Below are 115343 nucleotides of genomic sequence, written 5' to 3' on the forward strand. Positions count from 1 at the left end.
AACGTTATCAAATTAATTACTCTTTTAACTTAATTTCGTTCGGGGTGCAAAGGTCTTAAATCTAAATTCTAAAAACAAATTATTTCTGAACTTTATTTTCTCAACCTCCCTCTCAACTAACTCCTCTTTCTTTCTCTCTTAATCGGGGTGCAAAGGTCTGAAACTTATTTCTTATTTCCAAATCCTTTTTTACTTTTTTTCAACTTAGTTTGCCATGCTCTTGCTACGCAACGTTCTGTTTACTTTTCCCACCTGACTCTCGTCGTTTGGGAGTGCAAAGGTACGAACTCTTTTTTAATTCGCAATACCCTCCCAAAAAACACTTTTTGCACACATACGCTTTCCATCTTATTATCAGCGACTTATAAAATCTATCTCAACTAAAGATACAACAAGTTCTTCTTATTATCCTATTAAAAACTTATTACCTGAGTATTTATAGCTATTGCACAACTTGGATTGTTATTCTACTATATTATTTAATGATAGATATTTCAAACAAATTAGGTTTGTCAGGGTTTTTCATTTGTTTATTCTACTATATAGAACTTAGCTAATATTATTCATCACGGAATTAATTCTGTGTCTTAGGGAACAAAGGAATATGTTTCTTTGGATTCAAACTAAACAAGTTCAGTTTTGAAAGCATTCAGAAACTTTATTTTCTATTCATGTAATAATGTAGTTTCAAGTCTTTATACATATATATAGTATAGCTATGAATAAGTGTTTACTATTTATCTGTAATGTATTAGATTGGTTTGAGTTATATTCTGTAAGTTTGGCTATTGTAGCTGTGTTGTTTCCTTATATATATAATATAGTATTGTATGACAAGCCAGTAGGTAGAGATTGGCTTAGGTATGTTTCACGAAATGTTTAATGTTTTTTATGAAGAAGGTTATTGTTATTGGTGCGGGCTTTGCTGGTTTATCGGCTGCTACCAAATTGGCCGATGAAGGCTGCGATGTTACGATTATAGAAAAAAACTCGATGGCCGGTGGAAGGGCAAGGGTCTTTAATGAAAAAGGCTTTGTGTTTGATATGGGGCCGAGCTGGTATTGGATGCCCGATATTTTTGAACGCTACTTCGCTGAGTTTGGAAAGAAACCTTCGGACTATTATAATTTGGTGAGACTTGACCCTTCATATAAGGTTATATTTAATAAGGAAGAAGAAATATCGCTGCCTGCTAATATGCAAAAACTGGAAGAGCTTTTTGAGAGTATCGAAGTTGGTAGTGCAGCAAGGCTACGTGATTTCTTGGAAAAATCGAAATATAAATATGATGTAGGTATCGGAGAGTTTGTTTGGAAACCAAGTATTTCGATAACTGAGTTTTTTGATATTCGTTTGGCATCGAAGGCAATAAGCCTTGATTTGTTTGCTTCGTTTGGAAAACACATTCGTAAGTTTTTCAAGAATGAGCGTTTGCTACAACTGATGGAGTTTCCGATTTTGTTTCTGGGTGCTACGCCACAGAATACTCCTGCACTATATAGTTTAATGAATTATGCAGAGATTGCTCTCGGTACTTGGTATCCGATGGGTGGAATGCATGAGATTATTAAAGGGATGGTTGCGTTGGCTAAAGAAAAAGGCGTGAAGTTTAAGCTCAGTGAACCCGTAACGAAAATAGTTGTAGAAGGAAAGTTGGCAAAAACGGTAGTTACGGAAAAAGGAACATACGAAGCCGACGTTGTGATTGGCGGTGCGGATTATCATCATATTGAAAACAATCTGTTGACCGATAAAACTCGTAATTATGATGAGAAACACTGGGACAAACAAGTGATGGCCCCTTCTTCTCTTCTATTTTATTTAGGAGTAAATCGTAAGATTGATAAGCTGACTCACCATAATTTGTTCTTTGATGAAGATTTCAATGTACACGCCGACGAGATTTACACGAATCCGAAATGGCCATCGAAACCTTTATTTTATGCGTCGGCTCCTTCAAAGACTGATAACAGTGTAGCTCCCGAGGGTTCGGAGAATTTGTTTATCTTGATTCCGATTGCTCCTGATTTGGAAGACAACGAGGCAATCAGAGAAAAGTATTACCATATAGTAATGGATAGATTGGAAGCATACGTAGGACACGACATCAGAAACCATGTGGTTTATAAGAGAAGTTTTGCGGTGGATGATTTCAAGAATGACTATAATTCGTATAAAGGAAATGCCTACGGATTGGCAAATACTTTGATGCAAACGGCATTTTTGAAACCGAGTCTGAAAAACAAGAAAGTCAATAACCTTTATTATACTGGGCAGTTGACTGTGCCTGGGCCTGGGGTTCCACCTTCGTTGATTTCGGGTTTGGTGGTAGCTAAACAAGTAATGAAAGAAAATAACTAATATCTCCGAAAAAATTATATTAATAAACTGTAAACACTTTTAGGGTTTGTTAGTTTATTAGTGTATATTGATTCGTGAAGGTATTTTGCAATGATATTTATCATATTTTACAATAGAGTGTAAAGTATTATTCGGAATCTACTAAATCTATTTTCCTAACAGTTTGAACAAAGAAATATAATGTTGGATTTGTATGAAAAAACAACTTTTGGTTGTAGTAAACTCATAACGGAGCTTTACAGTACATCCTTTACGTTAGGTATTAAGACACTTGACAAGAGATTCCATGAGCCAATTTTTGGTATCTATGGATTTGTACGATACGCTGATGAAATTGTAGATACATTTCATGGCTTCGATAAGAAAACTTTGCTCGACCGCTATAAGGCCGAGACTTATCTTGCCATTGAGGAAGGCATCAGTTTGAATCCAGTCTTACATTCGTTTCAGAAGGTTGTCAGAAAATATAATATCGAGCAAGACTTGATTGAGGCGTTTTTGCACAGCATGGAAATGGACTTATATAATATTGCTTACGATGCCGATGGCTACAATGAATATATATATGGTTCGGCGGAAGTGGTTGGTCTGATGTGTTTACGAGTGTTTTGCGAAGGAAACGAAGCATTATACGATAAATTGAAAGCCGATGCCCGTAGTTTAGGAGCCGCTTTTCAGAAAGTAAATTTCTTACGAGATTTGAAAAGCGATTTTAGTGAGCGTGGCCGAGTTTATTTCCCGGGGGTTGATTTCGAGAATTTTGATATTTCGGCAAAAGCCATTATTGAAGATGATATTCAGAGAGATTTTGATAATGCCTACCGAGGAATTATGGGGCTGCCAGAAGGAGCAAGAAAAGGAGTGTATTTGGCTTATGTTTATTATTTAAAACTTTTTGGAAGAATCAAGCAAACGGCTGCGAATAGAATTCAGCACGAACGCATCAGAGTACCTGACAGAATAAAGTTTGCTCTACTCGCAAAAACCTTAGTACAAAGTAGTTTGAATGTACTTTAAGATACATAACTAAGTCGCAATTCGACCTTCATCATAATTATTAGGCTATTGGGAAACCAGTAGCCTTTTTTCTTTGGGTTAATTATAATTTTTACTACTTTTGCTGACTTATTCTGTGCCGAAAAATTTGGCATAATTTTCGTGAATAGGTATAGAAGTAGTCCACGGCCAATAGTCGATAAGTACACAGTAAGCGTTCATAATAAGAAAGTTATATAGCTGTTTGCTAATTAGTCGATTATAATTTTCAGATTACTTAAATAGAGATATAAATAGAAAAAACTGATAAAACCCATGAAATTTGTTATTTCATCATCTACATTACTAAAGCACCTTTCGACAATCAACGGTGTGATTGCCAGCAATCCGATTGTTCCGATTCTCGAAAACTTTTTGTTTCAATTAGATAAGAGCAATCTAACTGTTACGGCATCTGATATGCAAACGGTTATGATTACCGAATTTGAAGTAGAATCTCGTGACAGTGGCTCGTTTGCTGTGCCAGCACGTTTATTACTCGATACTTTACGCAGCTTGCCTGAGCAACCTGTACAGATAAATATTGACGAAGAAACTTTTGGAACAGAATTAGTAACGGCTAATGGACGTTATAAATTGGCAGGAGAAAATCCGATGGATTTTCCGAGAGTTCCGCAGGTAAATCGTACATTCAGCATTGAAATGGATTCTGATACGCTTGCTTCGGCCATTGCAAATACGATTTTTGCGACAAGCACTGATGATTTACGCCCTGCTATGACTGGGGTTTTCGTACAAGTTTCTGAAAGCTCAACCACATTTGTAGCTACTGATGGTCATCGTTTGATTCGCTACCGCCGTGAAGATGTAACTTCACCAAATAGCACTACGATGATTTTGCCTCGTAAAGCCTTGAATTTATTAAAATCATCGCTTCCAGCTGAAATGATGCCGGTGAAAGCTGAGTTTAGTAACTCAAATGCGTTCTTTAGCTTTGGACACATCAAAATGATTTGCCGATTGATTGATGAGCGTTTCCCTGATTACGAAAATGTGATTCCACAAAATAATCCGAATAAATTACGCATCGAACGCACTGAGTTGTTGAGTACTTTGAAACGTATCTCAATTTACTCAAATAAAACTACGCATCAGATTCGTTTGAAAATCTCGCAAAATGAACTGGTGATTTCGGCAGAAGATTTAGATTATTCAAACGAAGCAACTGAAAAACTTTCGTGCGAGTATGATGGCGAAGAAATGGAAATCGGTTTCAATGCGAAGTTTTTGATTGAAATGTTGAATAACTTGAGCGTGAAAAACATTTCGTTGGAGATGTCGCAGCCAAATCGTGCTGGTTTGATTATTCCTGTTGAAAAAACAGAGAATGAAGATACTTTGATGCTCGTTATGCCAGTGATGTTGAATACTTATGCGTAAAAATAATTTTGAAGCGGTTCGCCGCCCGTTCGGAATAATAGAATGAATAAATAGTTTCAAACTATCAATTATATTCAACAAAAAATGCCTGTCTCTTTCAGAAACAGGCATTTTTGTATTCAAGACTCTAAGAATCTCTTATTTCGTCAAACTTGCTCCGAGATATTCACGGTTTAAGCGAGCGATATTCTCCAATGAGATTTCTTTTGGACATTCTGCTGCACAAGCACCAGTGTTTGTACAACTACCAAATCCTTCGGTGTCCATCTGAGCAACCATGTTTAATGCACGGTCTTGACGCTCAGCTTGTCCTTGTGGAAGGAGAGCCAATTGAGAAACTTTTGCCGAAACAAAAAGCATTGCTGAAGCATTTTTACAAGCAGCCACACACGCTCCACAACCAATACAAGCCGCAGCCGAGAATGCTTTATCAGCTTCGTTTTTCGGAACTGGAATCGAGTTTCCGTCTTGTGCATTACCTGTATTTACCGATACGAAACCACCCGATGCAATGATGCGGTCGAAGGCAGAACGGTCAACTACTAAGTCTTTGATAACTGGGAATGCTGTAGCTCTCCAAGGCTCAACTACGATAGTATCGCCATCTTTGAAGCTACGCATGTGTAGCTGACAAGTTGTTACACCTTGCAATGGGCCATGCGGACGGCCATTGATATACATGCTACACATACCACAAATACCCTCACGGCAGTCATGGTCGAAAGCGATTGGTTCTTTGCCTTCAGAAACGAGTTGTTCGTTTAAAACATCGAACATTTCTAAGAAAGACATATCTTCTGAAACGCCTTTCACTTCATAAGTTTCGAGATTCCCAGCAGTTCTACTGTTTTTTTGTCTCCAAACTTTGAGATTTATTGTCATATTACCATGCGACATATTCTTATCGGAGTTTTATAAAGCCCCCCTTTAGGGGCTGGGGGTTATTTATAATTTCTTTGTGCAATCTTGATGTTTTCGTAAACCAATGGTTCTTTGTTCAATTCCCATTGAGATTCGCCTTTGAATTCCCAAGCCGATACGAACATAAAGTTTTCGTCATCACGTTTGGCTTCGCCACCATCTTCTTGGTATTCTTCACGGAAGTGACCTCCACAAGACTCATTACGAGAAAGGGCATCAACGCACATTAATTCGCCTAATTCAATAAAATCGGCTACACGACCAGCTTTGTCGAGTTCTGGGTTGAAACCATCGGCATCGCCCAAAATTCTAACATCAGACCAGAATTCTTTTTTCAATGCTTGGATTTCAGAGATAGCTTCTTTCAAGCCTTTTTCGTTACGAGCCATTCCACATTTCTCCCACATAATCTTACCGAGACGTTTGTGGAAAGATTCAGGAGATTGTGTTCCTTTGATGCTCAACAACTTGTTGATTCTATCTTTCACACTTTTTTCTGCTTCAACAAACGCTGGGTGGTCGGTTGGAATCGACTTAGTTTTGATTTCGCCAGAAAGATATGCACCAATTGTATAAGGAATAACGAAGTATCCATCTGAAAGACCTTGCATCAAAGCCGAAGCTCCAAGACGGTTTGCACCGTGGTCAGAGAAGTTTGCTTCGCCCAAAGCATAAAGTCCTGGAATTGTAGTCATTAAGTTGTAATCTACCCACAAGCCACCCATTGTATAGTGTACTGCTGGGTAAATACGCATTGGTACTTCGTAAGGGTCTTCGCCAGTGATTTGTTTGTACATATCAAACAAGTTACCGTATTCTTCCTTCACTACTTCTTTACCTAATGCTACGAGCTGCTCAATAGTTGGGTTTTCGATACCCAATTTCGATGCCTCTGCACGACCATATTTATTGATGAGATTTGACCTAAAGTCTAAGTAAACCGCTTGTTTGGTTGCACCTACACCGTAGCCAGCATCGCAACGCTCCTTAGCTGCACGAGAAGCAATATCACGAGGAACGAGGTTACCAAATGCAGGATAACGTCTTTCCAAATAATAATCACGCTCGTCTTCCGGAATATCGTTAGCGGCTCTTGGGTCATCTTTTTTCTTAGGAACCCAAATACGACCATCGTTACGCAATGATTCTGACATCAAAGTAAGTTTCGATTGGTGGTCGCCCGATACAGGAATACAAGTTGGGTGAATCTGCGTAAAACACGGGTTTCCGAAGAATGCACCTTGACGGTGAGCTTTCCAGATTGCCGTTACGTTTGAACCCATTGCATTGGTTGAAAGATAGAATACGTTTCCGTATCCACCCGTACAAAGCAATACAGCGTGTCCGAAATGGCGTTCTGTTTCGCCAGTAACTAAATTTCTTGCAATGATACCACGTGCTTTGCCATCAATCATTACAACTTCAAGCATTTCGTGACGTGAATACATTTTTACATTTCCAAGACCTACTTGACGCTCAAGTGCCGAATAAGCACCTAAGAGTAATTGTTGGCCAGTTTGTCCAGCAGCGTAGAACGTACGTTTTACTTGCGTACCACCGAACGAACGGTTTTTCAACATACCGCCATAATCACGAGCAAATGGTACACCTTGAGCCACACATTGGTCAATGATATTAGCAGAGTTTTCGGCCAAACGGTGTACGTTTGACTCTCTCGCACGGTAATCACCACCTTTAATTGTATCGTAGAACAAACGGTAAGTTGAGTCACCATCGTTTTGATAGTTTTTAGCGGCATTGATACCCCCTTGTGCTGCAATTGAGTGAGCACGACGAGGAGAATCTTGAAAACAAAATGCTTTTACAGCATAGCCCATTTCGGCCAAAGTAGCAGCGGCTGATGCACCTGCCAAACCTGTTCCAACAACGATAATTTCGAGGTTACGCTTGTTGGCAGGGTTAACTAATGGTACAGTCGAACGATATTTTGTCCATTTTTCTGAAAGAGGTCCTTCAGGTGTCTTGGAGATTAATTTATCTGACATTTTATTTCTATCAATTAGTTCTGTTATAATCAATTACCCATTATTAATGCTGCAAAAAGAAGTAGATTGGCATTGCGGCAAATCCAAGTGGGATAGCAATCGCAAAAATCCAAGTACCAAGAAACTTCACAAGTGGTGTGTATTTAGGGTGATTCCAGCCCAAAGTTTGGAATGCACTTTGGAATCCGTGATACAAGTGGTATCCAACAGCAACCATACCTAAGATGTAGAAAATTACCAACAATGGATTTTGGAACGAAATACCTACTTGCTCGTATAGGTCTTTCACAACAATTGTGTGAGTCCCTGCCGCTTCGTTGGTCATTTCAACCATTTTCACTTCTTGAGTGTAAGTTTCTGGCATTTTCTGAGTTACCACTTCACCAGTTATTACGTTTTCCGTATATTGTACATACGGAAGTGGCTCATTATGGAATTTGTACCAAAAATCTCCCATGTGAACAACGATGTAAACTAATAGGATTGTACCAAGAATCGCCATGTTGCGGCTTGAGAATGTCGATGAGTTTTTAACAACTGCATAACGAACTGGACGAGCCTTACGATTTTGAAATTCGAGGTAAAGTCCCCAAAAAGCATGGAACAAAATCAAAGCGTAGTTTACATAAGAAACAACTTTGATAAGCGGAAAAGTGGTCATGAAAACAGCATACTTATTGAAAGCATAACCACCATCGTGTTTGAAAAGTTGTAGGTTTCCTATGAGGTGTACTAATAGAAAAGTACAAAGAAATAGCCCTGTAAGTGACATCAAGACTTTCTTTCCAATTGAACTTGTTAACGTTTTTGTGAGCCAAGACATAGCCTTATCTGATAATTTTAATGGACAATTGACGAATTTTACATTCCTTTGAAAAGTACAATTACTTTCAACGCCCAAAAGTAAGCCACAAATAGATTAGAATCAATAAAACTTTTCACTTTTTTGATAATTTATTATCGTTACAAAAATCCAACATTTTGTTTTGTAAAATTGTTTTCAAAAAAACTATTGAATATTAACACAAGGATTACGTATTTTTCGTTTATGTTTATGTAAATCCTATATCAATTGTCTATGAAAGCATTGAAATTTATACTTTTTTCGTTTATCATCGGTCTTTTAGCAATTTCTAATGCGAGGGCAACCCATATTCGAGCAGGAGAAATCACGGCAAAGAGAATCTCGAATACAAGTCTTACTTACAGAGTTACGTTAACCACATATACTGACCAAATAAATGGTGTAACTGCCAACGAAGGGCAAAATACGGTCAACTTCTACTTTGGTGTTACGGGTGTACCACTCTACACCGTCAAACGCAAGAAGAAAACACTCATCAATGCTTCGACAATGTGTAACGTCTATGATACGACGTTTACGTTTCCAGCACAAGGAAGATACACGATTACGTGTGCCATTTCGAACCGAAATGTGAATACCGTAAACTTACCAGGGCGAACCGACGAAATTAGTTTTTTTGTCGAAACTACAATAGTTGTGAATGGTGCCTTAGGTTTGAATAATACACCAGTACTTCTCAATATTCCGATTGACACAGCGGGGGTTGGCAAGAAATTTATTCATAATCCAGGTGCTTTTGATGCTGATGGTGATAGTTTGGCGTATCGACTAACGATTCCGAAGCGAGATTTTGGTGAAGGCTCAGGAGCGGGTGAATTTATTGCAGGTTATAAAGACCCATCTACGCTTGGAACAAATTTGCTTACAGAAGATGGCTCGGGGGCATCAACATTTAGTATTAATTCAGTAACAGGCGATTTGATTTGGAATGCACCCGGGAAGTGGACTACCCCGCAGTATCAGATAAATGTGGCATTCATTATAGAAGAATGGCGAAAGGGTGCTAATGGACAGTATTCTAAAATCGGAGAAATTACCCGAGATATGCAGATTATTGTGGTAGAAACACCTAACAAACGACCCCTTCTGACCGTTCCGAACCAAATATGTGTGGAAGCAGGGCAAAAGGTAGAATTTAAAGTATCTGCCATTGATGGTGATAATAATAATGTAAAGATAACAACCAATAGTGGGGTTTATAACCGTGATGCTTCGGGTGGAGCTGCCAGTTTTGTTGCACCTTTAGAAGCGAAATTTATTCCGTTTAATCTAACACAAAAAAGCCCTGCCGAAGGCACATTTACTTGGGAAACCAACTGCAAGCACGTACGAGGGCAAGCCTACGATGTATTATTTAAGGTAGAAGATTTTCCGGGAAGGTTTGCCGTTCAGCTGACTGATATTAAAACCGTAAAAATCAAGGTTATTCCACCTCGACCAAAAGGTTTATCAGCCAAAAACACCGAACGTGGCGTAGAACTCCGTTGGCAACAATACCCCGATTGCAGCATTTCTAATGCCGAAATGATTGTTTATCGAAAAGAAGGGTGTTCAAACTATATTCCCGCACAATGTGAGGTTGGTCTTCCTACATCTTTAGGTTTTGTAGAAGTTGCTCGTATTTCGGTAAAAGACACTTTCTTCCTCGATACTAAAACTCAAAATGGGAAAATCTATAGTTATAGTCTTGTAGCGAGTTTGGCTTCTTCTGATTTTGTTTCTATTCCGAGTGTTCCCTCAAACGAAGCTTGTGTAGGTAGCGAATTGCCACAAAGAGCTCCTGTGCTTACCAATGTAAGCATTGAAAGTACAGATACTCAAACTGGTAGAATAAGTGTAAAATGGACTCGTCCGTTGGGTTTTGACTCAACCGAATATAAAGGACCTTATCAATATAAACTTTACCGTGCAACAGGTATCAATGGCGGGACATTCCAGCTCGTAACAAGTATTTCAACCAAAGTTAGGAAAGGGGTTGCTGATACTGTTTTTGTTGATGGCGGTTTAAATACATTACAAAACGGCTATACCTATAAAGTAGCGTTTTTGTACGAAAATGACAAAGTTCTGGCCGAAAGCCAAGTAGCAAGTAGTGTAAGATTAGTAGCAACCTCTGATGCTCAGAAAGTCAGAATCAACTGGCAAGCTAATGTGCCATGGAGCAACGATAACCGCAAACACCGTGTTTACCGAGAGTCTCGCACAAGACCTGGCACATTTAATATCATTGCCGAAGTATCAGTTGGTGCAGTAAACACTTATACCTACCTTGATGATGGCGTAGATAGATTTCCTGACGATGGTACAACTACAATTCAGATGAAAGTTGACACTTCGTATTGCTACAAAGTAGAAACGGTTGGTGCTTACGCTCGTTTACCACAACTGGGCTTGCTCAATAACTTATCGCAAGTGGCATGTGGCACACCGATTGATAATACACCGCCTTGTCCGCCAACGTTTAGTTCAGAAGAAATTAACTGTCAGAACCTCGACCGAAAGGCTATTTGTGAAGCAAGCAGTATTTCAAACAAATTTAGCTGGCGAACGCCACAAAGTGCTGGTGGTATAGTATGTAGGGTTGATATTCTGAAATACAACATTTACTATGCTCGCTACAAAGACGAACAACCTAAGTTTTTGGCATCAGTAACTGCCCCAGAAACTTCATTTACACACACAAAACCAATACAAGATGGTTTTGCAGGTTGTTACTATATCACAGCCGTGAATCGTTTAAACATTGAAAGTGCTCCAAGTAATATCATTTGTAAGGATAATTGCCCGATTGTAGAGCTACCAAACGTACTAACTCCTAATGGCGACGGCAAGAACGATACCTTTACCCCAATGACTTGCTCGGCATTTATCAAAACTATCTCTATTGAAATTTATAACCGATACGGAGTAAAAGTTTATGAGTCGAGTGGCAATACGCTTAGTTGGGATGGTAAGACAAGTACTGGTGCCGACCTGCCATCGGGAACGTATTTTTATGTATCGCAAGTGGTGATTCAGCGTTTAGATAAAGCCGACGAAGTACCTACTACTATCAAAGGCTGGGTTGAGTTAATTAAATAAAAGGTTGATTATCAGCAAAGAGAAAGCTATTTGATTGAACATTGATGATAATTTTCAATTGTAAAAGTACTATCTTTGCACCCCGATTATTGGTATAGTTTTTGAGTATTCAACCAAAAACACCGAAACTGGGTCTAACGAAAACCTTATTAATATTACAAATGAATATTTTACGTAGCTTTTTTGGCAGTATTAGCCAACTTATAGGAACATTTATTGCAGCATTTAAGAAGCCAATGGCCACATCTATCAGTTCGTTTAGAGGCTTCATTATCTCTCTTTTAGTTGGTTTGTTTGTGGCGATTGTTGCGGTTGGCGTACAGCCTTTCGGCATTTCAGAATTTGTAAATAGTTCTAAAACACTTTATTTGATTGGCTTTGGAGTAGTAGCTTTTGTGGGAATGTTGGTAGCAAAATTTGTTTTGCCAATGATTCTTTCAAATTTTTATAATGACCAACAATGGACAGTCGCTCGTCAGGTTGTGCATCTTACAATTACTATCTTGATTGTAGGTACTTTGATAATGGCATATAGCAATTATTTCAGTATTACAGCTTTTACGTTTGTTGATATCCTGAAAGCAGTAGCCATTGCAATCATTCCGATTACGCTTATTACTTTTATTCAGCAAAATTTGTTTCATAATAAGTTTTCTACAACTGCCGAAAACATCAATAGTAGCTTAGAATCAATCAATCCGCCAGCCAGCAAACAATTATTTCCTGTAATGGTTTTTGGTGAAAGTGGTCAAAAATTGAGTTTGATTCCAAACCAACTGATTTATGCCGAAACCTCAAAGGATTCGACAGATTTCTATTGGCAAAGCCTAATGGGCGTTGAAAAAACAACCATTCAGACACCACTCGCACAAGTAGAAAAAGAATTGGCAGCACACCCACAATTTGTGCGTTTGCACCGCAACTACGTAATCAATATGCGTGGCATTCATAAAGTAGAAGGTAATGCTCGTGGATATCGTTTACGTATTGCACGCACGAAACACGAGATTCCTGTTTCATGGAAATTCCACAAAAAATTGGAGCAAATTGGACAGTAGTATTTGGTTGATTGGTTATTAGATACTTGTTATTGGTTATTCACTTGTAATCAAATCTTTACTACTATTTACATAATAAAAAGCCGCAGTTTGATTGATTCAAGTTGCGGCTTTTTCTATATATTTTCTACCGATAACCAGTAACTAATAACAAGTCACCAATCCCAAATTACGAATACTTCGGAAATTGGTCATAATCTGGCTTGCGTTTTTCTAAGAAAGCGTCACGTCCTTCACGAGCTTCGTCGGTCATATAGCCCAAACGAGTGGCCTCTCCTGCAAAAATTTGTTGTCCAACCAAACCATCATCAATCATATTGAAAGCATATTTCAACATTCTGATTGCCATCGGACTCTTCTCCAAAATCTCTTGAGCCCATTGATAAGCCGTTTCTTCTAATTCATCGTGCGGTACAACGGCATTGACCATTCCCATGTCGAATGCTTCTTGTGCCGAATAATTTCTGCCCAAAAAGAAAATCTCTCTTGCACGCTTCTGCCCTACTTGGCGAGCCAAATATGCCGAACCATACCCAGCGTCATAACTGGCTACGTTTGCATCAGTTTGTTTGAAAATAGCGTGTTCTTTGCTCGCAATCGTCATATCACAAACTACGTGAAGGCTATGTCCGCCACCAACTGCCCAACCAGGCACAACGGCAATTACGGGCTTTGTCATGAAGCGAATCTGACGCTGAACTTCCAAAATATTCAAACGCCCAACTCCTCTTTCGTCTTTATAGCCATCTTTGCCTCTGGCACGTTGGTCGCCACCGCTACAAAATGCCCAAACACCATCTTTTGGTGCGGGGCCTTCGGCCGAAAGTAATACTACCCCAATAGAAGCATCGTTGCGAGCATCTTCAAAAGCATCAATAAGTTCAAAAACTGTTTTCGGACGAAAAGCATTGCGTACTTCTGGACGATTAAAGGCAATTCTTGCCACGCCATTACGCTTTTTATAAGTTAAATCTTTGTATTCTTTGGCAGTTTGCCATTCTGAACTTAGCATATTTTTAATTAATGTAGAATTTATAGTGAAAAATTAAAATGGCTAAAAATTTCTGTGGACAGTCGACTATCGACCATGGACTATATTTTATTACTCCATTATCATCTGAGCAACTTCTCGGCCTGTTTGCATGGCGGCATTGAGCGATGGATACGCCAGATAATCTCCACAGCGATAAAGATTATCTCCGAGTTTAGAATTTTGGCGTTCACTTCCTGCACGGTATTGCACCAAAGATTCAGGAATATGATAGGTTTTCAAATGTTTCCAAACATTGACCGAAGCTCCAAACCAATCGAATAATTCTCGTTTGATTCTATTCGTTAAGTTTCTTTCATCCAATTTTTCTAAACCTTGAGTACTTACCGAAATCAAAGATTTTCCCGCATTCCCGTAATGAGAAGAAATATCGCTTGGCACACACACATTATGCACTGCTCCTCGACGATTTGGGTTGAGTGCAATAAACTTTTCACCTTTTAATGGCGAAGATTCAGCCGAAAAATACGTACAAGTAGTTATGTTGTAAGTGCGTTCGTTGGTTTCGCCCAGCAATTTATCGCTTGTTTTTGGGTCGGTGGCTACCACAATTCGGTCGGCTGTGATTACTGCTCCCCCATCCAGAAAGATTTGATTTCCTTCAAAACCTTTCACACGAGCATTTTTGCGAATACTATTTCTTGGTAGCATTTCGGCAATTTGTTCGGGAATTGCCTGCATGCCATCGGCAGGAATAGCGGCATCACCTTTGAAAAATTGCTTAAATGTAAACTGGAAGAAATTGCTTGATGTCACCAAATCGTTTTCAAGAAAAACTCCTCCGTAAAATGGCTTGAAGAAATTATTAATCATCTTCTCGCTCCATCCATAATTTCTCAGAAAAGTGAGCGTATCGGTGGCTTCCATTTGGAAAAATTCATCGTCGGGAATTTCGGCCAATTCGTTAGCAAATTTTCTAATTTTTAGTTTATCACTCAACGAGCCAACCGACGAAAACGCCATTGTCAGATACGCCATTTTATTGCGGAAAGGATTTTCCATTTTCATGAAACCCTTTTCGGCTTTTATCATTGCTCCCGAACCAAAATATTTTAGGTCGAGGTTATTATAATTGAGTATTTTCTTGGCTTCTGGATAATTTGTCAATAAAATCTGAAAACCACGGTCGAGCAGAAAACCATCTACTTTATCAGTGCGAACACGTCCGCCCAAAGCATCAGAGCCTTCTAAAAGCATAAAACTATATCCTTTTTCGTTAAGGTACTTTGCACAAGTAAGTCCCGAAATACCACCACCAATGATTACTGTTGAAAAGTCATTCATAAACTTTTATTGAAGGTTTGACGTTTTTGAATTAAAAGTTTTGAAAATTCGATTTAAAAGCCCTATTTTGTCTTTAATAAGCACAAATATACCAAGCTTTGCGGTACAATTAATGAATTTTCAATAATTCATCCTAATATCAGGGCTTTGCAATATTTAATCTTTTAGTACAACATAAATAAACAGCAATCAGTTTTTTTTATTTATCGAATGAATTACGAAGTAAAACAAGAAGGCGAGTTCAAGTACATTGACGAAGGTCAAGGTGATACATTATTGATTCTACACGGACTTTTCGGAGCATTGAGCAATTTTGATGATGTAATCGAAGGTTTTAAACACCGTTGTAGAATTGTTATTCCTGTAATGCCCATCTACGATATGCCGATGCGTGAAGCAAGTTTGGAAGGTTTGCAGGCATTTATTGAGCGTTTTGTGGCTTACAAACAACTCGACGATATTATTATTTTAGGAAACTCACTTGGCGGACATGTTGGTTTGCTTTATACCTTAGCTCACCAAGAAAACATAAAAGCTTTGATTCTGACAGGAAGTTCGGGCTTATTTGAGAATACAATGGGCGGTTCATTCCCAAAACGTGGAAGTTACGAATATATCAAAGAAAGAGTTGCCTATACTTTCTATGACCCAAATACGGCAACGAAAGAATTGATTGATGAATGCTTCGAGATTACATCAAGCATTCCGAAATGTATGAATATCGTACAGATTGCAAAATCGGCTCAACGACACAACATGTCGAAAGATATTCAGAATATTCATGTTAAAACTTGCTTGATTTGGGGTTTGAATGATACCATTACGCCTCCGCACGTAGGTTTTGAGTTTAATCGCCTTATTAAAAATTCGGAATTATATTTCATTGATAAATGCTGCCACGCTCCGATGATGGAACGCCCTGCTGAATTTAATGTCTATCTCGAAAACTTTCTTGATAAAATTCAAACAGAAGTGGCTGCGTAGTGTTTAACTATTAAACCTTTTGACTTTCATTCTCAATGACGATTGCTGAAATTATTAACCACGATTTGCCAATCTTAAAGCCCTCTGATACAGTAGGCAATGCTTTAAATTGGATGGAAGAAAACCGCATCGGGCAGTTAGTTGTTGTTGATGCAGGAAAATACGCAGGTATCGTCAGTGAAGATATTCTGATGGATTATGACGAAGATATGCAGCTCTCCGATGTGATGTTGCAGTTTTCGGAAATATCTTTGTTTGATTATCAGCATATTTATGAGTCATTGGGATTAATTTCAAAGTACCATTTACAGGTAATTGGTATTGTTGATGAAGAAGAAAACTTTGTTGGAATCATCACAGCATCAGAAGTTTATACCAAATTTGGTGAGCTTCTTGGAAGCCAAGAGCCTGGGGCAGTTTTGGTGATTTCTATCAAAAACCGAGATTATTCATTAGCCGAAATCAGCCGTTTAGTAGAGTCTGATAATGCTAAAATTTTAAGTAGTTATTTTACGGGAAATACTTATTTGAGCAACGATTCTGCAAGTTTAACTTTAAAAATTAATCGAGAAAGTATTACATCAGTCGTGGCTACGCTTGAACGCTTCGGTTATACAGTTGAAGCCAGCTACGCTCACGAACCAATTGAGAGCATCGAGCAAGAACGCTACAATATGCTCATGAAATATTTAAGTGTGTAAAATAAAAGCCGTAAAACTTCTGTTTTACGGCTTTTGAATTTAATGTGCGTTCTTCTTTAAAGTTCTGACTATCAGCAATAAGCTTATCAAGCTGAGTACTGCTGCCGCCATAAAAGGAGCTCCTGGAAAATAAATAGCAGCCCCTTTTTCTGTAAATTTATAAAAAAGCGTAGTCATCAAAATTGGCCCAATGATGGCCGCTACACTATTTAAGCTCGTCAGTGAACCTTGCAATTCTCCTTGTTCATTGGCTGGTACTTGCGTAGAAATAATACCCTGCATGGCAGGCCCCGCCAAACCACCTAAAGAAAACGGAACCATAATGGCATACATCATCCAGCCTTGATTGGCAAATGAATAAGCAACCGAACAAATAATTGTAAACATAAAACCTATATAAATAGCATTTTTTGTACCCAGTTTTGGAATTGCTATGCGGGTAAGGCCGCCTTGCACCAAGGCAATCATTACTCCGATAAATGTCAACGACCATCCAATTTCTTTATTCGTCCAATTGAATCTTTCTTTAACAAAATAAGACCATGTACCTTGAGTAGAAAAGTTGGCGATATAAACCAAAAACAAAGCAGCCACTAAGCCAATCAACATCGGGAAACGGCGAAGGTTTATCAAAGCTCCGACAGGATTTGCTCTTTTCCAATCGAATTTACGTCTGTTTTCGAGTTTCAATGATTCTGGTAAAATAAAAAAACCATAAAGCCAGTTGATTAACGTCAGTACACCAGATACCATAAATGGCACTCTTGTACCGAAATCACTCGCCAAACCACCTATAATTGGCCCTACAATAAAACCTAAGCCAAAAGCCGCTCCAATCATACCAAAATTTTGAGCTCTTTTTTCGGGTGTGCTGATATCTGCCATGTAGGCTGCAGCGGTTGTAAAACTCGCTCCCATTATACCAGCAATCAAACGGCCGACAAAAAGCCAGCCAATAGTTGGTGCAAAAATCAAAAGTAAATAATCAAGACCAAAGCCAAAGAGCGATGCCAAGAGAACGGGTCTTCTTCCAAATTGGTCGCTCAGACCGCCCACAATTGGCGAGCAGACAAACTGCGTCACAGAATAAGCAGCAAACAAAAAACCTCCATAACGAGCCGCACCACTCACATCGGTATGAGCCAGTTCCGAAATCAACGATGGCATTACGGGAATAATGATTCCAAAGCCGATTGCATCCAGAAGTATTGTAATAAATATAAATATTGTAGCAGCGTTACGTTTTTCGGACATTTTTTTATTTTTATTAGTTCAGTTTAAATTTCTTTCTCTTCTTCAATAGTCTCTATAACTTTTTTCTTACGACGGCTAAAAAATACTATCCCAGCCCCCCAAAGCAAAATAGAGATTATAGAAACGTAAGTTCCTTCTTTTACATACGGAGGCTCAAATGCCAACTCTACTTTATGATTACCCTTTTCTAAGAGAATCCCCATTAACCCAGCATCAACTTTTTCAATGGTTGCTTCTTTTCCATCTACCATCGCCGACCAACCTTTGTCATGCGGAATAGCTAAAAACAGCACCTTTGAAGCATCTAAATTAATGTTTCCTTTAATAAGGTTAGGTTTAAACTCTGTGATTTGGAGTGTGTCTCGTTTAGCTTTATCTATCCAGCTCTTTAGTACCTCGAAAGTAATTCCCATATCAGGGATATTTGCAGACGTCACCTGTTTAAAACCTTTTAATTTGGCCTGAAAATCCGAAGTAACAGCAACTGTTTGTAATAGTATAGCTTGTCGGCTAACAGAATCAAGTTTATCAAAGTTTGCTTCAGATATATAACTATCAAAAGTTACACCAAGTGGAAAAGTATCTTTAACTTTAAAAATTTTTACATCTCTTAGTGTTGTTATTGAATCTTGATTTGCATTCTTTAAATATGAGGCGTTTATATCTTTGGTTAAAAAGTATTTGACTCCACACACTCTTTGAATCAATGGAGAAGCAATAACCCCATACAACCATCTACTCCCATTTTCATCATTCTTCCTGATGAGTTTTACACTTTCTAAAAAACGAACATAATTTAATTGATTAAAAGAGTGATAAGAACGTGTACCAAAATAACCTTGTATTTTGGCATCATTTACACTTCCATGGATTGCTGTACCTGAAGAGTAATTCTTTTCGATGCGATAGAAGTTAGAATCATTCTTTTTCAAGTATTCTACTGCATCAATAGTTGCATCTTTAAAGCCAGATGAAGTATCTAAAAGTTCCTGCTTAGTATAAGCATCTCGTCTTTTTATTGAACCCGTAGTAAAAAATAATATTTCAACAATAACTAAAAATCCTAAAAGTACAAATGCAACTTTCCTAAAGTTGCTACTTTTAACCATTAATAGCACTCCTCCATACAATACTAAAAAAATATTTATAGCACTTTTAATACTTTTATCAATTCTTTGTCCATCCGAAACAACCATATTAACAGCTACTAAAAGTATAACAATTGTTGTAGCCAAAACAATAAGATTTATTTTACCAGTCTCATAAATATAATTGAAGGCTCTTGTACTATAAAATATCAATAAACAAGCTATAAAAAGTGAAATAGTTCTATAATAATCACCTGTAAATAACCAAAATGCATAGCGAAAGAAGGGAAAAAATATAATTATCAAAACCAAAGCTGTTAAAGCTCCATAAATAATTTGTTGTTTTTTTTCGAGTTGAGTAAAAAATAACGGAGTTAAGATTAAACTCAACAGCCCACAATAGAAAATTGGGGCTTCCATATAATTTTGCCAACCACTATAAGATTTACCATCACCCAAAATATCACTTGAAAACATTCTGAGTAATACGGTTGAATACTCATTCCAATTCGCTAAACTCAAAATAGGAATCTGTTTTAGTTTATCTCCATAAGAGTAATCTCCACTAACACGTGGACTATCAATCATTTGTTGTAGGTTACTCCATGATTGAAATGAACTAATCCCTACCCCTAACACACCTAATCCTAATAGTATAAGAATAAACTTTATGAAACTTACACTTTTTAAATCTCCTTTTTCGGCATGCCTAACAACAATATAAACAATCAACAGAAGGCCATATAGATATAAATCAAAAGGTTGGTGAATACCTACCAATGCTATTCCGAGAGGAAGTATAAACCACCTATTTTTCAATGAAGCTTGTTCAACCCCATAGAGTAATAAAGCAACGTGTAATACTTCCAATGGAAACTTATCAACAGTCCATGTTCCGCCAATAATTACGTATCCACAAAAAGTGTAAAGAATTCCACCTATTATCGCAGGATAGTTTTTAATAGATAAACTTTTTAGGTATAAACAAAAAAATATACCCGCCAAAAACATATATATTACTTGCATCCAAATCATCACGGACGCACTATCTGTTTTGAATATCAAAAAAAGGAGTGAACTAATCGGGTCAAACCAAAATGGATGAACATTTTGTCCTAATCCTTGTTGAAATGACCATTTAGGCATATCGCCAAACTTTTCTAAATAACTTGCATGATGATAAAACTGAGGGTATATAAGATTATATGAGTCACTACCTATATCCTTAAACATGTACGCATATCTCCCAAAAAGAAAACCTCTATAAATCCAAATAAGCATTAAAGCAATAATTCCTGCGAATAATATAAGAAGTCTATTTGATGAAATTTTATCAAATAAAAACACTTGAGAAGAGGCTGAAACTCTCTCATCATTACTAATCGCTGTCTCGTTTATTGGATTAGTCAACTTTTCATGACTTTTCTTTTTCTTACTCATAATAATATAAATAGTTAAAATCCTCAATCTACAAAAATATCAAGTATTTGTAAAACCTAACATAAGACAAATACATTATAGACTTATTTTTTATTAATTAAACTATCTGATACACTTAATTACAGCCTCCTATTTCAGCAATAAATTTTGTACCACTATTTGCCATAAAACCAGAGTTTAATTCTATTGACTTAGCATTAAGTATTAATTGTGCAGTTCCCCCTACTTTATTTGTTGCAACTATTTTTCCATTTTGTGCGGATGCTCTTTTTAAATAGCTTCCTTCCAAATAATCGTCCGAAGGACTTGTCAATGATATTTGGCTTAGACACGAGCTTGAATTATACAAATTAGTAATTTCAGTCTGTGTCAAAGCACGATTCCAGATACCGTAATCATCTAATTTTCCTAAAAATACCTCTGCTGGAATATCAGCAGAAAGCCCTCCAATTACAATTTTACACAAATATGAATTAGCAATAGTGCTACCGGTAACAGACTTATCCAAAACTCCATTTATGTAAAACCTATAATTATTCCCTTCTTTTACCAATACCAAATGATTCCAAGTATTTATTGTCCGATTTGAATTAGAATTACCATTCAAAAATACAATATCCCAACTTCTCTGATTAGGCATTGCTCCTGCCAAAAAAACATACTTATTATCCCAATTATTATAAAACGGATTATTACTACCATACATAGTAATGGCAATTCCATTATGCGGTGAAGTATTAAAAACTACCTGACTATCATTATAATTATTAGGATTTAAAAAACTTGTTGAATATGTCCAACAAGAAATAGTAAACGCATTCCAAGCAACATTAAAAATGGAATTATCAATATCAATTCTGCTATTCGAACCATTAAATTGGTAAGCACTATTGGGATTAGAGAATCTATCAGTTGTCAGAGTAATATTCTGAGGAGTACCGTGATTAGCATTGCCACTTTCATCATTTGTGTTGTTATTAAAACCCCAGTATCCAACTAATCCATCTGATGGTACATAACTTGGAACTTGGGCAAATACGTCGTAAAAACTAATCAATAAAGTTGTAAGTAAAGATAGTAGTGTAATTTTCATATATGTGTCAGCAGTATTTACTAAATTGAGGCTTATATAATTGTCCAACCAACAAAAGTATCATTTTTCTCTAAAAACAAAAAGAGCATTCTCTTTCGAGAATGCTCTTTTATATTTTCAGCTTAAAAAAGATTAAGCGATGATTTCTGTTACTTGACCAGCACCTACAGTACGTCCACCTTCACGAATCGCAAAACGAAGACCTTTATCCATAGCAATTGCACTGATTAATTTAACTTCAATAGTGATGTTATCACCTGGCATTACCATCTCTACTCCTGCTGGTAACGTGATTTCTCCTGTTACGTCAGTTGTACGGAAGTAGAATTGAGGACGGTATTTGTTAAAGAATGGAGTGTGACGTCCACCTTCTTCTTTGCTCAATACGTAAACCTCAGCTTTGAAGTGAGCGTGTGGTTTTACTGAACCTGGCTTACAAATAACCATACCACGTTTGATATCTGATTTCTCAATACCACGAAGCAATAAACCTACGTTATCACCAGCTTCTCCACGATCAAGGATTTTACGGAACATCTCAACACCAGTTACAACTGATTTCAAGTTTTCAGCACCCATACCTAAGATTTCAACTGGCTCAGAAGAGTTGATTACACCTGTTTCGATACGACCAGTAGCAACTGTTCCACGACCTGTGATTGAGAATACGTCTTCAACTGGCATCAAGAATGGTTTGTCAGTTGCACGTGGAGGAAGTGGAATAAATGTATCCACAGCTTCCATTAACTCATCTATTTTCGCAACCCAAGTAGGCTCGCCGTTCAAGCCACCAAGAGCTGAACCTTGAATTACTGGGATATTATCGCCATCATATTTATAGAATGACAATAATTCACGGATTTCCATTTCTACTAACTCTAATAACTCTGGGTCATCAACCATATCCACTTTATTCATGAATACAACTAATTGAGGTACACCTACTTGGCGAGCCAAAAGGATGTGCTCACGAGTTTGTGGCATCGGACCGTCAGTTGCAGCAACTACAAGAATAGCACCGTCCATTTGAGCAGCACCAGTTACCATGTTCTTAACGTAGTCAGCGTGACCAGGACAGTCAACGTGTGCATAGTGACGGTTGGCTGTTGCATATTCTACGTGAGCTGTATTGATAGTAATACCACGCTCTTTTTCTTCAGGAGCATTATCGATTGACGAGAAATCTCTTTTCTCTGCCAAACCTTTTTCTGCAAGTACTTTCGTGATGGCAGCCGTCAAAGTAGTCTTACCGTGGTCAACGTGACCGATGGTACCGATATTTACGTGAGGCTTACTACGGTCAAAATTCTCTTTTGCCATGATTGATAAAGTCTATTATTATTGTTCTTATATACTTAATTTAAACTAATGCTAATATAAATATGAAACTTAAAGCTTTAAGTTTCATCGTTTAGGAAGTCTCCTTATTATGAATAAGAAAGAAAAGAGCCTTTGAGCAGGATTGAACTGCCGACCTCTTCCTTACCAAGGAAGTGCTCTACCACTGAGCTACAAAGGCTTTTCAGTGAGCAGCTACGAGCAAAACAGCAATCAATCGAAGATTAACAACTGTCAATTGTTAACTGTTTACTTACTAAGAGCGGGAGACGGGTCTCGAACCCGCCACCTATAGCTTGGAAGGCTATCGCTCTACCAAATGAGCTACTCCCGCTTGAAATTCATTAAATTAAAGAGTGGGGGCGGATGGATTCGAACCACCGTAAGCGTAAGCTAGCAGATTTACAGTCTGCCCCATTTGGCCACTCTGGTACACCCCCTTTTACTATTTCTATACCCTTTTCAGAAACTTCGTTGTTTACTTTGTCGCTGAATTGGAGTGCAAAATTATATCCTTTTTTTATTTTGTCAAATAGTTAGCCACTTTTTTTTTCATTTTTTTTCAAATAATATTTTTCACCTCATATCTACTCTACCATGTTCAACGTGCCAACTTTCTGAGTTTCAGATGTTTACGTATGAGTAAATATTATGTTTTTATAGGTTTTTTATCAAAAAACTTAGCAAACGGTAGCAAAAAAGGTACTTTTTTTTGTGCTTATGGCATAGGCTTTGCAATTATACCCTAACGAATTGCTTAGTACTATTAAAATTTGTTTTCCTTATAAAGATTTTATTCTGCTGGATTATAAAATCTAAAAACCTCTATAATTTATGAAACAAGCACCATTATATGAAAAGTATAAGAGTAAACTTTTGTACTTGATTGTTGGTTGTTGTATTCTTTTAGTCCCAGAAACTTTTGCTCAAATTTCAGGAACTGTATTTAAAGATTTCAATAATGATGGCAACCAAACACCACCGTATGAACTCGGTATGCGTAATATTACGGTTAGCGTATATAAAGCGTCGACACCGACTGTAGTAAAGCAAACAGATATTAATGGCAATTATAGTTTTACTGCCCAAGAAGTACCTGCTGGCTCAATGGTTAGGATTGAATTCACTGGTCTTGGGGCTCATAGCGATGGCAAAAGAGCAGGATATAGTAATACTAATGTTCAATTTCTAACCGTCCCGACTGGAGGAGCAAGCAATGTTAATTTGGGAATTCTGACAATTAATGATTACTGTCAACCAGATGGGACTTTAATTTATACTCCTTGCTATGTTAGTGGTAATGCTTTAGGTGGTGGCTCAGCAGGAGATGACGATGCTCTCGTTTCTCTTCCTTATTATGCAACTGGTGTGGGTGGAACTACTGGGCCAATGCCCGTGCATATAGCTAAAGCTTCGGAAGTTGGCTCTCTTTGGGGAATGGACTATCAAGCTCGTGGTAAAACTGTTTTAACGAGTGCTATTACCAGACGGCACGTTGGACTCGGGCCATTGGGAACGGGTGGGATTTATAAATTTGATGCAGTAACAAATGCTTTAGGTCAACTCATTGATGTAAAAACATTGGGTATTGATACTGGCCCTGACCCACATACAGATTTACCAGCTGATAAGCTCCTTACAAGCCAAGATGCTGCCAGTGTAGCTGCAGCAGGAAAAGTAGGAATTGGCGGAATTGCTCTTTCGGGTGATGAAAAAACATTATACATGGTTAACCTTTACGACCGTAAGCTTTATAGTTTTTTTGTGGGAGTGCCTGCAAAAACACCAAGTATTACTTCGGTAAAATCGTATAGTATACCAAATCCTTGTCCTAACGGTGATTATAGGCCTTGGGGCGTAAAAGAATACCAAGGAAACTTCTATTTAGGGGTTGTATGTACGAACGAGACTTCACAAGATTCTACCACTTTATCTGGTACAATTTACAAGTTTAATCCTAAAACGGGGGAGTTTTCAGTTTTATACCAATTCCCACTTACTTATAAAAGAGGACAAGCTGATGCAACTGAAGCTTGTCAAAACATCAGATATTGGCGTCCATGGAGTAATACATTCCCTGTTGCCTGTTCATCTTTTTTTGATGCCGAATACGGTAAATTTGTAGGCTCGGCAATTAATCCACAACCTATTATTTCAGATGTAGAATTCGATACTGACGGGAGTATGATTATTGGTCTAATGGATAGATTTGGTCTTATTACTGGCTTTAAAGCAATGGCACCTGTTGATGATGGCAAATTGTATGATGGTTTTGTGAGTGGAGATATTCTTAGAGTTTATAACAATAATGGTGTTTACGAGATGGAAAATAATGGTCAAGCCGGTCCATTGACTGGAAGTGGGGTAAATAACGATGAAGGTTTTGGCGGTGGTGAGTTTTATGGCAGAGATTATTGGAAGTTTTTTGACAAACCAGCTCACAGTGAAATTACAAACGGAGGCTTAATGCTAATGCCTGGAACTGGCGAAGTATTGGCATCAGCCATGGACCCTGTTGATGAAGTCTTTCATGCAGGCGGTTTTCATATTTACGATAATAAAGATGGCTCATTACTAAGAAGTTTTGCGGTATATGCAGGTAAAAAGGGCACACTTGGTAAATCAGGTGGCGTGGGAGATATGAAAGCTGCCTGTGGGGTGTCGTTTATTGAATTAGGCAATCGTATTTGGATTGATAGTAACAAAAACGGAGTTCAAGACCCTGATGAGAAAGGGGTTGGAGGTGTAGAAATCACACTACATGATATGGAAAAAGGTGGCGTGCAAGTAGGAAGTACCGTTACTTCTTCTAATGGTGAGTATAGTTTTAATAACTCGAACGTTACGGACACTGTTAAGTATGAACACAAATATCAGATTCGTGTTAATATGGCTCAAAATGGTGTTAAAACCAAAGAATTAATAGATGTAGCACCAGGTGGTAATACTTTGCCTCCTGACGAAGAAGAAACACCTGAAAGAATGCGAGATTCGGATGCAAAATGGGTGCAAGAAATACCCAACGCACCAGTAAATAAAGCTCGCCTTTCTAATGCCGCTGATTTGGCGGGCTATGCCATTATTGACTTTCAAACAGGGGCAACAACACTTTCTAACCATAGTTTAGATATTGGTCTGACAGGGTGTACACCACCTACTGGTGTTGTTGCTTCAAGTAACTCACCCGTGGTTGAAGGAACTGTTATCAATTTTACGGCATCAAGTACAGGTGGTACCGCTTATTCATGGACAGGACCAAATGGATTTAACTCGACAACACAAAATCCGAGTATAGCTTCGGCCACTTTAGCAGCCAGCGGAACTTATTCGGTTACGATTCTATCTTCAGGAACTTGTACGGCTACCGCTACTACGGCTGTAATTGTTACGCCGACTTGTACGCCACCTACTTTAATTACAGCATCGAGCAATTCGCCTGTCAATCAAGGAAGTACTATCAATTTTACGGCATCAAGTACTGGCGGAACAAAATATAATTGGACTGGACCAAACGGGTTTTCTTCAACAACGCAAAACCCAAGCATTGCATCGGCTGCTTTAACAACGAGTGGAACTTATACGGTTACGATTCTATCTTCGGGGACTTGTACGGCTACCGCTACTACCGCTATAGTTGTTACACCAACTTGTACACCGCCTACTTTAGTCACGGCATCGAGTAATTCACCTGTAGTTGAAGGGAATCCCATTAATTTTACAGTAACCAGTACTGGAGGCACAGCTTATGCTTGGACAGGACCAAATGGATTCACTTCGACTATTCAAAATCCAAGTATTTCGTCAGCGACTTTAGCAGCCAGTGGCACTTATAATTTGATAATTCTATCAAGCGGAACTTGCTTAGTAACTGTCACTACGGCCGTGATTGTTACACCAACTTGTACGCCACCTACTTTGGTTACGGCTTCGAGTAACTCTCCTGTTAATCAAGGGAGTGCGATTAACTTTACTGCTTCAAGTACGGGTGGGACAAAATATAATTGGACTGGACCGAATGGATTTACTTCAACAGCACAAAATCCGAGCATTGCCTCTGCTACTTTAGCCGCAAATGGCACATATACTTTAACAGTACTCTCATCAGGAACTTGTACGGCTACTGCCACGACAACGGTTAATGTCATTGTACCTAATATCTGTACGCCTCCTGCTTTGGTTACGGCTTCGAGTAATTCACCCGTCAACCAAGGAAGTACGATTAACTTTACAGCTTCAAGTACAGGTGGTACTGTGTATAATTGGACTGGACCGAATGGATTTACTTCAACATTACAGAATCCGAGTATTACGTCAGCATCTTCATCAAATGAGGGTATTTATACCCTATCAGTTATTTCGTCGGGAACATGTTCTGCGACTGCTACTACGAATATTATCATTTCAGTAGGGCTTTGTACGCCACCTACTTTGGTTACAGCTTCGAGTAATTCGCCTGTCAATCAAGGAAGTGCGATTAACTTTACAGCCTCAAGTACTGGCGGAACAAAATATACTTGGAGTGGGCCAAATGGTTTTAGTTCAACACTTCAAAATCCAACCATAAACTCGGCTCCTTTGGCTGCCAGCGGCACTTACACGCTCATAGTACTTTCGACAGGTACTTGTACGGCCACAGCCACCACTCAGGTGCTTGTGACCCCAACTTGTACGCCACCGACGTTGGTTACTGCATCAAGCAATATTAATATCGAAGATGGAGGTACTATTAATCTAAAATTAACAGTGGTTGGGGCAACGTCGTTTTCTTGGAGTGGACCAAACGGATTTACTTCAAATTTACAAAATCCGAGCATTAGTCCTGCTACTTACATCAGGACAGGGACATATACAGTTACGGCAAAATCAAGCAATAATTGTACGACAACCGCCTCCGTCTTTGTAATGGTTCTACCCCCTTGTTCGCTTGCTTGTGTACCAATTAAGGTCAGAAAAATAAAATAAAAAAAGGCTATCCGAATGTGATTCGGATAGCCTTTTTACTAAATTTTCTTACAGAAATATTTTATAATCTAAGTCCGATACTCCATGCTTGTAAGCCTTTAGCATTAGTTTGTTCGGCTTTAAATATTGGATTCAAGTCATATCTCACAAATAAAGTAGCACCTTTTCGTTTACCAAGTTCAGCAGTAAGACCGTATCTAAAATCTTCTAAACCATAGCTTCCTTTGATTTTTTCTTTCTTTCCTCCTTCGTATTTTAGTTTACTGTATCCACCTATTCGGTAGCCAATGTATCCTCCCAAACCAATTCTAAATTTAGCTTCTTCAAAACCAAAATTAAGCATCATCGGAAGATTCAACATCGGTACAACTAATTTGCTTTTCGATAATTTTTGTCCAAAATCTTTGAAAACTACTTGTTTACCAGACATTTCAACAACATTATTTTCTTGAAACATAAAATTATTCCAAGCTACTTCTGGACCGTAAGTAAGAGCTAAATCTACTTGTTTTCCGTTGATTAAAGTAATATTTCTTTGCAGTGAAAGTGCCACATATCTCGAACCCCACGTATCCAATTCAGAACCAGTCGTTGAGCTTTTTGTCCAGTTGTTTAGCCCTACATAAAGGCCCATGTCACTGCGTGAGAAGAATCTTCCCGAACCCGATTTTTTCTTCTTTGCTTCACGGTCATCGTCATCAGAGTCATCGTCTTGGTCTTCTTCTTTATAAACTCTATTTTCACGACTCCAATGGTCTTCTCTGTCATTGCGGAGTGTGTCACGAGCAATCATTTCTTTTGGAGCTCGTAAAACGATTTTAATATCTCGACCATCACGAGCAACCACCAAGATTGTGTCTTGCTTCGAGCCGTCCGTTCCTGCCAAAATGATTGCTTTTTTTCTTTCGAGAGAATCAACCCCTACGCTTTTCAAAACGTTTTCAAGGTCGAGTGTTTTCGGCAAATCGAAATCTCGCTTGCTTGAGGTATAGACAGTTACTCGTTTTTTTACACCTTTGTCGGTAAACTCAACGATGGTAGTATCTGATTTAAAATTGGCTTTTACTGATAAAGTGCTGATTATCAGCAATAAGGCTAAGTGCAGTTTTTTCATTGTTGTATTCTATTTTTTCGTCTAATACTGATAGTTCGGACAAACTTCTATTTATTCTTTGCGTTGTAATCTACTTACTTTTCGTTGTACGAAATCACGTACATCGGTGATGTCTTCTTTAATTACGCTATCATCCACACGAGCCAAAACATCTTTTACACCAAGTTTCTTCAAATCTACTTTTTCGCCGTATTTGAAGTGTTTGTATTCACCGTAAAGTTTAGCGATGAACGATTTTTCCTTTTCATCTTTTTCTTCGCCCAAACGTTTTGCATCAGCCAAAGAAGTATTAGAATCTTGACTGATTGAAGGAATCACCTCGGCTTCGGGAGCGGCTGGCTCAAGAACCACCACAACCGACTCACCAATATCCGTTTTGAAAATTCCTTGCGATGTTTGTTCGGCTGGTTTGGTTGTTTCGACTACTGGAGTTTCGAAAATTGGCGTTGTATTAGTAGCAACGCTTATTTCCTCTTCAGGCGAATCATCAACGATTTTATTCGGTACTGACTGAGTTATAGGGTTTAGGTTTGCAATAGTGTTTTTGGGCGTATTTATCACAACTGGCTGAAATTGTTTTTTAGTCGTTGGTAAGTTTTGCTTGGTTGTGTTTTCTGATGTTTGTTTTTTATTTTCAATTGATGCAATAGATTGATTATTAGCTACTTCTGACACACTCTCAACTGAATTTTTCTTTACAGTTGGTACATCATGAGATGGAGCATCGTGAGATGGAACATCCGCACTTGCAACTGTTGGACTAACAGATGTATCATTTTGAGTCAAAAATCCAACCGAAAGAGCAATAGCAATACCTGCCGCAGCGGCATAGTACGTCCAATTACGATTACCCAAGAAAAAGCCTACCTTCGGTTTTTGTTGTTTTTCTTGTAAACGTGCCTGAAACTTCTCAAAAGCTTTTTGAGAAGGCTCTTGTCGATGTTCTGCCAATTTTTTGGCAAAAAGGTCGTCAATCGGATGTTTTTTCATTTTTATTATTACGTTCATTTCTTTTCAAATTTAGTTCTTGGTTATCAGTTACTGGTTATTAGTTTTATTGCCAATAAAAAGTAGCTAATCAACGAGTAACCAAATTATCCAAAAGCTTTATTTTCTAATTTAACTAACTTCGCCTGCAACATTGCTCTTGCTCGGCTTAACTGCGATTTTGATGTACCTTCCGAAATCCCGAGCATTTCGCCGATTTCGATATGGTTGTAACCTTCGATGGCATACAGATTAAAAACTGTTCGGTAGCCAACTGGTAATTCTTCAATGAGTTTCATCAAATCCGATGCTTCGAGGTCGGTGCTGAATGATGATTCGTTGGGTTCTTCAATAGCATATTCGAGGTCAACGACAATCATTTTTTTGCTTCTGACATACATCAAGGCTTCGTTTACCATGATTTTACGAATCCATCCTTCAAAACTCCCTTGGAACGTAAACTGGTCGATTTTATCGAAAACCCGCATAAAACCATCAATCATCACATCTTCTGCTTCCATTTTATCACCCACGTAGCGAGTGCAGACCGCCAGCATTTTCGACGAGAACTTTTCGTAAAGTCGAGTCTGTGCTTTGGGGTCTTGCCGCTGTACGGCCTTTGCGAGGTCGTATTCGTTCGAGAAAAGTGATAAAAGTTTAGCCATAAAATCTTGTGTTCAATAGCAAGATGCAAAAACTTGTCGAGAGGGTTGCATGAAAATTGAGAATTAAGAATTGAGAATTAAGAATTAGGCTGTAAGTCACTAATTATCAATTACTTAGAAATACCCAATTCTTTGAGAATTTTCTTTTTACTTAAAGATTATATTTTTTTTCAGAAAATCTTTGGGAGTTTGGCACGAGTCTTGTACTTTTGCAATCCGATTCCTCGGCTTCGCTCGGAAACCAAAATTGTTTGAATGGTGAGTGAGCGTAGTCGAACTCAAAATATGGTCCTGTGGCCGAGTGGCTAGGCAGAGCTCTGCAAAAGCTTCTACAGCGGTTCGAATCCGCTCGGGACCTCAAAAAAATGCAAAAAGCACCTCAAAAGGGTGCTTTTTTGTATTATAAATCATCCATTTACCTTCATAGACCCGTCTCCTCAGGAGCTTCCTCAGTTGCTACTTCTGACGTAAATGTATCAAATGGTTGTCCATTGCTTCTGGCGGTCATACTTTTATCACAACTTTCCCATACAAAATCTTTTCCTTTATTCACAAATTTACCAGGGCTTGTCATCGGTTCGCCATTCAAGTAAATCTGATTTACTTGCGATACATTATAAAATCCATTGGCTATGATTGAATAATAATTTCCATCTGATAGCTGCACAAGTGCATGGAAAACCGTGCGGTCTTTGTTTTGCTCTTGCCCAATGCGTAGAGGCATTTTTTTTGCCGTTACGGGTTGTATATCACACGATTCTTTCAACACTAAGCCTTTCATTGAAGGAGTATTTTCGATGGCATTGACAATCATGGTTCGGTAAGCAAATTCGAGATGCTTTAACTCATAATAATCTTCTTTGATTGGCTCAAAAATAGCCTTGTATAAATCCTGCTTTTTCTTGTCGGTAGTAAAATACTTTGAATAAACATATCCCTCGTTATTATTGAACAAGAAGCTAAAAAATGGTGTATCGCTCACAATCACCTTATAATAACCCCCTTGTAGGTCGTTTGAATACAATTTTAACTCCGAGGTCGTTGGTACTTCCACATTATTTTTATCCATATTTTTGCCAAAGAGGTCGGCACTACCCAGAAATTTCCCATCTTTTTTTGATGAATCTCTGATAATCAGTTCATTACTTAAGGCATAGACAGTTCCGAGTTTTTGGTATTCATAAAATTCATAACCTACATAAGCTAACACTCCCAGCAACGCTATAAAGAAAACATTTCGAGTTGTGTGATTTGGTGCAACATAATTATCGGCCGAAACTGTTCTTGGTGGAGGCGTGGTAGTCGAGGGTGACGTTGGTTTGGGCGTACGCTCAACCTCAACACTGGGTCTCGGTGCTGGTTCAAGTGGCTTTTGCTCTACATTATAAGTAGGCGTCACACGCTCTATATCAACTTTGGGCGTTGACTCAGGATAATTTCGCTCCAAATTATACACATGAACTACGGGTTCTATTCTCGGTATTTCCTCAATTACATCTGGCGTTATGTATTCGGTATTTTTTCTGAGTTCTTCTTCACTTTTCAGTGCTGTAAAAGTTCTTTCTTCCGAACTTCCATCTAACGAAAACTTTTCATAAACCAATGAGAGATATTGACTAATCTGCTGATTATCAATTCTTTTCAGAGCATCCAATTTATCGCTCGAAAACCTAATCTGTGGATGTTTTCTTTCCAGGAATTTAAGAAATTCAATAAAGTTGTTTTGATTAATATTCGACATATCGTTACTCATTTGTTATAGGCTAATTCAGATAATTTATAAACCACATCGGTCGGTACGAAAGCGTATTTTATCTGCCCCGCTGTTTCGATTTTAAAACTTGCCTCGACTATATTTTTCTCATGTTTTATCGAAAACCTATCGTCGTCAGTTTCCAGCAGTCTTGGGTTATCGTTATAAAAATTTGTAATACTATTACCTTGATTACGCAGTTTAACTTGAAATCTATCATCATCTGCCATCGAAACCGTGGCATCATCTTCATAAACCAAATCAATGATTTTGGTCAGACTATCTACTCGAATCTTCACGATATTTCTCTCAGAAAGTTCATCGTTTTTTTCGGGTTTGCGTAATTCAAACGGTTTAGGCTTAATTGATAAATTCCAGACATAAATCCCCAATACAAGTATAATAATGCCCAAGAAGGCATAGATTTTTTGCATATTTTTCATCTATCTCATGTAATTTTTAAAGGATTCAGAATCAATAATTTGATTGATAATGGCTCGATAAACCGCCCATTCTTGGTTATCGGCTTCGTTGGCCGTAAAATAAACCACATAAAACTTATTCGGTTGACCAAAAGTTTGGGTTAAATCATTTTGCGAAATTATCAAAGCCAAACGCTTCGAATCGTTCTGTTTTCCTTCTTTAATTGTTCCAGTTTTGGCGTAGCAATAATAATTTCGGTAAACATTCGTGCCACCAAATAGACCTGATGCCGTTCCACCTCCGAGCAATACTTGTTTCATGCCTTCAAGTAGATTTTGTTGCATAAAATCTACAAAAGTTTCATTCTGCCAAGTGCTGTCAATTTTCCAAGTCGATTTTCCAAAATCACGGTTCGTGAGGTGCAGGCTATAATCTTTGTTTTGACTAATCATCTTGCCAAACATCTCGGTCATTTTCATTGGCGTCACGTTATACGGTGTTCCGCCCAAGGTTGGGTTTTTCAAACCATTGAAAAAATTGGTGAGTGCATTTGGGTGTTTTCGTTCGGCTTGAATAAAATACGATTGCTCAGGAAAACTCCATAAAAATCCGCCTACTTGTTGCTCTCGAAGTTTATCATAGACCACTGAATCGGCGTAATCTACCCTACCCTTACCTTTGATATTTCGGTCGGTTTTGTCAATATCCTCGACTATTAAGCCCAAATTTTTGTCGATTCCGAGAGCCAAAAGCGATTTTTCATTTCCGAAGTAGGTTTTTTCGTCTTTTGAGCTTCGAGGCCATGCTTTTTCTTTGAACGATTTCAAACGATAAGACACACCCGCAACTTCAAGTGCAGGAAACTGATTATTCGGGTCGCTTAAATTACTCGAAAGTGCATTTTCGATTTTGTACTGGTTGTTTTTCTTAAAATCGTCTCGGTGATATGACCCCAAAAACAACAATGCAGAATGATAAAAATTGCTCGATGTTTTAAGATAGTCAACGGGCTTAACTGTCCCAAAATGCTCACCATGTTCGTCTATCCAACCTTTTCTTTTTGGAAGCACATACCCTGCATATTGCCCAGCCGATTCGTTTGTATCACCGATTTGTAACGAAAATACACTCGCTTGAGCTGGCTGTAAAATCAAATTTTCCCAACCAGCATTGAGCTGGGATGCAACCGAAGCATAAACTAATGGCTTAATTGACGAACCTGGGCCGTAAGCCAAATGCAGCAAATTGGTATTTCCCCATTGGTCACGCTCGTTTTTGTTATTGCTAAAGAAAAAATACTTTTGGTTCATTTCTTCAATCGCAAGGGCATTGTTAGGGTCGATTAATTTTCTGTTTTTCACATAATCTTGCATCAACCTAATTTTTCCATCACCATCGGCGGCCATTACGGCAAATTTGAAATTAGGCACATTCTTAAACTTATTGCGGAAACTATATAAAACCGTGTCATGTACTTGCTTATTCAGCTCATAATCGAGCGAAATAGTGGCGTTCGTTTTCAACAAAGTATCAACATTATAGGCCGATTTCAGAGCATTGCTGTAATTATACGCCCAAAATAATTTTTCGGCCATCGGATAAACCATACGTTGCTTGCCATTGACCCAATAATTACTCATAAAAGCATGATTATTGTTTTTTGAAAACGACACCAAGAAATGCTTTTTGTCTTCGGTCACTTGGGCGAGTTCGTCAATATCGAATTTATTCACAAATCCGCTAATATCTTGACTCAAAACTTCTTCTCTTTGGCTCGAAACAATATCAATGGTAGTGGTTTTGCGTTTGACTTCGTTCTGCAAATTGAGCAATACAATTGGCTCCGAAATACCCACAAACCAAGTAGCTGGCAATACCGCAACTTTAAGCGTACCACCCTCTGAACCCGCAAAAAACGGAAACTTTGTGGTATTGATTATTCGGTTATGAATCTTGAGTATCGGATAAACCGTCGAGTCGGCACTTTCTTGATACAGATTCCCTTTCCAAGCGGTTTTGTCTTGATAAGGCGGTAATTCAAGATACAAATGTTTGTTATAGACCGACTGATAAAGGTCGCTGTCGTAGCGAATATAAATCGGACTATCTTGCCTAAAAGCATAAGCAGGATTTTTACGCAGAATATCAAAAATACTCTGCGAATAAGTGTCCGAAGTATCGTACAAAGCCTTAAATTCATCAGATTTCACCAAAATCGACAGGATTTTTGATAAATCTTGCGGAATCATATTTTCTTTGTTCAATGCTCCATTATTGCTCGTTCGGAGCGTATCTTGAATATCATTGAATAAGCCATTGAGGTTTTTATTGATGGCGGTTTCGGTTTTGCTCAACGTAATCTGAAAGTTTTCTTCTCGCAGATTATTCGACCGACCGCTCACCAACAAAAACACCGCCACCGTTCCGAAAAATATACCATAACGAGTAAAATCGTAGGTCGGAGCAATGGTTTTGATTTTGCGTTCGATGGGCTGATTGAGCAACGGAATAAAAAACAGCGTCAGCGGCAACAGCAAACTCAGTTTACTGGTCAGACTCAAAAACGGAAAATCTTGACCAAAAAACACAAAGCGATTCGTAGAAGCCAACCACACAAAAAAGCCCAACGTAAAGACAAAAATCAAAGCGATGCTTCCACCGTAAGACTGCGGGGCAAACTGAGTTTTATTATTTGAATCTTGCTGATATAATTGGTAGCCCATCAGATGCACGAGCATCGGAATTGCCAAAAGCATGAGCAATAAATACACGATTAAAGAACCAAACTCAGCAATCACATAGCGTGGCAAAACCACATCACGAGTTTGAGTCGAATAATTGACCCCACGATTGAAATGTGGCTTAAAATCAATGCGTTTTGAATCGTTTTCGGTCTTATTGAGGTAACTATTGATAAACCATTGACCCTCGGCAGTTTCGATGATTTTTCGTTCTTTAAACGAACTATAATCACTTTCGGCAATCAAATCATCAATCGGCTGATAGATTAATGACGCTCGCTGTGCCACACTTTTGATTTGGTCGTCGATGATTTTATCAATAAAGTTTCTCGAAAACGGAATAACCAACACCAAAACTAAAGCCAAACCCATACCCAAAATTTTGTTCTGATTTTTCTTGGGCTTGGTCAAGTACAAATAAAGCGTTGAGCAAGCAATGACAATAATCAGAATGATATTTCGGTGAATTAAGAGCTTATGAAAGAGCGGTTTATAACCAATAAAAAGCAAATAAATGAACAACGAAAGAATGCCGTAAATCCAGTAATTGTTGGGTTGCCAAAACATCGACCAACGGCTACCCGATTGAGCAGAATAGGGTTTGCGGAGGAAACTAACGAAGATATTTTTGAGTAAAAGAAACAACAAAAACAACACGCCAAATCCTCTATCAAAAATGGCAAAAAACACAAAAGTGGCCAAAGTCAGGTAAAACTCTTGGTTTTCGGCCAAATAATTGAAAAACTTGTGCGTAAAACCTAAGATTTTATTACGGAAATACGGCTCGGTTTTCGGCTGAAAATCGGTTTGTTGGTTGATTCTTACGGAGAAAAATAAGTAAGAAACCAAAGGAATGAAAATACCAAAAATACGAACGATGAGGTCGAAATTGGCGATTTTTAGCAATAGTCCACAAACCAACAAAAGTCCGATATGGAAATACAAATATCGTTTTGGTTCGGCGTGATACTTTGCCAATAATTGCTCAAAAGCGGACTTTTTCCAACGATAAATATTCAGAAAAACGATGAATAAAGCTGGCACTAAAAACGTCAGCGGCACGGGAAGCGTGAAACTTCCGAGCGTAAAATCGAACTGAATGAGGGTATTTTCGAGTTCATATTTACTAATATTTTCGAGTGGTGGAAAAGTGGCTACTCGCCAAAGCAAAATAAAACGATAAGCCAACAGGGCATAGATAACCGTAAAAATAATCGGTTCGATGCGTTCGAGTTTTTGGCCAGCATTGAAAAGCAAAGTAAAAACCAACAGCAAAAATAGTATCGAAAGATACATTAGGTTGCTGTTGAGCGAGAAACCATTTGCCGAAAAATCTCGGATGTGAAAAAGCCATTCGTGGTTTTTATCTTGCGAACTAAGCGTAAAGTTTTTCTTGAAAACCGAAGCCTTTTGGTCATTTTGAAAATTATCAGTCATTTCGCCCGAAAAACCTACACCTGCTTGATTGATAGTGTAAATCATCGTTCCAGAAAAAAGATTCGACTGGGCATTTCGGAGGTTTTCGTGAAACAAAAAGCCTTCTTTCAACGACGAAGCATTGAGTAGCTGCGTGTAATGATTATTCAAAAACCGCACTTGCTTTGTGCCGATTTCAATCGCATCTTTCTGAGCCGATAAGTCAAAAAATTGTGAAAAATCGAATATTAAAGCAGCATTTTTAGTGCTATTCGGATACTTGTTTTTATCCATCGCACTAAAGAAATATTGTTTACGAATATTATAGAAACCAATAAAAAATCTACTATCGGCCTCAATCGTAGCTTTTGATTGTAGCGTAGGCGAAACCACCGAACCATCAACTGTTAAAGAATAGCCATTCTCAAAAAAATCATTCGTCGGGAAAAGCGTAAGGCTATTTTCTGTGTTCGGATTTTTCAGTAAATAAGCATCCCCGATATTTTGCAAGATACGCTCCAGCACTTGCTTCGACTGAGCTTTTTTCGACACAAAACCGTCGTTTTCAATCAAAATTGTGTATAATTTCTTACCTTTTTCGAGAGCAACATCGGTTACTTCGATTTCGTCTTCAAATGATGAACTGAGATTCAATTGCCTTAAAATACTTTTGGCATCGCAGCGAATCGTAAGACTATAAACGTTTCTGATTTGGTGTTTACCGAGTAGTCTTTTCCACAAAGGAGCTTCATCAACGGTTTTAATATTGGTGCAACGCACACTCACGCTATCATTGCTGATGGTAAAGTTATTATTGATGGATTTTCGGAAAATAGTATTGACGGGCGTAAATGCTTCATCAGCTGATTTTCTAACAAAAACAGGCTCGAAATAATGGTCGAAACTCAACTCAAAACCGCCATTATTGGTCTGTCTGGCTTTGAAAGTGCCGTTTTCGTTACTCCAAAGACCATCAACCGAAGGCTGACTGGCGTTGGTAGAAAGCGTAAGCGATTGATTGAAAGCCACCCCGATATTCGACACGGCATGATAATCAGCATTATTGAAATAGGGCTTCGACTCGCTGGGTTGCTGGTATTTTCGCAGGACATAAACTGATGCAAGGAATGTCAAAGTCAGCAGTGTTAGGCCCAGAAAAGTTGAGAAAAACTTGTAGGTTGCAAGGCGTTTAGCGTTGAGTTCTTGCTTGTTTAGACTCGGAAATCTTTTCTGAAATTCTGCTCCATCAATGATTCGCTCAGAACTGATGATTCCGAGAAAAAACAACAACGAAAACACAATAACGCCACACAAAAACAGCGAAAATAAATTCAGAAAAAAGTAAAGACCAACCACCAAACCAATCAACAGCAACGACAAAATTATAATTTTTGATTTGGTCATTTTGACGAATCGTTTTTAATGATATACCCATTGATATTCACATTTTTAAGCTCATTGACCTCGTACTGTTTCAGCACATCAATGATATGAAGCACCAATTTATTATCGGTGTTGGTCGTATTAGCCGAAAAATCAATGGTTTTGAGCAACGAATGCGTTTGTGGGTTTCGGAACTGTTGCAGATTAAGCATATCTTGCTCATTGCTCACGCCATTTTTGTGCTTCACATAACTCATAAAATGAAAAGCCAAAGGCAGCAGATTCTCAACGAGTTTTTGTTGGGTTTCTCGGTTGGCTGGGTAGTCGGTATCGTCTTTGAAATGCACGATAAACGGCCTAACGTATTCGTTCAGAATGGCAGTCAGATATTCTTTTTCTTGGCTGTTTTGCGTCTCAATTTCCTGCAAAGCTTTTTGGTGGCTTTGCTTGGTACTTTCCAATTCTCGGCTCAATTCTTCGTAATCTTTACCCAATTTTATCGAATCGAAGTATTTATTCAGCAAGGCATCAAGGGCTGACAAGTCGGAGTAGTTGCCTCTCATGCCCAACTCGCTTTTTATTTCATTAATCTTATCTTTTAGTGGGTCGTCACTGGTCGAAGTTGTTTTCTTTTTTGCCATGAGATATAAATAAGTTAGTAAACCGATTGTCAAAACCAAAATTCCGATGATTCCCCAGAGCATTTCTTTGGTAAAAAAACCGCTCGACGAAGCCACTGCCTCATCCGCAACAGCAATGGGCGAAATTACCAAAGAAGATTGATGATTGGGCAAACTATAAATACGATTTATTAAATGGTTAATTACGTCAGTGCCAAAACGTGGGTCGGGCGTGTAATACTTGGTTTTTAGGTCGGCTTCTTCGCAGCCCAACAAGCCATAAATACGATTACGGGCTTCTTGGCTGTTATCTTGCATTAAAAACAGCGTATCGTTTTTGATGGCTTTCCCAAAAAGAGAAACCGTGATACTATCTTCTTGGCTCGAAATAGTGAAAGTACAGCCATCTTTTAAATTGGAATTGACTTGTAGTTTAAGACCAACCGTGCGTTCGGAGAGATTTCCTGCATTGGCAATTTTGAGGGTATCGGCCAAGCACCAAGCTACCTTCGGTAAAACAAAAAGCAATACTGCAAGCGTGTATTTTAGCATATTTTGGGCAATTTTAAATGCGTTTGTATAATTTCAATAAGTCGTCAGAGTAATAAATTTCCCCTCCTTTTTTCAAGGAGGGGTGGCAAAATTCTGACAAAGTCGAATTTTGACGGGGTGGTTTGTTCCAAATTGAACACTTTTTAGCTTGTTCTGTGCAAAAAAACCACCCCGCCGACTGTCGTCAGGCACCCCTCCTTGAAAAAAGGAGCGACCGTCGCACGGGGGAAACCCCAACCTTGCGTAACTCCTATTAATATAGAAAAATGATATATCTATTTCTACAATTCTTTCACCCTCAATCAGGCAATAAACTAATCAAATTCAATAAATTTTCATCGGGTGCTGGCTGGTTTCCTTTCAAAGACTGAATATATTCAATATCTATTTTAGCAGGAAACAGCGACGGTATCAAATATTGCAACGTAACGGTGTCAATCTCAGAATTCTGTTCGAGTCCCGAATAACCTTTTATCTGATTGCTTTTTGAAATATTCCTGACATAAAAACCCTCTTTCGTAAAAATCAAATCGGGTGGGGTTTCAAGCCATTTTTTATCGTGGAAATTAGTATCGGCAACTGTATAAAGCGTATTTCCGATTAAAAATTTCAACGAATCTAAATCATTGATTCGATAGGAGTTTTTCGACTCGTCATAATTATCGTGCATATTGCTCAGACGCAGCAAGAAATCAAAAAACGCTGGCATTTTGGCCTTGGTTGGCGTTGGAGCTTTCTCTTGTTTGCGAGTAGAAATCTGAATCGGGAAACCAACTAATTCGGGATGCACGATGTAACCGCTGGCAAAAATCCCATCTAAACAAATGGCTTTTAGTTGGCTGGCTTCGGTTGGCATTTTTATCAAATTGCTCGAAAAACCCAAGTCTTTCGTCATTTTTTCTTTGAGTTTCTCCAAAAGCGGAGCAAATAAAAATCCTCGACCCGTCAATAAAATACCTTCACAATCAATTCCTTTTTCGATGTTTGTCACTACTCCTTTCATGTTTTCAACAATATTGGAAGTAATTACCTCACAAGCGTTTTCAACATAGCCGCCCCAATCATAAAAACCATCGACTTTCTGCAAGAGCAAATTGAGGTTGGCGATGGTGGCCGTAAATTCGTTATTAGCAAAAGTGCGGAGATTGACATCGCCACTTTGAGCGGCCGCATTCCACGCTCGTTCGACCGCCTCTTGGTTTTCGGGTGAACGCTTGCTATACTGAAATTTAAGCGATTCAATTTTCTCGAAAAGCTGATTCATTTGTCCTTTTTCGGCCTTTTCGAGCGATTCTAAGAAAAACGCCTTCGTAGCCGCAGGATTAAGCGAGTTTTTGAGAATAAAATGCAAAATCGACTCGAAGAAAGCGTAGCTTATCAGATTGCCCGCCCCCGCAAAACCATTGCGATACAAAGATTTGATTTTGCGTGAATTATTCGACCCCGTTTGGATAATCGAAAAATCGGTTGTGCCTTTGCCGCAATCAACGATAATGTAGTATTTATTGGCACTGATTTCGTTGAGTCCTTTGCTGAAATAGCCCAAAAATGCAGCATCACTTTCCGAAATCGTCACTACCTCCCAAGCCTTTATTTTGTGGGCGTAGGCGTGTTGCTGTAAATCCTTGAAAATCTCGTTGATAACCTCTTTTGTGTTGGCTACTTCGTGAATACTATAAATATTTGGCACCAAAACCGTAAAACGAATGAATGTATTTTCGCTTTCATCGTCAAGCACGTTGTGCAGGGTTGCCTCAATAAACGATTTCAGAATCGTAGAATACGCCTGATTTTTGAGGTCGTCTAAACTCAGCGAACGCACTTTGTCGTTGAGGATTGACTGGAAATCTATAAACTTCAAAATATCGCCGTGTTTGTGGGCCAATTTGAGGTTTGAAAGCTGATGAAAATTATTGGTCAGATTAGAATTGAGTTCGTTTTTCTGCACCAAAAACTTCAATTCATCTTCATTTTTGATAAACCTATCTTTTCTTTCGTGAAAATCATGCAGTTTTTTCTTCAAAAAGAAAATCGACTTGAGGAAGTCGGTGTTTTTCTCGAATTGAATAAAATTTTGGTCGTCTTCGGTGAGTCCTTTGAAATCCTTGACCAATTTAAACAAACTTTTAGAAGGACTTTTCTTGGTATATCGGCGGTTGATGTATTGATAATTGCTGACTTTCAGTTGCGATGCCTCCGACCCAAAATCAAGTCCGAAATGGTGGAAACAGCTTGCATGAGCTAAATGAAAATGTAGCCTATTTTGGTAGGTTTTGCCATTGCTTTCGTACGAAAAATGGCAGTTGATATAATCTTGCTGAATCGGTTCTTCGGGAATATGGTCGATGTAATGACCGATGATTTTAAAATCATTGGCATTATCAATGACCGAAAACTCAATATCGCCCAAGAGATAAGAATTTTGCTGAAAAGTAGTCTGAACAACCGTTGGCTGTGGTTTTGTTGGATTTTTCCAATCATCTTCTTCGTCGGTGTTAGCTTGAAACGCAGCGGGTTTGCTCGACGTCGATAAATGAATGTGTAATTGCGGAATTGTGGCATCAAACGACACATTCAACTGCAAATTGGCCAACAAAACATCACTTTCATTGGTCACGAGGGTCTGCATCAATTTGCTTTTATCAATCGAAAACAGCGTAAAAGCGTTGTTTTCTAAGGGTAATTCGATGATAAAAGACTCGTTACTTTCAGAAAATCTTCCTTTTAAATCAAGGTAATTGGTGCGGCGGTTGTTAATGGTAAGTGGAAGGATGTATTTCATAAAGTAATAGCTAAGAAAGGATTAATGCGTAAACAAATTTACTATTTATTCCAAAAAACTGATGCCAATACCAAAGATTTATTGGCTTTTGCATTAACGTAAGTATTGGGCGATTTATTTATATCTGAAAGATACTTTATTTGAGCTATTATGCCACCCAAAAGGTTTTGCGGAGAATAATTTTGCTAATCTCCGCAAATTATGCGGAGATTAGAGATTCTTGATTAATATTTACCTCTTCAAAATGGGCAAAAATTGCCAAATACTCACCCGATACCGCTCTGAGAGATATACAAGATTTGATAAAGAAAGAAGTACTACAAAAAGAAGCCGCTGGTGGTAGAAGTACTAATTATGAGTTGGTTGTGCCAGTTAATAAATAAAGGGGTGGAAATTAAAATATAGATTGGGGATTGAATATATTTGAGGGGGAAATAGTTAAAGTTAAAACAGCATACATTTTGCTATCTTTACCACCATAAATTCTCCTTAAAAAAAAGAAAATTTAATTATGCTATACACTGAATATAAACTTGCAGCAGAAAAACACATAAAAACTTGCCTTGGAATAGCACAGGCTATTGATAAACTTAATGCTCTTGATAATAGTGCATTATTAGTTTCTTCAAATAAACAAGCGACACTTCATAATATGTTTTATATGTGTGGTTATGTACTTGAATCTATTAGTACGTATAGTGTATACAAGCATTATGGTTGGAGACCTAATAGAAATGTAAAAACTACTGACCATCATTTTAGCTCAATTTGTAATTTTTCATTCTACCCATCTGATGGTTATCCTTATTATGTACACGAACATAAATTTCAAACAAATCAATTTGAAGTTTTAAAAGTACCTTTCGGCAATACAGGTGTACCCTTGATTGATAATTCTGTATCCGTAGACATTGATATACAAATTTTATTTAATATCTGGAAACCTGAAATAAGATACCATGAAGCTAATAGAAACTATCCATATTTACTCAACTCACATATTAATTTCAACGAAACTAATATTTTAAAATTCATCAATTTTACAAATCAAATTTATAATTCTCTCATACAAATAGTAGGTTAATATGATTAAAATACTCGAAATATCTCAACTAATTTCTTCTAAACTTGATTTATTAAAAAATAGTGTAATTGAAGATTATAGGATAATAGTTCGCCTTAACCTCGAACTCGATATTCTTATTATAACATCTGAAAAAAAAGTAATAGAGCAATTAAAGTCTGATTTCTCTAAATATAAAGTGACATTCAAACAAATACTCAAAGAAGATTTTGAAGAACACATGTATTTAAAAAACACTTTTCAAAGTAATGAAACGGTAAATCTTGGACTTAAATACAGATTTAACTCTTTGCTAAGTAAAAGTCCAAACAGTTTATTTAAGGTTCAAAAAAAACATTCTACACCAATATTAACATTCTATTCTTACAAAGGAGGAATGGGAAGAACAACAACACTTACATCTTATGCTTTAGACCTTGCAATCAATCATAACAAAAAGGTATGTATTATTGACTGTGATTTTGAGGCACCAGGCTATTTAAACTTTTTCAATCTTGGGAATAATGAGATTCTTAAATCTGGAACAAAAAATGGAATTGTTGAATACTTAACTGATTACAATTTTCAGAAAGATATAGATATAAATGATTACATTATCACATTAACCGAAAGTCATGAAAAAAGATTGAAAAATCTTTTTATTATTCCTGCTGGCAATCTTAGTGAAACCAGTATTGGTAATGATAACCAAAATTACACAACACATAGAGACCATTATTTAGAAGGACTTTCACGCATCGATTTAGCTAATGAGGCTAATATTATTAACGGTTTTGAATCCCTTTTTGAAAAAATAAACTCTACAATAAAACCTGACATTATATTAATTGACTCAAGAACTGGTTTTAATGATATTTTCGGGGTAACAGCACTTATACTTTCTGATTTAATTGTAGGTTTTTTTGGAAGTAGCGAACAAACAAAACCTGGTCTAAGATTTATACTTGATAGATTCTACGACCTTAAAATTAAATTTGAACGAAAAACAGAACTTATTTTAGTTAATTCTATTTTACCAGATAATGAAAAAATGAGTAATGATTTTCATTCATCCTTCATCAATGAAGTAGGGAAATACGTCGAATTCATTCAAGAGAAAAAATTAAATAAAGCAATAACAGAACAAGCTCAGCTACCTGCTTTTTATAAATTAACACGAAATAATATTTTAGAAAAAATCGGAATAAAAGAAGATGAAAGTTATGAGCAAGATTATATTGACCATATCAAGATAATAAGAGACAAATCTTTTGTAGATTATAATGTAATTTTTAACGCTATAAGTGAAAGTGATTCTGTAAATAAAATATTCGAAAAAATTATTGTTTCGAATCATGTAAAAACAATAGAACTCAAAAATACAATTTTAAGACGCCTCAAGCAGCTTTTGAGAAATGATGATGGTAAACCGAAGTTATTTGCTGAAGATGCTGAGGTTAAACCCGAAACTTTTTTTTATCGTGAACAAATGAATGAACTTTTTCAGCGAGAAAAATTTATCATTCAAGGTTTTAAAGGAACAGGAAAAACCTATCTGTATAAAGCCTTAGTAAACCCAAAACTTGATGAGGTAAAAAAAGAATTGTTAAGACGCTCAGAAATAAATACCAATTCTGACTATCGGTTTATTGATATTATTTCCTTAAAAGGTAAAGGCGAACCTAAATCTTTTGATTTTAAAAGAATCAAAACAAGTGAAATTAAAGAAAAAAGATACTATTTTACTAATTTTTGGTTGGTCTACACATGGAATTCTATTTTGTTGGATGCAAAAACTAAACTTAACTATAATCTAGATTCTGAGTTACAGTCTTATGTGCAAGCGATTAATCCTGATACAGATACAAAACGGAGATTTGAAGAGCTAATAAATAGTGAAGATAAAATTATCATTATAGAAAAGGAGCTTAAATTATTAGATGAATTTTTAGTAAATAATAAAATTAACTTAGTTGTTTTATATGACCAGCTTGATAATTTAATTGAACCCAATGAATGGGGAGATTCTGTTTCTCCTCTTATTGACTATTGGTGGGATAACCTTAATAGATTCAAGAACATTAGCCCTAAAATATTTATTAGAACGGACTTATATAGAAGATTAAAAGGAACAAATACAAGTCGCTTGGAAAGTAATAAAATTAAAATTGAATGGTCAAGAGAAGAGGTTTATTCATTCTTTTTCAAACTTATTTTCTCAAATACAGATTCGTATAATGCCTTGTTTGAAATAATGCAGAGAAGTAATAGATATGATGAAGTATTCATTAGTAATACAAAAAAATATCTTTCAAAGAATCAAAATCAATTAAACTTATATAGAAATGAGATTGAACCATTCATGACGATTTTCTTTGGTAAAGAGGTAAGAAGCAATACAGGTTCTTTAGGTAATACTTTTGATTGGTTCTATTTTAATTTAACAAATGCCGACCAAAAATCAATTAGTTTAAGACCATTTATCAATCTTGTGGATGGTTCAATTGACAAATCTTTACAAGACCCAGAAAAACATATCACACAGATAATAGACCAAAAATACTTTGCTACCAGAGAAAATCGAGACAATGCGGTAAAACAGCACTTTGATGATTTAGTGAGAGAGGATTTTAATAAAGATTTACAAATAATTTTCAACTTTTTAAAGGAAAAAGGAAACGCCTACAAGCAAATCTTTCTTTACAAAACTGAACTTTACGAACTTTTAGAGAAGATATTTGCGGAAAATGAAAAGCTATTAGATAGTAAATCTGTGGAAGAATTGAAAGAAATTCTTGTGTCCAACGGAATAATCCATGAAAATGTTAAACCAGACGAAAACATATTTTATTTTGCTCAACTATATAAGTATTGGCTTGGTTTACAAAGTAGAAAGTATGAATTCAAACAAGTTTTGCGTAAATCCTCGTATAGGAAATAATCTCTCTAAGGTAGGAATATTATTTCAAATGTTTATCCAAGTCCTCTTTCTATTGAACTTGGATAAACAAGACTTTAGTTTAAAAAGGTTTATTAAACCACCTACAAATCTCCTACTTCAAAATCTTAATCTTAATATCTTTAAAATAGGCGATGCTTTTGGGGTCGTGTCCTTGTAGGGCAACCGTACCCGAACTCAATCTTTTTAGTCCACGGTTTTCGGGGAGGGTGTCAGGCTCGGTATAATCAACCGCTACTTTATCATCAATTTTTATGATGATGTGCTTGTCTTGCACAATGATATGGTATTCGTACCACTCGTTGTCTTTCGCAAAGTTTTCTTTCACATCATTTATGCCATACAAACTTCCTGTTTTACGCCAGTCGGTGTGCGTTTGGTTTACTTGCACTTCGTAGCCTTTTTCGGGCCAGCCTTTTGCCTGATAGGCCGTATGAATAAATATACCAGAGTTTGAGCCAGGTAGCGTTTTGGCTTTTAATTTAAACTCAAAATTCTTAAAATCGTGGTTACCAACTTTGCCTTCGTAGAATAAGTGGGCTCGTTCGCCCGCTACTTTAATTGTTCCGTCTTCGATAGAAAATGTGGCAGGGTGGTCTTCGTTTATTTTCCAGCCGTCAAACGATTTGCCATCAAAAAGAGAAACCCAACCTTTTTCTTTTTTCTGTGAAAAGGCCAAACTGACCGACAACAACAAACACAACAACAATGATAGTTTTTTCATGATTAAAATTGATTCGTAGGATTGAATATTAGTTTAAAGACCCTAATTTACGAATACATTTTTTGTAATGATGTTGCTCTCGGTTAATAATTATTTCCAATGCCATTTTCAACTCAAATTCTTTGATTTTAGGCTATACACGGCCAGTCCAGTTACCAAAAGCGGCAGCGAAAAAAGGCTAAAAAGCATCTGAATACTTAGACCCGCATCAGACAAAACCCCAAAAAGTGTTGGCCCAAGAATAGCCCCCATTCGCCCCACCCCTATCGAAAACCCAACACCCGTCGTGCGAATTTCGGTTGGATAAACCCTCGAAATTGTTGGATACATACCATTGAAACCACCTTGCACAAAAATTCCGATAAAGAAAATCATTACGAATATCATGGCAGTATTGAGCGTAAAATTGCCGTAAATCAGCATCACGGCAAAGGCCAAAAGCATAAAACTCAACACAGTTTTTTTCAAGCCCAATCGACCAGCTACCCAACCCATCGAAGCCGTGCCGATGGCCGCTCCTGCGTTGAGTGCGATACCTACGTAAGTGGCCATTTCAAAAGGTAAACCTGCTTCTTTGGCAATGTTTGGCACCCAACTCATGAGCGTGTAGAGCGTTAGAAAACCGAAGAAAATAGCCACCCAAACCTTAAAAGTAGAATTTCGGTAAGCTGGCTCAAATAATTCTTTTATCGGGGCGGCTGTTTGTTCAGTTGGTTTTTGTGGCAATGCTTCTATGCCATCATGTCCCATTTTATTGAGCAAATTATTGATTTTTTGTTGAGCATTTTCGGGTTGTTTTTTTGCCAGAAACTCCAACGAATCGGTCATGTAAACAAACACTCCGATAAGCATCAACAACGAAATACCGCCCGCAAACAAAAAGGCAAATCGCCAACCAAATTCGGGAATGGCATAGGCACAGAAAAAGCCTGTAAAAATTGCCCCAACTGGCCAACCAGCCTGCACCAGTCCGACGTTGAAGTCTCGGTTTTTATTGTTTGAAAACTCCGAAGCCGTGGCGGCCATCGTTGGCAAAATTCCCCCAATACCCAAGCCAGTGAGGAAACGTAAGAGTAATAATTGTGTATAACTCGTGCAGAAAAACACCAACAACATTCCGCTCGTGATAAAGCTCAAAGAAATAAGAAAAACCTTACGGCGACCGAGTTTATCACCCAACGGAGCGAGCAAAAATGCCCCTGCCATCATACCTGCCAAACCCGCACTAAAGACATAGCCCATTTCGGTTTTTGATAGACCCCATTCCTTCGTAATATCTGAGCCAGAAAACGACACCACCAGCACATCAATGCCATCGTTCATGTTTAGCACAAAGCAAATAGCCACGATTATGATTTGGAAAGTACTCATCGGGCTATTGTCAATGAGATTTTTAAAGCGGTTTTGTAAGTCTGAATAGGTCATAGGTTGAATTAGAATCAAACCGCAAAAATGCTTCATTTCAAATAAATAAGCTATTTTCTGAATAAAATATATTTTCTTTGCGGCTTATTTTATCATTGTTGTAGCTATGATGTTTATGAAATAGTAAAATAAAGGGAGAATAATGCCACCCCTTCGGGGTTCACGTTTATATTTGACTGTTTTTCTATAATCATATCACCTCTTCGAGGTTTTAAAATTTGAATAGAGTCAATCCCGAAGGGATGATATGATTATAGCATAAACATTCAACAAGTAACCAAAATCCCGAAGGGATGACATAATAACTCCGCACTTTTCTAAAACAAAACAATCATTACTAATCATAGATTTTCATGCGTAGTGCATTTTTAAATAAACCCAACGAAATTTTGTTAGAAGACATCGAAATTCCCGAACCAAAGTTCGGTGAAGTGCGGGTGCGTTTATCAAAAGTGGGTATTTGTGGCTCAGATGTGCATTTGTTTTTGGGGCATCGTTTATTGGCCAATCCAACCATTTTCGGTCACGAAGGTTTAGGGTTTATTGATAAAATCGGAGAAGGTGTAAGCAATCGTAGCGTTGGAGAAAGAGTGGCTATTGAACCCAATATTCCGTGCCGAAAATGCCAGTATTGCATGAGTGGACGTGGAAATATTTGCACCAACAAGCGAGTAATAGGACTAACCGAAGCAGGTTGTTTTGCCGAATATATCACGCTACCTGCCGATTTTGCGTGGAAAATTCCCGACGAAATCAGTGATGAAGATGCGGTAGTGCTTGAACCAACTGCCGTTGCGGTGCATGCTCTTTTTAGCACAAAAACCAAACCTGGCGACACCATTGCGGTCATTGGGCTGGGGGCAATTGGATTGCTGCTTACGCATTTGTCACTTTCGTTGGGTTATCGGGTTTTTGTGAGCGAACTCAATGCTGCAAAATTAAAAATCGCTACCGACTTAGGAGCAAGCCCCCTAACCCCCGATGGAGGAACTTTGGATGCTCAAGCCAAATTTTTAGAAGAAAACTGGGTAAACAATAATGTTTCGGCGGTGTTTGAATGTGCGGGTTCGGCACATACTGCTTCGTTGGCTACGGCAGCGGCACCTCGTGGCTCAGAGATTGTTTTGGTCGGGCTTTCGGGAAATTTGGCAACTTTCACCCCTCTAAAAATCGCCCGTGAAGGCATTCAGATTGTGCCTTCAATCATCTACGACCACCCTTTTGATTTTGCCCGAGCCTTGCAACTGATTCGCTCAAAAATCATTCGTCCGAGTTTAATTATATCGAGCTATGCGTCTTTAGAAAACCTCCAAAGTGCTTTAGAGCTGGCCGCCACAGGAAACGAAAGTAAAATAGTAGTAAATATTACAGCATAATGAGTCAAACTAACAGCGTTTTTATACTTACCTTATCTATTATTGGTTTAGGATTTTTTATAAAAAAATATAATTTCATTACTGAAAAAGAAGGAAAAACTATCTCAAAGTTTTTGATGCACACCACTTTTCCTGCTTTGATGATTTTCTCGACGGCTCGTGTAAAACTCGACTCGTCTCTTTTACTGCTTCCGCTATTTTGTATTGTTTTTTGCTCAATCATGATTGCCATTGCATGGGTTTGGTTTGCCAAATATCCGAATGATTTGCGTGGTGTTCTGACGATGGGTGCGGGTGGACTAAACGTTGGTCTTTTTGGCTTTCCGCTCATCGAAGGCCTTTTCGGAAAAGAAGCGATGGTCTATGCCGTAATGTTTGATATTGGCAATACAATTATGACTTTTGGCGTGGTTTATCCAATCGGAAGTTATTTTTCGTCGAACCATAAAGGCTTACCTGCATTCGGCACTTTAATCAAGAAAATTTTTAGTTTACCGCCTGTTTTGGGCTTATTTATTGGCTTGATAATCAATGTTTCTAATGTAGAAATGCCCACTTTATTTTTTGATTTTCTGGGTACACTCGCCCAAGCCAATAAGGCATTGGTGTTGCTCTTGATGGGTATTTATTTAAGTTTTGAACTAAACAAAAAACAAGTAATAGCCATCTCGAAGGTATTGGTAATTCGTTATGCCGTAGGAATATTATTCGTGCTGGGCATTTACTTTAGTTTTTCGCACGATAGTTTATTATATGCAGTCTTGATTATCTGCGTAACGCTTCCGTCGGGCATGACAATCTTGCCTTTCGCAGACGAACTTAATTATGATACACGCATTCCAGGTACACTGGTTAATATTTCGCTGCTTATTAGCTTTGTCTTGATGTGGGGCTTAGTTTTGGGGCTGCATTTGAATTAATTTTGTAACACAATTCTCCGAATTGTGCTGTGTTAGAACAATTCGGAGAATTGTGTTACATTATGCAAGTCAATCTTCGTCCTCTTCTTCTTCGCTACCCGACATTTTTGCTGGGTATGGCTTTGAGCCTTTGGCCGAATACCATAATATTCGATTCAGCATATTATCATTTCCTCGGTCAATTCTATTAAAAGCAAATTTTATCGACTGATTCGTAAATTTCAATGCCGCTCCTTTCTGAACATTGGCGGGTTTGTTCATTTCATTGAGCGGTACGAGGTTTTTCTTATGCGTAAACTGATAACTTCGGTCAATTTTATCGGTGAAACAATCAAACATCGGCGAAGCCGTTGCATCAATGATATTCATCGGAGGCAAGCCCAAGATTTGCTCAATCGTGCGTAGCAATGAAGTTTGGTTATAATTCGTGTGTACGGTTTTCTGCAAGCGAGAATAATTACTGACCACATAACCAGTCGTGCGGTAGGCACTCACGTGGTCCCAACCCGCTTGTGAATCATCTTCACTGATAAAAATTACGGTCGAGTCAGCAAAACGACTTTTCATAATTGCTTCAACGATTCGCCCAACAGCCAAATCATTATCGGCCACCATGGCTCGTGGCGTTGGAAACTTAGGATTCATGCCTGTTGTGTGGTCGTTTGGCAACGACATAATCATCAGATTTGGCAAAGTGCCATTCGGGTCAGCCTCGGCGGCTTTTAGTTCTTTCAAAAACGCATCAGCTCGCATTTGGTCGCTGATTATTTCATTATCGCAACCTGGGAAATCGGTTGCCAAAATTGGTCGAACTCTCGAAATAGTAGTAGTGTTGGTATAAGGAAAAGACTCGCCTTTTTGTTGTAAATCATACAAACTAAACCAATCATATTTTTTCTCATCGAACTCACATGTACAGGCTTCGCCGTAAATTCTGACGCTCTTTCCGTGGTCGAGGGCATTATTCCAAATCAAGCCTTTTTTATTATATACCAACGCATCGTATAGTACGTGCGGATAGCTACGAAACCACGCTCGCACGCTCTTTTCGGTATAATCTGTTACCATTCCAGCACTTGCCCAATGATGCCCTTCGGCCGAAGCTTTCCCCGAAACGTGATAATTATCCATCAATAAATATTCACGAGCAATACTGTGCTGATTGGGCGTAATGCTATCACCAAAAATACACAACGAAGCCATACCGTCGCCCTCTTTCATGTCGCCCAAAACTTGGTCATAAGTGCGGTTTTCCTTGATGATATACAAAACGTGCTTAAACACCGAAGGCTCTCCGATTCGCTCAGGAACAGGGCGGGGAGCGATGTTTTTTCGAGGTAATAATTCGGCTAATTTTACACGCTTATACAAACTCTGGTTTTTTACTTTTTCGGTAAAAGTTTTAAGTTTTCCTTCATCAGGCAGCGGAATAAACGAAATTGAAGCCAGTTGTTTATGTGAATTATAGGCTTTATCGGCCTTGATGGCATCTTTCAATTTGTGGGCAGCTCTTGCTCCGATGGCTTCGAGATTAGTCACGTACAATTCGCCTGCATTGACCACGATTCCCGACGGATAGGCCTGCGTTGGAATATAGCCTTTCACAAAACTTTGTCCATTTCCTTGACTGCTGGCATTTTTTCCGAGCGAAACCACCGCAATTGCATTATCCATGCCATTGGCTACGTACAGCACCGTACCCGACCCGTCCAACGCTAAAGCATTGGGCGTGCTACCGATGAGCGTTTCGTTATCTTTGAAAAGTCCGACGAAAATCGAATCAATGACTTGCAATTTTTGGGCATCAATGACCGAAACATGGTCACTGTTTCCATTGGCTACATAAACAAACTTTTTATCGGGACTCGAAACAACCGCATTTGGGTGCAAACCAACATTTATTTCTTTGAGAGCTTGCCCCGTATTTATATCAAAAACCGAAACTGTTCCTCTCGAAATTGCTCCTGTTTGTGGGTTTATATAGGCATTTCCCCACGGCACACCTGCCGTTTCTTTACCATCGGCTGGATTGGTTATTGGACCAGCCCAGTTTGTCACAAAAGCCTTATTATCAACAACTTTTAAACCATAAGGAGCAACTCCAGTAGGCTTCGACCAAACAACTTCGCCGTTACTTACCTTCGATTTTACGAGTTGGTTATTGCCATTTAGCACCGTGTAGAGAAACAACTCGCCATTTTCGTTTTTTATTTCTACTTCATTGGGCAAAGCCACCGTAGCAGGGGCTTCGGCCTTATACGTAAAGGCCTTGATAAACTTAATTTCTTTGCCAGTCCAAGCGGCTTGCATCACATAAGAATTGGGTGTTTCTCGGCCACCCGCTCCCCAAAAAATATAAACAGAGTCTTTGACGGTCACGGCTTTAATTCCAGAAAACGAACTCATATTGCTTTTATACGGTGGAGCTTTATCATAACTCCAACGATTGACCAAAACGTGCGTTTTACTATCAAAAACCGCCACGCCATAGCGGTCTTCGACAACTACCAAAGCCGTATTCGGAATCATCACTAAATCAAGACTGTGGTTTTCGAGGTCGGGATTTCCGAAATTGACTGACTCACCCGCTCCATCAATGATGCGGTTATAGGGCATCAAATACGGGGAATTTTCGGCAAAAAGAGTGGTATCATCGTAGCGTAATGACGATTGATTGACAGCCGTGTAAGTATCTTTTTTGGTAGATTTACAACTCAAAAAATTAACTATTATGAGTGTAGCAATCGCAAAAATGAGGAGGTTATTTTTTTGCATAACGAAGTGTAAAATGAATAATTTTCAAAAATAAGCAACAAACGCCAATACTTACGGTTTTTGAGATTAAGGTTTGTTTAATAAAGTTACGACTAACCCAAAATTAGCCCCACAAATTCCACAAAATCTCATTATATTTGACTGATTCAAACTAAACCTAAAACATGAAAAACTTCATCAAAACGCTGCTTATTTCTGCCATAAGCATCTCTGCCTTTGCCCAAACAATCAATATCAAGATTCTGCAACAGCCCGTAGAGGTTTATAAAGATAAATGGGGCGTTTCGCATATTTATGCCCAAAATGAGCATGATTTGTTCGTAACGCAAGGCTACGTGGCGGCTTCTGACCGACTTTTTCAGCTCGAAATGTGGCGAAGACAGGCCACTGGCACAGTAGCCGAACTGCTGGGCGAACGTGAACTACAGCGAGATATTGGCACAAGATTGTTTAAGTTTCGGGGAAATCTAACGGCCGAATTGCAGCATTATCATCCACGAAGCAAACAAATTATTGAGGCTTTTGTGGCGGGAATAAACGCCTACATTGCCGAAGCCCGACAAAAACCAGAAGACCTACCTTTTGAATTTAAACTACTCAATACATTGCCCGATTTCTGGACAGCCGAAGTGGTAATCAGCCGCCATCAAGGGCTTTTGAGCAATATCGAAGACGAAATCAATAATGCACGTTTAGTGAAGATTTTAGGAGCAGATAAAATGCGAGAATTATCGTGGTTTCACCCAAAAAATTCAGATAACGAACCCAACCTCGAACTTGATAAAATGCTTGATAACGATGTGCTTTTTGAGCATATTTTAGAATATTACGAAGCATTTAGAGCTCCTCTAAAATTTCCGAAACCAGATAATAAAGTGGGCTTGCTCGATGATTTTCAAGATTGGTACAAAGACGAAAAAGACAATGTTGGCTCAAATAATTGGATAGTTTCGGGCAAACTTACCGAAAGTGGTTACCCGATGCTGGCAAATGACCCGCATAGGGCTCAATCTACGCCATCGCTACGTTATTGGGTGCATTTACACGCCCCAAATTGGAATGTAATTGGTGGCGGCGAACCAACTTTGCCAGGTGTTTCGATTGGTCATAACGAATACGGTGCTTGGGGTTTGACTATTTTTGAAACCGACAACGAAGACCTATATGTTTACGAAACCAACCCTAAAAACCCAAATCAATATAAATATAAAGGTGTTTGGGAAACCATAAAAGTTATTATCGGATACGGTTAAAATCAAAGGACAAGCCCCAAAAATAGTTCAACTAAAATATACTCGACACGGGCCAGTTGTTTTTGAAGATGCAAAAAACAATCATTTGTATGCCGTTCGGGCGGGTTGGCAAGAAGTAGGATGTGCTCCATATTTGGCCAGTTTACGCATGAATCAAGCTAAAAGTTGGGAAGAATTTCGCAAAGCTTGCACCTTTAGCCGCATTCCAGGTGAAAACATGATTTGGGCAGATAAAAAAGGACATATCGGCTGGCAAGCAGTGGGTATTTCACCGATTCGTAAAAATTGGTCGGGCTTAGTACCAGTGCCAGGCGATGGCCGTTATGAATGGGGAGGTTATTTGCCTATCGAGCTTTTGCCCAATAAATTCGACCCAGTTGAAGGCTTTGTGGTTACGGCCAATAACAACCTCACTCCCAACAATTTCCCGAATCGAAATGCCATTGGTTGGCGATGGGCTCATCCTGTGCGTGCTAATCGTATTGAAGAAGTGTTGAGTTCGGGCAAAAAACATACTTTAGAAGAGTTTGCATTGCTACAAAGTGACTATGTTTCGCTTACGGCTCGTGTGTTAGTTCCGATGTTAAAAAGATTGCCTATTGATGAAAAGTATCGTATCCTCAAATCAAAACTCAAAAACTGGGACACTTTTGAACTCAGTCCAGAATCGACCAACGCCACAGTTTATGTTGAATGGGAAAGTTTATTACAAAAGGCGGTTCATAAACTGGCAGTTCCCGAAAAAGCCCAAAAGTACATGAAGACAATTCCGACCAAACGTCTGACCGATTGGCTCGTAACCCCTCCGCCATTTTTGGGAGCCAACCCGTTACTAATTCGAGATTCGATTTTGATTGCGTGTTTCAAGCAAGCAGTTGATAATATTACTGTAAGACTTGGCAAAGATGAAAACCAATGGCAATACGGTCAAGCTAACAATAAGCACATCAAACTTACGCACGCCCTTTCAGATTGGGTAACTGACCCAACTTTGAAAGCAAAAATCAATCTTGGGCCAATTCCTCGTGGTGGTTATGGCGAAACCGTTAATAATTCAAGTAATAACCTCAACCAAACGCACGGAGCATCGTTCAAAATAATTGTGGATACCGAAAACTGGGATAGAACTCTGGGAATCAATAACCCTGGTCAATCAGGCGACCCACGCTCTGAGCATTACGGAGATTTATTTAATTTGTGGGGAACTGGCGGTTATTTTCCAGTATATTTCACAAAATCAAAAATCGTTGCAGTCTCGGAGAAAGTTTTGGTTTTGAAGCCGTGAAAATAAAAAGAGCCGTAAAACAAAAATGTTTTACGGCTCTTTTTATCTAACTCAATATTTCCTTCGCCACTCTTTCACCCGAGCGAATCGCTCCGTCGATGTAGCCATTCCACACATCAGAGGTTTCTGTTCCTGCCCAATGAATATTGCCGACTGGCTCACGCAGAGCTTTTCCGAGCGATGTCCACGCTCCCGTAGGCATAAGGCCTGCGTAACACCCACGAGTAAATTCTTCCGCTGCCCAACTGTGGTCGATGTAAGTAATCGGATTTCGGGCTTTTTCGCCGTAAAACTTAGCAAATGAATCCAAAATCGAAGTTTTTCGCTCTTCTTCTGATAAATTTGAAAACGCTTTTGCTTGATTTCCCAACACAAAACCCATCATTATTCCTTTGCTTCCATCTTTGGGTGAATTATCAAAAGTCACAGTCGTATAACCTTCATTAGTAGCCGATAAGCCATTTAAACCCGCTTCTCGCCAAAAGGGTTTGTCATAAATCGCATACGTTTTCCAGACAGTTCCCATTGGCATTCGTTGAGTAAGTTGTTCACGATTAGCTGGCATAAGTGGGAAATAATTGATTCGTCCAGCCAAAGTTGGCGGAAGTGCCACTACAACTTTTTTTGCCAAAAACTCAAAACCATCGCCTTTGATAGTAACAATATCGTTTTCTTGCGAAATACTCCTCACTACCGAATTTAATCTGATTTTATCTTTGAAAGTTTCGGCCAAACGCAAAGCGGGCTGCGATGCTCCGCCCAAAATGCGTTCTTCTTGAGCCCCATTTTTTACATTCATCAAGGTATCTAAATCTCGCCCCGATTTTGTGTAGAAAAGTGCATGAAGCATCGAAACTTCGTTGGGGTCGGCTGCCCAAATAGCTTCGGCAGCAAGTTTAAACATAATTTTAGCAGTCTTGAAACTCATTTGCTTATCCATCCAAGTGGCCAAAGTCATAGAGTCATAATATTCCGCATTAAGCGACTCCCACGGTTTTTCTAAATCAATGGTTTTTGAGAGTTTATTCATTCGCTTAATAGCAAAATCTAAACTCAGCAACGAACCAATCGGCAATGGCGGAATCAGACCTTTGTAGCGTTTTACTTTACCATTAAAAAGCAAGGTACTTTTTCCTTCATCATAAGTCGGGAAAGTTTGAATGCCAAATTCCTTGGCCAAAGCATAGATTTTATCTTGCGTAGGCCCAACCCAAGCTGCTCCTAAATCCAAATAACTGCCATCGTCGTAATATTTTGTATAAACTCTCCCCCCGACCCTATCACGAGCTTCGAGCAGTAAAACATCTTTTTCGGCTTTGAGGAGTTCACGGGTAGCGGTCAAGCCAGCATAGCCAGCTCCAATGACAATGGCATCGTAGATTTTCATATTTTTAGAGGAGGTTGAATTTTGTGTAATTTACAAAAAGGTCACAGAGTAAACCTAAGTTTTACACAGTGTTTCACAAAGTTTTTTTAATTCTTTGTTGATTTGTACGGAAATAGCGACGGCATCGCTCAAAGCGATGCCGTCGCTGGTCTTACCATATAGAACATTTGAAAATGTCCCAACTATAAAAGTTTATTTCCTAAAATCTCTTCAAAACCAATTCACTCACCGTTTGACCAATCGAAAGTGAAGAAGTGGCCGCTGGCGATGGTGCATTACAAACATTGATAGCTTGTTGGTTCTCGAAAATCGCAAAATCATCTACCAATCCACCTTCACGGTCGCAGGCTTGAGCTCTCACGCCCGCTGCACCCGCCACGAGGTCATCTGATTGAATTTCTGGAATCAATTCTTGTAAAGCCTTCGTAAATGCCGCTTTCGAGAACGAACGATACATTTCGCCCAAACCAGTTTGCCAATATTTGGCCGCTACCTTTCTGAATCCTGGCCAAGCGAGGGTTTCAAACAATTCGCCAAAATGAATATCCAATTTCTTGTACCCTTCTCTACGGAAAGCCAAAACTGCATTGGGCCCCGCCTCTACGCCACCGTGAATCATGCGAGTAAAATGCACCCCCAAAAATGGGAAGTTGGGGTCAGGAACTGGGTAAATAAGATTTTTTACGAGGTATTGTTTTTCGGGTTTAATCTCAAAGTATTCGCCTCTAAATGGCGTGATTCTAAGATTATTGGCACGCTCATCGGTCATTTGTCCAACTTTATCAGAATAAAGACCTGCACAGTTTACGACCAATTTTGTTTCGTAGGTATTCTTTGAAGTTTTCACTACCGAAACTCCGTTTTTTGTAGAAATTCCTTCAACTTTTTCATTAAAAGCAATTTCTCCGCCCAGTTTTTGAGTTTTGGCTAAGTATTTCTTGCAAACATCCGTATAATCAATGATACCCGTTTGCGGTACAAAGAAGCCCTTCAAGCCTTTTACGTGCGGCTCATATTCTTTCAATTGTTCTGATGAAAGCATCTTAAAACCATCTAAGCCATTTTGTTTTCCACGCTCAAAAAGCCCATCAAGAATTGAAATTTGTTCTGGGCGGGTAGCTACCACTACTTTTCCGCAGAGGTCATATTTTATTTCCTCTTTTTCACAGAAATCTAACAACATCTGATAGCCTCTGATACAATTCGTTGCTTTCAAGCTACCTGGTTTGTAATAAAGCCCCGAGTGAATCACGCCGCTATTATGCCCCGTTTGGTGTTTGGCTACTACATCTTCTTTTTCGATGATAAGCAATTTCAAACTTGGGTTTTGCTCTTTTATACGCAAAGCAGTGGCAAGCCCAACGATACCTCCACCGATTACTGTTACATCATAAATCATTGTTTTGAAATTAAGACTGGGTCGCCCGTGCGATGCTGAATTAAGAATGTAGAATAAAAGCTTATTCGAATCTCAAAATCAACATTACGGTCAGTAAATAATTAATTTAAAAATATATTTTCAAAGAAAAATTTGAGTAATCAACTTTAACTAAATGGAATTTCTAACACATTTATCTCATAATTCATATCTAATAACTCATAATTATTGCCCTTTCATTTAAAAAGTACAATTTTTCTTGGCGAATTGAATTACCAAACTTAAATTTGTGCAAATTTAACGACAACATTCAGACATGAAAAAGTTTAGTGTTTTATTATTTGCAGTAGCAGCGGTTTCGTTGGCTTCATGCGATTATCAAAAAACCAATCGTATTGAACAAAAAGACGTTCGTCAAGGTGATGAGTGGGTTTATGGTGTAAGTCCAGACTCAGCAGCACGTCAATTAAAAAATAAATATACGGCTAATCCTGAGCTTGAGAAACGCACACAAGCGATTCAAGAGAAATTATTCGGTTTAGGAAAATCTAACGAAGGTGCATAATTGCCTCAGATGATTTGCTTATAGTAGGCAGTTTACAGTTTATAATGGCATTCTGTGCTACATACACTGTAATATGCCTATTTTTATTTTTTATACCCCACGATGCTCCAACATCATCAAAAAACGAAACTTCAATAAATGAACATAGCATTAGTTACAGGTTCGGCAGGTTTGATTGGTAGTGAATCAGTTGCCTTTTTTGCCGAAAAATTTGATTTAGTAATTGGTATCGACAATAACCTTCGTTCGTATTTCTTCGGAGCAGAGGCTTCTACCGACTGGAATCGTAAAGGTTTAGAAGAAAAATTCAGTAATTACAAGCACTACAAAGCTGATATTCGTTCGGAAGAAGAAATCAATAAAATCTTTGCCGAATACGGTGCTGACATTAAACTTGTTGTACACACAGCTGCACAACCAAGCCACGACTGGGCTGCCCGTGAGCCATTTACTGACTTCACAGTAAACGCCAACGGTACGCTCGTGATGCTCGAAGCAACCCGTAAATACTCTCCAGAAGCTGTATTTATCTTTACTTCGACCAATAAAGTTTATGGCGATACTCCTAATTACTTGCCATTGGTAGAGTTAGAAACTCGTTGGGAAATCGACCAAAATCACCCATATTTCACTAACGGTATCGACGAGTTGATGTCAATCGACCACTCGAAGCACTCTATTTTTGGTGCATCGAAAGTAGCGGCTGACGTAATGGTACAAGAATACGGTAGATATTTCGGTATGAAAACTGCTGTTTTCCGTGGCGGATGCCTAACTGGCCCTAACCACTCGGGAGCTCAACTACACGGTTTCTTGGCTTATTTAATGAAATGTGCCATTACAGGAAATCACTACACAATTTTCGGTTATAAAGGAAAACAAGTACGTGACAATATTCATAGCTGGGATTTAGTAAATATGTTCTGGCATTTCTATCAAAATCCTCGTGCTGGCGAAGTTTATAATGCTGGTGGTGGACGCTTCTCGAACTGCTCAATGCAAGAGGGAATTGCGATTTGTGAGGAAATCACAGGAAATAAAATGAGTTACAGCTACGCCGAAGACAATCGTAGTGGCGACCATATCTGGTATATTTCTGACCTTACGAAGTTCAAGAATCACTACCCAGAATGGACGTGGAAATATGACTTAAAAACTACGCTTACTCAGATGTATGATAACATCAGCAAGCGTGTGTAGTTAGAAAATATTTTTTATTGATAAGCCTTAGAACTATTAAAGTTTTAAGGCTTATTTATTTTAAAACCTTCAACTATAAGCAAGCTATTGGAGATTTTATGTATTTTTGCACTTTATTTCCATCATTATTTTGGCAATAAAAGTTTGAATCTGTTAATTTTTGAAAACCTCAATCAATGAAATTAAGCGTTGTAATTCCTGCCTATAACGAGGAAGAAAGTATCTCCGAAACCCTAAGAAGTTTATATAATACTTTAAAGAAATACGATATTCCGCACGAAATTTGGGTAACAAACGATAACTCAAAAGACAATACATTGGAGGTTTTGCAGGAATTACAGAAAGAAATACCAAGCTTAGTTTTTGAAACAAACAAAGGACCAAATGGTTTTGGCTATGCCGTACGCTATGGTTTGGAGCGTTTTTCTGGCGATTGCGTAGCGGTTTTTATGGCCGATATGTCAGACGACCCAGAGGATTTAGTAAAATACTACAAAACTATGCTCGCCGAAAACGTTGATGCAGTTTTTGGTAGCCGTTGGATAAAAGGCGGAAAAGTAATTGATTATCCAGCCGTCAAGAAAATCATCAATCGAGTAGCTAATTTTATCATAAAAATGGTGATTGGTATCAAATACAATGATACGACCAATGCCTTTAAACTTTATAAGCGTGAAACAATGGAAGGCTTGAAGCCTTTTCTTTCGCCACACTTTAACTTAACTGTTGAACTTCCACTTAAAACTATCGTTAGAGGCTATTCTTACAGTGTTGTTCCTAATAGTTGGACTAACCGAAAATACGGAGAATCGAAACTCAAAATCAAAGAAATGGGTAGCCGTTATTTCTTTATTTTGGTTTATTGTTTTGTAGAAAAATTCTTCTCTCGTGGAGATTACATGAAGAAAACATAATTTAGCTCAGATTTTGTAAAAATTATGTTTTATTTTTACTTGATTATTATTTAAAATCCATTTTTTCTTTTGCTATAAAACCATGAAACTTTCTAATCCACCATTTGACTTAATATCTCAACTAAGTTCAGGAAAATTTGGTCAATATTTCAAAAAAATATGTATTCCCAAAAAACGTATTTTACTTGTCCCAGATGAAGTAAACCACAAAATTTACTTTATCGAAAAGGGGTTAATGCGTTGTTATTACTACGCTAACGGTGAGGAAATAACATCTTGGTTAGCTTGCGAAAATAATATAATTTGTTCAATGGCAAGTTTTTTTACACAAAAACCATCAAATGAATATATCGAAACATTGGAAGAATCTATTGCTTGGGAAATTTCCTTTGAAAGTTTAAGTAAATGTCAAGAAACAAATCACGATGTACCCATATCAAATTCCCTACTATTAAAAGAAATAATAGAGCAATTTGATAAAATAACAATGATACTAAGACATTTAGCACCAGATGAAAGATACCTTTTTATGCTTAATAATTATCCAAACATTGTTCATCGCACACCCTTGAAATATTTATCATCATATCTTGGAATGGCACCTTCTACTACAAGCCGAATTAGAACAACATTAATGAAACATGAATAAAAATACGTGTACTTACATCTATTGCTTAAATAGATTTTTTTTAGTCATTTTAATCAAAATACTTACTCCATTTTTAAACTTGATTTAATACTTTTAAGCACCCAAATCATTGTTTTTTCTCTCTACGTTTGTCTTTCAATTATTAAAACACGAACGTTTATGAAAAAATCTTTTCTGTTCTCTGTAATTTTATCCATGCTATTTTCTGTAACATTTGCACAGACATTTCAAGCAGGATGCTACACGATTAAAAATCAAAACTCTAATTTAGCCATTCAAGATGATGACATTATTAGACAGCAAGGCGTTAATAATGGTAATAATCAAAAATGGAATTTTGAAGCCACAAGCGGGGGTTATTTCAAAATTACTTCCCAAAGTTCATCAGAAGTCATTACTTCATCTAACTGCAATAACGGAAATCAATTAAAAACTGAACCTTGGAATGGTGCTAACAATCAACAATGGAGAGTGGAAGCAAGGGACGGTGGAACTTTTGCTTTGATTAACAGAGACTGTGATAAAGGTTTTCTCATTCCCGATTGGAGTACTAATGCTGGGCAAGCTGTCGTATTATATGGTCAAGGAGACGATGCTCAAATGAGGTTCTTCCTCACAAGTTGTGGTGGAACAGTTAGTTGTTTATGCTCTAACGGACAACCTTGCCCTAATGGAGATATAAATCAATGTCCTACTACTCCTCCAACATTTCAAGCAGGATGCTACACGATTAAAAATCAAAACTCTAATTTAGCCATTCAAGATGATGACATTATTAGACAGCAAGGCGTTAATAATGGTAATAATCAAAAATGGAATTTTGAAGCGACAAGTGGCGGTTATTTCAAAATTACCTCCCAAAGTTCATCAGAAGTCATTACTTCATCTAACTGCAATAACGGAAATCAATTAAAAACTGAACCTTGGAATGGTGCTAACAATCAACAATGGAGAGTAGAGGCAAGAGACGGCGGAACTTTTGCTTTGATTAACAGAGAGTGTGATAAAGGTTTTCTCATTCCCGATTGGAGTACTAACGCTGGACAAGCGGTTGTACTCTATGGTCAAGGAGACGATGCTCAAATGAGATTCTTCCTCACAAGTTGTGGTGGAACAGTTAGTTGTTTATGCTCTAACGGACAGCCTTGTCCTAATGGAGATATAAATCAATGTCCTACTACACCTCCAACATTTCAAGCAGGTTGCTACACAATTAGAAATAAACATTCTAATTTAGCCATTCAAGATGATGATTTTGTTAAACAACAAGGTGTGGGAACTGGCAATAATCAAAAATGGAATTTCGAAGCCACAAGCGGAGGATATTTCAAAATTACTTCCCAAAGTTCATCAGAAGTGATTACTACATCTAATTGTAACAATGGAAATTTATTGAAAACTGAGCTTTGGAATGGAGCCAACAATCAGCAATGGAGAGTTGAAGCAAGAGACGGTGGAACATACGCCATCATTAATAGAGAGTGTGATAAAGGGTTCATTATTCCTGAATGGAGTACAACACCTGGACAAAATGTCAAACTATATGGTCAGGGAGACAATGATGAAATGAGATTTATCCTCACAAGTTGTGGTGGGACAGGTTGTACTTCTCCAATACCCAGTATTTCTTCAAATCTTCCGTGTTTAAATAGTGGACAGTCTGCAACACTCACAGCAACTGGTTGTAATGGAACTATTTCATGGTCGAATGGAAGTAATGGGACTACAATTACAGTTGGAACAGGGACTTACTCAGCTAACTGTACTCAAAGTGGTTGTACTCAAAGTAATAATTCTACAATTTTAATAATAAATTGCACTCCAACACAATTTAGCTCTGACAATGAACGATACTATTTAAGTAATGGTATAATAAAAGTTGGTTTTGATAGAAGAATGGGGGGAGCTATTAGCTATTTGGCAAAATTAAGCGATGGAAGGAATATAATTAATAATAATGATGCAGGCAGACAAGCAGGGTTTGAAACAAGGATTTCACCGGATGAAATTGCCAAAAATACTTGGAAACCTATTCCAGCAGGTAAAGTGGCAAGTGATATTTTTTATCTAACTGATTTACATGATGCAGGTGGAGCGACAAGGCAATCTAATGGACTTCCTCAGGGTAGTTTTGAACAAGATTTTACCCCCAATACCTATCTTTCTGATATGGATAATATGGGTGGTGAGCCTATTGACATATCCTTTAATAACAATACAGGTGAACTATACATAAAAGCTAAACTTTGGGAATGGGGGTTTGTTGAAAAATACCAAAATTCTCCAACCAAATATAGAAAAATTGATACAGGTTGTTACAATGAAACGTGGATAAAACTTAATGGTCAGGCAGTTGAAATTAATCTAAAACAGACAAGAAATATCCCATATTATGTCGTTACTGCTGACCCTATTTATAACGGACTACAATTGAGTGTATTTGCAAATACGAATGTACCATTTGATAAATTATATACTTACAATGGTTCTATGCCTTGGACGAGCCAAGGTCTCACTTCAACTCACGTTAGTGGGAATTATGACATTCCTACAGAAAACTGGATGGCATTGATTGATGAAACTACCCAATATGGTATTGGCATTTATTCAGAACTATTCAAAGAATTAAATAGAAGTAATCCATACACTGATTTTGCGTTTTATTCTCGAAGAACAAGTGGTGGTTGTCATGGTAATACACCTGAAGCTTGCAGTGATGGTGGTGATTGTTCTTTTACTACCTATAACTATCCTTGTGGAGCATCTTGTACTAACAATAGTACAACCATTCAGAATTTTAGTTTTATTGCAGGAACTGTTAGTGAAATAAGAAAATATGCCAAAGATAGAGGATGTCCTACATGTACTTCAAGTACAAGAATAGGGATAGAAACAAAATTAGACCAAGAAACAATAAATCCAATTATAACAATAGCCCCAAATCCAGTATCTGAGTATCTTATATTTGATATTAAAAATTTATCGAAAGATACAAATAAAGAGATTATCATAACTGATTCACATGGAAATCAAATGAATCATATGTTTAATAAAACAGAAGACCATTTTGAAATAAATGTAAATAGTTATAAACCTGGTTCCTACATATTAACAATAGTATCACAGGATTATATTATAACAAACCATTTTGTTGTTAACTAACTAAATAGAAATTCTAAAAAAGCAAAACAGCAGTTTATTTTGGAAATTTTAAGTAGAAGCAAGAATAAATATTTTATTCTTGCTTTTTTTTTGGGCAATGATTGTTGAACTTTGCAAAAAAACATATAAAACAATGAATTACAACCGCATTTACTGGTACCGCTTCAAAGGTGTTGACAAAGCTAAAAAGAAAATTATTTGGAAAGAAATTAACATAATGAGCCATACCACACAACCTCTGAGTTAAAAATAATCTAAAACTCCATTTCAGAAATTGATTCGGTTGTTGAAGTATAGTTTAGTTCTCAATAAAACATTCCCATGCAAAATAAATCTGTACTGGAAAAAACAGTTTTTTACATACTTTTTTTTCTTCCTCTCCTTATTTTCTTTATAATTTTCCAGCACTTTGCACTCAATGTTCCATTTGAAGATGACTTTGGAGTTCTGCGAAATATTTATGACATGGGAGTAAGTAATGATACAAAAGCCAAGTTTCAAACTTTTATTTCGCCCTCAAACGAACACCCCATTATTATCTCTAAGATATTTTTTGGGCTAAATATTTGGCTTTTTAAAAGTATCAATTTCAAAGCTCTAATGCTAATAGGCAATGGCATATTTTTATCAAGTTTTATTGTATTTTTTCGTTTAGTTAAACAACAAAAACTTTCGTATTGGGTCTTATTGCCACTGCCATATATTTTACTCTCGGCCTCAACATTTGAGAGTGGATTGTGGGCCATTTGTGCTTTTCAATACAACGCAATATGTGGGCTTTTCATTTGGTCGATTTATTTGCTCTTCTCCGAAAAAACAAGTACTGCAAAATTCTACGGAGGCTTATTCCTATTAGCATGTACGATGGTTTGTAATGGCAATGGATTGTTGGCGTTTTTGGTGGCGGGTTTAGGGTTGGCATATCAAAAACGTTGGAAAGAGTTGGCAATAATCATTGCTGCATTACTCTTTATAAAGTTTGGTTTGCTTTCTAACAAATATTACAAAACTCCAAACCCAATTCTTACTGCCATTTCAAGTTTTTGTGTACTGGTAGGAGGTTCGTTCAAAACCGACTCGCTCAATGGTATTATTAAAATTTTTGGAGGAATAATAATTATATTCATTTCACTGGCATCTCTTAATTATTTAATTAGACGTAAACAAAATATTTTTGAGTTAAACGTCTTGTTATTAGGGCTTTTTTCTTTGGGTTCACTGTTAGGAATTTCGCTTTTTAGAGCAATCGAGACCTCGACTTTTCCTGATAGATACAGACTTTATCCACAATTTTTGTTGATATGTGTTTATTTACTTCTAATTATTTACTCTAAACAAAAAACCAAAATTCTCGTAATAGCAGCAAGCTTAAGTAGTGTCCTTTATTTCGTTCATACTTTTTATGTCACTTATCCAAATATTCTGAATGGTTATCAAAAAAGACACCTTTTAAGCGTTAATTGGAAAAGCAATGGTTCTGCACTTAATGGCGGTTATTATCGTTTATACTTTGATGAGACTTTGGGTTTCTATGAAAAAAACAAAACCTATTTATGCGAAAAACCTATTTTTGATATAAAAACGGCAAAATTTGCAGAAAAACAGATTGAAGTATCAGTAGAAAATCTAAAAGATGGCAATCTAATTAGAATTAAAAACCTTGATTGTAGCCAAATAAATAGCAGTAATGGATATTATCTGGCTTTAGAAAACGATAAACATCAATTTTACTTTTTACCTGTATTTCATATTCGTAATTCGATTGGAAATGCCCTTCGAGGAAAAGGCATGTTTATTAATGAAATATCTGCACCTGCTATGTACGCCGAAATTCCAGCTGATACATATAAGATTGGGATTGTATCTAACATTTCGTTGAACACGCTGTTATATCAATCAAATAGCAGTATTACTACCCAAAAAGTAGGCTATAACCAGTAATTTAGGCACATATTTGCCAAAAACTTTTTGATTATTGAAAAGACAATCAAATTAATCGACCCAAAAACTTATGCGACGCTCTTCATTACTGTCTTTTTTGTGTTTGGTGCTATTATCAGTAACTCAAACACCAATAATCGCTCAGAAATACGTCTGTCATGGCATAGGAAACTTGAGCGATGATATAAATCACGGCATACCAGTAATGAATAAAATGGTAGCCAACGGTTGCAATTCGGTTATGCTTACAGTTTGGTGGGAAAGAGTATATCCTCAACCCAACTCAAAGCCGAATTGGGCTCAACTCGATAATCAGATAAACCATGCTATCAATAATTTAGGAGTAAAAGTTGCGATTAGAATCCACCTCGGACGGCACATTGCCTCAATAAAGGGTTTCTGGACAACTGAAGATGCAGTAACTGACTTTAGAGGTAAACCTCTTACTAATTACTATGACAATAACCATTTTAGTTTTGCTCATCAACCATCAATCGAAAGAGCCAAAGATTTTGTAAGGGAGGTTGCTGAACGGTATAAAAATCTGCAAAAAAATGGCAAAATGGTTTACATATCAGTTGTCAATACCCCTCAACACGAATTAGGTTTTACTTATCAAAATCAACAATGGCCAGAAAAGGAGTATATAGCTATTTTTGACCACTCAAAATGGTCTATGATAAAATTTAGAGATTGGGCTAAAGAAAAATATACGACAATTCGTACGCTCAATAGCTATTGGGGTACCGCCTACAAAAGTTTCTCAGAAGTTGAGCCTTATATAAACTGGTGGAACGTTCAAGACTCTTTTAGAGGCCAACGAGGAAAAGATTGGTATTTGTTTCGGCATTTAATGATTAGAGATTACTACGAACAAATCATAGCAACCATCAAGGAAGTTGAGCCTACCTATAAGGTAGCGGCCGAATACGGAGGAATTGCTGATAATCTAACTCTACAAAGGGGTACATTTGCTTTCAAAGATTTAAGTAGAAAAGCTGACTTCTTCAAAATTGTGAATGATGGTTTTCAGCGAGACTTAGGGTATAATAATCTATCTCCGAATCAAAAATTTTATGCAGAAGCTGCATTTTTCGACTTAGCTACTTCTGATGACTTGGTTAATTACGTCAAAAAAAATGTTGAGTACGGCTGTGAGTTAATGCTTTTATTGGTTGAATATGACAATGGAACCGATTTTGAGAAGATTCTACCCGCTGTAAAGGAAGCTGTACGCACACTTTATAATCCAAGCCCCGCAATTTCGTTTAAAGATTCGGTTACATACCGTGTTTCGCAGTTGATAGATAATCGTGAATTTGTATTCAATGATTGGAAAAGTAAATCAACCAATGGTGCTTATAAAATAAAAATCAAACTCGATGAAGATATTCTGAACGACAATAAGAAAATCGAAAATCCATTACCTGATATTGTTGATAATACACCACCAATAGTAACACCGCCACCACCACCAGTTACAACAATACCTAATCAGCTTCCTATTGTTACGCTAAAAGACTATACCAAAGAAATCGTAGTAAACCAAAACTTTCAGTTCCGATTGCCCGAAAACCTATTTTTCGATAATGATGGATTCATTTCATTTATCGAAATATTAGAATCGCCAACATGGATTGGTTTCAACCGATTTGAGGTAAATTTTCAAGGTAAGGCCCCTCATTTGGGCAAATACTCAATAAAAGTAAGAGTATATGACAACAACGGAGGTAGCATTGAATCTTATATTTATTTAGACATTATTCAGCCCATAGTTGATTTAGAATTAATAAAAGGCGACTACTTTGATGTTCCGATTGAGCCTTATGGGTATATTACAAATAATAGAATTTTATATCTGGACGCTCTCCCAGAAAAGCTAAATATAATCGCTCGATGTAATTTAGATTCTGTCAATTTTGTATTTGACATTACCGGCCCTTACCGATTTAAAGGAAGCTCAGATAAACTTCCATACAATGTTTTCGGAGAAGGGCGTGGAGCAAAATTTCCGGTTGGAAATTATACTTTAAGTGCGAAAGCATATAAGCGAGACTCGGTAGTGACTTCAAAAACAGTCACGTTTTCGGTAAAAGCATCACTCAATAATGCGAGCAACAATATAATTAACGAGTGGGTAAATTATCCGAATCCATTTGGAAAAATCTGTAATGTAAAAATTCCAGAAACCGAAGATGCCGAAAAACTTACTTTTGCGTATTATACCGTAAACGGCAAGAAACAAAACATCAAAAAAGAATATATTAATATTGTAGAGAAAACCGCCTATATCGACTTGGGACATTTCAATATCCCGTCGGGTAATTATATTTTAGAAGTAAGTAGAGATTCGGTTGTAATCAAAACCATCAGAATCACGAAAATAGATTAATTTACTTAAAAATCAGGTCTTTTACAAAATAGAAGAACAAAGTCTGAGCAATTGCCCAAGCAACTGCACTGATGAGCATTTGTATTAGAATTTCCTTTTTATCGTAGCGAAATGCTATGCTTAAAGCGGCTCCAACGGGTGGTGTAAATAAAATTGGTGTAAGAAAAGCAATGCCTATTAGTCCAAACTTACGCCTAATTTTTACGCCAAAGCGAGTCATTTTTGTAAACTTTTTTGGCTTATCTTTACGAAATATTTTTCTGATAAAATCACCAGAAAAAACTATCAATGAAACCGTAAGCATCATTCCCACAACCGAGCAGATAGCTGTCTCAATCCAAGATAATTTGATGGCCAAACCAGTTAGTGGCCCACCCGCAAACTTCAACATACTCACAGCAATTACTGACAAATACTTTGCAAAATTCATAATTGAATATCTTTTGTTGTGTAATTCTCTTTTTTGAAACAGTGAAATTTTTTACAAAACTTAATTATAACCAAATATAACATAAAGCTTGCTAAAGCCCTCGATTGAATAGTACGAACGGCGAAATGTGAGCATAAACTTTAAACAAAAAAACATGAAACTACCTTTACTAACTATTTTTCTACTACTGCTGTTTTTCAATACTAACGCTCAAGACGCACCTTCTGATACACTTCAACCCATAAAGCCTGATACAAATATGCCAGCTGATTCGACCTCGGAGGAAGAAGAAGAGGGCGATGAAGAAGGGGAAGAAGAAGAGGAAAAAGATGATACTCCAGCCAAATTTCGCTACCGAATTGCCACTGATGGCACTTATACTTCTGGTAACGTCAACCGAGCCTTGATTCAGTTTTCATCAGCTTTAGATTTCAATAATAGCAAAATTATTAAATTTTCGAGTAGTCCGTCATATATTTACGGGCAGCAAAATAAAGTTTTAGCCGAAAAAGAGCTTTTTGTTGACCTCCGAACGAGTATTTTGCACGAGCGAAAGTTTTATTATTTGGCTTTTACATCCTACGAAAAAAGTAATTTACGAAAAATAAATGACCGTTTTATTGGAGCAGCTGGGGTTGGACTAAAATTGGTTCAAAAGACCCATGCTTATATCTCGGTAACGAATGTATTGCTCTACGAGAAAACCGATTTCGTAATTAACGAAAAATTTCCCGACCGTAATCTTTGGCGAAACTCAACTCGCCTTTTTGGTGAATATACCTTCAAAGATAGCAAAGCCAGCATATCTCATACATTGTTTATTCAACCGAGTATTACCGAGAAGAACTTCCGATGGAATGGTAATTTAATTCTAAAATACCAATTATCGAAACACATTAGTTTCCGTAGCACGGTCGAAAATTCTTATGAAAGTATTGTTGTTCCAGGCCGACAAAATAACGATTTCCGTTGGACATTCGGGATAGCTTACGAAGGTAAGAAATAAAGTAAAAGGGCTAATTTTATTATGAAATTAGCCCTTTTTTATCATTTAAGTAAGATACCTATAATTTATAAATAGACCAATAATTGATTATAAACTAATTGCAGTACAATGGACTATTTATAAAAAATCTGCAACCAAATCGAGCGAGATAGTCGATACATAAGTGGAGCTACCAAAACCGTAAATAGTAGGTATCCACCGATAAAGATTTTCCAATCGACACGTGTTTCAAAATATAGATAATACGCTACCAAAGCTATCACAAAAAAAGCGATATTAAACGCATAACTCACATACATCGCTCCGTAGAAAAAGCCCATTTCTTTTTCATACCTAATTCCACATTTCGGGCAATGCTCATACATAACGGTCATTTTTCCAAACTCGTAAGGATTTTTAGATACAAACATATCACCTTCGTGGCAATTTGGACATTTCATTTTAACGGCTGCTTCTAAACTATTCATTTATTTGGCTCAAAAAGAGGCTTTAAAGTAGGTAAAAAATATATTTTGATAAGAAGATTAATGCAAAAGCAATTCTTTAATGATTACCCAGCACCCAACTATCAACACAAACCACCCAAAAGCAGGTTTTAGTTGGTCGCCATCTATCTTTTTTGATAAATAACTACCCATCAGAATCCCTGCGATGGTCAGTATTGCAAATTTCGTCAAAAAATACCAGTCGAGAGCTATTCCTGCCGAAAAATCACCGATTGCTCCAAATGCCGAATTAATTGTAATAATGAGAAGCGATGTCCCGACGGCCTTTTTCATGGGTAATTTTGCAAAAACCACCATTGCCGGAATAATCATAAAACCCCCGCCTGCTCCCACAAAGCCCGTCAGAATTCCAACCAAAATTCCTTCCAGAAAAATCATCCAGTAGCTGACCTTATGCCCAATTTGCTCGCTTGGCTTTTTGTTACTCCTAATCATCGAATACGATGCTCCAATCATTAATACTGCAAAAATGAGCATCACCATCAGATTCTTTGACACCGTAAAATCCGCTGATTGATAAACCACTTCTGGAATGTGCGGCATCACGAATTTTCGCATCAAAAACACCATAATAAAGGCAGGAAACGAAAAGAAAAGGCCTTTTTGTAAATCAACCAAGTCTTTCCGAAAATAATCAATCGAACCAACCAAAGACGTAACTCCAACAATAAAAAGCGAATAGGTAGTGGCCATTGTGGGTGAAACACCAAGAATATACACCAAAACCGTAATTGTCAGTATCGAACCACCCGCCCCTACCAAGCCCAGCGTTATGCCAATAATAAAAGCCAATATAAACCCTATAATTTCCATAGATTTTAATCAATTTTATTCTGTGTAGAATATTGCAATTTATAGAAATTAAATCCCAATACGTAAATTTTATTGTATTTTTCTAATATACTTACTTGATAGAAAAAGTAAGTTTTTGAAATGATTCTCGAAAAAAATAATCAAAAATTATGAATCTGATAAATGATGATTAAATTTGCTAAAAACCTATCCATCAGATACTATGTTTAAAAAAATTACACTTCTCCTAAGCTTAAGTTCATCTATTGTACTTGCTCAAATCGAGAAAGCACCTAATCGTGCTGAGGGCGAATATGCCAATCGTACCATTATCAGGGGCGTGACCCTCATCAACAGTACTGGGGCTCCGCCAGTTGGGCCAGTAGATATTGTTATCGAAAAAAACAGAATTGCACAAATCAAGCAAGTGGGCTACCCTGGGGTGCCGATTGAGCCGAAAAGTCGCCCAAAACTCAACGAAGGCGATAAAGAGCTTGATTGTACGGGAATGTACCTCATGCCGGGGTTTGTGGATATGCACGGCCACATTGGTGGAAAGCAACAAGGAACGCCAGCCGAATACGTTTTCAAACTTTGGCTCGGTCACGGAATCACGACCATTCGTGACCCCTCAGCGGGAAATGGTTTAGAATGGACGCTCGACCAAAAACGTAGAAGTGAGAAAAACGAGATTACGGCTCCACGTATCAAAGCTTACACTGCCTTTGGTATGGGAAGCGACAAACCTATCACGACACCCGAAGAGGCTCGCCAATGGGTGCGAGACAATGCCGCCAAAGGAGCAGACGGTATCAAGTTTTTTGGGGCGGAACCTGCGGTTTTCAGAGCAGCTCTCGAAGAAAACAAAAAAATCGGACTTCGTTCGGCTTGTCACCATGCTCAGTTGGAAGTGGCTCGAATGAATGTACTGGCTACCGCAAAAGCAGGTTTAACATCAATGGAACACTGGTACGGCCTACCAGAAGCACTTTTTGATGAACGTACTTTGCAGAATTACCCTGCCGACTATAATTACAACAACGAACAAAATCGTTTTGAAGAAGCAGGAAAACTTTGGAAGCAATCTGCCGAACCAGGTTCAGCCAAATGGAATCAAGTAATGGACGAACTCCTAAAGCTTGATTTTACACTCGACCCAACCTTCAATATCTACGAAGCCAATCGTGAATTGATGCTTGCACGCAGAGCCGAGTGGCACGACGAATATACGCTTCCAGCCGTTTGGCGTTTTTATGGTCCAAGTCGTATTTCGCACGGTTCATATTGGTTAAATTGGGGAACAGAGCAAGAAGTAGCTTGGAAAGAAAACTATCGCATTTGGATGCGTTTCGTGAACGAATATAAAAACAAAGGGGGCCGTGTGACAACTGGTTCGGACTCTGGTTTTATCTATCAGCTTTACGGTTTTGCATACATTCGTGAACTTGAATTATTACGTGAAGCGGGTTTCCACCCACTTGAAGTGATTCGTGCGGCTACCATCAAAGGTGCAGAGGCACTCGGAATGGCCGACCAAATTGGTTCCGTTGAAGTTGGAAAATTGGCTGATTTTGTAATTACTGAAGAGAATCCTTTAGCAAACCTTAAAACCTTATATGGTACTGGAGCTATCAAAGTAAATGATAAAAACGAAGTTACGAGAGTTGGAGGCGTAAAATACACAGTAAAAGATGGTGTAATTTATGATGCAAAGAAACTTTTGGCCGATGTGCGTAAGATGGTAGCAGATGCTAAAACGAAAGAGAACTTTGAGATTACTCAACCAGGTATTCCGCAAAAAGGGGCTTCTAAAGTGCAGGGTGCTGAGAAGAATTAATACATTTTCAAAGTAAATCAAGGAAGGCTTCGCTGGGCGACACTCGCTCAAATCGAAGCCTTCCTTTTTTCTGAACAAACTACTACCTTCCGATAAGATTTAAGCTATAATTAGGATTTTGTAATTTTTTTCATATAAATTCACAATCGAATCTAATACTATTTATAACTATTCTGTTGCTGAAAATGAAAAAAACTCTACTCCTAAAAGTCATTTTGGGGCTGTTAACCCTATGCTATTTCGACACTAACGCCCAAAGACTAAAGTACCACCGCATCGAGGCTGAATTAGAGCCTGCTAAACTCGAATATCTACTCAACAATGGTCTCGAAATCGACCACTATGGTTATGAGGATAAACTTCACTTTACGGCCGAGGTTTCCGACCATGACATTGCACTATTCCGCAAAAACAAAATTGAGTTTAAGTATCTGATAAAAGATTTAGAGAAAAGTTATCAGAAAATCAATGCTGAAATTGACCGAAAAAACGCCAAAGCCAAAGTCGATGTGGCTACTCCGAGCAATTTCACTTTGGGTTCGTATGCGGGTTTCTACACATTGCAAGAAATGACCAACATCCTCGACCAAATGCGAGCTTTGTACCCAAATTTGATTTCGGTCAAAAGTAGCATTGGAAATTCGGTTGAAGGCCGACCGATGTACATGGTCAAAATAAGCGATAACCCAGACCAAGACGAAAACGAGCCAGAAATATGCTTAAACGCCGTTCACCACGCCCGTGAACCTATGAGTTTGAGTCAGTTGATTTTCTTGATGTGGCATTTGCTTGAAAATTATAATACCGACAAAGAAATCAAAACACTTCTGAACAGTTCGGAGATTTACATCATCCCGTGCGTAAACCCTGACGGATACGTTTATAATTATACTACTAATCCTAACGGTGGTGGAATGTGGAGAAAGAATAGAAAAAATAACGGAAACGGAACTTACGGTGTCGATTTGAATCGTAATTATGGCTATAAATGGGGCTTAGATAACGTTGGTTCTTCGGGTACTACAAGTTCGGAGACTTACAGAGGTACGGCTGGTTTTTCGGAAATAGAAACTACTAATATGAGAAATTTCTATAACCAACGAAGCATCGTTTCTACTTTTAGTTTTCACTCTTATGGTAATTATTGTATTCACCCCAACGAATGGGAGAAAACCAATACAAACCCCGAAAAAGCACTTTTCCAGCAAATGGGGGCATATTTTACGGCAGAGAATGGTTTTAAATATGGTAATGTTTGGGAAACCCTTGCTTATTTATCCAATGGTGGAGCGGGCGACTGGCTTTACCACGAACAAACAACTAAAGGGAAAATATATGGTTTTACGCCAGAAATTGGCACTTCAACTGATGGTTTTTGGCCAGCATCATCACGTATTTTGCCTTTGTGTAATGCAACTATCGAAATGAATAAAAAACTTTTGAGAGTTTCGACCTACTATGCAAAAGCTACTCCAAGCACTACGTCATTCAGTTCTCTGACAGCTTCGGTTGGCTATCAATTTCAGAATTTTAGTGTAAAACCCGCTACCTATACAGTTTCGTTGGCACCAGTTTCGCCACAAATTACTTCGGTTGGTTCGCCTAAAACTTACTCAAATCTAACGATGCTACAAACCCAAGCCGATGGTATTGGTTTTACAATAGACTCAAGCACAGCTTTGGGTTCAACTTTGAAATTTTTACTAACTGTTGATAATGGGCTTTCGGCACAAACTGACACCGTTTCTTTGATTTATGATTGTGGAGTACCTACTAATCTAATAAGTAGTAATATCAGTTCTACTTCCGCTACCTTAGCATGGACTGGAATTAGTAACGTAAATAACTACTTTGTTTCGTACAAAACTACGTCGGCCACAACTTGGGGTGCTGAAATTCCTGTGACGGGTACAACACTCAATGTTTCAGGTTTAGCAGGTTTTACAGATTATAATTGGCGAGTACGTTCGTCATGTGGTGGGTTTAGTGCGACAGGCAGTTTCAAAACTCAATGCGGTACGCCGACTTCACTCACAACAAGTGCTTTGAGTAGTACAGGAGCAACGCTTGCTTGGGGAGCTGTTTCTTCGGCTACTTCTTATGATATTCAGTATCGCCCCGTGGGTAGCACAACTTGGACAAGTGCAACGGCTACAACGGGTAGTTTGGCTATCACTGGTTTAGGAGCTTTTGCCGCACACGAATTTCAAGTAAGAGCCACTTGCAGCACTTCTACTGGAGTATATTCACCATCGGCTAATTTCTCTACGTATTGCCCTGGAGCGACTGCTCCATCAGCTACTTGTACGCCTGCCAAATGCTTCAACGAAACAGGTGGTTTAGTTTCTGTAGAAGCAGAGAACTTCAATACAAAAGTAACTGGCACAGGTTCAGCCGCCAGCCGAACTTGGACAACTTTGAGCGTAAGCACCGCCTCAGGTGGAATTTGCATGACAACCTCGGGCACGGGAGTAAGCACTGGAACTGCCCTCAATGGCCCACGTATGGATTACCCGATTTATTTCAACACCTCAGGCACTTATTATATTTGGGTAAGAATGGCCGCAGGAACACAAACAACCAACGATGACTCTTTCCATGTAGGCGTAGATGGAGTTGGTCGTACAAACACAATGACGACTACTGGAAATTATAACAATGGTAGCACAAGTTGGACATGGGTTGGCTCGATAAATTCGGTTAGAATTTCAGTAAATATTCCGACAACTGGCTATCATACACTTAATGTTTGGATGCGTGAAGACGGAACTCGAATTGATAAAATCATCATGAGCAATTCTGCGACTTTCACACCTACTGGAACAGGTAATGCACAAAGTGCTTCGTGTAATACGCCTGTTGTAGCCCAAGCACGTGCCACCAACGAAGCAACAGGAGAAGTAAAATTCAGCGAAGAATTAACAGAAGAAATAAACGCAACGGCTTATCCAAATCCGTTTACTAATGAGTTGATTATTGATTTGAAAAAATCAAAAACAACAGGAATGAATCTTAGATTATTGGATATGAATGGCCGTGAACTTCATCAACAAACTTTAACCGAATCTGAAAGAGAAGTAATTCTGAATCCTGCGAATCTTCCAGCGGGCAATTATCTGATTGATATGCGTCGTGGGAATAAGAAGAAGGTACTTCGGGTCAATAAAAACTAAGGGTTCGCCTAAAACAAGGAAGCCTTCGCTCAGAGCGAAGGCTTCCTTGTTTTTTTATCTTATTTTACAGTTCCCCTTTAGGAGCGGAGGCGGATGGACTACTTAAACCACCACTACACCCAAAGGAGCACTTACTGGCGTTTCTTTCTTTTCTTCTGGAAGAATAAAATTCAATGGATTGACAACTTTTTCTTGCAAAAGAGCAATTTCAAGTACTTCCTCCACATAATCTACATAGTGGAAAGTTAATCCTGTGGTGTATGCTTCACCTACTTCTTCAACATCTTTACGGTTTTTGTAACACATAATGATGTCTTTTATGCCCGCACGTTTAGCTGCCAAGATTTTCTCTTTGATTCCACCAACTGGCAAAACTTTTCCACGTAGTGTAATTTCACCTGTCATGGCCGTGTTTGGCTTAATTTTGCGTTGGGTAAACATCGAGGCCATAGAAGTAAGCATCGTGATACCCGCAGAAGGGCCATCTTTTGGCACTGCTCCTTGCGGAACGTGTACGTGAAGGTCGTAATGTTGGAAAATTCGATAATCAATTCCTAAACCATCAGCGTGAGATTTTAAGTAAGAAAGAGCCGTCATGGCTGATTCTTTCATTACATCGCCCAGTTGCCCCGAAAGTGTGAGTTGTCCACGTCCACGACTCAGACTTGATTCGATGAAAAGAATATCGCCACCAACCGAAGTCCACGCCAAGCCAGTTACTACCCCTGGTACATCGTTTCCTTCGTACAAATCTTTATCGAAAATTATTCCTCCGAGCATTTTTTCTACGTGTTCGGCTTTCACAGTTTTAGGATATTCTTCACCCATTGCTATAGACTTAGCGATTTTTCTGACCAAAGAACCAATCTGCTGCTCCAAACGTCGCACGCCCGACTCACGTGTATAACCTTCGATTACTTTCTGAATAGCTTTATCATCAACCTTTAAATCTTTTGGTTTGATTCCGTGTTGCTCCAATTGCTTCGGTACAAGATGTTTACGAGCAATTTCTATCTTTTCCTCAACTGTGTATCCCGAAATCTCGATAATTTCCATTCTATCTCTCAATGGCCCTTGAACTGTATCAAGCGAGTTAGCTGTTGCTATAAAAAGCACTTTCGAGAGGTCGTAATCTACTTCCAAATAATTATCTTTGAAAGCGTTATTTTGCTCAGGGTCAAGCACTTCGAGCAATGCCGACGAAGGGTCGCCTCGTTGGTCACGGTTTACTTTATCAATCTCATCAAGTACAAAAACAGGATTCGATGATTTAGCTTTTTGCAAATTCGTAATCAACTTACCCGGCATTGCACCGATATACGTTTTGCGGTGTCCACGAATCTCGGCTTCGTCGTGCAAGCCTCCGAGTGCCATTCTGACGTAGTTTCTACCCAAAGCTTTTGCTATTGATTTCCCCAAAGAAGTCTTACCAACTCCCGGAGGGCCATACAAACACAAAATCGGGGCTTTCATATCATTTCTGAGCTTCAAAACCGCCAAATATTCTATGATACGCTCTTTTACTTTTTCGAGGCCTGAGTGGTCAGAATCTAAGATTTTCTTGGCACGCTTGAGGTCAAAATTATCTTTCGTAAATTCGCCCCACGGCAATTCGACCATTGTTTCGGCATAATTCAACGAAACACCATATTCGGGCGACATCGAATTCATGCGTAGAATTTTATTCAATTCTTTATTGAAATGGTCATTCGCTTCTTTTGTCCATTTCTTTTTTGAGCCTTTTGCACGAAGTTTTTCTACTTCTTGGTCAGGCGATTCCATGCCCAATTCTTCCTGCAAAACCTTGATTTGTTGACGCAAATAATACTCTTTTTGTTGTTGGTCAATATCAATACTGGCTTTGCTCTGAATATCTCGCTTGATTTCCAACACTTGAATCTCTTTCATCATGTGTTCGAGTAGCTTGTGGGCTTGCTCGCCACCATCGAAAGTTTCGAGAAGCAATTGCTTTTCGCTAATTTCGATATTGAGGTTTGAAGAAAGAAAATGCGTAAGGAAACTTGGACTATCAATATTACTGATAGCCATTTGGGCATCACGTGGAATATCTGGATTGAGGTTCAAAATTTTATAAGAAGCCTCTTTCAAACTCTGAATCAACGCCTTTGTTTCTTTCTTGCGTACATTCGGGAAGTTCTCTGGAATATACGTTACTCTCGCCATCAAATGTGGGTCGGTTTGGGTATATTCCTGCACCTCAAAACGACGACGACCTTGAATAATAACGGTTACGTTACCATCAGGAAGCACAATCATTTTTAGGATATGAGCAATCGTTCCGACCTTAAATAAATCGTCGGGCATAGGTTCGTTTTGTGTGTGGCGAACCTGTGCTACCACCCCAACCGTACGGTCGGTGCGATAGGCTTTCTTCACCATTTTGATAAATTTCTGGCGAGTTACCGTTACGGGTATTACGATACCAGGAAACAATACGGTATTTCTTAAAGATAAAAGGGGCAAATCAGCCGGCAGATTATCTTCATTCTCCATTACTTCTTCAGGCGAAGCAATTTCAATCATTTCGACGTTTTCGACGTCTTGTCTTGCCATTACGAGCTTTGAGATAAGTTCTCTATTCATTCACCACTATATTTATAGACCGTCGATTTGAAACTGACTCTATCGAATTCGCTGGTTTGAGCAGTGGAGTCTTTATCATCTAATTTTAATAACGGGTTCGTTTCGTTTACAACCTTATTTCGTAGTTTTTTTATAAATCCTGATAATCAAGGCTTTAATAGAAGGCTTCAATTATCTGCCAGATTGTCAGAGTGAAAATACTAAACCTTTCTGACAATTAAAACATTTATGGGGAAATTTAATAGTTCAATACTCATGCCAAGGCCCTTTTGCATGGCAGTTTGGCAGGAAAGTGTTATCGGGAGGAGAAATTAAGACAGAAAGTAGAAGAAAACTTTTGAAGATTTAGCTTTGACAACTTTGCCAATTGTTATCAAAGCTAAAATAAACGATATTACTGAACCAAAACATTATTCACCTTCACATTTTTCAAAGTAAAGCCTTTTACGATGCTTTTATCAATCGCTGTTTTTTTAGCTTCAATGGTAAGGTTTTCAAATTTAAAATTAGATAATCGGTCGTTTTCGGTAATGGCTACGTCATAAAAAACATTGCATTTAAGGTCGATGTTTTTTAAAGTAATATTATCGGAATACGAAAGCGGAATATCTTTTCGACCTTGTAAATCAAAAAACTGTGTCCACGGTTTTACATAAATCAGGCTATTGGCTTGACCTTTGATATTTTCTACCGTAATGTATTCGTAAAGTTGAGGAGTATCTGGTCGCATTTTTAGCCATAAAACTCTCGTTGCTTCATTGACGTAGCAATTTCGCATCACTATATTTTTGTTGTGAATTGCCTCACTACCACAAGTTAAGGCAGAATGACAAAAACCAAATTCGCAATTTTCGATGACAATATTGGTGTTTTCGCCATTACTCGGAATCATGTCTGCCCACGGGCCTTTGCCACCTTTTAGGGCAATGGCATCATCGTTGACCGACATATAACAACCTTTGATGAGTACATTCGAGCAAATATCAAGGTCGATGGCATCAGTACTCGGTGCTTTTACGGGTTGATAAGGCGAAAGAAAATTGACATTCAAAATTTTCACGAAATTACATTGGTAATAATGACTCGTCCAAAAACCTGCATTGTGCAATTTTACGTCTTGAATCTGCACATTATTCGACTGCCAAATAAACACCAATCGTGGGCGTGAAACTTCAAGATTCGTACAATTCGGATTTTCTTTTCGTCGTTGCCAAAAGGCTTCCCAATAACGCAAACCATTGCCATCAATTTTGCCTTTTCCAGAAATCGTGAAGCCATCAACTCGGTAAGCATTCACCAAAGCCACAAAATAATCAAGGTTTTGCCCTTCCATGCGTGAGGGCATTTTTGGGTAATCGGTAATATTATCAGAGCCTTTCAAAACTGCACCTTCCGACACATAAAGATGTGTTTTAGGTTTGAAAAATAATGCTCCACTCAGAAACGTTCCTTTCGGAATTATCACCACTCCTCCCCCATTTTTGGCGGCTTCGTCAATCGTTTTTTGAATGGCGGCTGTTTGTAGTAAAGTGCTATCGTTTTTTGCACCGAAATTGGTTATAACATACTGTTTGCCGAGTTTACTAAGCGGAATTTTGGTCGAATCAGAAAACCATTTCGAAATTATGCTACCATCTGGGAAAATATTGTTGGCTTTTTTCTGAGCAAAAGAATACCCGACTAAAACGAACGTACTGATGAAAAGTATAAGGATTTTTCTCATTATGATTGTTAGGTCTATTATCGGGGTAAATATAAAATAATTCTCGACTTTTAGAATCCTGTACTCTCGGGAGTGCGATAAAACGCAGGTTTTTTGATGATTTTTTATTTACTTTGAGTAATGGTTTTTACAACTTATGATGTCTAAAGAATAAATGTCAGTATTATCAGACTATACAGAAACGCTTAAAACACTTAAAAATGCTATACTTAGTAGTCGGTATAGGGCGGCTGTACTTGTTAATCAAGAGTTATTAGGCTTATATTTTAGTGTTGGACAACTTATTTCTGAGAAAATTAAGCAGGAAAAATGGGGTGCAAAGGTTTTAGAACGCTTATCGGAAGATTTGCAGAATGAATTACCAGGCTTAAAAGGATTTTCGGCAACTAATCTAAAATATATGCGAACTTTTTACGATTCTTGGCTAAATTACTTTGGAGTAAATACCACACAAAATACTGACAATCAATCACTTATAATTAGTCAGTCGGTAACTGACCAAATTAACAAGTCGTTAGATAAACAGTTTCAAGAAACTTTCTTGCAAGTAAGCTTTACTCATCATATTGCTATTCTCTCAAAAACACAGAGTATTGAAGAACGAATCTTTTACATCTATAAAACCTCACAAAACTTTTGGTCAGTAGAAACACTCAAACACCACCTTAAAGCTAATCTTTTTCAAAAAGAAGGAAATCTTCCAAATAATTTCTCTCAAATCATTACAAACAATGACCTCAGAGCCAAAGCACTTCAGTCATTCAAAGATGAATATTTACTTGATTTTATTAACATCGAAGACCCAGACGAAGAAGATGAAAAGCTAATCGAAAATGGAATAGTAAGAAATATCAAAAAGTTTTTGCTTTCGCTCGGAGCTGATTTTGCCTTTTTAGGAAATCAGTTTAGGCTGCTTATTGAAGAAGACGAATACTTCGTCGACCTCCTTTTTTTCAATCGCAAATTACAATGTTTGGTCGCTTTCGAACTAAAAAAAGGAAAATTCAAACCCGAATATATGGGAAAAATGAATTTTTATTTGTCAGCATTAGATGAATACATCAAACAACCTCACGAAAACCCCTCTATCGGAATTATACTTTGCAAAGAAAAAAATAATAAAATAGTCGAATTTTCCTTCCGTGATTTTAGTAAAGCAATGGGTGTTGCTACTTATAAAACTGCCAATGAAGTACCCGAGCAATATAAGAATGCACTACCAAATGCCGATACACTTAGAAAATTAATGGATTAATAAAATACCAATCAACAAACCCATAACCAATGAAAAAACTTTTTTTCCTATTCCTCTTACTTATCAACACTTTATCAAGTTTTGCACAAAAAGAACCTGATTTTCTGACAAACTACAATAAACGTTGGGTAGATTCAGTATTTACAACACTAACGCTGGACGAGAAAATTGGGCAATTACTCATGCCCCGTGGTAATACTTCTGGCCGACCACACGATGTAGAAAAACTCAAACGTTGGGTAAAAGATAACCGAATCGGTGGAATTGTGATGTTTGCCGCTCCGCCAACTGTGCAAGCTCGCATCGTGAATGAGTTACAGGCTTTATCAAAAGTTCCGCTTCTAATAGGCATGGACTTGGAATGGGGTTTGGCCATGCGACTCGACAGCACGGTGCGTTTTCCGTACCAAATGACACTCGGAGCAATGCAAGGCAACGAAAAGTTACTTTTTGATATGGGCGTTGAAGTAGCCAAACAATGCCGCCGAATTGGTGTGCATATCAATTATGCCCCCGTGGTTGATGTCAATATAAATCCTAATAACCCTGTTATCAATTTTCGTTCGTTTGGCGAAAACCAAGAAGATGTTGCCAACAAAGCTCTCGCCTATATGCAAGGTATGAATAGTGAACATTTACTTACTTCAGCCAAACACTTTCCAGGCCATGGCGATACGGGCGTTGATTCACACTTCGATTTGCCCTTGATTCCGCACGACCGCAAACGTTTAGATGCTGTTGAGTTTTATCCATATAAAAAACTGATAGACAATGGTTTAAGTGGAATCATGACTTCACATTTGAGTGTTCCTGTATTAGATACAAGTAAAAATCTGGCGGCAACTTTTTCTAAAAGAATCGTTACTGATATTTTACGTAAAGACCTCAATTTCAAGGGTTTGACTTTCACCGATGCGATGGATATGCAGGGTGCAATCAAGTATTTCTCGAAAGGCGAAGCCAACGTAAGAGCGGTTTTGGCAGGAAATGATATTCTTGAAACATTTGAAGACGCCGAAGGTGCGATTTTGGCCATCAAAACGGCCATTGCCAACAAAGAAATTTCGATGGAAGAAATTGATTTTCGTGTACGTAAAATCTTGATGGCAAAATCATGGGTTGGATTGGATAAATATCGCCCAACCGACATCAAAAATTTGATTGCGGATTTGAACACTACAAAATCAGATTTATTGAATCGCCAGTTAGCCGAAGCTACAATTACATTAGTAAAAAATGATGATAAAATACTACCTATCAAGGATTTAACCAAACGCATCGCCAGTGTTTCAATTGATGCCGTACAGCCGACGGCTTTTCAGAAAATGACCGATAATTACACAACTATCGACCATTTTTTGCTTCCGCCAAATGCTCCTGATTCGAGCATCAACAAGGTTTTAGCACAAACCCAAAACTACGATGTGATTTTGGTAAACTTACACCTCAATAACATTCGTCCAGCTGCCAAATATGGTATCACTGATGCTAATAAAAAAGCTTTAAAAGCACTTGTAAATACTGGCAAGGCAATTACGACTATCTTCGGTAATCCTTATTCTCTTGATAAATTTGAAGATTTAGAAAAATCGAAAGCCATCGTAATGGCATATCAGCTAACCAACTATATGGAAGAAGCTGCCGCCCAAGCAATTTTTGGAGCAATTCCGATTTTGGGTAAACTGCCAGTTTCTATCAATAATACTTACAAATATGGCATGGGGGAAAGTACAAAATCAATGGGGCGTTTGGCTTATGGAATTCCAGAAATGGTCGGACTTGATGGTGTAGAGTTTAACAGAAGAATCGACTCGGTAATCAACCTCGGACTTCGTGAAAAAGCCTACCCTGGGGCAACCATGCAAGTTGCTAAAGATGGTCGAGTAATTTATCAGAAAGCATTTGGGTTTCATACTTTCGAGGCAGCCAATGGAGCAGTTTTAGCAAATGCCGATGCTAAATTTAAAGCTGATAATAAAAATGATGTAATGGACGAAGCCGTGAAAAAGGCAAATGCAAATGCAGCTATCAACTCATCAAAATCAACTACAAAAGGAATTGTTAATTTAACTGACCTTTATGACCTTGCATCAGTTACGAAAGTAAGCACTTCGGCATTGGCGGTTATGCAATTAATGAGCGAAGGAAAATTTGATTTAGACAAAACATTTAAAGACTATTATCCAAAATATGCCGATGGAAATAAAGCCAACTTGCGTTTCCGTGATATGCTTACACACAAAGCTGGCCTAAAAGCTTGGATTGCTTTTTGGACTGACTGCATCGACTCTGTAAAAACCGTTAAAAACAGTGTAGCTTTCAAAGAGAAGTACGCTTCTCAGTACAAGAAAAAGCTATTTATGAGCAAGAAGAAGTACAACCTTCTGCTTGCAAAAGCCATCAAGACCGACAAAAATCTTTGGAAAGACTGTCTTTCTCCAAAAACAATGGTTTGGAAGTCAAATACGCTTTCTACTAAGCAGTCGGCTGATTTTTCAGTACAAATATCTGATTCTCTTTGGCTACACAAAGACTACCAAAAAGTTATTTTCGATGCCATCGAAAACTCTCCTTTGAAGCCCGAACAAGGTTATGTTTACAGTGATTTGCATTACTACACTTATCCAACTTTCATGGCATCACTGACGGGCATACCTTGGGAAGATTACTTAAAGAAAACGTATAAACAAATTGGAGCTAACTCTCTGACTTATAACCCATTACGTTTCTACTCAAAAGATAAAATTGTACCAACAGAAAAAGACACCTTATTCAGAAAAACCCTTATTCACGGGTACGTACATGATGAAGGTGCTGGAATGTTAAACGGTGTATCGGGACATGCTGGACTTTTCGGAAATGTTAATGACCTCACGAAATTAATGCAAATGTATTTGCAGAAAGGCTATTATGGCGGTACACAATTTATCAAACCAGAAGTGCTTGCTGAGTGTACGAAATACCAGTTTCCAGAATTAAAAAATCGCCGTGCAATTGCTTTCGACAAGTTAGATTTTAATCCGAAAGTAGGAAATGGCCCAACATCAGCGTCGCCCGAGAGTTTTGGTCATTCGGGTTTTACGGGTACATTCGTTTGGGTTGAGCCGAAGTATAATTTTGTTTATACTTTCTTATCGAACCGAGTTTATCCAACCCGTGATAATGTGAAAATTAGCACGCTCAATATCAGAACCGAAGTTGGCGAGCAGATTTATAAAATGGTAAAGAAGTAACACAAGTCTCCCGACTTGTCAAGCGAACAATTTAGACCCAAAAAGGCTTAGAAACTCAATTCTAAGCCTTTTTGCTATTATCTATCCACAATCTGGGACATTATTCGGAGTATAACTGCTACTACAAACATAATACTTCCCAGTATTACTATTCGTTTACCATGCTTCCTATCTACTTCTTGATAGCTATATATTTGTTCTCCATTGGGTAATATTTTCTTTGAAGTCATCATATTCCACCCAATTGCAATTCCTATTAATCCACCCAACAAGGCGAAAGCATAACCAATCCGAATGTTATTACCTTGTTTAGGTTCTGGTTTAGCTAATGCTTCTATTCTTGCTTTCTTCAAAGACTTTAAAAATTCTTTATCAACTTGTTTTCCTCGCTCACCTAAAATCTTCTGTGCTAATTGATAATCAAAAGCAGACCATTCATCTGGTTTAGCCAATAAATCATAAAGTTCTTCATCGGAAAACGTAAATAAGTAATGTGATTTATCAACCTCAAACACTTCTTTTGATGCTACTTCGTCTAAAATCTCAAAAACTCGTGCAAATTTATCTGAGGTAACTTTTACAATAAATTCGGGGGGTAAACTTATCAAACTTACAGAGTCCATTCTTTCTCTATAAGCCTCCGTTTGAAAAGGTATATCATTTCTTTTCAAGATTTCAAGCAAATCATTAAATTGTGCTTCATCATTGAAAGATTTTATTTTTTTAAACTCTTCCATAACTATTTATTTTTAAGTCTAAATCCTACTTCCCCGCCCGCATCAAACTAAGGGCTTTATTACAAAATACAAATTCTTCTAACTCAGGAACGGTATCGCCCATAATGGTTTGGCTGTTTCCTTCCCAAAGCTTTTTGCCTTTGTGCAAAAACATAATTTTATCGCCAATCGAAAGTACGGAGTTCATATCGTGGGTAATGACCACGGTCGTAATATCAAACTCATCCGTAATTTCTTTAATCAATTCATCAATTTTTATCGAAGTCAGCGGGTCGAGACCAGAGTTTGGTTCATCACAAAACAAATACTTTGGGTTCATCACAATCGCTCGGGCAATGCCAACACGCTTTTTCATTCCTCCCGAAATCTCCGATGGCATTCGTCCGCCAGTTCCTTCCAAACCAACTCGTTGTAGGCAAAATTCTACTCGGTCTTTCTTTTCACCTTCACCCATTTTTGTGAGCATATCGAGCGGAAATTGTACATTTTCGTGTACGGTTTTAGAGTCAAACAATGCTCCACCTTGAAAAAGTACGCCCATTTCTCGGCGAATATCTTTTTTATCTTCTTCGTCGCCTACATAAAAATCACGTCCATCATAAAGCGTTGTTCCAGCTTCGGGACGAACCAAATCAAGCATACATTTCAATAATACGCTTTTTCCTGTACCACTCGCACCGATAACCAAGCTTGTTTCGCCTTTCTTGAAAACGCCACTGACATTATCCAAAACTTGGCGACCATTGAAAGACTTTGATATATTTTTTATTTCAATCATAAACCCCCAGCCCCTAAAGGGGAGCAATTATTAAATGTTAAACATTCTATCATTCACTCAATCATTCATTCTATCATTCAAAATTAAGTCAAAAGCTCTGCCAAAAGATAATCGGCAATTAGAACCGCAATACAACTATTGGTTACGGCCGATGTACTGGCCTGCCCTACTTCCAATGCACCTCCACGAGTATTGTAGCCTTGAAAAGCCGAAATTGTGGAAATCAGAAAACCAAAAACTACTGCTTTGATGATAGAGATAAAAACATTAAAGGGAATAAACGAATATCTGATACCATAAATATAATCTTCTGGCGTGATGATACCCGAAAGTGTTCCTGCCAAATATCCACCCAAAATTCCCAAAAATCCTGAAATAATAGCCAGTAAAGGAAACGTGAAAACCGCAGCCAATAATTTAGGTAAAACCAAATAAGATGCCGAATTAATTCCCATTACTTCAAGGGCGTCAATCTGCTCGGTAATTTTCATTGTTCCGAGTTCGCCTGCAATATTCGACCCTACTTTTCCTGCCAAAACTACGCACATAAAAGTCGAAGATAATTCGAGTAAAGTCATATCTCGCACAATATTACTCACCACATAAATCGGGATAACTGGACTCACCAAATTGGCACGGGTTTGCACGCAAACCACCGCTCCAATAAAGACAGCTACGATGGCCACAATAAACACCGAACTCACCCCAATTCCGATACACTCATCAATGAACCTTTCCCAATATACTTTCAGAGATTCTCGTCGAGTGAAGAGTTTTCCCAGAAATATTAAATATCTTCCTATTACTGATAACATAGTTTTTAGCTAAATTTTAACGATATTTGCAAAGATAACGATTTGTTTAGGGTTCATAGTTCTATATTTGAGGTTTTTATTGTAGAATACAGCGATAGGCTTTTAGTTGTTGGCTATTAGCATTTAGCAAATTGTTAGCATATCTTTTAGAAAATAAATCAACATCAGGCAAAAAAAGCCAATAGCTAAAAGCTAATTGCCTAAAAGCCAGAAATTCAACATGAGTAGAAAATTAGCAGTAGTTTCGGGTGGTACACGTGGCATTGGGCGAGCAATTGCCGAACAATTTGCTAAAAACGATTTCGATATAGTAATTTCGGCTCGAAATGAGGCCGACTTAGCAGCAACAAAACAAGCTATCGAAGCACAATACGGTGTAAAATGCTACGTACAAAAAGCTGATTTAGCTATCAAATCTCAAGCTATCGCTTTTGCTGAGTTTATCAAATCTTTGGCTCAGCCAATCGGAATGTTGACTAATAACGCTGGCACATTTATTCCCGGTAACGTACACGAAGAAGCCGATGGCGTTTTAGAACAACTCATCGAAACCAATCTTTATAGTGCATATCACCTCACTCGTGGGCTGATTCCGACAATGATTGAGCAGCACAACGGACATATATTCAATATTTGTTCGGTGGCGAGCCTAAAAGCCTACCCGAATGGTGGCTCATACAGCATCTCAAAATTTGCTTTGTTGGGTTTCAGTAAAGTCTTGCGTGAAGAAATGAAAGATTATGGCGTAAAAGTAACCTCTGTGATGCCTGGGGCTGTTTACACTGATAGTTGGGCAGGAGCAGGAATTCCAGAAGAAAGATTTATGACCGTTGCCGATATTGCCGAAACCATCTGGAGTGCTTATAGTTTATCGAAAAATGCAGTTATTGAAGATATTGTTTTGCGTCCGCAGGGTGGCGATATATAGCCCCTCCCCAGCCCTCCCCGATGGGGAGGGAGTAAATAACTCTTTTTTATTCTTAATTTTTTTTAAAAAACGTTTATATTTGACCTTTAAATACTTATAATTTTACGCTAAATGGCAACCGAATATTTAGGAATTGATGTAGGCGGAACTAACGTCAAAATGGGCATTGTTGAAGCTCAAACTGGTAAACTTTCAAATTTTTATAGCCACGACACGGCAAGCTGGCGTAAATCAGGGCATTTTGTTGAGCGTTTGGGCGATGCAATTGCGATTCAATTAGCTGAAAATAAAGGTGTAGAAAAATGCGGAATTGGTGTTCCGGGGCTTATCACCCGTGACCGTACTACTTTGGTAGAAATCACAGCAATCCCCGAAATCGACGGCACTCCGATTATACCATATCTAAAAGAACGTTTCCCGAAATGTGATTTTTTCCTTGAAAACGATGCAAATGCTGCCGCTTTGGGTGAATATTACTTCGGTGAAGATGAAGAGATTCCAGAAGATTATATCATGGTTACGCTCGGAACTGGTGTGGGTGGAGCTGCAATCATCGACAAACAAGTTTTCAAAGGTGGTGGCGGAAATGCCATGGAGCCGGGTCACGTTCCATCAAAAAATGGCAAAGTTTTAGAAAGAAACATCGGCAAAAACGAATTACTCGATTTAGCCAATAAAATGAGAGCTAACTATACAGGTAAAACCCAACTTCCTGGTGATGGCACTATCTCTACAACTGGTTTGGTAGCAGCAGCAGCCGAAGGCGATGAATTGGCTCTTCAAATTTTCAGCGAAGTAGGCGAAATGCTTGGTAATGCTCTGGTTTCGATGATTCGTATCCTTGATATTACGACAATCTTAGTAGGTGGTGGTCTTTCGGCATCGTTCGATTATATCATGCCAGCTATCAATAAGCAGTTAGAATATTGGCTAACGCCTTATTACCTCAAAACACTTGTTATCAAAAAAGCTACACTTGGCAATGATGCTGGTTTGCTCGGAGCGGCAAGTTTGTGTTTCTAAGATAAAGTACATATATTTCTGAAAGAAAAGGTTAATTATCGGTTTGATAGTTAACCTTTTTTGTACACAGCGATTAAAATCGCTGGCTATTGAAACAAAGGATTGTTTTTTCGACAAACGATTAAAATCTTTTGTATATTCAACCAAAACCCTATACTCTAAACTATGGAAATCACTCATGCTATCTCCGATGCTGTGCTTACACTCACAGGCATTTATGTATTTTTCCAATATCTCCGAAAACTCGAATTTAATACCTGTTTACTTTGGGAAGCCTTCGTACTTTCAATCACGGCAGCAGCTTTTTTCGGAGTTATCCGATTTTTGGGTTACTCTCCAGCAAAAACAGTTTCGGAATTTTTCCAACATTTAGCTGGCACAGCGGGAGCATTTTGCTTAGTTTATGCGTCATTTTTATTAGTTCAACGAAAAACGGCTTCTCGAAATGCAACTTATATAGTATTGGCTTTAGGATTCATTACTTTCGGAATAGTCCAACTAACCGACAACTCAAAAGTATTGCAGATAGTATCAATGGTAGCGATTCCGTTGGTTTTGGTTATCGGTATTTTTGGACTTATCAAAGGTCGTTCGGCCGTTGGTTCGTGGCTTGTGTTGGGCGTTTTAGCATTGGTTTTGGCTACTTATAACAAAAGTTTTATGCCCAATAGCATCCTCGACCCAACTGATGTTTATCATTATTTGGTAGCCATTAGTTTATTTTGTTTCGGAAGAGCAGCTCGCCATCAAACAGTCTGATTTTTAATAAAAAAACCTGTAAAGAATGATAATGAAACATCATGCTTTACAGGCTTATTTCTATTGACTACCAACTATCGACTGTGTACTACTCAATCACTTTCGGTACTTGAAAATACTCACCGTTTTGGCTTGGGGCATTTTTCAAACCTTTTTCTCTTGGCAGAGGGTTTTGAGCAATATCTTCTCTGAAAACATTCACTTCTTCGCTCATGTGCGTAAGTGGCTCTACATTGGTTGTGTCGAGTTCTTTGAGTTGGTCCATCCAATTCAAGATTTTCGATAAATCACCCACCATTTTTTCGCTTTCCTGCTCGCTTAATTCTAAACGAGAAAGATGTGCCATTTTTTCAACTGTTTTTTGGTCTATTTTCATATTTCTTAATCTCTAAACTTGTTTAATGTTGGCTGAATCACATCATAGACTTGCTTTTTCAAAGTATCTATGTCAGCTTTTGTTAGGTTGGTCGTCTCGATTGGCTTATGTACGATTACTCTGATTTTGTGCCATTTGAATAGTGTTTCGGGCATTACTTTATAATTATCCAAAAGCGAAATCGGTACAATCGGTACTTTATTTTCGATGGCCATCGAAAATGCTCCATCTTTAAAAGGCTGAATCATTTCGGGGAAATTAGTCGAAAAAATACCTCCTTCTGGAAAAATCATAATACTTCTCCCCGACTTCAATGCTTTTATCGAGCGAGTAAGGGCCTTGATTCGGCTATCTTTTGCCGACCTATCTACTTGAATATGAAGTTTTGTAAACATATATCCAAATAATGGCACTTTCTTCACCGAGCTTTTCCCCATAAAAGCAAAGTAGTTTTTCACGACAACGCCCATCATCGCAATATCGAGATAGCTAAAATGATTGGCACAAAAAACATAGGCACGCTTTGGGTCAGGTTTTTCTTCGTAAGTAACCTTTACGGGCTGCCCGATTATAAAAAAGAAAATCTTGCCCCAGATACGATTACAGTAATGAGCGATTGGTTTCCATTGCTCTTTTTGCAAGCAAACATAAACAACAGGATAAAGTAATAAAAACACTACTATAAACCAAAACGCACACCAAACTGTATATATCCAAGAAAATACCTTCATAAAAGCCAGCTCCCAAACCCGACACATCGGACTGCCCCGATGGGGCTTAATTACATAATTGATTATTTATTATTAGCAATTTAATGATAAAACATTGATAATCAAAGCTTTACCATTCACTCATTCTATCAATCGCTCATTTACTTTATCTCGTCGTGCAAATCAACTGGTTTTGCGTTTTTACGCATTTTGATGTTGAGCGTTTCAACCAAAAACGAGAACGCCATCGAGAAGTAAACATAGCCTTTCGGTACGTGTACTTTAAATGCCTCGGCCACGAGCAATGTACCAATCATTACCAAGAAAGATAAGGCCAACATTTTCACCGTTGGGTGACGCTCCACAAACTCACCCACTTTACCAGCAAAAGCCAACATTGCAAAGGTAGAAAGAACTACCGAAACAGCCATCACAATAATATTATCAGTCATACCAATGGCCGTAATAATTGAGTCGATTGAGAATACAATATTAATGATAGCAATATCAAAAATGGCTTTTGAAAGCTTAGAAGCTGTCTTTTTGCCACTAACATTTTCTTCGTGTCCTTCGAGTTTTTGGTGAATCTCAGATGTTGACTTGTACAACAAGAAAAGTCCACCAATTAATAATATAATATCTTTACCACTAAAACCTAAGTCGAAAGGTAAGCCCAAATCTTTTAAATTAAATAAATCGGTTTGAAGCCCCAAAATCCAGCCCAATACAAATAATAAAGCAATTCTGATGGCCATTGCCATCATTAAGCCAATACTACGGGCTTTTTTCTGTTCGGCGTGTGGAAGTTTCGATGAAATAATCGAAACGAAGATGATGTTGTCAACCCCAAGTACAATTTCTAATAATGTTAAAGTAAGAATACTTGTTAAAGCTGCCGTTGTAAAAATTTGTTCCATTTCAGGTTTAGTTTTATTTGTTTATGAAGCGAAATTAGAGTTTTTCGATGTTTCCGCCAAATTCAATCATGATAAACGGAAAATTTCGAGCAAATCACACGTCTGATTTCTTGATGAATATCAGAAAATAAATCGTTTTTTTGATGAATTTTGAGCAGAGACCTCGCATAAAAATGGGCTTTTTTTGCCATGATTTTCTGAGTATTCTATTTCTTGTAGAATTATTCCTATAATATGACCAAAATCACAAAATAGTATTATAATTTAACTGAATTTTAGTTGATGAAACTTAATAAAGTACCTACTTTTGTTATATTCAATCTATTTATTTTGACTTTTAATGAAACTCTCTAAAGAATTACTAACCGACAGTTCTACACTCCAATTACCTGAAAAAGTACTTCAATTTGGTACGGGGGTTTTACTTCGTGGACTATGCGACTATTTTATTGATAAAGCCAATAAGCAGGGAATTTTTAATGGACGAATCGTGGTTGTGAAATCGACCGATTCGGGCGGTGCAGATGCTTTTGCCGAGCAAGACAATCTTTATACTATTTGCGTAAGAGGTATCGACAAAGGCGTACCAACTGAAGAGAACATCATCAGTTCGGCTATTAGTCGAGTACTTTCTGCTCAATCTCAATGGAGTGCAATCCTTGAAACTGCCCAAGACCCTAACATTTCAGTCGTTATCTCAAACACCACCGAGGTTGGTTTACAGTACGTCGAAGAGAGTATTCGTCAATCTCCACCTGCATCTTTCCCTGCGAAACTTACGGCGTGGCTATATGAGCGTTTTCAGAACAAACAAGATGGCGTTGTAATTATCCCGACCGAACTAATTGTAGGTAATGGAGATATTCTGAAAGATTTAGTATTGAAAGTTTCGGCTTTCAATAATCTACCAGCCAATTTTGTAGAATGGTTAAAAACCGAAAACTCATTCTGTAATTCATTAGTTGATAGAATCGTGCCAGGCAAGCCCAAAGGCGAAGCATTGGCCGAATTACAAAATAAACTTGGCTACGAAGACCAACTTCTGTTAGTTGCTGAAACATACAGATTGTGGGCGATTCAAGGCAATGAAAAAGTAAAAGATGTTTTATCGTTCGCCCAAGCTGACGAAGGCGTGAAAATTGCCAATAACATTGAGCAATTCCGTGAACTAAAACTTCGTATGCTCAACGGTACGCACTCGCTCATGTGCGGCATGGAATATCTATCAGGCTTTACGACTGTGAAAGAAGCATTGGCCGATGATGTGACCGAGAAATTTATCACAAACTTGATGATGTCGGAAATTGCCCCTGCAATTCCGTATAAAATAGATGCTAAAGTGGCTCAACGTTATGGCCGTGATGTATTGGATAGATTCCGTAACCCGTACCTCGACCACCAATGGATTAGCATTACGCTTCAATACACCATGAAAATGCAGATGCGTAATATTCCATTATTGTTGAATTACTACAAAGAATTCAGCACCGTTCCGCAATATTTTACTCGTGGATTTGCTGCGTATCTTCTATTCATGAAAGCAGTGAAAGAAGAAAACGGTAAGTATTTCGGTGAAAAAGAAGGCGAACTTTACCCAATCCAATGCGATTCAGCAAAATATTTTTATGAAGTATGGCAAAACCATAAACCAAATGAAGTAGTAGATGCAGTGCTTGGCAATGAACAACTTTGGGGAAGCGACCTCCGCAAACTCAAAGGTTTTGAAGAAAACGTAACTACGCATTTATCAAACATGATGGCAATAGGCGTACGTGAAGTAGCTGCGGCTTTAAATGTATATGCTTAATTGTAACACAATTCTCCGAATTGTAAAGCCTGCACAATTCGGAGAATTGTGCTACAAAAAACGCTCCGAGAGATATTTTTTCGGAGCGTTTTTTGTTAATTGCCTCCTGCCTTAGCTGAAGGATTTATTGAGAATTTTATTTTACCTCTTTTATAATGCGTAAAGCATTTCCCACAATTTCGGTAACTTTTGCCCAATCTTTTGCTGCTAAAACATCTTTCGGGACTAATTGTGAGCCAATTCCTACGGCGGTAGTACCAGCACCAAACCACAGTTTTAGACTTTCTTCGGTTGGCGAAACACCACCTGTAACCATAATCTGAGCATCGGGCATCGGCCCACCTTTCAGGGCTTTCACAAAACCTGCACCCAAAACATCGCCGGGGAAAATCTTGATGAATTCAGCTCCCGCCACACGAGCATTATAAATTTCGGTCACTGTCATCACGCCTGGCATCCACGGAATACCCGCCGCTTGACAAACCTTACCAACTTCTGGGTTCATTACTGGAGCTACAATGAAATTTGTACCAACATCAATAAACTTTTGTGCCGTAGCTGCATCGTAAATCGTACCAATTCCCAAAATCATTTCGGGCATTTCGGTTTCAGTAATTTTTACGAGCTCTACAAAGTTATTATACGAATTTTCGGTGCGATTCGTGAACTCAAAAACTCTCACGCCCGCCGCATAGCATGCACGCAACACACCCAAACACAATTCTAAATCATTGTGCGTAAAAAGTGGCACTAAACCTGTTGCCGAAACCTGTGCCAAGGTTGTATTTTTATCAAATCTTGCCATTATCTTTAAATTTACGATGTACGATTTATGATTTACGATTAGTATATCACAATTTTATGGTTTAAACCAACAAATCGTCATTCGTAAATCCAAAATCGTCAATCAAGTTTATCTTCTCAATCTCCCAGATTTATCTCCGCTCATGACGGCTTCAACTTCTGGGACTGTCACTAAATTTTGGTCACCTTCAATGGTATGCTTCAGAGCCGCAGCTGCTGTTCCAAACTGCAATGATTTCAAATCATCTTTCAATATAACTTGCCCATAAATAAAACCACCCAAAAACGCATCGCCAGTACCAATTCTATCAACAATATGAGTAATATCTTGATAACCAGTCTCTAACAATTCCTCGCCATTCCACATTTTTGCGGCATATTGGTTATGTGAAGCACTTACTTGAATACGGTCAGAATCAATTACTTTCTTCACAGTCGGATAAGCCTCCATCAACATTTTACAAGCCTCCACAAACTTACCTTTCTCGACAGTTACTTGAAGCCCAAAAATCTCTTCGATGTTTTTGCGACTTGCTAAAATAATATCTGAATAAGAAGCCAATTCGGGCAAAATTTCTTGTGGAGTTTTACCATATTTCCACAAATTACTGCGGTAATAAATATCCGAAGATACCGTAATACCCAGTTTTTTGGCAGTTTTTACGGCATCTAAGCACGCCTTTGCGGCTCCTTCCGAAATTGCGGGCGTAATACCACACCAGTGAAACCAATCTGCACCTTCCAAGATTTTCTCCCAATCGAAATGCTCAGGATTGATATTAGCAAATGCCGAATCGGCACGGTCATAGACAATCTGGCTGGCACGCATCACCGCACCCGTTTCTAAGAAAAACACCCCTACTCTATCACCCTCTAAAACTACGTGAGAATCATCAACTCCCAAAAATCTTAGAAATGCCTTGGCTTTTTGCCCCATCAAATTATTAGGGAAAGCGGTTACGTGAGCAGCTTCAAAACCAAACTTCACGAGCGATGCCCCAACGTTCATTTCTGTTCCACCGAAAGTAGCATTAAACGAGGTTGCTTGTTCTATTTTCTGAAAATTGGGTGTCGAAAGGCGAAGTAGGACTTCACCAAAAGTTACTATTTTTGGCATAAAATTTTAATGAGTGAATGAGCGAATGAATGAATTTTGAATGTTCTCAAAAAACACTCTTCTATCTTTATGTAACTTTACTATTCAATATTTTTAGCTAAACGACCTCGTAATTCCAAGCTCCAAACCTCTCAGTTCGGCTAAACCACGTAAACGACCGATGGCAGTATAGCCAGGGTTTGTTCGTTTGGTAGCGTTCAAGTCATCGAGCATTTTGTGTCCGTGGTCGGGGCGGAACGGCAATCTGTAATCTTCACGTCCTTCGCTTACTCTTCGTTTTTGCTCCAAAACCAACGCTTTCATTACGCCATACATATCTACATCGCCATCTAAGTGGTCAGCTTCGTAGAAATTTCCTTCGGCGTCACGCTTAGTTGCTCGTAAATGTATGAAATTAATTCTGTCGCCCAAACGCTCAACCATTCCAACTAAATCATTATCGGCACGCACACCGTAGCTTCCCGTGCAGAAACAAAGTCCGTTAAATTTACTTTCAGCTGCTTCGAGTAATAATTTTGCGTCGGTTTCGGTACTTACTACACGGGGCAAGCCCAAAATCGGATACGGTGGGTCGTCGGGGTGAATCGCCAACAATACGCCCGCTTGCTCGGCTACTGGTGTAATTTCTTTTAGAAAACTATACAGATTTTGGCGTAATTCTCTATCACCTATATATTTATAGGTATCAAGCGTTTCTCTGAATGCTTCAATCGTAAAACTTTCTTCGCTTCCTGGCAAGCCAGCAATGATATTTTTGGTCAGACGAGTCACATCAGCTTCTCTTGCACTTTCAAACCATGCTTTTGCTTTGGCAATTTGTGCTTCCGAATAAGATTTTTCGGCGTTTACTCTTTTTAGAATATACATTTCGAAAGCACAAAACTCGGTCATATCGAAACGCAAGGCTTTAGAGCCATCGGCTACTTCAAAATCTAAGTCAGTACGAGTCCAGTCCAAAATTGGCATAAAATTATAGCAAACTGTATCAATACCACATTCGGCCAAGTTCACGAGGCTTTCCTTGTAGTTTTCGATGTATTGCTTATAATTTCCCGAAGCCTTCTTGATATCTTCATGCACAGGCACGCTTTCAACCACCGACCACACCAAACCGCTGCTTTCGATGAGAGATTTACGAGCTTGAATTTCTGATTTTGTCCAAACCTGACCGTTTGGTATATGATGAAGTGCCGAAACAACACCTGTTGCCCCAGCTTGACGAACATCGGATAAACTTACTGGGTCATTGGGGCCAAACCAACGCCATGTTTGTTCAAGAGCCATATTTTTAAGATTGAAATAAATGATTTACAAAAATATAGCTAAGGCGAGAAGTCTCCAACTAATATTTTGTCAGGAACAAATACTTTTTTGACAGTATAGAGGAGCAAACGGTCAAAAACTTGAAACGAGGTTATACAAAACAAATTTTAAATATGATTTTATAAGGAAAAACAAAAAACTAACATTTTTTTTTATTGAATATTTGGAAATAAAAAAACAGACTTGCATCTTTGCAGTCCCAAACAAAAAAGTAGTTTCGTTTGTGAAAAGGGAGTTTAGCTCAGCTGGTTCAGAGCACCTGCCTTACAAGCAGGGGGTCACTGGTTCGAACCCAGTAATTCCCACTCTTTTCAAAGCAGTACAATATGTTATGGGAGTTTAGCTCAGCTGGTTCAGAGCACCTGCCTTACAAGCAGGGGGTCACTGGTTCGAACCCAGTAATTCCCACAAAGCCTCAGAGAAATCTGAGGCTTTTTTTGTTGTTTTCTTGAGAAGAATATATTGTGTATTGGGTCGCTGATTCGAAGCGATTCGTCGCACCGCCAGTAATTCCCACAAAGCCTTAGAGAAATCTGAGGCTTTTTTTGTTGTAGTTTTTTAATGCAAATATCCTCTTTTTTGAAAGGCTACACTTTTTAGTTGAAAAACTCCCCTCTTTACGAATATTTTTAGAGAAAACTAATGATTTAACCAAAAAAAACTCCTACCTTTGCACCCTAATTTGAAAAGGAGTGTTTTTTATGCGTTAGATAAGCACTTCATTACAAGAGACTTACAAATCAAAAAATAATTTAAAACAAAAAAATGGCACGCGATTTAAAATTCACAAGAAATATCGGTATTGCTGCCCACATTGATGCGGGTAAAACCACTACCACTGAGCGTATCCTTTACTATGCGGGCGTTAGTCACAAAATCGGTGAGGTACACGATGGTGCAGCAACGATGGACTGGATGGAGCAAGAACAAGAAAGAGGTATCACTATCACTTCGGCAGCTACAACCGTTGGTTGGGACTACCGTGGCGATAAATACCATATCAACATCATTGATACCCCAGGTCACGTTGACTTTACTGTGGAAGTAAACCGTTCTTTACGTGTATTAGATGGTCTTGTATTTTTATTTAGTGCGGTTGATGGTGTTGAGCCTCAATCTGAAACTAACTGGCGTTTAGCTAACAACTATAACGTTGCTCGTTTGGGCTTCGTAAATAAAATGGACCGCTCGGGTGCTGACTTCTTGAACGTGTGTAAGCAAGTGAAAGAAATGTTGGGTAGCTACGCTGTGCCATTGCAATTACCAATCGGTTCGGAAGATAACTTCAAAGGTGTTGTTGACTTAATCAACTTCCGTGGTATGATTTGGAATGAGGCTGACAAAGGTATGACATACCAAGTTGTGCCAATTCCTGATGATATGTTGGAAGAAGCAACAGAATATCGTGAGAAATTATTAGAAGCAGTAGCTGAATTTGACGAAACTTTGATGGAGAAATACTTCGAAGACCCAGAGTCAATCACTGAAGATGAAATCTTGGCTGCTCTTCGTGAAGCAACTATCGCAATGAAAATCGTTCCGATGCTTTGCGGTTCTTCATTCAAAAACAAAGGTGTACAAACAATGCTTGACCTTGTGATGGCTTTATTGCCTTCTCCATTGGACAAAAAAGCGATTGTTGGTACTGACCCTAATACAGGTGCAGAAATTACTCGTCGTCCATCAGAAGATGAGCCATTTGCAGCGTTGGCGTTTAAAATCGCAACTGACCCTTACGTTGGTCGTTTGTGCTTTATCCGTGCTTACTCAGGTGGTTTGGATGCAGGTTCTTATATCTTGAACAACCGTTCTGGAAATAAAGAGCGTATCTCTCGTATCTTCCAAATGCACGCTAACAAGCAAAACTCAATTCCAAGATTGGGTGCTGGTGATATCGGTGCGGTTGTAGGTTTCAAAGACATCAAAACTGGTGATACTTTGACTGATGAGAAAAACCCAATCGTTCTTGAATCAATGGTATTCCCTGACCCAGTTATCGGGTATGCAATTGAGCCTAAGAAAACAGCTGACCAAGATAACTTCTCGAAAGCTATCACTAAGCTTATCGAAGAAGACCCAACGCTTACAGTTGAGTCGAACGAAGAAACAGGTCAGACTATCATCCGTGGTATGGGTGAGCTTCACCTTGAAATCATCATCGACCGTATGCGTCGTGAGTTTAAGGTGGAAGTAAACCAAGGTGCTCCGCAGGTTGCTTACAAAGAGACGTTAACAAAATCATTCGAACACCGTGAAGTTTACAAGAAACAATCGGGTGGTCGTGGTAAATTTGCTGACATCGTATTTGAAATCAGCCCACGTGCAGATGGAAAACCAGGTTTAGAGTTCGTAAACGAAATCGTAGGTGGTGTTATTCCTCGTGAATTTATCCCTGCTATTCAAAAAGGATTTGAGTCTGCAATGGTAAATGGACCATTGGCTGGTTTCCCAGTTGACTCAATGAAAGTTCGTTTGTTCCACGGTTCTTACCACGACGTTGACTCTGATTCATTATCATTCGAGATGGCTGGACGTTTAGGTTTCAAAGAAGCTGCTCGTCAAGCTGGTCCTAAAATTCTTGAGCCAATCATGGCAGTTGAGGTAATCACTCCAGACGAATATACAGGTCCTATCACTGGTGACTTAAACCGTCGTCGTGGTATGATGAAAGGTATGGATACAAAAGCTGGTTCGCAAGTAATCAAAGCTGATGTGCCTTTGTCAGAATTGTTCGGTTATGTAACTGACCTTCGTACAATGTCATCTGGTCGTGCAACGGCTAACTTGACGTTTGACCACTACGAAATCGTACCTCAAAACATCGCTGATGGAATTGCTAAGAAAAACGCTTAATTCCTCAGTTGAAGTTTAATCATAAAAAAATCCTCTGTTAACAATAACAGGGGATTTTTTGTTGGATAGCAGGGCGTATGCGATACACCGCTACACTCGCTCAATAATCACGGCATAACCCATGCCCACACCTACACACATAGAAGCAAGGGCGTAGCGTTTGTTGGTCCTAACGAGTTGATTTACAGCCGCTTGAATGATACGAGTTCCCGACATTCCGAGTGGATGACCGAGAGCAATTGCTCCACCGTTTGGATTAATACGGGCATCATCATCAGCTAAACCAAGGTTTCTTGAAACTGCCAAACATTGTGCTGCGAAGGCTTCATTAAACTCAATTACGTCTATATCGTTTAGGGTCAAACCTGCTTTTTGGAGGGCTTTTTGAGTTGCTCCAACTGGCCCAATTCCCATGATTCGTGGCTCTACTCCTACTACGGCCGATGATACGATTCTGGCTTTTGGTGTAAGATTATAGCTTTTTACGGCATTTTCTGAGGCAATATACATCGCTGCTGCTCCATCATTCAAACCCGAAGCGTTCCCTGCGGTAACAGTTCCATTTTCTTTTTTGAATGACGCTTTTAATTTGGCTAAACCTTCTAAGGTAGAACTTCCTTTGATAAATTCATCTTTATCAAAAATTGTTACGTTGCCTTTTCTGTCAGTCAATTCAACACCTATAATTTCTTCGGCTAAAACACCACTCTGTTGTGCAGCAAAGGCTTTTTGTTGTGAGCGAAGAGCAAATAAATCTTGGTCTTCACGACTGATACTATACATTTCGGCTAAGTTTTCGGCAGTTACGCCCATGGCATCAGTGCCATACATTTTGTGCATTTGTGGATTCACAAAACGCCATCCGAAACATGAGTCAAAAAGTTGCACATCTCCACCAAATGGTTTTGATGATTTACTCATCACCATAGGTCCACGAGTCATGTGTTCCATTCCTCCCGCAATAAAAACCTCGCCATCGCCTGCTTTGATAGCACGATTAGCATGAATTACGGCCGATATTCCCGAAGAACATAAACGATTGACAGTTTCTCCTGGAACTGTATAAGGTAAACCCGCTAAAAGCAAGGCCATACGAGCCACATTTCGGTTATCTTCTCCTGCTTGATTATGACAACCCAAAATCACATCTTCGATGGCTTCGAGTGGGATATTGGGGTTTCTTTTAGTTAATTCTTTGATTGGTAAGGCTGCCAAGTCATCGGCACGCATAGGAGATAAACTGCCACCAAAACTTCCGATTGGTGTGCGTATGGCATCTATGATATATGATTCTTTCATTCTTTTGATATTGGAATGCTGATAACGACGCTAATTTTGAAATCCGTACTTATCAGCGTTACGATAGTATCTGCGGTATCAGCATGCCATTTTTATGATAGTTTTATGTCAAAATTAGCACTTGTTTTGGCTTTTACTTCTTCTAAAGCAACATTTGGCATGAGTCCGATAAGCGTAAGTTTACCTGCTGGATAGGCAAAGACCGCCAAATCAGTAATAATCATGCTTACTACACCCGAAGCAGTCAAAGGCAAAACACACGATGGTACAATTTTAGGGGAACCATCAGAATTTGTGTGTGTCATAGTGATAATCAATCGCTTTGCTCCTTTGGCTAAATCCATTGCTCCACCTACACCCAAAAGCGGTTTCCCTGGTACTGCCCAGTTCGCAAGATTTGCGGCTTCGTCACATTCTAAACCTCCCATGATGGCCACGTCGATATGTCCACCACGAATCATCGCAAACGATTCGGCACTATCAAAATAGCTACTTCCTTGCAATGGCGTTACGGGAATTTTTCCTGCATTTACTGGGTAATTCATTGCTCCGCCACCATCAGTTGGTACTGGACCTACACCCAACATTCCGTTTTCGGTATGAAGAATAATTCCATGTTCTTCTGTTATTAAATCGGCTACCAAAGTCGGAATACCGATTCCGAGGTTTACTACATCGCCTTTTTTTAGTTCGGCCAACGCACGCTTTGCCATGTTCATTCTGACTTCATCTACTTTCTTTGAAGAAGAAACTGATGCCGATGTACCTAAATCTTCGAGTGTAAGCGTAGCTTGTACTAAATAATCTACAAAACAACCTTGTGTATGCACATTTTCGGGGGCAATTTCGCCAACAGGAACAATTGCCTCCACTTCAGCAATGACCAAATCGGCAGCGGTTGCCATTGCTTTATTAAAGTTATTTTCTGTCATTCGGTATTGTAGATTTCCTGCGGTATCAGCACGCCAAGCACGGATAAACGCCACATTTCCTCTGATTCCTTTGATGAAAACCTGCTCTACGCCATCAATCACTTTGGTTTCACGGCCTTCGGCAATTTTTGTTCCTGCTGAGGTGGGTGTGTAAAATCCACCGATACCTGCACCGCCCGCACGAATGGCCTCGGCCAGTGTTCCTTGCGGTAAAAGTTCAGCTTCAACCAAACCTGCTTGCACAGCTTTTACGGCATTTGGATTTGAGGTAAAAAATGAGCCTATTACTTTTTTGAGTTGTCCGTTTGCGAGAAGTCTATCGCCACCCAAACCCGGTTCACCAGTGTTATTTCCTATAAAAGTTAGGTTTCTCGTGCCTGTTTCGGCCAATGCGTGCATCAAGTGAACAGGATTTCCTGTCATCCCGAAGCCACCTTGTAGTAAAACATCGCCCTCTTTGACCATCGAAGCGGCTGTATGTAAATCTATTATGGGTACTTGTTTCATGTAGTCTTTTTTATATGTTAATATAATCTGCGAACTGGAAGTTCGCTCCACAGTTTATTCAAACGCCTCAAACGGCAAACCGACATAATTTTCGGCAATGGTCTTTTGATAAGCTTCTGACATTCTTAAATAATCAAATTTTGACTTTTGCAATAATTGCTCAAAACTGCCATTTTCTGCTTGCTTGTGGCACAAATATGTCATAAAGTTTGAGAAATCTTGTACTCGCCAAACTCTTGAAACACATTTTTTAGTGTAATTATTTAATGCATCTTCGTTGCCATTTTTATAGAAATCCGTAATTCCTTTAGCTAAATTTCTTACATCGGCTACTGCCAAATTTAAGCCTTTTGCACCCGTTGGCGGCACAATGTGAGCGGCATCTCCTGCCAAAAACAAGCGTCCGGCTTGAAGATTATCAATCATAAAACTACGCATTGGCGTAATTCCTTTTTCAAAAATTTCTCCTTTGTCAAGTTCAATACCCAAACGATTTTCGAGCTCAGTCCAGATTTGCTCGTCCGACCAATTTTCTATTTTTTCATCGTTAGGTACTTGTAAATATAAGCGACACACCTTCTCAGAACGCATACTTGCCAAGGCAAAACCTTCGTGGTGAAAAGCATAAATCAATTCATCATAAGTGGGTTTTGAATAAGCCAATATTCCCAGCCAACTAAACGGATATTCAATCTTGAATTCGTTATAAGATTCTTTGGGTAATGTTTTTCGGCCTAAACCGTGAAAACCATCTGTTCCTGCTACAAAATCGCAGTTTAAAATAGCATTTTCTCCGCCATGAGTAAACGAAATACTTGGCTCTTCGGTCATAAAATCATTGATTTCGGTCGCTTCTGCCTCAAAAATGATTTCAATTTTTCTATCCAAACAAGCTTTTATCAAGTCTTTTACAACTTCTTGCTGACCATAAATAGTTACTTCTCTTTGCGTATGTTTCTGAAAATCAATGCGTTGCGTAATACCATTGTAGGCAATATAACAACCATGATGCACCAACCCTTCTTGGTGGAGACGGTCAGCTACGCCCAGTTCTTCAAAAACTTCTACGGTATTATGTTCTAAAAGGCCTGCACGAACACGGTTTTCGACGTATTCTCGGCTACGGTTTTCTATAATTACACATTTAATACCCTGCTTTTGTAGCATTAAAGCCAACGTAAGTCCAGCAGGGCCAGCACCGATAATTCCAACCTGGGTTTTTATTGTTTTCATTATAAATATGGTCTGTTGTTTATGAAATGTTGACTCCTAATTCTCTAAATACTTCTTCGGCGGCGTGAGTTGCTTCATTAGCAGCTGGTAAACCACAATACAAAGCCGATTGCATGATTACCTCTTTGATTTCATCGACCGTAACACCATTATTAAAGGCTGCTCTGACGTGCATCTTAAACTCGGTTTGGCGGTTGAGAGCAATTAACATCGCCATCGTGATAAGGCTACGGTTATGTTTTGAAAGATTGGGTCTTGTCCAAACTTCGCCCCACGCATAATTAGTTATAAACGACTGAAAATCAGCATTAAACTCATTTATTTTGCTATTTGCTCGGTCAACGTGAGTATTTCCTAAAACCGTTCGGCGGACGTGCATTCCTTTATCAAAAGTGGCTTCGCCTACAAAAAAATCTATTAAAACTTGGGCGTATTCTTTCGGCAGTTCGGTGGCGGCTAAGTGGCGAGCATGAAGAACCTTTAATTGAGCATTTGGAATGTTGGAAACTAAAAACTCTGCTTGCTCGACATTCGTAACGGGGTCTTCATCGCCTGTGATAACTAAAGTTTCAACGCTCAAATTTTGTAGTTGATTTCTGAAATCGGCATCACGAATGGCACAGCAACAATTTGAATAACCCAGCACATCGCTTCGCAAAAACATGGCGTGTGTTTCGGATACTTTTTGCGGATTTTGTTTTCGGAAATCTTCGGTAAACCAACGCTCCATTGTGTCTTCAACGATTGCTTGCATTCCATTCTTTGAAATGGTTTCGATACGACCATTCCAGCGTTCGTCGTTCCCAATTTTTGCCCCTGTATTGCTCAAAACTATCTTTTTAAAGCGATTTGGGTGATTTATACCAAGATATTGTCCAATCAAACCACCCATCGAAAATCCACAATAATAGGCGGTTTCGATGTTAAGTTCGTCCATTAAATTGATTACATCTTTGCCCAATAATTCTATTGTATAGCCTTCGTTTCTGATGTTATTTTTTGAACCACCATGTCCACGAGTATCGTATTGTAATACTCTGAAATATGGTAATAAATATGGAATCAGTTCTTCCCACATCATCATTTCCGAACCTAATGAGTTGGAGAAAATCAAAACGGGACTGTTTGGTGTACCTTGTATTTTATAGTTCATCATCATTTTAGTATTTCATCAATTATTTCCAAACTATTCCCAATCGAGTTTTCGGCTTTAAATAATTCTTCTAAATTTGGTAAATCGACATTCATTTCTTCGAGGATATCTTTTAGATGTTTTTGTTGATAAATGGCTGATTTACAGGCTTTTTCAACTAATTCATGAGCATTAATTTTACCTATTTTTGTGGCCAGTGCCAGCGAGACATTTTCAGCATAAATCAAACCTTTAGTCAATTCAAGATTTTGTAGCATTCTCTGCTCATCAACTTCTAAACCTAAAATCAATTCTATGGCTTTTTCAATACTTCCTGCCGTAAGCAACATAATTTCGGTTAAAACTTCCCATTCTGAATGCCACAATCCTGCTGAACGCTCGTGTTCTTGGGGCATCGAAGCCAATATAGTAGCTACCAAATTTGGAATTCGGTTGGCATTAGCCAATATAGCAGCACATGTAACAGGGTTTCGCTTATGCGGCATAGTACTGGAGCCACCTTTGCCCTCGCCCGCTCCTTCAAATACTTCACCAACTTCGGTTTGCATCATTAATGATACATCTTTGGCGATTTTTCCAAGCGATTGATTTAATATCCCGAAAACGGATGCGGCTTCAACTAAATTATCACGGTTTGATTGCCACGAAAACGATGGTTTTAAGTCGAGAATATCGGCAAGACTTTGCTGAACGAGCTTTGACAAATTTGCATTTCCACTACCAACTGCTCCTCCCAGCTGAATGACCAAAACCCGTTTCTGAGTATTTTTCATTCGTTCTTTGCTTCGCTCAATGCTTTGCAGCCATCCTGAAGTTTTAAGGCCAAACGTAATTGGGCGGGCTTGTTGGAGAAGCGTCCGACCAATCATCAATGTACTACGGTGTTTTTTTGTAGTTTCTACTAATAAATTCGATAATTCGGTCAGTTTATCATTTAGCCAGTACCAATATTCCTGCATCTGCAAAACAGTTGCGGTATCTACCACATCTTGGCTGGTTGCTCCTAAATGTACATATTTCGATGCCTCTACATCATTATTCTTTACGATTCGAGTAAGCTGCTTCACCAAAGGAATAGCGGCATTTCCACCCAACTTTATCTCTGATTTGAGTTTATCAATATCAATAAAGTCTGCCTGACAGCAACTTTCGATGATTTGGGCAGCTTGGGGTGGAATAATACCATTTTCGGCTTGAGCAACTGCCAAAGCTCCCTCAAAACGCAGCATTTGAGCGATTATCTGATGGTCAGAGAATAAATTGTTTATATCCTTTGAATAAAAGTATTCCGAATAAAGAGACATATTTTTGTTCTCCTTTAGGGGTTAGGGGTTTTATACTTCAAAAAACACAGTTTCGTTTTCGCCTTGCATATTGATATTGAACTCATACAAATTATTGCCTTGTTTCTCGGCAATTAATGTATTTTTTCTATCAACAGGAATAGCATTTAGCACTTCGTCAGCTGCATTGAGTTGAGCCTCGTCAGAAAAATAAATGCGAGTATAAGAATGTATCAGCTGCCCACGCATAAAAACAATTACTGAAAGATACGGAGCTTGCCCATCAATTGATTTTGGCTTAATTGTGCTAAAAATAAAGCGATTCTGAGCATCAGTTCCTGTACCGAAACGCCCAAAAAGTTGATTTTCGCCATCATTTTGCCAAATTTCAATCATTGCATCAGGTATCACATCACCATTACCATCGAAAACTTTTCCTGTAATGGTGATAGCTTCGCTGTGTTCGATTGGACTAACCATCTGATTACCAACCAATTGCTTGAAATCATATAAATATTGCTCGGGTGTAAGTCCATAAGCAAAGTATGGGCCTACTGTTTGCGAGGGAGTTTGTTTCATTTCAATTTACGATTTACGAATGACGATTTACGATTAAGAACATTTGTTCCGTAAATCGTTACTCAAAGACTGTCTTTGTTTTTTTACAATTTTTCAAAAGGTGTTGCGTTGTGGCCTCTTAGTACAAAATCGAAGCGGTAGCCGAGAGCAAAGTTTGGCTCGGTGGCATCTAAATCGAATTTTGAGATTAATAATTCACGGCCTTTTGGTGGAACACCCAAGAAAATCGGGTCATGCTGCAAGAGCGGGTCGCCAGGGAAATACATTTGTGTAACCAAACGATTGGTAATATTTGCCCCAAACAACGAAAAATGTATGTGATTCGGACGCCAAGCGTTGTAATGGTTTCCCCAAGGATATGCCCCAGGTTTGATAGTATAAAACTTATAATTCCCATCTTTATCGGTCATGCAACGCCCTGCACCTAAGAAATTCGGGTCGAGTGGGGCATCGTGTTGGTCAACTTTGTGTACGTAACGACCGCATGAGTTAGCTTGCCAAATTTCAATCAAAGTGTTTGGGATTGGCTGTCCATTTTCATTCATTACCTTGCCGTGAACTACAATTCTTTCGCCCAATGGTTCACCATTTTTTATTGAATTTTTGGTAAGGTCGTGGTCGAATTCTCCTAAATTGAAATCTCCAAAAACTGGGCCTGTGAGTTCAGAAAGCGATTGTTTCAAAATAACTAAAGGTTTGGTTGGAGCTCGCAGAATTGTTGATTTGTATTCAGGAGCTAAGTACGGCGGATGTACTTCACGGTCGAATTGATTATAAATGATATTGCTCATTTGGTTGAGAATTAGAGGTATTGAATAGCCATTTTTACCCTACAAAAGTATTCTAATTATCAAACTTAATCTTGGATTAATCAAAATAAGACTTGTACAATTTAAACATACTATTTTATAAAATTCAATAATTATAGTATATTTATGAAATAAAATATTGATTAAAAAGAACTTATGATAGAAAATGGCATAAATCAATGAAATAATGATTGTAAAAAATAAACATGAGTAATTCGAAGCAGATTATCAATTTCAAAGGTCTTTATGGCGATAATCATTATCCGCTTTTGCCCGATTTTATTCATCATGAGTCGCTCGAAGTGCGGAGTAAGATGTATGATTGGGAAATCAACGAACATCTACACACCGATTTATGTCAGATTTTTATGATTGAGTCGGGAAGTGGGGTTCTGATTTCGGAGCAAAATGAAGTTGCTATCGAAGGCCCTTGCTTGATTATGATTCCGACCAATACCCTGCACGGTTTTGCTTTTGAGCCAAGTATCATTGGTGAAGTTTTAACTTTTTCGGAAAATTTTCTGGAAACGCTTTTCAAAAATTCGCCCAAAATTCTGCTCGAACTCAATCATTTGAAATACCTCCAGTTTGATAATGACCCGAGTATTTTTGAACAAATAAAGAATTATAAAAGCCTGATTTTGAAAGAGTTATACGAGGAGAATCTCGAAAAACAAACCGTTGTTCAGTCGTTGTTTACTTTATTTTTTATCAGTATCTATCGTTTTAGTTTTTCACTCAAAAACACCATTTCAGCTTCGGATAACCGTACTTTGATGTATTTTCAAGCATTTCAGAAGCACATCAAGCGTACGATACAAGAAACCAAATCCATAAGCGAATACGCCAAAGAATTAAATATCACAACCGTACATCTCAACCGAATCTGTAATGCTTTAGTGCAGAAATCGGCTTTGCAGATTGTGCAGGATTATCTGATTGCCGAGGCCAAAAAGTATTTGCTTAATACAAATTATTCGATTTCAGAGGTGTCGTATTTACTCAATTTTAAAGACCCTGCTTACTTTACACGACTTTTTAAGAAACAAACGGGGGTTTCGCCAAGCGAATTCAAGAAAATATAATAGAAAAGGCGACCGAAGCCGCCATTTTCTAAGTAGAAATTTATGTAAGTGTTTTAAGAAATTACGAGTGGTGAATGACGAACAGTTCGCCGTTGCGATTACATTTTTTCAAGACTTACAAACTTTGAACATTTAAAGAATTTTACTCCACGAAACCTGCTTTTGCCTTTTGACCAGTTTTTACCCAATTTCTCAGTTCATCAAAAGCTTTACCAGTTTGTTCGTTAGTAAAGTTACAATGGCCTTGCCCATTTGTGTATTTTACGCTAAAGTACTGTTGTTTTCCCTGCTTTTGAATCAAATTTTCGTAACTCACAATCGCCAAATCGGCAGGAATCAGTTGGTCATAAATCGTATGTAAAGCCAAAGCTGGTTTATCAATTGCTCCAGTTCTATCATATTTATCGAATAAAATATTCTGACTAACCGTTGCGGCCAATCTCTCGGCTTTCTGGTTTACGAGCAAGCTATTCGGAAATCTTCCATAAACAGTATTGGTATTGTCGTAAGGATTTCCACCTGCTTTCTGAGCAATATCACGCAAAACACCTTCACCAAATGCTAAAGAAAAAGCTAAATCATCAGGTTTTAAATCAAAATGTTTGGCAAATTCAACAGCGAGTAAAGAATCTTTAGCATAAATTGCTTTTTTCATCAATACGGCCTTACGAAAACCCGCCTGCATAGAAATTGGCTCTTTTGGCTTCGACATATCAAAAATATCATGCAGAGAAGTAGCGATACCAGGGAAAAGCCCATTGAAAGTAGCAAATAAATCGAACTCCTTGCGGGTTTGCAGATAAACACGCCCTGCCAGCGGACACATCGGAAAGCCTCCGTTATAATTTTGTCCGTAGTTTTCGAGCGTAGCCAACGTTATGCCACCACCCATCGAATGCCCAGTCATGAACGTTGAATCGGGCTGACCGTATTTTTTTACAAAGTATTGTCGCAGAGCCTCCGTATCATCGACTCCTTGAACCAAAGCCAAGCCTTGAAACGCATAATCAGAAGAGGCTACGGCAAAGCCTCTTTCCAAAAAAGGTGTCATTCGCTTCGGAAATTCTGGATTTTGACTTTGTGCAGGCTTCGACCCCATAAATTCGTAGCCGTGTGCATACATCACCAATTTTCCTTTCCAATTTTCGGGAAAAAGAATCCGATATTTCGCTCCATTGATGCTGCCTGTATCAATTTTGGCAACATTTTGAGCAAAAATTGCCTGTGTGATAAATAACAAGATTAAGACTTTTTTCATGGTGAATAGCTACGAATTAAGTTTTATAATAATAGGTTAGTACGCAGGTCGAATCTGGAGACGGCCGACGCTCGGTTCGACCCACAGTTTTATGCTTCTCCCCAAACTTTTAGAGCGGTATTTACTGTCAAATCAAGCTTACGCCATTGGTCATCGTGGCTCATGTCGTTACCGTGGTGAGTTGACGAAAAACCACATTGAGGGCTCACACACAGATTTTCGATTGGCGTATATTGTGCCGCTTCGTCGATACGCTTGCAGAGGTCATCAATGTTTTCGAGTTCACGTTTTTTCGATGAAATGATTCCCAAAACAACTTTTTTGTTATTCGGAACAAAACGAAGCGGAGCAAAATCGCCCGAACGCTCGTCGTCGTATTCGAGCAAATAACGGTCAACATTAATCGAATTGAAGAGAATTTCGGCAACTGGTTCATAACCACCTTCGGCAAACCACGTACTGCGATAATTTCCACGACAAAGGTGAATACCCACCGTCAAATCGGCTGGACGATTATCAATTACTGAGTTGATAAGAGCTGCATACGTGCGAGGAAGCTCATTCGGGTCTTCGCCCCTTGCTTGAGCAGCTGCACGCATTTTAGGGTCGCAGAGATACGCCAAATTGGTATCGTCAAGCTGCAAATAACGCAAGCCCGCATCGTATAAATGAGCGATTTCTTCACGATAAGCAGCAGATAAATCGGCAAAAAACTCGTCCATATCAGGGTACGAATTAATATCAATTGATTTGCGGCCACCACGGAAGTGAATCATGGTTGGTGAAGGAATCGAAACTTTTGGCGTCTGCGAAACAACCGTTTTTAGATAATTAAAATCGGCTACTTGAATGTCTTTTACGTGTTTGAGCTTGCCTGTTACACTCAAAACAGGTGGTGTAAAACCATCTTCGGCAGCTTTGGCATTTGGGTTAGCTTCAATACCTCCCGTTACGCTTACACCTGCCAATTCTTTCAAAAAATCGAGGTGGAAATAATCACGACGGAACTCTCCATCGGTGATGGCTTTCATGCCTGTTGCTTCTAAATGCTTTACAGTTTCGGCAATCCCTGCATCTTCGATTGCTCTTAGTTCTTCCGCAGAAATTTCTCCTTTTTTCCACTTCAAACGGTTCTCTTTTACTTCTGGTGTGCGTAGTAAGCTACCCACGTGGTCGGCTCTGAAATTTGACATTTTCTTTAGTTTTTGAGGGCTGACGTTTTTATAAAACACTAAACATCAACCATTAATCATTAATTTTAACTTATTTCTTTAGAATCAATTCTTGAAGTAATAATGCCTGCAAGGGCAGCTGGTAAGGCAAAAATCAAGAAATTAGTAGCAATACCCAACCCAGCAGCTATCAAAAATCCAGCTAAAGTTGGCCCAACGATGCCGCCCAAACGCCCTGCTCCCATTGCCCAGCCCACACCCGTAGTACGAAATTCAGTTGGGTATAATCTGGCAGAAAGTGCGTACAATCCCACAAAACCACCTTGAATTCCGAAACCTAAAAGTGCAAAAATGAGTAAAACAATATCTGAACCTACGAAAAGTCCAAACGAAGCCATCAATACGCCCGTTAGCACCAATATCACTCCCAAAGTTTTTTTCAGACCATATTTACTCGAAAAATACCCCTGTGTTATGATTCCGAAAAATGCCCCGAGATTGAAGATTGTGCCTGCATAAATGGCCAATTCCATCGAAAGCCCTGCATCTTTTGCCAACTTCGGAATCCAGCTTGTGAGAAAATATAAAGCCGCAAAAGCCATAAATAAGGCTGCCCAAAGCTGAATTGTAGGCTTACGAAAATCTGATTTTAGTAGTTGGTCAACTGGTAGTTTTGATTTCAGTTTTTCAACGATTGGCAATGCTTCTATTGGCTGAATATTCATTTTTACGAGAATCTTATTCAATTTCTCAAGAGCATTGGTTGGTTGAGCTCGTAGATAAAAATCTATTGATTCTGATAAAAAGAATAAAATCAAAGGCACCGAAAACATAGAGGCAATTCCCGCAATGCGAAACATGTGCTGCCAACCATCATTAGGAATGACTCTTGCAGCTACCAAACCCGACAAAACCGCCCCCACTGGATAGCCCGAAATAACAAAACTCACCCAAAAATCACGGGTTTTGTTAGGCGTATATTCAGAAGCAAGTGAAGCTGTACTGGCCAGCATACTTCCGATACCAAGCCCACTTATGAAACGATAAATCAGTAAATGAGTGATTGATGTAGAATAGGACGTCAGATAGATACAAACACCCATGATGATGCCGCTAATGAGAATAATACTTTTTCGACCAATTTTATCGGCAAAAGGTGCTAAAAAGAGCGTACCGAGAGTCATTCCGAATAATCCAGAACTGAAGACAGTGCCGAGAGCCGCAGGACTAATATCCCAATCTTTGGCAATGGCTGGTGCGGTATAAGAAATAACCAAAACATCCATGCCGTCGAGCATATTCATCAGAAAACAAACAAAAATTGTTGCGTACTGCAGACCTGTCATCGGATTTTTATCGATGAGAGCTTTAGGGTTGAAAGTCATTATTTATTAGGTATATATGGTTGAATATAGGGTTGTTTGTAAGCAAAACATTAATTTACTTTCCAAACTTGAATTGCTACGTTATCTGGGTTTCTGATGCCCTTACAAATAAAAATGGCATTATTCATCCATTCGTATTTGCCTTGAGGGGCTTCAAATTTTGGTATCGCACGGAAATAGTACTCTGATGGCGAAACAGCTTCTCCTCGTCCGATTCGAGCAGCTACTTCAGGAGTAGCTACTCGCAAACCTGTATTTTTGATGTAGATTATTACGCCATCGTCGGTTTTGATTTGATAATGTGCTTCCAGCTCGGCTACGCCATCTTTTCTTACAATTTGCCAGTCGGCACCGCCATCCAAAATCTCGCCTTTCATTTTTGGACCTTCAAAACCTCCGCCTATGATTGGAATAATTCTACGCATTCCGTGAGGCGTATCTCCTACTATATACGGTGCTTTGAGTTTCACTTTTAACTCACAAACAAATTCTAAATTTGGTGCTTCGGGTGTGCTTTGGGCGAATGAATTCATATTTAATAGGCAGAAAACGATACAAATAATGGCACGCAGATGACGCTGATTCCTTTGGAAACGCAGATTTACACGGATTTTATTTTCAGTGAAAATCAACATCACATTTTTGAAGTTAAGTAAGTGTTTCATGTCTTAGTTTTTTTGGTTAAGGGTCTGTATATCGAAACCAGCTACTTTTTTGTAATTATCCATTACTTTTGCCAGTTCTTCATGCGGAATTTCATCTTTCGAAAAACCTTTCGGAAACCAATCTTCCATCATATCCATGATTTCGTCGGGGCCTTTGGCTCGGTTTTGTAAAACCACCTTAGCAGCCGCTGGCACTCTTTCTTTATCATATTCGATTAAAGCCTCCAAAGGGTTACTTGTACTTTTCAAACATTCGGTCAGACAATCGGCGTCAAGAATAGCTTGTGAAGCACCATTTGAGCCAATCGGATACATCGGGTGAGCGGCATCGCCGAGAAGCGTAACTCGCCCGAAAGTCCATTTATCTAAAGGGTTTCGGTCAGACATCGGAAATTCATAAACGGCTTTTGCCCCATCAATCATCGTTGGTACATCGAGCCAATCGAATTTCCAATCTTTATATAAATCAACTAACCTTGCTTTATCGGCTTCTCGATTCCAATCACGAGCCGTTAGTTTCGATTTTCCTTCTTTAATGTTTCCTACCCAATTAATTAAGCAATTGCCATCAGCATCTGGTTGACCAATTGGATAAACCACCATTTTTTGGCGTAAACTCCCAATCATTGCCATAGATGTGCCATCTAAGAATGGTTTCATGGTGGTTGTGCCACGATAAAGTACATTTTCGGAATAAACTGGCGGGCCTTCGTTCGGATAAAGCTGCTGACGCACAACGGAATTAATGCC

At 38.4% G+C, this 115343-nt stretch carries 80 protein-coding genes, 6 tRNA genes and 1 pseudogene (1 of these 87 running past the window's edge); 36 read left to right on the top strand and 51 right to left on the bottom strand.

Translation table 11 applies throughout. The features are described from left to right. Positions 1-891: 891 nt before the first annotated feature. The 3 genes from crtID to dnaN all read left to right on the top strand — a co-directional run bounded on the left by crtID (position 892) and on the right by dnaN (position 4797). Positions 892-2361: a bifunctional phytoene desaturase/3,4-desaturase gene (gene crtID, locus IEX65_RS22635; RefSeq protein WP_188769653.1), complete on the top strand. Its 1470-nt coding sequence runs from the start codon at positions 892-894 to the stop codon at positions 2359-2361. Between the two features lie 180 nt (positions 2362-2541). Continuing rightward, complete coding sequence (locus IEX65_RS22640; protein ID WP_188769655.1) at positions 2542-3378, top strand: phytoene/squalene synthase family protein; 837 nt, start codon at positions 2542-2544, stop codon at positions 3376-3378. 294 nt (positions 3379-3672) lie between these two features. Then, complete coding sequence (gene dnaN, locus IEX65_RS22645) at positions 3673-4797, top strand: DNA polymerase III subunit beta (RefSeq protein WP_188769657.1); 1125 nt, start codon at positions 3673-3675, stop codon at positions 4795-4797. Between the two features lie 138 nt (positions 4798-4935). On the opposite strand, the gene IEX65_RS22650 is transcribed toward dnaN, so the two are convergent. The 3 genes from IEX65_RS22650 to IEX65_RS22660 are packed head-to-tail and all read right to left on the bottom strand — an operon-like array spanning position 4936 to position 8547. Beyond that, positions 4936-5679 (bottom strand): succinate dehydrogenase/fumarate reductase iron-sulfur subunit, encoded by a 744-nt coding sequence (locus tag IEX65_RS22650; RefSeq protein WP_229250855.1) that lies wholly within the window; start codon positions 5677-5679, stop codon positions 4936-4938. Positions 5680-5738: 59 nt separating this feature from the next. Then, complete coding sequence (locus IEX65_RS22655) at positions 5739-7724, bottom strand: fumarate reductase/succinate dehydrogenase flavoprotein subunit (protein ID WP_188769661.1); 1986 nt, start codon at positions 7722-7724, stop codon at positions 5739-5741. Positions 7725-7767: 43 nt separating this feature from the next. Beyond that, positions 7768-8547 carry a succinate dehydrogenase cytochrome b subunit gene (locus tag IEX65_RS22660; RefSeq protein WP_188769664.1) on the bottom strand — a complete coding sequence of 260 codons (780 nt, stop codon included), beginning with the start codon at positions 8545-8547 and terminating at the stop codon, positions 7768-7770. Positions 8548-8802: 255 nt separating this feature from the next. Here IEX65_RS22660 and IEX65_RS22665 point away from each other — a divergent pair, with 255 nt between their 5' ends. Both IEX65_RS22665 and IEX65_RS22670 read left to right on the top strand, forming a co-directional pair. Then, the gene (locus IEX65_RS22665; RefSeq protein ID WP_188769666.1) at positions 8803-11670 is read left to right on the top strand and encodes a T9SS type B sorting domain-containing protein; all 2868 of its coding nucleotides are present in this window, start codon (positions 8803-8805) and stop codon (positions 11668-11670) included. A 161-nt stretch (positions 11671-11831) separates the two neighbouring features. Continuing rightward, a complete protein-coding gene (locus IEX65_RS22670; RefSeq protein ID WP_188769668.1) occupies positions 11832-12728 on the top strand; it encodes a LytTR family transcriptional regulator DNA-binding domain-containing protein in 897 nt (298 codons plus the stop codon). Positions 12729-12897: 169 nt separating this feature from the next. Here IEX65_RS22670 and IEX65_RS22675 read toward each other — a convergent pair whose 3' ends face one another. Beyond that, the gene (locus IEX65_RS22675) at positions 12898-13740 is read right to left on the bottom strand and encodes a 1,4-dihydroxy-2-naphthoyl-CoA synthase (RefSeq protein ID WP_188769670.1); all 843 of its coding nucleotides are present in this window, start codon (positions 13738-13740) and stop codon (positions 12898-12900) included. A gap of 90 nt (positions 13741-13830) precedes the next feature. Next, a complete protein-coding gene (locus tag IEX65_RS22680; RefSeq protein WP_188769671.1) occupies positions 13831-15063 on the bottom strand; it encodes an NAD(P)/FAD-dependent oxidoreductase in 1233 nt (410 codons plus the stop codon). A gap of 210 nt (positions 15064-15273) precedes the next feature. Between IEX65_RS22680 and IEX65_RS22685 the strand changes: the two genes are divergently transcribed. Beyond that, a complete protein-coding gene (locus IEX65_RS22685; RefSeq protein ID WP_188769672.1) occupies positions 15274-16047 on the top strand; it encodes an alpha/beta fold hydrolase in 774 nt (257 codons plus the stop codon). A gap of 35 nt (positions 16048-16082) precedes the next feature. Next, positions 16083-16748: a CBS domain-containing protein gene (locus IEX65_RS22690; RefSeq protein ID WP_188769673.1), complete on the top strand. Its 666-nt coding sequence runs from the start codon at positions 16083-16085 to the stop codon at positions 16746-16748. Between the two features lie 39 nt (positions 16749-16787). Here the strand turns inward: IEX65_RS22690 and IEX65_RS22695 are convergent, their stop codons facing one another. The 7 genes from IEX65_RS22695 to IEX65_RS22725 form a co-directional block, all read right to left on the bottom strand. Continuing rightward, positions 16788-18002: a TCR/Tet family MFS transporter gene (locus IEX65_RS22695; protein ID WP_188769674.1), complete on the bottom strand. Its 1215-nt coding sequence runs from the start codon at positions 18000-18002 to the stop codon at positions 16788-16790. 23 nt (positions 18003-18025) lie between these two features. Beyond that, complete coding sequence (locus IEX65_RS22700; protein ID WP_188769675.1) at positions 18026-20530, bottom strand: YfhO family protein; 2505 nt, start codon at positions 20528-20530, stop codon at positions 18026-18028. A gap of 115 nt (positions 20531-20645) precedes the next feature. After that, complete coding sequence (locus IEX65_RS22705) at positions 20646-21623, bottom strand: LamG domain-containing protein (protein WP_188769677.1); 978 nt, start codon at positions 21621-21623, stop codon at positions 20646-20648. Positions 21624-21755: 132 nt separating this feature from the next. Continuing rightward, a complete protein-coding gene (tuf, locus tag IEX65_RS22710; protein ID WP_188769679.1) occupies positions 21756-22943 on the bottom strand; it encodes an elongation factor Tu in 1188 nt (395 codons plus the stop codon). A gap of 127 nt (positions 22944-23070) precedes the next feature. Then, positions 23071-23142, bottom strand: a tRNA-Thr gene (locus tag IEX65_RS22715). A gap of 80 nt (positions 23143-23222) precedes the next feature. Next, positions 23223-23295: transfer RNA gene (locus tag IEX65_RS22720), tRNA-Gly, on the bottom strand. A gap of 23 nt (positions 23296-23318) precedes the next feature. Further along, positions 23319-23401: transfer RNA gene (locus tag IEX65_RS22725), tRNA-Tyr, on the bottom strand. 394 nt (positions 23402-23795) lie between these two features. On the opposite strand from IEX65_RS22725, the gene IEX65_RS22730 reads away from it, so the two are divergent. After that, a complete protein-coding gene (locus tag IEX65_RS22730; protein WP_188769681.1) occupies positions 23796-27923 on the top strand; it encodes an SdrD B-like domain-containing protein in 4128 nt (1375 codons plus the stop codon). Positions 27924-27984: 61 nt separating this feature from the next. Here the strand turns inward: IEX65_RS22730 and IEX65_RS22735 are convergent, their stop codons facing one another. The 3 genes from IEX65_RS22735 to IEX65_RS22745 form a co-directional block, all read right to left on the bottom strand. Further along, complete coding sequence (locus IEX65_RS22735) at positions 27985-29037, bottom strand: hypothetical protein (RefSeq protein WP_188769683.1); 1053 nt, start codon at positions 29035-29037, stop codon at positions 27985-27987. Between the two features lie 51 nt (positions 29038-29088). Then, positions 29089-30045, bottom strand: coding sequence for a hypothetical protein (locus IEX65_RS22740; RefSeq protein ID WP_188769686.1), 957 nt, complete (start codon positions 30043-30045; stop codon positions 29089-29091). Between the two features lie 86 nt (positions 30046-30131). Continuing rightward, positions 30132-30689: an RNA polymerase sigma factor gene (locus IEX65_RS22745; RefSeq protein ID WP_188769688.1), complete on the bottom strand. Its 558-nt coding sequence runs from the start codon at positions 30687-30689 to the stop codon at positions 30132-30134. Between the two features lie 287 nt (positions 30690-30976). Between IEX65_RS22745 and IEX65_RS22750 the strand changes: the two genes are divergently transcribed. Next, a tRNA-Cys gene (locus tag IEX65_RS22750) sits at positions 30977-31047 on the top strand. A gap of 63 nt (positions 31048-31110) precedes the next feature. Here IEX65_RS22750 and IEX65_RS22755 read toward each other — a convergent pair. The 5 genes from IEX65_RS22755 to IEX65_RS22775 all read right to left on the bottom strand — a co-directional run bounded on the left by IEX65_RS22755 (position 31111) and on the right by IEX65_RS22775 (position 42359). Then, on the bottom strand, positions 31111-32430 hold the full coding sequence (locus tag IEX65_RS22755) for a hypothetical protein (protein WP_188769690.1): 1320 nt from the start codon (positions 32428-32430) through the stop codon (positions 31111-31113). Between the two features lie 8 nt (positions 32431-32438). Further along, positions 32439-32876: a hypothetical protein gene (locus tag IEX65_RS22760; protein WP_188769692.1), complete on the bottom strand. Its 438-nt coding sequence runs from the start codon at positions 32874-32876 to the stop codon at positions 32439-32441. Between the two features lie 9 nt (positions 32877-32885). Then, positions 32886-38426 carry a hypothetical protein gene (locus IEX65_RS22765; RefSeq protein WP_188769694.1) on the bottom strand — a complete coding sequence of 1847 codons (5541 nt, stop codon included), beginning with the start codon at positions 38424-38426 and terminating at the stop codon, positions 32886-32888. Beyond that, positions 38423-39577, bottom strand: a complete 1155-nt coding sequence (locus IEX65_RS22770; RefSeq protein WP_188769696.1) for a hypothetical protein — start codon at positions 39575-39577, stop codon at positions 38423-38425. The genes IEX65_RS22765 and IEX65_RS22770 overlap by 4 nt, the downstream gene beginning before the upstream one ends. A 298-nt stretch (positions 39578-39875) precedes the next feature. Beyond that, positions 39876-42359 (bottom strand): Hsp70 family protein, encoded by a 2484-nt coding sequence (locus IEX65_RS22775; RefSeq protein WP_188769697.1) that lies wholly within the window; start codon positions 42357-42359, stop codon positions 39876-39878. A gap of 233 nt (positions 42360-42592) precedes the next feature. Here IEX65_RS22775 and IEX65_RS28275 point away from each other — a divergent pair. The 3 genes and pseudogenes from IEX65_RS28275 to IEX65_RS22785 form a co-directional block, all read left to right on the top strand. After that, positions 42593-42742 (top strand): annotated as a pseudogene (locus tag IEX65_RS28275) (DUF4172 domain-containing protein); the annotation flags it as partial. Positions 42743-42870: 128 nt separating this feature from the next. Continuing rightward, a complete protein-coding gene (locus IEX65_RS22780) occupies positions 42871-43443 on the top strand; it encodes a hypothetical protein (RefSeq protein WP_188769698.1) in 573 nt (190 codons plus the stop codon). 1 nt (position 43444) lies between these two features. Beyond that, positions 43445-46363, top strand: coding sequence for a KGGVGR-motif variant AAA ATPase (locus IEX65_RS22785; RefSeq protein WP_188769699.1), 2919 nt, complete (start codon positions 43445-43447; stop codon positions 46361-46363). Between the two features lie 112 nt (positions 46364-46475). On the opposite strand, the gene IEX65_RS22790 is transcribed toward IEX65_RS22785, so the two are convergent. Then, positions 46476-47105 carry a 3-keto-disaccharide hydrolase gene (locus IEX65_RS22790; RefSeq protein ID WP_188769700.1) on the bottom strand — a complete coding sequence of 210 codons (630 nt, stop codon included), beginning with the start codon at positions 47103-47105 and terminating at the stop codon, positions 46476-46478. Positions 47106-47213: 108 nt separating this feature from the next. Further along, complete coding sequence (locus IEX65_RS22795; protein ID WP_188769701.1) at positions 47214-48530, bottom strand: MFS transporter; 1317 nt, start codon at positions 48528-48530, stop codon at positions 47214-47216. 353 nt (positions 48531-48883) lie between these two features. On the opposite strand from IEX65_RS22795, the gene IEX65_RS22800 reads away from it, so the two are divergent. Then, the gene (locus IEX65_RS22800) at positions 48884-49906 is read left to right on the top strand and encodes a zinc-dependent alcohol dehydrogenase (RefSeq protein ID WP_188769703.1); all 1023 of its coding nucleotides are present in this window, start codon (positions 48884-48886) and stop codon (positions 49904-49906) included. Beyond that, a complete protein-coding gene (locus tag IEX65_RS22805) occupies positions 49906-50826 on the top strand; it encodes an AEC family transporter (RefSeq protein ID WP_188769705.1) in 921 nt (306 codons plus the stop codon). The genes IEX65_RS22800 and IEX65_RS22805 overlap by 1 nt, the downstream gene beginning before the upstream one ends. A 69-nt stretch (positions 50827-50895) precedes the next feature. On the opposite strand, the gene IEX65_RS22810 is transcribed toward IEX65_RS22805, so the two are convergent. After that, positions 50896-53601, bottom strand: coding sequence for an alkaline phosphatase family protein (locus tag IEX65_RS22810; RefSeq protein ID WP_188769707.1), 2706 nt, complete (start codon positions 53599-53601; stop codon positions 50896-50898). Positions 53602-53765: 164 nt separating this feature from the next. On the opposite strand from IEX65_RS22810, the gene IEX65_RS28190 reads away from it, so the two are divergent. Both IEX65_RS28190 and IEX65_RS28195 read left to right on the top strand, forming a co-directional pair. Continuing rightward, the gene (locus tag IEX65_RS28190; protein ID WP_308424969.1) at positions 53766-54854 is read left to right on the top strand and encodes a penicillin acylase family protein; all 1089 of its coding nucleotides are present in this window, start codon (positions 53766-53768) and stop codon (positions 54852-54854) included. A 22-nt stretch (positions 54855-54876) separates the two neighbouring features. Continuing rightward, complete coding sequence (locus IEX65_RS28195) at positions 54877-56139, top strand: penicillin acylase family protein (protein ID WP_308424970.1); 1263 nt, start codon at positions 54877-54879, stop codon at positions 56137-56139. A 46-nt stretch (positions 56140-56185) separates the two neighbouring features. Here the strand turns inward: IEX65_RS28195 and IEX65_RS22820 are convergent, their stop codons facing one another. Next, positions 56186-57526, bottom strand: a complete 1341-nt coding sequence (locus tag IEX65_RS22820) for a flavin monoamine oxidase family protein (protein ID WP_188769709.1) — start codon at positions 57524-57526, stop codon at positions 56186-56188. Positions 57527-57725: 199 nt separating this feature from the next. Further along, positions 57726-58922, bottom strand: coding sequence for an L-2-hydroxyglutarate dehydrogenase (gene lhgD, locus IEX65_RS22825; protein ID WP_188769929.1), 1197 nt, complete (start codon positions 58920-58922; stop codon positions 57726-57728). A 298-nt stretch (positions 58923-59220) separates the two neighbouring features. On the opposite strand from lhgD, the gene IEX65_RS22830 reads away from it, so the two are divergent. From IEX65_RS22830 to IEX65_RS22860, 7 genes are all read left to right on the top strand, one after another. Beyond that, positions 59221-59469: a hypothetical protein gene (locus IEX65_RS22830; RefSeq protein WP_188769711.1), complete on the top strand. Its 249-nt coding sequence runs from the start codon at positions 59221-59223 to the stop codon at positions 59467-59469. Between the two features lie 138 nt (positions 59470-59607). Further along, the gene (locus IEX65_RS22835) at positions 59608-60669 is read left to right on the top strand and encodes an NAD-dependent epimerase/dehydratase family protein (protein ID WP_188769713.1); all 1062 of its coding nucleotides are present in this window, start codon (positions 59608-59610) and stop codon (positions 60667-60669) included. 176 nt (positions 60670-60845) lie between these two features. Further along, a complete protein-coding gene (locus IEX65_RS22840; RefSeq protein ID WP_188769715.1) occupies positions 60846-61583 on the top strand; it encodes a glycosyltransferase family 2 protein in 738 nt (245 codons plus the stop codon). A gap of 82 nt (positions 61584-61665) precedes the next feature. Continuing rightward, positions 61666-62232: a Crp/Fnr family transcriptional regulator gene (locus IEX65_RS22845; protein ID WP_188769717.1), complete on the top strand. Its 567-nt coding sequence runs from the start codon at positions 61666-61668 to the stop codon at positions 62230-62232. Positions 62233-62391: 159 nt separating this feature from the next. Then, positions 62392-65394: an RICIN domain-containing protein gene (locus tag IEX65_RS22850; protein WP_188769719.1), complete on the top strand. Its 3003-nt coding sequence runs from the start codon at positions 62392-62394 to the stop codon at positions 65392-65394. A 321-nt stretch (positions 65395-65715) separates the two neighbouring features. Continuing rightward, positions 65716-67335 (top strand): hypothetical protein, encoded by a 1620-nt coding sequence (locus tag IEX65_RS22855; protein WP_188769721.1) that lies wholly within the window; start codon positions 65716-65718, stop codon positions 67333-67335. A gap of 70 nt (positions 67336-67405) precedes the next feature. After that, positions 67406-69727: a beta-galactosidase gene (locus IEX65_RS22860; RefSeq protein WP_188769724.1), complete on the top strand. Its 2322-nt coding sequence runs from the start codon at positions 67406-67408 to the stop codon at positions 69725-69727. A gap of 1 nt (position 69728) precedes the next feature. Here IEX65_RS22860 and IEX65_RS22865 read toward each other — a convergent pair whose 3' ends face one another. Then, positions 69729-70157, bottom strand: a complete 429-nt coding sequence (locus tag IEX65_RS22865) for a hypothetical protein (protein ID WP_188769726.1) — start codon at positions 70155-70157, stop codon at positions 69729-69731. 154 nt (positions 70158-70311) lie between these two features. On the opposite strand from IEX65_RS22865, the gene IEX65_RS22870 reads away from it, so the two are divergent. Then, positions 70312-71163, top strand: coding sequence for a DUF481 domain-containing protein (locus IEX65_RS22870; protein ID WP_188769728.1), 852 nt, complete (start codon positions 70312-70314; stop codon positions 71161-71163). 113 nt (positions 71164-71276) lie between these two features. Here the strand turns inward: IEX65_RS22870 and IEX65_RS22875 are convergent, their stop codons facing one another. Then, complete coding sequence (locus IEX65_RS22875; protein WP_188769730.1) at positions 71277-71630, bottom strand: DUF983 domain-containing protein; 354 nt, start codon at positions 71628-71630, stop codon at positions 71277-71279. Between the two features lie 57 nt (positions 71631-71687). Further along, entirely contained in the window at positions 71688-72482 is a 795-nt protein-coding gene (locus IEX65_RS22880) for a sulfite exporter TauE/SafE family protein (protein ID WP_188769732.1), read from the bottom strand. Positions 72483-72684: 202 nt separating this feature from the next. Between IEX65_RS22880 and IEX65_RS22885 the strand changes: the two genes are divergently transcribed. Together IEX65_RS22885 and IEX65_RS22890 are read left to right on the top strand one after the other, a co-directional pair. Beyond that, the gene (locus IEX65_RS22885; RefSeq protein ID WP_188769734.1) at positions 72685-74298 is read left to right on the top strand and encodes an amidohydrolase family protein; all 1614 of its coding nucleotides are present in this window, start codon (positions 72685-72687) and stop codon (positions 74296-74298) included. Positions 74299-74483: 185 nt separating this feature from the next. Continuing rightward, on the top strand, positions 74484-77471 hold the full coding sequence (locus IEX65_RS22890; RefSeq protein WP_188769736.1) for a M14 family zinc carboxypeptidase: 2988 nt from the start codon (positions 74484-74486) through the stop codon (positions 77469-77471). A 102-nt stretch (positions 77472-77573) separates the two neighbouring features. On the opposite strand, the gene lon is transcribed toward IEX65_RS22890, so the two are convergent. Continuing rightward, positions 77574-80045 carry an endopeptidase La gene (lon, locus tag IEX65_RS22895; RefSeq protein WP_374757862.1) on the bottom strand — a complete coding sequence of 824 codons (2472 nt, stop codon included), beginning with the start codon at positions 80043-80045 and terminating at the stop codon, positions 77574-77576. A 424-nt stretch (positions 80046-80469) separates the two neighbouring features. Next, the gene (locus IEX65_RS22900; RefSeq protein ID WP_188769740.1) at positions 80470-81798 is read right to left on the bottom strand and encodes a rhamnogalacturonidase; all 1329 of its coding nucleotides are present in this window, start codon (positions 81796-81798) and stop codon (positions 80470-80472) included. A 154-nt stretch (positions 81799-81952) separates the two neighbouring features. On the opposite strand from IEX65_RS22900, the gene IEX65_RS22905 reads away from it, so the two are divergent. Both IEX65_RS22905 and IEX65_RS22910 read left to right on the top strand, forming a co-directional pair. Next, positions 81953-83053 (top strand): PDDEXK nuclease domain-containing protein, encoded by a 1101-nt coding sequence (locus IEX65_RS22905; protein ID WP_188769742.1) that lies wholly within the window; start codon positions 81953-81955, stop codon positions 83051-83053. Positions 83054-83082: 29 nt separating this feature from the next. After that, the gene (locus IEX65_RS22910) at positions 83083-86286 is read left to right on the top strand and encodes a serine hydrolase domain-containing protein (RefSeq protein WP_188769744.1); all 3204 of its coding nucleotides are present in this window, start codon (positions 83083-83085) and stop codon (positions 86284-86286) included. 77 nt (positions 86287-86363) lie between these two features. Here the strand turns inward: IEX65_RS22910 and IEX65_RS22915 are convergent, their stop codons facing one another. The 3 genes from IEX65_RS22915 to IEX65_RS22925 all read right to left on the bottom strand — a co-directional run bounded on the left by IEX65_RS22915 (position 86364) and on the right by IEX65_RS22925 (position 88616). Next, a complete protein-coding gene (locus IEX65_RS22915; protein ID WP_188769746.1) occupies positions 86364-87023 on the bottom strand; it encodes a hypothetical protein in 660 nt (219 codons plus the stop codon). A gap of 25 nt (positions 87024-87048) precedes the next feature. Continuing rightward, entirely contained in the window at positions 87049-87801 is a 753-nt protein-coding gene (locus IEX65_RS22920) for an ABC transporter ATP-binding protein (RefSeq protein WP_188769748.1), read from the bottom strand. 83 nt (positions 87802-87884) lie between these two features. After that, positions 87885-88616, bottom strand: coding sequence for an MlaE family ABC transporter permease (locus IEX65_RS22925; RefSeq protein WP_188769750.1), 732 nt, complete (start codon positions 88614-88616; stop codon positions 87885-87887). Between the two features lie 220 nt (positions 88617-88836). Here IEX65_RS22925 and IEX65_RS22930 point away from each other — a divergent pair, with 220 nt between their 5' ends. The 3 genes from IEX65_RS22930 (at position 88837) to IEX65_RS22940 (ending at position 91326) form a co-directional block, all read left to right on the top strand. Beyond that, the gene (locus tag IEX65_RS22930) at positions 88837-89544 is read left to right on the top strand and encodes an SDR family NAD(P)-dependent oxidoreductase (RefSeq protein ID WP_188769753.1); all 708 of its coding nucleotides are present in this window, start codon (positions 88837-88839) and stop codon (positions 89542-89544) included. 111 nt (positions 89545-89655) lie between these two features. Next, on the top strand, positions 89656-90567 hold the full coding sequence (locus tag IEX65_RS22935) for an ROK family protein (RefSeq protein ID WP_188769755.1): 912 nt from the start codon (positions 89656-89658) through the stop codon (positions 90565-90567). A 165-nt stretch (positions 90568-90732) separates the two neighbouring features. Beyond that, complete coding sequence (locus IEX65_RS22940) at positions 90733-91326, top strand: DUF6962 family protein (RefSeq protein WP_188769757.1); 594 nt, start codon at positions 90733-90735, stop codon at positions 91324-91326. An 88-nt stretch (positions 91327-91414) separates the two neighbouring features. Here IEX65_RS22940 and gatC read toward each other — a convergent pair whose 3' ends face one another. From gatC to IEX65_RS22955, 3 genes are all read right to left on the bottom strand, one after another. Then, on the bottom strand, positions 91415-91702 hold the full coding sequence (gene gatC, locus IEX65_RS22945; protein WP_188769761.1) for an Asp-tRNA(Asn)/Glu-tRNA(Gln) amidotransferase subunit GatC: 288 nt from the start codon (positions 91700-91702) through the stop codon (positions 91415-91417). A 5-nt stretch (positions 91703-91707) separates the two neighbouring features. Beyond that, positions 91708-92433: a lysophospholipid acyltransferase family protein gene (locus IEX65_RS22950; RefSeq protein WP_188769766.1), complete on the bottom strand. Its 726-nt coding sequence runs from the start codon at positions 92431-92433 to the stop codon at positions 91708-91710. Positions 92434-92573: 140 nt separating this feature from the next. Then, complete coding sequence (locus tag IEX65_RS22955; protein ID WP_188769768.1) at positions 92574-93329, bottom strand: TerC family protein; 756 nt, start codon at positions 93327-93329, stop codon at positions 92574-92576. Between the two features lie 340 nt (positions 93330-93669). On the opposite strand from IEX65_RS22955, the gene IEX65_RS22960 reads away from it, so the two are divergent. Next, positions 93670-95136: a tagaturonate reductase gene (locus IEX65_RS22960; protein WP_188769770.1), complete on the top strand. Its 1467-nt coding sequence runs from the start codon at positions 93670-93672 to the stop codon at positions 95134-95136. Between the two features lie 136 nt (positions 95137-95272). Here the strand turns inward: IEX65_RS22960 and IEX65_RS22965 are convergent, their stop codons facing one another. From IEX65_RS22965 to uxuA, 3 genes are all read right to left on the bottom strand, one after another. Next, on the bottom strand, positions 95273-95941 hold the full coding sequence (locus tag IEX65_RS22965) for a bifunctional 4-hydroxy-2-oxoglutarate aldolase/2-dehydro-3-deoxy-phosphogluconate aldolase (protein ID WP_188769771.1): 669 nt from the start codon (positions 95939-95941) through the stop codon (positions 95273-95275). Positions 95942-96049: 108 nt separating this feature from the next. Continuing rightward, complete coding sequence (locus IEX65_RS22970; RefSeq protein WP_188769772.1) at positions 96050-97057, bottom strand: sugar kinase; 1008 nt, start codon at positions 97055-97057, stop codon at positions 96050-96052. A 93-nt stretch (positions 97058-97150) separates the two neighbouring features. Beyond that, on the bottom strand, positions 97151-98341 hold the full coding sequence (gene uxuA / locus IEX65_RS22975) for a mannonate dehydratase (protein ID WP_188769774.1): 1191 nt from the start codon (positions 98339-98341) through the stop codon (positions 97151-97153). A gap of 269 nt (positions 98342-98610) precedes the next feature. Here uxuA and IEX65_RS22980 point away from each other — a divergent pair. The 3 genes from IEX65_RS22980 (at position 98611) to fusA (ending at position 101233) form a co-directional block, all read left to right on the top strand. Next, a tRNA-Val gene (locus IEX65_RS22980) sits at positions 98611-98685 on the top strand. 28 nt (positions 98686-98713) lie between these two features. Further along, positions 98714-98788: transfer RNA gene (locus tag IEX65_RS22985), tRNA-Val, on the top strand. Between the two features lie 357 nt (positions 98789-99145). Continuing rightward, complete coding sequence (gene fusA / locus IEX65_RS22990; protein ID WP_188769776.1) at positions 99146-101233, top strand: elongation factor G; 2088 nt, start codon at positions 99146-99148, stop codon at positions 101231-101233. 90 nt (positions 101234-101323) lie between these two features. On the opposite strand, the gene pcaF is transcribed toward fusA, so the two are convergent. From pcaF to pcaH, 7 genes are all read right to left on the bottom strand, one after another. Beyond that, on the bottom strand, positions 101324-102532 hold the full coding sequence (pcaF, locus tag IEX65_RS22995) for a 3-oxoadipyl-CoA thiolase (RefSeq protein ID WP_188769778.1): 1209 nt from the start codon (positions 102530-102532) through the stop codon (positions 101324-101326). 92 nt (positions 102533-102624) lie between these two features. Then, positions 102625-103971 (bottom strand): 3-oxoacid CoA-transferase, encoded by a 1347-nt coding sequence (locus IEX65_RS23000; RefSeq protein WP_188769780.1) that lies wholly within the window; start codon positions 103969-103971, stop codon positions 102625-102627. A 54-nt stretch (positions 103972-104025) separates the two neighbouring features. Further along, positions 104026-105204: a 4-hydroxybenzoate 3-monooxygenase gene (locus IEX65_RS23005; RefSeq protein WP_188769782.1), complete on the bottom strand. Its 1179-nt coding sequence runs from the start codon at positions 105202-105204 to the stop codon at positions 104026-104028. A gap of 19 nt (positions 105205-105223) precedes the next feature. Beyond that, positions 105224-106360, bottom strand: a complete 1137-nt coding sequence (gene pcaDC, locus IEX65_RS23010; RefSeq protein ID WP_445447105.1) for a bifunctional 3-oxoadipate enol-lactonase/4-carboxymuconolactone decarboxylase PcaDC — start codon at positions 106358-106360, stop codon at positions 105224-105226. Next, on the bottom strand, positions 106360-107661 hold the full coding sequence (pcaB, locus tag IEX65_RS23015) for a 3-carboxy-cis,cis-muconate cycloisomerase (RefSeq protein WP_188769787.1): 1302 nt from the start codon (positions 107659-107661) through the stop codon (positions 106360-106362). The genes pcaDC and pcaB overlap by 1 nt, the downstream gene beginning before the upstream one ends. A gap of 30 nt (positions 107662-107691) precedes the next feature. Continuing rightward, positions 107692-108219: a protocatechuate 3,4-dioxygenase subunit alpha gene (gene pcaG / locus IEX65_RS23020; RefSeq protein ID WP_188769789.1), complete on the bottom strand. Its 528-nt coding sequence runs from the start codon at positions 108217-108219 to the stop codon at positions 107692-107694. An 83-nt stretch (positions 108220-108302) separates the two neighbouring features. Further along, complete coding sequence (gene pcaH, locus IEX65_RS23025) at positions 108303-109010, bottom strand: protocatechuate 3,4-dioxygenase subunit beta (protein WP_188769790.1); 708 nt, start codon at positions 109008-109010, stop codon at positions 108303-108305. 224 nt (positions 109011-109234) lie between these two features. Here pcaH and IEX65_RS23030 point away from each other — a divergent pair, with 224 nt between their 5' ends. Further along, positions 109235-110113: a helix-turn-helix domain-containing protein gene (locus tag IEX65_RS23030; RefSeq protein WP_188769792.1), complete on the top strand. Its 879-nt coding sequence runs from the start codon at positions 109235-109237 to the stop codon at positions 110111-110113. 142 nt (positions 110114-110255) lie between these two features. Here IEX65_RS23030 and IEX65_RS23035 read toward each other — a convergent pair whose 3' ends face one another. The 5 genes from IEX65_RS23035 to IEX65_RS23055 form a co-directional block, all read right to left on the bottom strand. Further along, on the bottom strand, positions 110256-111371 hold the full coding sequence (locus IEX65_RS23035) for an alpha/beta hydrolase (RefSeq protein WP_188769794.1): 1116 nt from the start codon (positions 111369-111371) through the stop codon (positions 110256-110258). 89 nt (positions 111372-111460) lie between these two features. Beyond that, positions 111461-112564 carry a 5-methyltetrahydropteroyltriglutamate--homocysteine S-methyltransferase gene (locus IEX65_RS23040; RefSeq protein WP_188769796.1) on the bottom strand — a complete coding sequence of 368 codons (1104 nt, stop codon included), beginning with the start codon at positions 112562-112564 and terminating at the stop codon, positions 111461-111463. A 65-nt stretch (positions 112565-112629) separates the two neighbouring features. After that, the gene (locus tag IEX65_RS23045; RefSeq protein WP_188769798.1) at positions 112630-113928 is read right to left on the bottom strand and encodes an MFS transporter; all 1299 of its coding nucleotides are present in this window, start codon (positions 113926-113928) and stop codon (positions 112630-112632) included. A gap of 50 nt (positions 113929-113978) precedes the next feature. Then, complete coding sequence (locus IEX65_RS23050) at positions 113979-114593, bottom strand: DUF3237 domain-containing protein (RefSeq protein WP_229250842.1); 615 nt, start codon at positions 114591-114593, stop codon at positions 113979-113981. Positions 114594-114596: 3 nt separating this feature from the next. Further along, positions 114597-115343, bottom strand: the 3' portion of a protein-coding gene (locus tag IEX65_RS23055; RefSeq protein WP_188769800.1) for a flavin-dependent oxidoreductase. 486 nt of this gene lie beyond the right edge of the window; the window shows 747 of its 1233 coding nt (coding positions 487-1233); the start codon falls outside the window, past its right edge; the stop codon is at positions 114597-114599.

It is taken from the genome of Emticicia aquatilis, assembly GCF_014644295.1.
GTDB lineage: Bacteria > Bacteroidota > Bacteroidia > Cytophagales > Spirosomataceae > Emticicia > Emticicia aquatilis.

Bases quoted from the DNA above. Each gene is read 5' to 3' on its own strand.
- crtID (WP_188769653.1), top strand. From the start codon at position 892: ATGAAGAAGGTTATTGTTATTGGTGCGGGCTTTGCTGGTTTATCGGCT.
- IEX65_RS22640 (WP_188769655.1), top strand. From the start codon at position 2,542: ATGTTGGATTTGTATGAAAAAACAACTTTTGGTTGTAGTAAACTCATA.
- dnaN (WP_188769657.1), top strand. From the start codon at position 3,673: ATGAAATTTGTTATTTCATCATCTACATTACTAAAGCACCTTTCGACA.
- IEX65_RS22650 (WP_229250855.1), bottom strand. From the start codon at position 5,679: ATGACAATAAATCTCAAAGTTTGGAGACAAAAAAACAGTAGAACTGCT.
- IEX65_RS22655 (WP_188769661.1), bottom strand. From the start codon at position 7,724: ATGTCAGATAAATTAATCTCCAAGACACCTGAAGGACCTCTTTCAGAA.
- IEX65_RS22660 (WP_188769664.1), bottom strand. From the start codon at position 8,547: ATGTCTTGGCTCACAAAAACGTTAACAAGTTCAATTGGAAAGAAAGTC.
- IEX65_RS22665 (WP_188769666.1), top strand. From the start codon at position 8,803: ATGAAAGCATTGAAATTTATACTTTTTTCGTTTATCATCGGTCTTTTA.
- IEX65_RS22670 (WP_188769668.1), top strand. From the start codon at position 11,832: ATGAATATTTTACGTAGCTTTTTTGGCAGTATTAGCCAACTTATAGGA.
- IEX65_RS22675 (WP_188769670.1), bottom strand. From the start codon at position 13,740: ATGCTAAGTTCAGAATGGCAAACTGCCAAAGAATACAAAGATTTAACT.
- IEX65_RS22680 (WP_188769671.1), bottom strand. From the start codon at position 15,063: ATGAATGACTTTTCAACAGTAATCATTGGTGGTGGTATTTCGGGACTT.
- IEX65_RS22685 (WP_188769672.1), top strand. From the start codon at position 15,274: ATGAATTACGAAGTAAAACAAGAAGGCGAGTTCAAGTACATTGACGAA.
- IEX65_RS22690 (WP_188769673.1), top strand. From the start codon at position 16,083: ATGACGATTGCTGAAATTATTAACCACGATTTGCCAATCTTAAAGCCC.
- IEX65_RS22695 (WP_188769674.1), bottom strand. From the start codon at position 18,002: ATGTCCGAAAAACGTAACGCTGCTACAATATTTATATTTATTACAATA.
- IEX65_RS22700 (WP_188769675.1), bottom strand. From the start codon at position 20,530: ATGAGTAAGAAAAAGAAAAGTCATGAAAAGTTGACTAATCCAATAAAC.
- IEX65_RS22705 (WP_188769677.1), bottom strand. From the start codon at position 21,623: ATGAAAATTACACTACTATCTTTACTTACAACTTTATTGATTAGTTTT.
- tuf (WP_188769679.1), bottom strand. From the start codon at position 22,943: ATGGCAAAAGAGAATTTTGACCGTAGTAAGCCTCACGTAAATATCGGT.
- IEX65_RS22730 (WP_188769681.1), top strand. From the start codon at position 23,796: ATGAAACAAGCACCATTATATGAAAAGTATAAGAGTAAACTTTTGTAC.
- IEX65_RS22735 (WP_188769683.1), bottom strand. From the start codon at position 29,037: ATGAAAAAACTGCACTTAGCCTTATTGCTGATAATCAGCACTTTATCA.
- IEX65_RS22740 (WP_188769686.1), bottom strand. From the start codon at position 30,045: ATGAACGTAATAATAAAAATGAAAAAACATCCGATTGACGACCTTTTT.
- IEX65_RS22745 (WP_188769688.1), bottom strand. From the start codon at position 30,689: ATGGCTAAACTTTTATCACTTTTCTCGAACGAATACGACCTCGCAAAG.
- IEX65_RS22755 (WP_188769690.1), bottom strand. From the start codon at position 32,430: ATGTCGAATATTAATCAAAACAACTTTATTGAATTTCTTAAATTCCTG.
- IEX65_RS22760 (WP_188769692.1), bottom strand. From the start codon at position 32,876: ATGCAAAAAATCTATGCCTTCTTGGGCATTATTATACTTGTATTGGGG.
- IEX65_RS22765 (WP_188769694.1), bottom strand. From the start codon at position 38,426: ATGACCAAATCAAAAATTATAATTTTGTCGTTGCTGTTGATTGGTTTG.
- IEX65_RS22770 (WP_188769696.1), bottom strand. From the start codon at position 39,577: ATGCTAAAATACACGCTTGCAGTATTGCTTTTTGTTTTACCGAAGGTA.
- IEX65_RS22775 (WP_188769697.1), bottom strand. From the start codon at position 42,359: ATGAAATACATCCTTCCACTTACCATTAACAACCGCCGCACCAATTAC.
- IEX65_RS22780 (WP_188769698.1), top strand. From the start codon at position 42,871: ATGCTATACACTGAATATAAACTTGCAGCAGAAAAACACATAAAAACT.
- IEX65_RS22785 (WP_188769699.1), top strand. From the start codon at position 43,445: ATGATTAAAATACTCGAAATATCTCAACTAATTTCTTCTAAACTTGAT.
- IEX65_RS22790 (WP_188769700.1), bottom strand. From the start codon at position 47,105: ATGAAAAAACTATCATTGTTGTTGTGTTTGTTGTTGTCGGTCAGTTTG.
- IEX65_RS22795 (WP_188769701.1), bottom strand. From the start codon at position 48,530: ATGACCTATTCAGACTTACAAAACCGCTTTAAAAATCTCATTGACAAT.
- IEX65_RS22800 (WP_188769703.1), top strand. From the start codon at position 48,884: ATGCGTAGTGCATTTTTAAATAAACCCAACGAAATTTTGTTAGAAGAC.
- IEX65_RS22805 (WP_188769705.1), top strand. From the start codon at position 49,906: ATGAGTCAAACTAACAGCGTTTTTATACTTACCTTATCTATTATTGGT.
- IEX65_RS22810 (WP_188769707.1), bottom strand. From the start codon at position 53,601: ATGCAAAAAAATAACCTCCTCATTTTTGCGATTGCTACACTCATAATA.
- IEX65_RS28190 (WP_308424969.1), top strand. From the start codon at position 53,766: ATGAAAAACTTCATCAAAACGCTGCTTATTTCTGCCATAAGCATCTCT.
- IEX65_RS22820 (WP_188769709.1), bottom strand. From the start codon at position 57,526: ATGAAAATCTACGATGCCATTGTCATTGGAGCTGGCTATGCTGGCTTG.
- IEX65_RS22830 (WP_188769711.1), top strand. From the start codon at position 59,221: ATGAAAAAGTTTAGTGTTTTATTATTTGCAGTAGCAGCGGTTTCGTTG.
- IEX65_RS22835 (WP_188769713.1), top strand. From the start codon at position 59,608: ATGAACATAGCATTAGTTACAGGTTCGGCAGGTTTGATTGGTAGTGAA.
- IEX65_RS22840 (WP_188769715.1), top strand. From the start codon at position 60,846: ATGAAATTAAGCGTTGTAATTCCTGCCTATAACGAGGAAGAAAGTATC.
- IEX65_RS22845 (WP_188769717.1), top strand. From the start codon at position 61,666: ATGAAACTTTCTAATCCACCATTTGACTTAATATCTCAACTAAGTTCA.
- IEX65_RS22850 (WP_188769719.1), top strand. From the start codon at position 62,392: ATGAAAAAATCTTTTCTGTTCTCTGTAATTTTATCCATGCTATTTTCT.
- IEX65_RS22855 (WP_188769721.1), top strand. From the start codon at position 65,716: ATGCAAAATAAATCTGTACTGGAAAAAACAGTTTTTTACATACTTTTT.
- IEX65_RS22860 (WP_188769724.1), top strand. From the start codon at position 67,406: ATGCGACGCTCTTCATTACTGTCTTTTTTGTGTTTGGTGCTATTATCA.
- IEX65_RS22865 (WP_188769726.1), bottom strand. From the start codon at position 70,157: ATGAATTTTGCAAAGTATTTGTCAGTAATTGCTGTGAGTATGTTGAAG.
- IEX65_RS22870 (WP_188769728.1), top strand. From the start codon at position 70,312: ATGAAACTACCTTTACTAACTATTTTTCTACTACTGCTGTTTTTCAAT.
- IEX65_RS22875 (WP_188769730.1), bottom strand. From the start codon at position 71,630: ATGAATAGTTTAGAAGCAGCCGTTAAAATGAAATGTCCAAATTGCCAC.
- IEX65_RS22880 (WP_188769732.1), bottom strand. From the start codon at position 72,482: ATGGAAATTATAGGGTTTATATTGGCTTTTATTATTGGCATAACGCTG.
- IEX65_RS22885 (WP_188769734.1), top strand. From the start codon at position 72,685: ATGTTTAAAAAAATTACACTTCTCCTAAGCTTAAGTTCATCTATTGTA.
- IEX65_RS22890 (WP_188769736.1), top strand. From the start codon at position 74,484: ATGAAAAAAACTCTACTCCTAAAAGTCATTTTGGGGCTGTTAACCCTA.
- lon (WP_374757862.1), bottom strand. From the start codon at position 80,045: ATGGCAAGACAAGACGTCGAAAACGTCGAAATGATTGAAATTGCTTCG.
- IEX65_RS22900 (WP_188769740.1), bottom strand. From the start codon at position 81,798: ATGAGAAAAATCCTTATACTTTTCATCAGTACGTTCGTTTTAGTCGGG.
- IEX65_RS22905 (WP_188769742.1), top strand. From the start codon at position 81,953: ATGTCAGTATTATCAGACTATACAGAAACGCTTAAAACACTTAAAAAT.
- IEX65_RS22910 (WP_188769744.1), top strand. From the start codon at position 83,083: ATGAAAAAACTTTTTTTCCTATTCCTCTTACTTATCAACACTTTATCA.
- IEX65_RS22915 (WP_188769746.1), bottom strand. From the start codon at position 87,023: ATGGAAGAGTTTAAAAAAATAAAATCTTTCAATGATGAAGCACAATTT.
- IEX65_RS22920 (WP_188769748.1), bottom strand. From the start codon at position 87,801: ATGATTGAAATAAAAAATATATCAAAGTCTTTCAATGGTCGCCAAGTT.
- IEX65_RS22925 (WP_188769750.1), bottom strand. From the start codon at position 88,616: ATGTTATCAGTAATAGGAAGATATTTAATATTTCTGGGAAAACTCTTC.
- IEX65_RS22930 (WP_188769753.1), top strand. From the start codon at position 88,837: ATGAGTAGAAAATTAGCAGTAGTTTCGGGTGGTACACGTGGCATTGGG.
- IEX65_RS22935 (WP_188769755.1), top strand. From the start codon at position 89,656: ATGGCAACCGAATATTTAGGAATTGATGTAGGCGGAACTAACGTCAAA.
- IEX65_RS22940 (WP_188769757.1), top strand. From the start codon at position 90,733: ATGGAAATCACTCATGCTATCTCCGATGCTGTGCTTACACTCACAGGC.
- gatC (WP_188769761.1), bottom strand. From the start codon at position 91,702: ATGAAAATAGACCAAAAAACAGTTGAAAAAATGGCACATCTTTCTCGT.
- IEX65_RS22950 (WP_188769766.1), bottom strand. From the start codon at position 92,433: ATGAAGGTATTTTCTTGGATATATACAGTTTGGTGTGCGTTTTGGTTT.
- IEX65_RS22955 (WP_188769768.1), bottom strand. From the start codon at position 93,329: ATGGAACAAATTTTTACAACGGCAGCTTTAACAAGTATTCTTACTTTA.
- IEX65_RS22960 (WP_188769770.1), top strand. From the start codon at position 93,670: ATGAAACTCTCTAAAGAATTACTAACCGACAGTTCTACACTCCAATTA.
- IEX65_RS22965 (WP_188769771.1), bottom strand. From the start codon at position 95,941: ATGGCAAGATTTGATAAAAATACAACCTTGGCACAGGTTTCGGCAACA.
- IEX65_RS22970 (WP_188769772.1), bottom strand. From the start codon at position 97,057: ATGCCAAAAATAGTAACTTTTGGTGAAGTCCTACTTCGCCTTTCGACA.
- uxuA (WP_188769774.1), bottom strand. From the start codon at position 98,341: ATGGCTCTTGAACAAACATGGCGTTGGTTTGGCCCCAATGACCCAGTA.
- fusA (WP_188769776.1), top strand. From the start codon at position 99,146: ATGGCACGCGATTTAAAATTCACAAGAAATATCGGTATTGCTGCCCAC.
- pcaF (WP_188769778.1), bottom strand. From the start codon at position 102,532: ATGAAAGAATCATATATCATAGATGCCATACGCACACCAATCGGAAGT.
- IEX65_RS23000 (WP_188769780.1), bottom strand. From the start codon at position 103,971: ATGAAACAAGTACCCATAATAGATTTACATACAGCCGCTTCGATGGTC.
- IEX65_RS23005 (WP_188769782.1), bottom strand. From the start codon at position 105,204: ATGAAAACAATAAAAACCCAGGTTGGAATTATCGGTGCTGGCCCTGCT.
- pcaDC (WP_445447105.1), bottom strand. From the start codon at position 106,360: ATGATGAACTATAAAATACAAGGTACACCAAACAGTCCCGTTTTGATT.
- pcaB (WP_188769787.1), bottom strand. From the start codon at position 107,661: ATGTCTCTTTATTCGGAATACTTTTATTCAAAGGATATAAACAATTTA.
- pcaG (WP_188769789.1), bottom strand. From the start codon at position 108,219: ATGAAACAAACTCCCTCGCAAACAGTAGGCCCATACTTTGCTTATGGA.
- pcaH (WP_188769790.1), bottom strand. From the start codon at position 109,010: ATGAGCAATATCATTTATAATCAATTCGACCGTGAAGTACATCCGCCG.
- IEX65_RS23030 (WP_188769792.1), top strand. From the start codon at position 109,235: ATGAGTAATTCGAAGCAGATTATCAATTTCAAAGGTCTTTATGGCGAT.
- IEX65_RS23035 (WP_188769794.1), bottom strand. From the start codon at position 111,371: ATGAAAAAAGTCTTAATCTTGTTATTTATCACACAGGCAATTTTTGCT.
- IEX65_RS23040 (WP_188769796.1), bottom strand. From the start codon at position 112,564: ATGTCAAATTTCAGAGCCGACCACGTGGGTAGCTTACTACGCACACCA.
- IEX65_RS23045 (WP_188769798.1), bottom strand. From the start codon at position 113,928: ATGACTTTCAACCCTAAAGCTCTCATCGATAAAAATCCGATGACAGGT.
- IEX65_RS23050 (WP_229250842.1), bottom strand. From the start codon at position 114,593: ATGAAACACTTACTTAACTTCAAAAATGTGATGTTGATTTTCACTGAA.